Origin of the sequence: Paenibacillus sp. G2S3, assembly GCF_030123105.1 — a bacterium.
Taxonomy (GTDB): Bacteria; Bacillota; Bacilli; order Paenibacillales; family Paenibacillaceae; genus Paenibacillus_AQ.
Genome location: NZ_CP126095.1, coordinates 922,741 through 1,038,083 on the forward strand (window position 1 = coordinate 922,741; position 115,343 = coordinate 1,038,083).

Annotated in this window: 85 protein-coding genes, 15 tRNA genes and 3 rRNA genes (2 of these 103 only partly in view); 68 read left to right on the forward strand and 35 right to left on the reverse strand. The window is 44.6% G+C overall.

Going from position 1 to position 115,343, the window contains the following annotated elements:
- On the reverse strand, nt 1-690 hold the 5' portion of the coding sequence (locus QNH28_RS04035; RefSeq protein WP_283910276.1) for an MFS transporter. The gene continues 585 nt to the left of window position 1, outside the view; 690 of the gene's 1,275 nt are visible here — the first part of the coding sequence; its start codon is at nt 688-690; the stop codon falls past the left edge of the window.
- A gap of 18 nt (nt 691-708) precedes the next feature.
- Nucleotides 709-1,614: an ArsR/SmtB family transcription factor gene (locus tag QNH28_RS04040; protein ID WP_283910277.1), complete on the reverse strand. Its 906-nt coding sequence runs from the start codon at nt 1,612-1,614 to the stop codon at nt 709-711.
- A gap of 220 nt (nt 1,615-1,834) precedes the next feature.
- On the opposite strand from QNH28_RS04040, the gene QNH28_RS04045 reads away from it, so the two are divergent.
- Genes QNH28_RS04045 through QNH28_RS04070 form a run of 6 tightly spaced genes read left to right on the forward strand, consistent with a single transcriptional unit; the run spans nt 1,835 to nt 8,927 of the window.
- Nucleotides 1,835-2,212 (forward strand): MATE family efflux transporter, encoded by a 378-nt coding sequence (locus QNH28_RS04045; RefSeq protein WP_283910278.1) that lies wholly within the window; start codon nt 1,835-1,837, stop codon nt 2,210-2,212.
- A 43-nt stretch (nt 2,213-2,255) separates the two neighbouring features.
- On the forward strand, nt 2,256-3,188 hold the full coding sequence (locus QNH28_RS04050; protein ID WP_283910279.1) for an MATE family efflux transporter: 933 nt from the start codon (nt 2,256-2,258) through the stop codon (nt 3,186-3,188).
- 18 nt (nt 3,189-3,206) lie between these two features.
- The gene (gshAB, locus tag QNH28_RS04055) at nt 3,207-5,546 is read left to right on the forward strand and encodes a bifunctional glutamate--cysteine ligase GshA/glutathione synthetase GshB (protein WP_283910280.1); all 2,340 of its coding nucleotides are present in this window, start codon (nt 3,207-3,209) and stop codon (nt 5,544-5,546) included.
- On the forward strand, nt 5,503-6,876 hold the full coding sequence (locus tag QNH28_RS04060; protein ID WP_481858353.1) for a glycoside hydrolase family 5 protein: 1,374 nt from the start codon (nt 5,503-5,505) through the stop codon (nt 6,874-6,876). The genes gshAB and QNH28_RS04060 overlap by 44 nt, the downstream gene beginning before the upstream one ends.
- 10 nt (nt 6,877-6,886) lie before the next feature.
- Nucleotides 6,887-7,534, forward strand: coding sequence for a response regulator transcription factor (locus QNH28_RS04065; protein WP_283910282.1), 648 nt, complete (start codon nt 6,887-6,889; stop codon nt 7,532-7,534).
- Nucleotides 7,518-8,927: a sensor histidine kinase gene (locus QNH28_RS04070; protein WP_283910283.1), complete on the forward strand. Its 1,410-nt coding sequence runs from the start codon at nt 7,518-7,520 to the stop codon at nt 8,925-8,927. The genes QNH28_RS04065 and QNH28_RS04070 overlap by 17 nt, the downstream gene beginning before the upstream one ends.
- Before the next feature lie 603 nt (nt 8,928-9,530).
- Here the strand turns inward: QNH28_RS04070 and QNH28_RS04075 are convergent.
- From QNH28_RS04075 to QNH28_RS04085, 3 genes are read right to left on the reverse strand one after another with little or no spacing between them, the layout of a single operon-like run.
- The gene (locus QNH28_RS04075; RefSeq protein WP_283910284.1) at nt 9,531-10,670 is read right to left on the reverse strand and encodes a DHHW family protein; all 1,140 of its coding nucleotides are present in this window, start codon (nt 10,668-10,670) and stop codon (nt 9,531-9,533) included.
- Between the two features lie 13 nt (nt 10,671-10,683).
- Nucleotides 10,684-12,069, reverse strand: coding sequence for an MBOAT family O-acyltransferase (locus QNH28_RS04080; RefSeq protein ID WP_283910285.1), 1,386 nt, complete (start codon nt 12,067-12,069; stop codon nt 10,684-10,686).
- Nucleotides 12,070-12,075: 6 nt separating this feature from the next.
- Nucleotides 12,076-12,564 carry a DUF4358 domain-containing protein gene (locus tag QNH28_RS04085; protein ID WP_283910286.1) on the reverse strand — a complete coding sequence of 163 codons (489 nt, stop codon included), beginning with the start codon at nt 12,562-12,564 and terminating at the stop codon, nt 12,076-12,078.
- Nucleotides 12,565-12,791: 227 nt separating this feature from the next.
- Here QNH28_RS04085 and QNH28_RS04090 point away from each other — a divergent pair, with 227 nt between their 5' ends.
- Complete coding sequence (locus QNH28_RS04090) at nt 12,792-13,232, forward strand: HEAT repeat domain-containing protein (protein WP_076120081.1); 441 nt, start codon at nt 12,792-12,794, stop codon at nt 13,230-13,232.
- A complete protein-coding gene (locus tag QNH28_RS04095; RefSeq protein WP_283910287.1) occupies nt 13,196-13,822 on the forward strand; it encodes a hypothetical protein in 627 nt (208 codons plus the stop codon). Before QNH28_RS04090 ends, QNH28_RS04095 begins: the two co-directional genes overlap by 37 nt.
- Nucleotides 13,823-13,900: 78 nt before the next feature.
- Here the strand turns inward: QNH28_RS04095 and mbcS are convergent, their stop codons facing one another.
- Nucleotides 13,901-15,496, reverse strand: coding sequence for an acyl-CoA synthetase MbcS (gene mbcS / locus QNH28_RS04100; protein WP_283912046.1), 1,596 nt, complete (start codon nt 15,494-15,496; stop codon nt 13,901-13,903).
- A gap of 163 nt (nt 15,497-15,659) precedes the next feature.
- Here mbcS and QNH28_RS04105 point away from each other — a divergent pair, with 163 nt between their 5' ends.
- Nucleotides 15,660-16,181, forward strand: coding sequence for a GNAT family N-acetyltransferase (locus QNH28_RS04105; protein WP_060627023.1), 522 nt, complete (start codon nt 15,660-15,662; stop codon nt 16,179-16,181).
- A 190-nt stretch (nt 16,182-16,371) separates the two neighbouring features.
- Complete coding sequence (locus tag QNH28_RS04110; RefSeq protein WP_283910288.1) at nt 16,372-17,076, forward strand: hypothetical protein; 705 nt, start codon at nt 16,372-16,374, stop codon at nt 17,074-17,076.
- 121 nt (nt 17,077-17,197) lie between these two features.
- Here QNH28_RS04110 and QNH28_RS04115 read toward each other — a convergent pair whose 3' ends face one another.
- Nucleotides 17,198-17,323: a DUF4023 domain-containing protein gene (locus QNH28_RS04115; protein WP_052414454.1), complete on the reverse strand. Its 126-nt coding sequence runs from the start codon at nt 17,321-17,323 to the stop codon at nt 17,198-17,200.
- Nucleotides 17,324-17,490: 167 nt separating this feature from the next.
- On the opposite strand from QNH28_RS04115, the gene QNH28_RS04120 reads away from it, so the two are divergent.
- From QNH28_RS04120 to QNH28_RS04215, 20 genes are all read left to right on the forward strand, one after another.
- Complete coding sequence (locus QNH28_RS04120; RefSeq protein WP_283910289.1) at nt 17,491-21,741, forward strand: S-layer homology domain-containing protein; 4,251 nt, start codon at nt 17,491-17,493, stop codon at nt 21,739-21,741.
- A gap of 466 nt (nt 21,742-22,207) precedes the next feature.
- Nucleotides 22,208-23,765 (forward strand): 16S ribosomal RNA (locus QNH28_RS04125).
- Between the two features lie 262 nt (nt 23,766-24,027).
- Nucleotides 24,028-26,956, forward strand: a 23S ribosomal RNA gene (locus tag QNH28_RS04130).
- 75 nt (nt 26,957-27,031) lie between these two features.
- A 5S ribosomal RNA gene (gene rrf, locus QNH28_RS04135) occupies nt 27,032-27,148 on the forward strand.
- Together the 16S, 23S and 5S rRNA genes with 15 tRNA genes alongside form the textbook arrangement of a ribosomal RNA operon.
- Before the next feature lie 58 nt (nt 27,149-27,206).
- Nucleotides 27,207-27,283 (forward strand) — tRNA-Ile (locus QNH28_RS04140).
- 3 nt (nt 27,284-27,286) lie between these two features.
- Nucleotides 27,287-27,362: transfer RNA gene (locus QNH28_RS04145), tRNA-Asn, on the forward strand.
- A gap of 5 nt (nt 27,363-27,367) precedes the next feature.
- A tRNA-Ser gene (locus QNH28_RS04150) sits at nt 27,368-27,460 on the forward strand.
- A gap of 16 nt (nt 27,461-27,476) precedes the next feature.
- Nucleotides 27,477-27,548 (forward strand) — tRNA-Glu (locus tag QNH28_RS04155).
- A 6-nt stretch (nt 27,549-27,554) separates the two neighbouring features.
- Nucleotides 27,555-27,630: transfer RNA gene (locus QNH28_RS04160), tRNA-Val, on the forward strand.
- A 17-nt stretch (nt 27,631-27,647) separates the two neighbouring features.
- A tRNA-Met gene (locus QNH28_RS04165) sits at nt 27,648-27,724 on the forward strand.
- A gap of 72 nt (nt 27,725-27,796) precedes the next feature.
- Nucleotides 27,797-27,873: transfer RNA gene (locus QNH28_RS04170), tRNA-Met, on the forward strand.
- Between the two features lie 25 nt (nt 27,874-27,898).
- A tRNA-Asp gene (locus QNH28_RS04175) sits at nt 27,899-27,976 on the forward strand.
- 16 nt (nt 27,977-27,992) lie between these two features.
- Nucleotides 27,993-28,067: transfer RNA gene (locus QNH28_RS04180), tRNA-Gln, on the forward strand.
- A 7-nt stretch (nt 28,068-28,074) separates the two neighbouring features.
- Nucleotides 28,075-28,150, forward strand: a tRNA-Lys gene (locus QNH28_RS04185).
- A 15-nt stretch (nt 28,151-28,165) separates the two neighbouring features.
- Nucleotides 28,166-28,249 (forward strand) — tRNA-Leu (locus QNH28_RS04190).
- A 6-nt stretch (nt 28,250-28,255) separates the two neighbouring features.
- A tRNA-Gly gene (locus tag QNH28_RS04195) sits at nt 28,256-28,330 on the forward strand.
- 8 nt (nt 28,331-28,338) lie between these two features.
- A tRNA-Arg gene (locus QNH28_RS04200) sits at nt 28,339-28,415 on the forward strand.
- Nucleotides 28,416-28,445: 30 nt separating this feature from the next.
- Nucleotides 28,446-28,519: transfer RNA gene (locus tag QNH28_RS04205), tRNA-Pro, on the forward strand.
- A 12-nt stretch (nt 28,520-28,531) separates the two neighbouring features.
- A tRNA-Gly gene (locus QNH28_RS04210) sits at nt 28,532-28,602 on the forward strand.
- Between the two features lie 102 nt (nt 28,603-28,704).
- On the forward strand, nt 28,705-29,169 hold the full coding sequence (locus tag QNH28_RS04215) for a YdeI/OmpD-associated family protein (RefSeq protein ID WP_283910290.1): 465 nt from the start codon (nt 28,705-28,707) through the stop codon (nt 29,167-29,169).
- A 99-nt stretch (nt 29,170-29,268) separates the two neighbouring features.
- Here QNH28_RS04215 and QNH28_RS04220 read toward each other — a convergent pair whose 3' ends face one another.
- A complete protein-coding gene (locus QNH28_RS04220) occupies nt 29,269-29,724 on the reverse strand; it encodes a GreA/GreB family elongation factor (RefSeq protein ID WP_283910291.1) in 456 nt (151 codons plus the stop codon).
- Between the two features lie 394 nt (nt 29,725-30,118).
- On the opposite strand from QNH28_RS04220, the gene QNH28_RS04225 reads away from it, so the two are divergent.
- Entirely contained in the window at nt 30,119-30,313 is a 195-nt protein-coding gene (locus QNH28_RS04225) for a sporulation protein Cse60 (protein WP_042184993.1), read from the forward strand.
- Nucleotides 30,314-30,479: 166 nt separating this feature from the next.
- On the opposite strand, the gene katA is transcribed toward QNH28_RS04225, so the two are convergent.
- On the reverse strand, nt 30,480-31,934 hold the full coding sequence (gene katA, locus QNH28_RS04230) for a catalase KatA (RefSeq protein WP_283910292.1): 1,455 nt from the start codon (nt 31,932-31,934) through the stop codon (nt 30,480-30,482).
- A 250-nt stretch (nt 31,935-32,184) separates the two neighbouring features.
- On the reverse strand, nt 32,185-33,801 hold the full coding sequence (glgP, locus tag QNH28_RS04235) for an alpha-glucan family phosphorylase (RefSeq protein ID WP_283910293.1): 1,617 nt from the start codon (nt 33,799-33,801) through the stop codon (nt 32,185-32,187).
- A 265-nt stretch (nt 33,802-34,066) separates the two neighbouring features.
- On the opposite strand from glgP, the gene rbsK reads away from it, so the two are divergent.
- Complete coding sequence (gene rbsK / locus QNH28_RS04240; protein ID WP_283910294.1) at nt 34,067-34,993, forward strand: ribokinase; 927 nt, start codon at nt 34,067-34,069, stop codon at nt 34,991-34,993.
- Nucleotides 34,994-35,038: 45 nt separating this feature from the next.
- Nucleotides 35,039-35,803, forward strand: a complete 765-nt coding sequence (gene aroD, locus QNH28_RS04245; protein WP_283910295.1) for a type I 3-dehydroquinate dehydratase — start codon at nt 35,039-35,041, stop codon at nt 35,801-35,803.
- 74 nt (nt 35,804-35,877) lie between these two features.
- On the opposite strand, the gene QNH28_RS04250 is transcribed toward aroD, so the two are convergent.
- The 4 genes from QNH28_RS04250 to bglX form a co-directional block, all read right to left on the reverse strand.
- The gene (locus tag QNH28_RS04250; RefSeq protein ID WP_283910296.1) at nt 35,878-36,654 is read right to left on the reverse strand and encodes a MerR family transcriptional regulator; all 777 of its coding nucleotides are present in this window, start codon (nt 36,652-36,654) and stop codon (nt 35,878-35,880) included.
- Between the two features lie 130 nt (nt 36,655-36,784).
- Nucleotides 36,785-37,558, reverse strand: coding sequence for a 3'-5' exonuclease (locus QNH28_RS04255; RefSeq protein ID WP_283910297.1), 774 nt, complete (start codon nt 37,556-37,558; stop codon nt 36,785-36,787).
- Nucleotides 37,559-37,731: 173 nt separating this feature from the next.
- Nucleotides 37,732-38,700 (reverse strand): metallophosphoesterase family protein, encoded by a 969-nt coding sequence (locus QNH28_RS04260; protein ID WP_283910298.1) that lies wholly within the window; start codon nt 38,698-38,700, stop codon nt 37,732-37,734.
- Nucleotides 38,701-38,730: 30 nt separating this feature from the next.
- Nucleotides 38,731-40,890, reverse strand: a complete 2,160-nt coding sequence (gene bglX / locus QNH28_RS04265) for a beta-glucosidase BglX (protein ID WP_283910299.1) — start codon at nt 40,888-40,890, stop codon at nt 38,731-38,733.
- Nucleotides 40,891-41,425: 535 nt separating this feature from the next.
- On the opposite strand from bglX, the gene QNH28_RS04270 reads away from it, so the two are divergent.
- The 5 genes from QNH28_RS04270 to QNH28_RS04290 all read left to right on the forward strand — a co-directional run bounded on the left by QNH28_RS04270 (nt 41,426) and on the right by QNH28_RS04290 (nt 46,958).
- Nucleotides 41,426-42,361 carry an ABC transporter permease gene (locus tag QNH28_RS04270; protein ID WP_231573385.1) on the forward strand — a complete coding sequence of 312 codons (936 nt, stop codon included), beginning with the start codon at nt 41,426-41,428 and terminating at the stop codon, nt 42,359-42,361.
- A gap of 28 nt (nt 42,362-42,389) precedes the next feature.
- Nucleotides 42,390-43,286 carry a carbohydrate ABC transporter permease gene (locus tag QNH28_RS04275; protein ID WP_218832580.1) on the forward strand — a complete coding sequence of 299 codons (897 nt, stop codon included), beginning with the start codon at nt 42,390-42,392 and terminating at the stop codon, nt 43,284-43,286.
- A 75-nt stretch (nt 43,287-43,361) separates the two neighbouring features.
- Nucleotides 43,362-44,936, forward strand: a complete 1,575-nt coding sequence (locus tag QNH28_RS04280) for a DUF3502 domain-containing protein (protein WP_283910300.1) — start codon at nt 43,362-43,364, stop codon at nt 44,934-44,936.
- A 68-nt stretch (nt 44,937-45,004) separates the two neighbouring features.
- Nucleotides 45,005-46,033 (forward strand): LacI family DNA-binding transcriptional regulator, encoded by a 1,029-nt coding sequence (locus QNH28_RS04285; RefSeq protein ID WP_283910301.1) that lies wholly within the window; start codon nt 45,005-45,007, stop codon nt 46,031-46,033.
- A 37-nt stretch (nt 46,034-46,070) separates the two neighbouring features.
- The gene (locus QNH28_RS04290) at nt 46,071-46,958 is read left to right on the forward strand and encodes a sugar phosphate isomerase/epimerase family protein (RefSeq protein WP_283910302.1); all 888 of its coding nucleotides are present in this window, start codon (nt 46,071-46,073) and stop codon (nt 46,956-46,958) included.
- Nucleotides 46,959-47,041: 83 nt separating this feature from the next.
- On the opposite strand, the gene QNH28_RS04295 is transcribed toward QNH28_RS04290, so the two are convergent.
- From QNH28_RS04295 to QNH28_RS04320, 6 genes are all read right to left on the reverse strand, one after another.
- Nucleotides 47,042-47,821: a spermidine synthase gene (locus tag QNH28_RS04295; protein WP_481858354.1), complete on the reverse strand. Its 780-nt coding sequence runs from the start codon at nt 47,819-47,821 to the stop codon at nt 47,042-47,044.
- The gene (locus QNH28_RS04300) at nt 47,793-49,292 is read right to left on the reverse strand and encodes a response regulator transcription factor (RefSeq protein WP_283910304.1); all 1,500 of its coding nucleotides are present in this window, start codon (nt 49,290-49,292) and stop codon (nt 47,793-47,795) included. The genes QNH28_RS04295 and QNH28_RS04300 overlap by 29 nt, the downstream gene beginning before the upstream one ends.
- Nucleotides 49,293-51,146, reverse strand: coding sequence for a sensor histidine kinase (locus QNH28_RS04305; protein WP_283910305.1), 1,854 nt, complete (start codon nt 51,144-51,146; stop codon nt 49,293-49,295).
- 30 nt (nt 51,147-51,176) lie between these two features.
- Nucleotides 51,177-52,010: a carbohydrate ABC transporter permease gene (locus QNH28_RS04310; RefSeq protein WP_283910306.1), complete on the reverse strand. Its 834-nt coding sequence runs from the start codon at nt 52,008-52,010 to the stop codon at nt 51,177-51,179.
- 2 nt (nt 52,011-52,012) lie between these two features.
- Nucleotides 52,013-52,906, reverse strand: coding sequence for a carbohydrate ABC transporter permease (locus tag QNH28_RS04315; protein WP_076105422.1), 894 nt, complete (start codon nt 52,904-52,906; stop codon nt 52,013-52,015).
- A 107-nt stretch (nt 52,907-53,013) separates the two neighbouring features.
- Complete coding sequence (locus QNH28_RS04320; protein ID WP_283910307.1) at nt 53,014-54,363, reverse strand: ABC transporter substrate-binding protein; 1,350 nt, start codon at nt 54,361-54,363, stop codon at nt 53,014-53,016.
- Between the two features lie 314 nt (nt 54,364-54,677).
- On the opposite strand from QNH28_RS04320, the gene QNH28_RS04325 reads away from it, so the two are divergent.
- From QNH28_RS04325 to QNH28_RS04335, 3 genes are all read left to right on the forward strand, one after another.
- Complete coding sequence (locus tag QNH28_RS04325) at nt 54,678-57,230, forward strand: beta-mannosidase (RefSeq protein ID WP_283910308.1); 2,553 nt, start codon at nt 54,678-54,680, stop codon at nt 57,228-57,230.
- A 25-nt stretch (nt 57,231-57,255) separates the two neighbouring features.
- Nucleotides 57,256-59,439, forward strand: a complete 2,184-nt coding sequence (locus tag QNH28_RS04330; RefSeq protein ID WP_283910309.1) for an alpha-galactosidase — start codon at nt 57,256-57,258, stop codon at nt 59,437-59,439.
- A gap of 221 nt (nt 59,440-59,660) precedes the next feature.
- Entirely contained in the window at nt 59,661-60,584 is a 924-nt protein-coding gene (locus tag QNH28_RS04335) for an alpha/beta hydrolase (protein ID WP_283912047.1), read from the forward strand.
- Between the two features lie 76 nt (nt 60,585-60,660).
- On the opposite strand, the gene QNH28_RS04340 is transcribed toward QNH28_RS04335, so the two are convergent.
- Nucleotides 60,661-61,494: a helix-turn-helix transcriptional regulator gene (locus QNH28_RS04340; RefSeq protein WP_283910310.1), complete on the reverse strand. Its 834-nt coding sequence runs from the start codon at nt 61,492-61,494 to the stop codon at nt 60,661-60,663.
- Nucleotides 61,495-61,664: 170 nt separating this feature from the next.
- Between QNH28_RS04340 and QNH28_RS04345 the strand changes: the two genes are divergently transcribed.
- The 8 genes from QNH28_RS04345 to QNH28_RS04380 all read left to right on the forward strand — a co-directional run bounded on the left by QNH28_RS04345 (nt 61,665) and on the right by QNH28_RS04380 (nt 73,254).
- Entirely contained in the window at nt 61,665-63,716 is a 2,052-nt protein-coding gene (locus tag QNH28_RS04345; RefSeq protein ID WP_283910311.1) for a beta-galactosidase, read from the forward strand.
- A 180-nt stretch (nt 63,717-63,896) separates the two neighbouring features.
- On the forward strand, nt 63,897-64,880 hold the full coding sequence (locus tag QNH28_RS04350) for a phosphotransferase enzyme family protein (protein ID WP_283910312.1): 984 nt from the start codon (nt 63,897-63,899) through the stop codon (nt 64,878-64,880).
- A 617-nt stretch (nt 64,881-65,497) separates the two neighbouring features.
- The gene (locus tag QNH28_RS04355) at nt 65,498-66,079 is read left to right on the forward strand and encodes a hypothetical protein (RefSeq protein ID WP_283910313.1); all 582 of its coding nucleotides are present in this window, start codon (nt 65,498-65,500) and stop codon (nt 66,077-66,079) included.
- 757 nt (nt 66,080-66,836) lie between these two features.
- Entirely contained in the window at nt 66,837-67,340 is a 504-nt protein-coding gene (locus QNH28_RS04360; RefSeq protein ID WP_283910314.1) for a CYTH domain-containing protein, read from the forward strand.
- Between the two features lie 103 nt (nt 67,341-67,443).
- Nucleotides 67,444-68,832 carry a threonine synthase gene (thrC, locus tag QNH28_RS04365; RefSeq protein WP_283910315.1) on the forward strand — a complete coding sequence of 463 codons (1,389 nt, stop codon included), beginning with the start codon at nt 67,444-67,446 and terminating at the stop codon, nt 68,830-68,832.
- A 344-nt stretch (nt 68,833-69,176) separates the two neighbouring features.
- Nucleotides 69,177-70,163, forward strand: a complete 987-nt coding sequence (locus QNH28_RS04370) for a Gfo/Idh/MocA family protein (protein WP_283910316.1) — start codon at nt 69,177-69,179, stop codon at nt 70,161-70,163.
- 18 nt (nt 70,164-70,181) lie between these two features.
- Nucleotides 70,182-71,057, forward strand: coding sequence for a radical SAM/SPASM domain-containing protein (locus QNH28_RS04375; protein ID WP_283910317.1), 876 nt, complete (start codon nt 70,182-70,184; stop codon nt 71,055-71,057).
- A gap of 127 nt (nt 71,058-71,184) precedes the next feature.
- On the forward strand, nt 71,185-73,254 hold the full coding sequence (locus QNH28_RS04380) for a class I SAM-dependent methyltransferase (protein ID WP_283910318.1): 2,070 nt from the start codon (nt 71,185-71,187) through the stop codon (nt 73,252-73,254).
- A 99-nt stretch (nt 73,255-73,353) separates the two neighbouring features.
- Here the strand turns inward: QNH28_RS04380 and QNH28_RS04385 are convergent, their stop codons facing one another.
- Together QNH28_RS04385 and QNH28_RS04390 are read right to left on the reverse strand one after the other, a co-directional pair.
- Entirely contained in the window at nt 73,354-74,112 is a 759-nt protein-coding gene (locus QNH28_RS04385; protein ID WP_283910319.1) for a hypothetical protein, read from the reverse strand.
- A 123-nt stretch (nt 74,113-74,235) separates the two neighbouring features.
- On the reverse strand, nt 74,236-75,126 hold the full coding sequence (locus QNH28_RS04390; protein ID WP_283910320.1) for an AraC family transcriptional regulator: 891 nt from the start codon (nt 75,124-75,126) through the stop codon (nt 74,236-74,238).
- Nucleotides 75,127-75,253: 127 nt separating this feature from the next.
- On the opposite strand from QNH28_RS04390, the gene yicI reads away from it, so the two are divergent.
- Together yicI and QNH28_RS04400 are read left to right on the forward strand one after the other, a co-directional pair.
- Nucleotides 75,254-77,575, forward strand: a complete 2,322-nt coding sequence (gene yicI / locus QNH28_RS04395) for an alpha-xylosidase (protein ID WP_283910321.1) — start codon at nt 75,254-75,256, stop codon at nt 77,573-77,575.
- 125 nt (nt 77,576-77,700) lie between these two features.
- Nucleotides 77,701-78,867: an SGNH/GDSL hydrolase family protein gene (locus QNH28_RS04400; RefSeq protein ID WP_283910322.1), complete on the forward strand. Its 1,167-nt coding sequence runs from the start codon at nt 77,701-77,703 to the stop codon at nt 78,865-78,867.
- A 99-nt stretch (nt 78,868-78,966) separates the two neighbouring features.
- Here QNH28_RS04400 and QNH28_RS04405 read toward each other — a convergent pair whose 3' ends face one another.
- The gene (locus QNH28_RS04405; RefSeq protein WP_283910323.1) at nt 78,967-80,628 is read right to left on the reverse strand and encodes a response regulator; all 1,662 of its coding nucleotides are present in this window, start codon (nt 80,626-80,628) and stop codon (nt 78,967-78,969) included.
- Nucleotides 80,625-82,445 (reverse strand): cache domain-containing sensor histidine kinase, encoded by a 1,821-nt coding sequence (locus tag QNH28_RS04410; RefSeq protein WP_283910324.1) that lies wholly within the window; start codon nt 82,443-82,445, stop codon nt 80,625-80,627. Before QNH28_RS04410 ends, QNH28_RS04405 begins: the two co-directional genes overlap by 4 nt.
- Nucleotides 82,446-82,581: 136 nt before the next feature.
- Between QNH28_RS04410 and QNH28_RS04415 the strand changes: the two genes are divergently transcribed.
- From QNH28_RS04415 to QNH28_RS04430, 4 genes are all read left to right on the forward strand, one after another.
- The gene (locus tag QNH28_RS04415; RefSeq protein ID WP_283910325.1) at nt 82,582-83,463 is read left to right on the forward strand and encodes a carbohydrate ABC transporter permease; all 882 of its coding nucleotides are present in this window, start codon (nt 82,582-82,584) and stop codon (nt 83,461-83,463) included.
- On the forward strand, nt 83,463-84,296 hold the full coding sequence (locus tag QNH28_RS04420) for a carbohydrate ABC transporter permease (RefSeq protein ID WP_283910326.1): 834 nt from the start codon (nt 83,463-83,465) through the stop codon (nt 84,294-84,296). The genes QNH28_RS04415 and QNH28_RS04420 overlap by 1 nt, the downstream gene beginning before the upstream one ends.
- Before the next feature lie 61 nt (nt 84,297-84,357).
- Nucleotides 84,358-85,659 carry an ABC transporter substrate-binding protein gene (locus tag QNH28_RS04425; protein ID WP_283910327.1) on the forward strand — a complete coding sequence of 434 codons (1,302 nt, stop codon included), beginning with the start codon at nt 84,358-84,360 and terminating at the stop codon, nt 85,657-85,659.
- 124 nt (nt 85,660-85,783) lie between these two features.
- Nucleotides 85,784-87,775: a beta-galactosidase gene (locus QNH28_RS04430; protein ID WP_283910328.1), complete on the forward strand. Its 1,992-nt coding sequence runs from the start codon at nt 85,784-85,786 to the stop codon at nt 87,773-87,775.
- A 751-nt stretch (nt 87,776-88,526) separates the two neighbouring features.
- On the opposite strand, the gene QNH28_RS04435 is transcribed toward QNH28_RS04430, so the two are convergent.
- The gene (locus QNH28_RS04435) at nt 88,527-89,360 is read right to left on the reverse strand and encodes an AraC family transcriptional regulator (protein ID WP_283910329.1); all 834 of its coding nucleotides are present in this window, start codon (nt 89,358-89,360) and stop codon (nt 88,527-88,529) included.
- A gap of 119 nt (nt 89,361-89,479) precedes the next feature.
- On the opposite strand from QNH28_RS04435, the gene QNH28_RS04440 reads away from it, so the two are divergent.
- On the forward strand, nt 89,480-91,510 hold the full coding sequence (locus tag QNH28_RS04440; RefSeq protein ID WP_283910330.1) for a beta-galactosidase: 2,031 nt from the start codon (nt 89,480-89,482) through the stop codon (nt 91,508-91,510).
- Nucleotides 91,511-91,583: 73 nt separating this feature from the next.
- Here QNH28_RS04440 and QNH28_RS04445 read toward each other — a convergent pair whose 3' ends face one another.
- Nucleotides 91,584-92,249, reverse strand: a complete 666-nt coding sequence (locus QNH28_RS04445) for a hypothetical protein (RefSeq protein ID WP_283910331.1) — start codon at nt 92,247-92,249, stop codon at nt 91,584-91,586.
- Between the two features lie 165 nt (nt 92,250-92,414).
- Between QNH28_RS04445 and QNH28_RS04450 the strand changes: the two genes are divergently transcribed.
- Nucleotides 92,415-92,972 carry an SLOG family protein gene (locus tag QNH28_RS04450; protein WP_283910332.1) on the forward strand — a complete coding sequence of 186 codons (558 nt, stop codon included), beginning with the start codon at nt 92,415-92,417 and terminating at the stop codon, nt 92,970-92,972.
- 86 nt (nt 92,973-93,058) lie between these two features.
- On the opposite strand, the gene QNH28_RS04455 is transcribed toward QNH28_RS04450, so the two are convergent.
- From QNH28_RS04455 to QNH28_RS04470, 4 genes are all read right to left on the reverse strand, one after another.
- Nucleotides 93,059-94,516 carry an amidase family protein gene (locus QNH28_RS04455; protein WP_283910333.1) on the reverse strand — a complete coding sequence of 486 codons (1,458 nt, stop codon included), beginning with the start codon at nt 94,514-94,516 and terminating at the stop codon, nt 93,059-93,061.
- 253 nt (nt 94,517-94,769) lie between these two features.
- Nucleotides 94,770-95,261: a hypothetical protein gene (locus tag QNH28_RS04460; RefSeq protein ID WP_283910334.1), complete on the reverse strand. Its 492-nt coding sequence runs from the start codon at nt 95,259-95,261 to the stop codon at nt 94,770-94,772.
- A 69-nt stretch (nt 95,262-95,330) separates the two neighbouring features.
- Complete coding sequence (locus QNH28_RS04465) at nt 95,331-96,746, reverse strand: HAMP domain-containing sensor histidine kinase (RefSeq protein WP_283910335.1); 1,416 nt, start codon at nt 96,744-96,746, stop codon at nt 95,331-95,333.
- Nucleotides 96,734-97,414, reverse strand: coding sequence for a response regulator transcription factor (locus QNH28_RS04470; protein ID WP_042193322.1), 681 nt, complete (start codon nt 97,412-97,414; stop codon nt 96,734-96,736). The genes QNH28_RS04465 and QNH28_RS04470 overlap by 13 nt, the downstream gene beginning before the upstream one ends.
- Nucleotides 97,415-97,563: 149 nt before the next feature.
- Between QNH28_RS04470 and QNH28_RS04475 the strand changes: the two genes are divergently transcribed.
- From QNH28_RS04475 to QNH28_RS04495, 5 genes are all read left to right on the forward strand, one after another.
- The gene (locus QNH28_RS04475) at nt 97,564-98,277 is read left to right on the forward strand and encodes a YceI family protein (protein WP_283910336.1); all 714 of its coding nucleotides are present in this window, start codon (nt 97,564-97,566) and stop codon (nt 98,275-98,277) included.
- A 165-nt stretch (nt 98,278-98,442) separates the two neighbouring features.
- A complete protein-coding gene (gene mutT / locus QNH28_RS04480) occupies nt 98,443-98,838 on the forward strand; it encodes an 8-oxo-dGTP diphosphatase MutT (protein WP_283910337.1) in 396 nt (131 codons plus the stop codon).
- A gap of 37 nt (nt 98,839-98,875) precedes the next feature.
- A complete protein-coding gene (locus QNH28_RS04485; RefSeq protein ID WP_283910338.1) occupies nt 98,876-99,202 on the forward strand; it encodes a nucleoside triphosphate pyrophosphohydrolase in 327 nt (108 codons plus the stop codon).
- A 34-nt stretch (nt 99,203-99,236) separates the two neighbouring features.
- Nucleotides 99,237-99,590 carry a DUF1648 domain-containing protein gene (locus QNH28_RS04490; RefSeq protein ID WP_283910339.1) on the forward strand — a complete coding sequence of 118 codons (354 nt, stop codon included), beginning with the start codon at nt 99,237-99,239 and terminating at the stop codon, nt 99,588-99,590.
- A 45-nt stretch (nt 99,591-99,635) separates the two neighbouring features.
- Nucleotides 99,636-100,634 carry a Gfo/Idh/MocA family protein gene (locus QNH28_RS04495; RefSeq protein WP_481858355.1) on the forward strand — a complete coding sequence of 333 codons (999 nt, stop codon included), beginning with the start codon at nt 99,636-99,638 and terminating at the stop codon, nt 100,632-100,634.
- Nucleotides 100,635-100,720: 86 nt separating this feature from the next.
- On the opposite strand, the gene wrbA is transcribed toward QNH28_RS04495, so the two are convergent.
- Complete coding sequence (wrbA, locus tag QNH28_RS04500) at nt 100,721-101,362, reverse strand: NAD(P)H:quinone oxidoreductase type IV (RefSeq protein WP_283910340.1); 642 nt, start codon at nt 101,360-101,362, stop codon at nt 100,721-100,723.
- A gap of 153 nt (nt 101,363-101,515) precedes the next feature.
- Here wrbA and QNH28_RS04505 point away from each other — a divergent pair, with 153 nt between their 5' ends.
- Entirely contained in the window at nt 101,516-101,998 is a 483-nt protein-coding gene (locus QNH28_RS04505) for a GyrI-like domain-containing protein (protein WP_283910341.1), read from the forward strand.
- Between the two features lie 474 nt (nt 101,999-102,472).
- Entirely contained in the window at nt 102,473-103,027 is a 555-nt protein-coding gene (locus QNH28_RS04510; RefSeq protein ID WP_283910342.1) for a pyridoxamine 5'-phosphate oxidase family protein, read from the forward strand.
- 148 nt (nt 103,028-103,175) lie between these two features.
- Here QNH28_RS04510 and QNH28_RS04515 read toward each other — a convergent pair whose 3' ends face one another.
- The 3 genes from QNH28_RS04515 to QNH28_RS04525 form a co-directional block, all read right to left on the reverse strand.
- Nucleotides 103,176-104,954 (reverse strand): hypothetical protein, encoded by a 1,779-nt coding sequence (locus tag QNH28_RS04515; RefSeq protein WP_283910343.1) that lies wholly within the window; start codon nt 104,952-104,954, stop codon nt 103,176-103,178.
- A 155-nt stretch (nt 104,955-105,109) separates the two neighbouring features.
- Nucleotides 105,110-106,036, reverse strand: a complete 927-nt coding sequence (locus QNH28_RS04520) for a hypothetical protein (protein WP_283910344.1) — start codon at nt 106,034-106,036, stop codon at nt 105,110-105,112.
- Nucleotides 106,029-106,181 carry a hypothetical protein gene (locus tag QNH28_RS04525; protein WP_283910345.1) on the reverse strand — a complete coding sequence of 51 codons (153 nt, stop codon included), beginning with the start codon at nt 106,179-106,181 and terminating at the stop codon, nt 106,029-106,031. Before QNH28_RS04525 ends, QNH28_RS04520 begins: the two co-directional genes overlap by 8 nt.
- Before the next feature lie 205 nt (nt 106,182-106,386).
- On the opposite strand from QNH28_RS04525, the gene QNH28_RS04530 reads away from it, so the two are divergent.
- The 4 genes from QNH28_RS04530 to QNH28_RS04545 all read left to right on the forward strand — a co-directional run.
- Entirely contained in the window at nt 106,387-108,204 is a 1,818-nt protein-coding gene (locus QNH28_RS04530) for a vWA domain-containing protein (protein WP_283910346.1), read from the forward strand.
- Nucleotides 108,205-108,283: 79 nt separating this feature from the next.
- Nucleotides 108,284-111,673 carry a tubulin-like doman-containing protein gene (locus QNH28_RS04535; RefSeq protein ID WP_283910347.1) on the forward strand — a complete coding sequence of 1,130 codons (3,390 nt, stop codon included), beginning with the start codon at nt 108,284-108,286 and terminating at the stop codon, nt 111,671-111,673.
- A 4-nt stretch (nt 111,674-111,677) separates the two neighbouring features.
- Nucleotides 111,678-114,080 (forward strand): transcription initiation factor TFIID, encoded by a 2,403-nt coding sequence (locus QNH28_RS04540; RefSeq protein WP_283910348.1) that lies wholly within the window; start codon nt 111,678-111,680, stop codon nt 114,078-114,080.
- A gap of 331 nt (nt 114,081-114,411) precedes the next feature.
- On the forward strand, nt 114,412-115,343 hold the 5' portion of the coding sequence (locus QNH28_RS04545) for a vWA domain-containing protein (RefSeq protein WP_283910349.1). It continues 340 nt past the right edge of the window; only the first 932 of its 1,272 coding nucleotides appear in the window; the start codon lies at nt 114,412-114,414; its stop codon lies beyond the right edge, outside the window.

Below are 115,343 nucleotides of genomic sequence, written 5' to 3' on the forward strand. Positions count from 1 at the left end.
TAAATTACTGATGGAGGCCATGATCATAATCGTAAGCATTGCAGGGAATTGTTTATAGAAGGTAAAGCCCTCGGCTATCTCACGAACGTAAACGGAGATGGAGAAACGGCCTGGGGCTGGAGAAGGTTTCGGCAGCTTTTTCAAGCACAGCAGGGTAGTGATAGCGGCTAAGTAACATAACATGTTGATGCCGAGGGCTGGCAGCGCTCCACTAGCAGCAGTCAATGCGCCTGCTAAGGCAGGTCCCAGCAGGACTGCTGCGCTTTTGCTGCCATCGATGATTGCAAAAGCCCGCACCAGCTTCCGGCTGTCGGCAACGCCGGGAATAACAGCCATCGCCGTTGGCATGAACAGGGCGGCGCAGGCTCCGCTTAGACCGGCGGCGACAAACAGATGCCACAGCTGCAGTTGGCCAGCCAGGCCCATGCCGAGTGGCAATGCTATAGCCAGCAAGCGAATGGCTGCCAAGCAGGCCATAAAACGGACGCGGTGCAGCCGATCGGACAACGGTGAACCGAGCAAGCGCAGCAGCAGCTCAGGTATGCCCGAGCTGAGCGCGAGTGCTCCCATCGCTAGCTTAGAACCGGTCAGCTCATAAACAAGCCATTCCATAGCCAGCAAGCCAAAAGCATCTCCAAAAGCGCTTAAAGTAATGGTCGAAAGAAGACCATAATAGCTGCGTTTTATCATTGCTTGGTAGCTCCTTTCTTAACTCTCCAAATACGCCCCAATCTGCTGAGGCAGCCCGTTTAAGGCCTCTAAACGTAGGCTGTACGAAGTGCTTTTAATATTGCTATGAACAATGACCAGCCCAGCCGCTCGAAGCGCAATGAGATGGTAGTGAATTGTACTTTTGGAAAGCCCGACCTCTCGTACGATTTCTGTGAAATTGAGCTGCTTGCCTGTGAGCAAACGGAGGATATATAGCCGCGTCTCATCGGAGAGTGCTCGGGTAAGGCGAAGTAGTGCAGGAGCAGGCCGTCCAGCTTCCGGAGGGAGAACATCGCAAGAGTAGCTAGTGAACACGAATTCATCATAAATAGAGGTAGTAACCAACGGACGAGCATGATATTGCGGAATGATAATGACCTGCTTCAGATGCTCAGTTGGATATAGGCGCATTCCGGCGGTAGCTGTTTCAAAGACTTCCATGTCATTGTTTCCGTTCAACATTGTTCGTCTTGATTCGGCTTCCTGCTCAAGCCCCTTGATGATATTAGGGTCGATTCCGCTGAAGTATCCTGTATTCCATTCGCGCAGGATATCAGAGGCAGTGTCCCTGAGCTCCGCGAGATTGGAGGGAACCGATTGGCCGAAGCGTCCGGATATTTCATACAGTTCGCCCGACGTTAAACCATCGAACCAATCCAAAAAGCCGTCAACCGAACGTTCTCCCGGACAGCTCCATATATAGGGAGCCAAACTGAAATCATCGAGTTTCTTAACGACCTCTTGCATTTTACGAAGTAGCATGGGTGCGAATCTTGCCTGAACATCGCGAACCCAGAGCTTGCCGGAATCCATGGCAGTATGGTTCTGCTTGCTTAGAAAAGAAGTCATACTACTAACGCATTCATACATAGGTGCAAAATCGACTTCTACTTTATAATCCATGAGCTGCTCCATTCTTTCAGTGAGATACTGAATTGAATACTTGTTCTATAAATATAGAACTAATTATTTGTTTTATTGTAAACGAACTAATCTTTCTTTTCAATAGCCTTTTCGCCGAAAAATTCAAACTCAAAATATTGTTCGAATATAATCAATTGATTATATAAGTGTTTGATTATATAATGAATCTGAAAATTAGATGAAGAAGGTGTTATGAGATTTGAAGGACTTAAAGGACGCAAACGATTTAACTCAGGGTTCTATTATGCCTACCTTAATGAAATTAACGCTTCCCATTATTGCGACGAATTTCATCTCTACTACTTATGGTTTAGTCGATATGATTTGGGTTGGAAGATTAGGAAGTGGTCCGGTTGCCGCGATTGGTACAGCGAGTTTTTTCATTAATCTAGCGATTGCTTTATCGACTATGGTTACGATCGGCACAGGGATTAAGGTGGCGCATTGTATGGGATCTGGCCAGATAGAGAAGGCTAAATCTTATATAAAGAACGGATTTATGATGTCTATTTTATTAGGACTGCTCTATATGAGTTTAGTGCTATTAACCAAGAATCAGTTGATTGGTTTTTTTTGATCTTGGAAGTGATGAAGTAGAGCGGATGGCTAGACAATTTCTAATGATTTCGATATTTGGATCGGTATTTTCTATCGTGAATACGTTATTCGCAACTCTCTTAAACGCTATGGGAAATAGTAAACAACCGTTTCAGATCTTCTCCATTGGTCTTATGGTTAATATTGTCCTTGATCCATTTTTGATTTTTGGCTGGGGCAGTTTTGAGGGATGGGGAGTAGCGGGGGCAGCTATTGCAACATTAACGGCGAACATCTTGGTTACGGCTCTTTTTATCCTAAAGACAAGAAAGTCAGAGATCATTTCAAACACATCCGTGTGGAACAGTCGTCAAATGAAAGAAGTCATCCGTATGGGGCTTCCGATAACGATCCAACGGGTCACCTTTACGATCATATCGATCATCATTGCCAAGATCATCGTGCGTTTTGGAGCGGATGCCATAGCGGTTCAAAAAGTAGGAATCCAAATTGAATCTATTTCCTATATGACCATTGGAGGACTACAGGGAGCTATTGCCGCCTTTTTTGGCCAAAATTATGGAGCACGTCGATTAGATCGTATTAGGCAGGGGTATCGGCAGGCCTTGATTTTAACCTCCATCTTCGGTGTGATCGTGTCGCTTATATTTATTGCGTTCCCGCAGCAGTTATTTTCATTGTTTTTATCAGATCAGACAAGTCTGGAATTGGGCGCAGATTATATGCGGATCATCGGTTACTCACAATTATTCATGTGTATGGAATTGATGACAGTTGGTGCTTTTAACGGCATGGGTCAAACCCACATTCCACCGATATTCAGTATTACATTTACTGCACTCCGAATTCCGCTAGCCATACTCTTATCCGGTCCTTTTGGCTTGAATGGAGTGTGGATGTCGATTGCTCTAAGTAGTGTGTTCAAAGGAGTCATTCTTGTGTTCTGGTTTAGAAGATCTTTATTCAGAATGAACAAACAGCAGGTAACAACTTAGCAAAGGATGATAGTAGACATGGCATTATTAAATCGTAAACTCATAAAGCTTCTGACGGATCACCATCTAAATAAGGAACTTTTCCACGGGCAATTTGGTTTAGAAAAAGAAAATGTCAGAGTGGATCCAGAGGGAAGACTTGCGCTGACACCACATCCAAAAGCCTTTGGCAACAAGCTGGAGAACCCATATATTCAAACGGATTTCTCAGAGAGTCAGATTGAAATGGTGACACCCTCTTTTGATTCTATTGAAGAGACTTACAACTTTCTGGAGGCGCTGCAGGATATTGTGTCGCTAGAGCTTAATGAAGAATATCTGTGGCCGAGTAGTAATCCTCCCATGCTACCGAATGATAAGGCCATTCCCATTGCCAAAATGGGCAATCCGGTAGAGGACAAATATAGACATCAGCTAGCCGACAAGTATGGTCGTAAAAGACAATTGCTGAGCGGGATCCATTATAATTTCTCTTTTGACGAACAATTTCTTAAGCAGCTTCATGACATTGTAAATCCGCAGTTGAGTTTTAAAGATTTCAAAGACGCGACTTATTTAAAAATAGCCCGCAACCTATTGCGATACCGCTGGCTTTTAATCTATTTAACAGGTGCTAGCCCTGTTTTTGATAAGACTTATATGGAGCAATGTGTCGCACGAGGCGAGTCGGATGACCAGAATAGCTATTATGTTCAAAATATGAATTCACTTCGGAATAGCGAATGCGGATATCGAAATGAAAAACCTCTTTATGTGTCTTTTGATTCGCTTACGGACTATGTACATGATTTACAAGCGTTGATTGAATCGGAACACTTATTAAGTGTAAAAGAGTTCTATAGCCCGGTTAGACTGAAGACGACAAGAGGCAAACATCCGTTAGAGGAGCTGCTGCAGGATGGGATTGCCTATTTGGAGCTTCGTTTTATTGATCTCAATCCACTCTACAAAATAGGAATTAGCAAAGAAACGATGATTTTCATTCATCTGTTTATCCTCTATATGCTACTGAAAGAGGACGAACCGTTCGGGGTAGAGGATCAGAAGATGGCGAACCTTAATCATGATCAATTGATCATGGAGGGGATAAAAGGCTGCTTGCATGATTACGGAGATTCTTGTGGGGCGATGGAACAGAAGGCTTTAATTTGTATTCAAGAGATGCAGGATATGATTCAGCTGTTGAACCCAGAAGATAAACAGTTTCCGAACGTTTTGAAAGTAGCCAAGGATAAGATTCTAAATCCGGATCAGAGCTTTGCAGTGATTGTGAAGTCGGAGGTTCAACAATCCTCTTTTGTACACTATCATCTGAATAAAGCTAAACAATATGCTAAGGAAAGTCTTGCGAATGGATACCGATTTGCGGGATATGAGGATCTGGAGCTATCTACACAGCTTCTACTGAAGGCAGCAGTTAAACGTGGGATTAAGTTTCAATTGCTCGATCGGGAAGAGAACTTCGTTCTACTTACGAACGGCGATCATAAAGAATACGTTAAGCAGGCTACGAAGACATCCCTGGATTCTTACAGCACAGTACTAATTATGGAGAATAAAATTGTTACGAAGGAAGTACTCAAACAACAAGGCATTCGTGTTCCCGCAGGTGAGGCTTTTGGAGATTTGGAAGCGGCGATGGAGGCATATGGCACTTATCATAATAAAGCAATCGTGATCAAACCCAAATCAACGAATTTTGGACTTGGCATTACTATTTTTACAGATGAATTCTCCAAAGAGGATTATCAAAAAGCCTTCACAATCGCCTTCGAGCATGATCGAACAGTGCTGCTTGAGGAATTTATGACGGGGAAAGAATATCGTTTTCTAGTGATGGGCGATGAGGTAGTCGGAGTATTGCACCGGGTTCCGGCAAATGTGGTCGGTGATGGTGTACATACGATCGAAGAGCTGGTCCACGAAAAGAACAAAGATCCGTTAAGGGGTCATGGGTATAAAACACCCCTTGAACAAATTCAGATCGGCGAAGCAGAAGAGATGTTCTTGAAGAACCATGCTCAGACTTGGAGCGATATCCCTCCATTGAATGAGATCATCTACCTGCGGGAGAATTCGAATATTAGTACAGGTGGAGACAGCTTAGACTTTACAGATGAGATTCCGGACAGCTATAAAGATCTAGCGATCCAGTCGGCTAAAGCTGCGGGGGCTACTATTTGTGGCGTAGATATGATGATTGATGATATTAAGGAAGATGCCACGGGTACCAATTACAGCATTATTGAGATCAATTTTAATCCAGCGATTCATATCCACTGTTATCCCTATAAAGGAAAGAATCGCAAAGTGGATGAACGGATTCTGGATCTGTTGTTTGATTCCCACCCCTTGTGACACTCTTGTAACAGAGATTCGTTACGATTGGCTACGAGGTGAGAAAATGAAGAAATCTAAAGCTTTTATCGTGTTGATCTTATTGTTGGTTGTCGGATGCAGTTCGGTGCCACCGCAAGCCAATCCAGAACTGAAGAAAGAAGAGAAGAAGGAAGAAACGAAAGAAAGGAATGAGAAGTTAGCCTTCTGGGATAGCCAGAGAAAAGGAACCAACTTCATGAATTCGAAATCTTTACCGGATAACTATGAAGCTGCCAAAGAGCAGAATATTGAATTCATTCGTTTGGCACCAGATAAATGGGCTAAAGACAGTGACTTTTTATTTAATGACAAACCGGATGCGAACCCGGATAAAGATTTTCTAATAGGGAATGCAGATAAGTATGAAGGGATTGTTGAGGAGGATTTTGCCGAGTTAAAAGCGGACCTAGATGCAGCCGAGGCTCGGGGCTCCAAAGTGGTGCTGACCGTCCTCAGTCTCCCCGGAGATCGCTGGAGACAGTTCAATAATTACAAAAATGATGACCGGATATGGAAAGATTTTAGTTATCATGAACAAGCGGCAGTGTTTTGGAGAGATCTAGCAAGCCGGTTGAAAGACCATCCTGCGGTAATCGGTTATAACCTGATTAATGAGCCGCATCCAGAGACCGCCACGGGATTTAATGACTTCTGGACACAGGATTACAGCGAATGGTATAGCTCAGTAGAGAACACCCCTGCGGATTTGAATCTTTTATATGAGACGATAGTGACCGCTATTCGTACCGTAGATACCAAGACACCAATTATCGTAAATTCTGGCCTGTATGCTACACCTTGGGCTTTTAAATATTTAAAACCGATCGATGATGAGAATGTGTTGTATGCTTTTCATATGTACGAGCCTTACGAGCTAACCAGTCAAAATAAGAAAAAAGGGTTAACCTATGAATATCCTGGAACGATAAAAGTAGGAGAAGATAAAACGGAAAAAGCTTTTAACAAGGAAGCCTTAAAGGAATTTCTAGAACCTGTTGCACAGTGGGCAAAGGAAAATAACATCCCCGCAAATCGGATTGTTGCAGAAGAGTTTGGAACGAATCGGCTAGTAAAAGGTGCAGATCAATACATGGCTGATTTAATTTCGATTTTTGATGATTACGGCTGGCACTGGGCGTTTTATGCCTTCCGCGAGGATACTTGGGACGGTATGGATTATGAATTGGGAAGTAAGCCCCCAACCTGGGAATATTGGCAAGCGATAGAGAAAGGCGAACAGCCTCCTCGAAAAGCAGTCGACAGCCCGATATGGGAAGTATTGAAGAAAGGACTTGAAGGAAAGGAGTAAATGATGCTAATTGAACATTCTAATTGCGGATGATGAGAAACATATGACCAACATATTGAAGACTTATTTTGAAAAAGAGGGCTATAACGTTTGGGTAGCTGCGGATGGGGAGGAGGCGCTAGAGCTCTTTTTTTCGAATAAGATCGATCTTGTGGTACTGGATTGGATGATGCCTAAGCGAAGCGGGATTGAGGTTTGTAATGAAATCAAGCAGGTTAGTTTAGCTAAGGTGGTCATGTTGACCGCTCGTTCTTCCCATGATGATGAATTTAGCGCATTAGATATAGGTGCAGATGAATATATAAGAAAACCATTCGATCCACGGATCTTAATGCTGAGAATCAAAAAAATGCTAGGGACCGAAAAAGTTGCAGCTATACGGGACTTAGAAATTGATTTTGAGCGGAAGAAAGTATATAAGAATGGGGAGGAACTGTCCCTTTATAAAAAAGAGTTTGAACTGCTAACCTTCCTATATGAGAATAAAGGCCGGATTTTGTCCAGAGATTCTTTGTTATCTTCTGTTTGGGGGATGGATTACCTTGGCGAAGAACGAACCGTGGATACACATATCAAAAGATTACGCGATAAGATTGGGGCTGACCACGTAATCACACACAGGGGAATGGGGTACAGCTTCCATGATAAAAATCAATAAAATAAGCACGAAGTTATTGATTATGGTAAGTATAATTCTGCTGATTGTGTTTGGGACGTCCTATTCATTGCACAATTTTTTCTCGTCTGATTATTACCTTTATAAAATGAAAACCAAGATCAGCTCCATTTATGATGAAGTGAAGGATTTGAGTCTGGAACAGCTCCAGGAGAAAGAATCAGCGATCGAGAACAAAAACAACATAACGATTGTTAGGGTTGAAAACAGAGGAAGCACAACAGAAATTAACGATAACATACAATTTGCTCTCTTTAAAGATAAGGTGGCCCTTAATAAGTTCTGGATCACGGAAAAAGTATTGGAAAAGGTAAACGAAGGAAATACGGTGAATCTATTATTTAATCAGGGGAAATTGAAGTCCAGCCTGTTAACGAAAATATATGAGCAGGATGGCAGTCTAATCCTCATCGGCACTGTGGTTGTGCATAATACAGATGCTTTAAACATCGTAAATCAATTCAGCTTCTATTCCATTCTTTTGGGGATTATTATCAGTTTGCTGTTAGTGGCTTATTTTTCGAGGAAAATCATTACTCCGTTAGAGCAATTGCAGGATGTGGCGAAGGATATCTCCAATCTTGATTTTAAACAAGTGACGATTAAATCGGGGGATGAAATCGAAGAATTATCAAAGAGCATTAACCAGATGAGTCAGCGTTTGAAAAGCGCACATGCAGAGCTGGAGAAGAAAAATCAAAGCTTAAACACATTGATCTCAAGCATCTCACATGAGGTGAAAACACCGTTATCCTTAATCCAAGCTTATACGATTGGTATTCAAGACGATCTGGATGATGGCACGTATACGGATATCATTTTAGAGCAGGTAAAATATACGTCTGATATGGTGGATTACTTAATTAAACTATCCAAGATCCAAAAGACCGTAGTGCATAAAGAAAAATTCGATCTTAAAGAGCTTCTGCTCAAAGTGATCTCACAATATAATATTACGTTCAAAAATAAAAACCTGATCTTACAGACCGACTTCCATTCGGTTGAACGATCCATCGTTGAGGAGGATAGCAGCCAGATAGAGATTGTATTCAACAACTTAATTAGTAATGCCATTAAATATGGGGAAGAGAATGTCTTTAGCATCTCATTAGCGAGTGACACACACAATGCACTGAAATTCACCATTACTAATAAAACCACGCGCCTGAAAGAGGAGCATTTAGCGTATATTTGGGACCCGTTCTATGTCATCGAGGAGTCTCGTAATAAAGAAATCTCCGGTACTGGACTTGGCCTGTCTATCGTCGCGGAGATTCTAGCTAAGAATGGTCTGAAATACGAAGCCACATTAGAGGATTCGTATATTAGTTTTAGTGTTTGGTTTGATGTTGAGGTTACAGAAAATAATTGCTAGTGGGAGGAAAATGTCCCTTAAGAAATCTTCAGTTATTGTTGCAACTCTTTCACTCTTAATCAACCTCATAATGAATATGTATCAGGCACTATCAATGATTAAATGTTTAGATTAGGGAAAACCTCCCTAATTATGTGAGATTTATCGTGCTCCAAGCGATAATTAGGGAAAATCTCCCCAATTATCAGGGTGTTTCATTCATAAAGAGGGTATTCTCGTATTTATTAGGGAGGATTTCCCTAATCCGCAAAGTGGTGTGATGTGAAGCTTAATGCAACGCTAGTGGAATTGAATTGCAGCTCATAATAAATGAAGCACTCCTTCAAGGAGGATTCATTCGCTTTAAAGCTATCGGCAGAGACACGATTCTACACATAATCGTGAATGGTTTTTAGATTTAAACCATAAATATGGTGAAAAGTAACGGAGGGAATTTTGGAACTGTAGGAGCGGAGCGTTCGCCTTTGTCTCCGGATGTTATCCGCTGATAGCGGTAAAATCAAAAACATCTGGAGACAACAGCGACCGTAAGTCCAAACATTCCCGCAGTTACGTCCCGTCACCAGATTTATCGTATTATCTCCTTAGCCATCACCTAATCCATCAATTCAGCTTCAAGATCGAAGCATTATCAACAAAAGTAGCCGTATTAAACAACATCAATACATCCTTAATATCATTCTGAGCCATATAATCACTGATACTCCCGTTATAATAACGGATGTCGATCACGTGGATCTCAGGCACATGCTGAGTCAGAAAAGGGATGACACTATGCGCATAGGAGTCCTTGATGACGAGCAGCTTCTCCTGTTTGATCACTTTAGGATCAAGCTGGCTTGTGATTTTCATAAGGGCATGAACGCCGCCTAGGAAATAAGAGTATTTATCTTTTTTCTCCAGATAGCTTGGATCGTACATACTTGTTAAAGTCTCACCCGTATCTACAATATGCATCTTGGTGGATACATCATGAACAGGTTTATACACTTGAATGGAATCTCGCGCCACTCCGATAAATTGACTCCGCGTATGGTAGCTTCCAAGGAACGAATTGCTTACCGTCTCAATCTCGAATTCGCTCTGGGACAGAGGTTGCCATCCCATACTTTTAGCATAAGCTACGTAAGCCAAATAAGCGCCGTAGGTTGTCCAGTGATGATCGGTCCGATAATAAATGTCCTCTGCGGCATGAGGAGCAAGAACATTAAATCCATTTATAAAAGTAAGGCTATTCCCTACATCCTCAGCAATCGTTTGATTCACCTCGGCCTGCGAATATACGGGTGCTAACCAGGGCAGACGCTCGTTGTACAAGCCTACCGATGTCGGCGCAAGCAGAAAGGTCGTTTTGGCTTCCGCATTTTTATCGGCAAAACGCTTCACAGCCGCTGTATATTGCTGAACCTTATTGTGATCAGGGACCTCGAATTTTTCGAATAAGTAGCCGTCTTTGCCCTTATAAATTCCGTTATTTTCTTGCTGTAACCTCATTTTCTCCACCGCCGATTTCACCCATACCCATTTGGCTCGGAAAGGGAAATGATCGGTTACAAAGCTTTCCGCCTCTTCCGCATAGGTGTGGGATAATAAATTGTCCCATGTCAGATGGGGAGCGCTTTGTAAATATCGGTTTTCTAGCTCAGAGAAACGTTGAGCAGGCAGTAAGAAAAAGGTTATACCCACCAGAAACAGCGTCGCGACAAATCCCACCACTAGTATTCGATCCGTTCTCTGCTTCATAAACAATCACCCCCTAGAATCGGAAATATAAGAATGGGTTAAAGGTAGCATCCACTAAGTAAGCGACAGATAGGAAGAATAGCACGCCATACCAAACCAGAGAAGGAATCGTTTCAGCATCCACACGCTTGGAGAGTTTCAAAGGTACAGATGCTAATATGAGTACCACAAGTAGAATCGCGTTTGTGTAAGTGAAGTATAAAGTTGTGTTATTCCACAATGGCTGACCATTAAAACCGAGCATCGCTTGCAAGTAACTCAGCACCAACGGAAGTTCTTCAAAGGCAAACAAGACCCATCCGATGAGGATAAGTACAATGGCATAGAGATGCCTAGTCCAGCGCGGTAGACGGCTCAGCAGTTTTAGTCCCCACCATTTTTCAAAGATAAGAATGACCCCAAAGTATAATCCCCAGAACAGAAAGTTCCAGCTCGCCCCGTGCCAGATTCCCGTGAGCAGCCACACAATAAGGATATTGCGCACCTGAATGCCTAAACCCCGGCGGTTGCCTCCAAGCGGGATATATACGTAGTCACGAAACCAACTGCTAAGGGAAATATGCCATCTCCGCCAGAAGTCCGTAATGCTCTGTGAAATATAAGGTTTGTTGAAGTTCTCGTTAAAGCAGAAGCCGAACATAAGCCCGAGGCCAATAGCCATATCCGAATACCCACTGAAATCAAAATAGATCTGAAAGGCAAACGCAATTATGCCAAGCCAAGCGGTTAAAGCGGGCATGGACTCCAAATTGGAGCTGGATATGGTGTGCCAGAGCAGACCAATGTTGTTGGCGAGCAGCACTTTTTTGGCTAGTCCGATAATGAATCTTCGTACACCCTCTGCGAACATGGGGATATCCACCGAACGCTCACGTAATTGCTCTGCAATGGTGTTATATTGAACGATAGGACCGGCTACTAATTGTGGAAACAGGGCTACAAACGTCCCGAAATCAATCCAATTCCGCTGTGCTTTGGTAGTTCCTCTATAGACGTCAATGATGTAGGACATAGATTGAAAAGTATAAAATGAAATCCCTATAGGTAACGGTAAGTCCGTGAATGGAATATGAGTACCGAGGAGCCCATTTATATTTTGAATGAGAAAATCTGCGTATTTAAAATACGACAATAAGCCCAGGTTAATAACCATAGAGCTAACCACAATCCACTTGCGCTGTACCGTGGTTAGCTTCGGTCTACTGAGAAGTAGACCAAAGCCGTAATCCGTAATGGTGGACAGCAACATAATTACAATGTAGACGGGTTCGCCCCAAGCATAAAATACCAGACTGCTTAAGAACAATATGAGGTTTTTGATTCGCCAAGGCGAAACATAATAGAGTGCGAGGACAGCCGGCAGAAACAGGAATAGGAAGAGTAGGCTGCTGAATACCATCGCTAATTATTTTTTAGTAAACAAGGTATCGAATTCAGTCACCAGCTGATCAGCACTCTCCGAAATCACGAATAAGATGTAATTTCCTTTTGTGACCAGCTTATAATTTTGGGCGTTCTCATACTGATCCGGAAGGTATTGTTCGAATTGCTTTTGAATATCAGTAGCACGCTCTTTGACGGCGGTTTCGACAGTAGAGATATCTTTTGCATCTTTAACTTTTAAAATGGCAATTTCGTTACTTTTCACATTCATCATTGGCATTCTAATGCTATAATCTTCAAGTAATGATGGAGCTAGATGGTACAGCTGAGCCACCATATCTGCTTCAACTTCAATTAATGAAGGTTGTTCCACTTTTGCGAGCATTTCGTCGACCATTTCTTTCGGTGTCAGATTGGTTTCGACTGCGGCTTCATTGTTACTACTGGAACAGGCGCTAAGCACCACACTTAATACAATAGTTAACGCTAGAATGAAGGTATGTTTTTTCAATTAGGTCACTCTCCTTGGTGTGTTTGATCTACATTTCTCTAGTTAATTAACGTATAGAGTCTATAGAATGTTGCGCGACACTTTCTTTCGAATACTTTACCCCAATTTTGTGGAAATATGTTTGAATGAAAAGGTCATGCAAAGATCTTCCTCACTTAGCTTGCGCAATGGTTGGTTATACTGTTAATGTTAGATAGATAGTTTTGAATAGAAGGGGATTGAACGGAATGATCGAAGAACTGAACAATAATGGACTACCGGAGAATTACGAGGAATTAAAGAAAGCTGCCAACCGCTCTGCGGATTGGAGAGCCCGTCTAGAAGCAGTTGAAGAACTGGGTCAGACGAACCACAAACAAATTATCGATATCCTGACGCGTTTAATGGAGAGCGATCCTGTATATACAGTTCAAGAAGCTGCTTACCTTAAACTGAAGGCATTCGGCGAAGATGTTAAAGCACCTTCCAAGAATAAACCGGAGCTAGTAAAAGGCGTATCCAAAATACTCCTGAGAATCAAGAAGAGCCTGCCAAGAGATCATTCGTACGAAGATTTCAAAGAGAAGCTGAAGAAGATGAGAATCGACGTGTACGATACCTATGAAGGCGAAAAGGGCGATGACTTCGACGCGTGGCTGATGAAAATGTGGACTTCCGCGAACAAGTAAAGGATGACAACATGCAAACCAACAAATTAACAGAACAATTTCAAGAATATCTTAAGCTTTCTGCTGACTTACGTCCTGACTATATTGCCAGCTTAGGCAAGGGTGATAATGAAGAGAAGCTGACGGTGATTGTTCCAGAAGCCCCTGAACTACTGAAAGCTATTTATAGCATAGTTTCAGGTACAAGCAGTGAGGAAGAAGAACCAAGTCTGATCGAATTTATTCCAGGGTATCGTCTAATTCATATTAATGAATATGAAGCAGAGATGAAGATTTTAACTGGAATATTGGAGGAAAAAGGCCATCAAGTGGATGGCGTTATCTTGCCGATCTTAACGAACTACGGTAGCGACTTCATTTGTTACTACAAATCTGCAGATGGTGTGGAACGTGTATGTGACCTGCTGCATGATTTTGGGGATCTGATTGTGATGTATGAATCACCTGAAAAGTTCCTGGAGACTTTATGTGAGTTCTACAAGCAGGATGTTTATTTCCTGGATGAAGAGGGATATCTCGATTGCGATTTAGTAAAAGAGGGCGAAGTAGGCGCGGCTCTGAACCCAGATGCGAAATATTGGTCCGAGTAACGAGCTAATACCCTATAAAGAAGAGCAGCAGTCCGATTACGGACTAGCTGCTCTTTGTTTTAAATATCTACTGTTATGTTACTCCTGCGCAGCACGTTTCTCCTGCTCACGAAGCTCTACTCTCCGTATTTTTCCGGAGGTCGTCTTTGGAAGATCTTGAATGAACTCGATTTTGCGTGGATATTTATAAGGAGCGGTCCACTCTTTAACATGGGATTGCAGCTCCTTCATAAGCTCAGGAGAAGCGGCGGTCTCATCTTTTAGTACAATAAAAGCTTTAACGATGTGACCGCGGATTTCATCCGGACTAGCAACGACCGCGCATTCCTTAACCGAAGCATGCTTCATAAGGGCTTCTTCTACTTCGAAAGGACCAATGGTGTAACCTGAGCTAATGATAATGTCATCTCCACGGCCCTCGAACCAGAAATAACCTTCTTCATCTTTCCGTGCCCGGTCTCCAGTTATGAAGAACTCACCGTGAGTACTGCTTTCTTTTCTACCAGGATCTTTGTAATAGGTATGAAATAACGCTGGCATACTTAAGTGTACTGCGATATCTCCAACGACTCCAGCAGGTACCGGAATGCCGTCTTCGTCTACTACTTCAACTAGCCCCGGAGCAATAGACTTACCCATAGAACCTATCCGAATAGGAGTATCTTTGAGTGTTCCGATGATAAGCGTACTTTCTGTTTGACCATAACCATCACGAATCGTGATATTGAATTCACGTTGGAAGGTGTTGATGACCTCTTGATTCAGTGGCTCTCCAGCGGAAACTGCGCAGCGAAGGTGGGACAAGTCATAATGACTGAGATCTTCTAACTTGGCCATCAAACGATATTCAGTTGGCGTACAGCATAATACCTCGATGTTGTGATCCTGCAGCAGCTGTAAATATTTTTTGGGATGAAAAGATCCACTATATACAAACCCGGTCGCCCCGTTGCCAAGGACGGATAAGAAGGGGCTCCAGATCCATTTTTGCCAGCCCGGTGCCGCTGTTGCCCAGACGGTGTCTGTTTCTTTAATATCGAGCCATTGAGGCGATGTGATCCGCAAGTGAGCATAACCCCAGCCATGACTATGAACGACTGCTTTGGGGTTGCCGGTTGTTCCAGAGGTATATGCCAAGATTGCCATATCGTCCCGGTGGCTTTCGACTGCTGTGAACATATCTGGCTGATTAATCATTAGACTTTCCAGATCTAGCCATCCATGACCGAGCTCGTCAGGGGCGCCGGATACGGAAAGACGGTAATCCAGAGCAGGCAGATCGTCCGAGATTTTATTAACTTCATCAGTGATCTCGGACCAGGCAATAACGGCTCTGGCTTCGGAATGCCGCAGACGATAGGATAAATCCTTAGCGCGAAGCATTTCTGATGAAGGGATAATGGCAAGTCCTAGCTTCAGACATGCTAAATAGATGACATAAGCGATGATTCGGCGTGGAACCATTACAAGAACACGATCCCCTTGCTGGAGGCCAATTGCTGCGAGCCCTCCAGCAAGTCGGTTAGCTTGCTTGCGAAGATCTCCGTAAGTGATTTTTTCGTAGTCTCCTTGTTCATTCAACCACTTAAGTGCAATCTTTTCCGGAGCATGACGTTCCATTTCCGAAGTGAGATTGTAGTACTCAGGTGCGATCCACTGCTGATTATTCAATATGAACCTCTCCTATATAAAACAAGATGGTATAACTGTTATGCTTAGTATAGCACGTTATCCTAGTACCAGGTACTAGTACCTTGATGCTTAAATTTGATATCATAGGGTTCAGAAGGTTAAAATAACTTGTGTAAATATAAATCCAGAAAGTGAGAACTATGTTATGAATCACACAACTTTTGATGAAATATTCGCTATTATGGAAGCCTCTTTTCCTACCTCCGAGATCAGAACCTATGAGGGACAACAGGAGTTATTGGATGTTCCACATTATCGATTGATTACCGAAGTGAATGCTGAGGGGAAAATCATTGCTTTTATAGCTTGCTGGGAGTTTCCAGGATTTCGATTTGTAGAACATATCGCAGTGGACCCAAGTATAAGAGGGGGAGGCATTGGCAAAAAGCTGATGGAAGAATATATCCGTCAGTCGGGCAAGCCTGTGCTTCTTGAAGTAGAGCCGCCACTGGGTGAAATGGAACAACGTAGAATTGGCTTTTATGAGCGACTAGGGTTCCATTTGAATCCTTATGCTTATGTGCAGCCCCCTCTGCGTGAGGAAAATGCTGATTTACCGCTTCAAATCATGACTTACCCTAACCCTGTCGATGAAGAAGAATTCAATCTATACCGAGAAATTTTATATACAGAAGTGTATAAGGTTACAACACCGTATCAAAGTTAATCTCTAACAGCAATCCGTACGATCCTTTTTAGGACAAGCGGGTTGCTGTTTTTATTTTTGGTTAAATTAATGGTATTTTGATTTTTTTAATTACAAAATGGGTACAAGTAAGAAACAACTTAGAGACATAATCTTATTTTGTTTGAGCTAAAGTAAGAACAAAGATTGAACTTTCAAGGAGGGCTTACTTATGAAAAACAAAAAAATAATTATAGCAACAATGGTGTTTGGGATGGTAGTCACAGGATCAGCCGGTGTGTACGCAGGGACTAAACTTCAGAAAATTACGGCATATCTCAATCACAGCATTGGATTTAAGGTGAATGGCACAGCTTATACGCCAGTTGATAATAAAGGAAATGCACTGGCACCAATTACTTATAACAATACAACCTATCTTCCTGTACGTGCGATTGCTGATGTGATGAAGGTGCCTGTGACCTTTGATGCGGTGAACAATCAGGTTATTCTTGGCACAGGAGGCTCGGTGACTGACACTATTTCTCTGACACCTGTACAATACAGCAGCACTCAGAAAGAAGAGCTTGTTAAAGCCTTCGCCAATTTCCAAGGTTTCGAAACAGCCTATGCACCTACTCAAATGGTGAGTGGAGATGCATTTCAAAAAGTAGTAGGTTCTGATGATGGTGTTAACTTTCTGTTTAAGCAGATGAAGGTGAATATCTCTCCTCGTGATTACTCTTATGAATATAAAGGTGAAACCGTAAAACTCTCTAACGGAACCGAAGCTAAATGGTACAGCCCATCCAGTGATACATTGTTCTTGACCTATAAACTGGATGATCGTTTTGTTACGATTAGTTCCCCAAATAAAACACTGAGTAAGACGCAATTAGAAAAAGTAGCAGTGAATGTAGTGAAATGGACGAAATAAGCCCTCATTAGTACTTAAGTACTTATCTTTGTGCCCTAAAAAGTAAAGCAGCAAGTCTCCCATAATTAGAGAGGCTTGCTGCTTTTTTTGTCGTGTTTGGGAGCCAATGATTTAAACGCTTTTACTTACTGTGTTGTTTATTTGGAAGCTTTTGACTTGGTGTACTTTTACCGTGATGTTCTTTATTCTTTTCAGCTTTCTTTTGGGTGTCGTGTACTTTTTCTACAAAAGCATGAGTATCGTCCATGTTTATCCTCCTTGATTGGCAACCTTGCCGTTACTGTAACCACTTTTGTAAGAATACATACACGATGTACTTTACAAACTTCTATGTTTATAAAGACATTGCGAAAATATTTAATAGTTACTATAAATGGATGCAAGCATTTCATAGAACAGTAAGGGAGACTGATTATGAACAGGTTATTTAAACAAGCTGTATCCATGACCTTAGCTTTCGTTATGGTACTGGGAATTACATTCACAGGAATACCAGCTTATGCTGAAGACAGCAATGGGGATGCTGGATTACTGCAATTACAATCGCTAGAGCCTGTTGCATTATTGGCAGGGAATTCTACGTGGAAGTATCTAGATAACGGAACGAATCAAGGCACAGCATGGCGGTCTGTGTATGAAGATTCAACATGGGCGTCTGGCCAAGCGCCGCTTGGTTATAAAGATAGTGGATCCGGAGTCAGCAGCAAGCAATTTGGTGCTCTGAAAACAAATATAAGCTACGGTTCTGATAAAAAGAAGAAATACATCACTTCCTATTTCCGTACAAATGTAACTGTGAACAAGGAAGATATTACGAAATCCGATAAAATTTTGGGCAACTTCGCATTTGATGATGGAGTTGTGCTGTATCTGAACGGTAAAGAAATCTACCGTGAGGCTATGCCTGCAGGTGAAATCAACTATCAAACACTGAGTACAACTAGTGCCAGTGATCCAAATGAGTATACAAAGGTTGATCTAACGGAACTCGTAAAGGCTAATTTGAAAGATGGAGGAAATGAACTTTCAGCTGAAGTTCATCAGACAGGTGAAAATAGTTCTGACCTGTATTGGGATATGAGCCTGATTGCTTATCCAGCGACACAGGTTGTAGATCCGGTTGATCCAGTAGATCCAGGAGTTGGTAAACCTGAGTCAATCGCACTTACCTTTAACGGAAACCCTCAGACTAGTATGGGGTTCAATTGGTATGCACCTGAGAAGGTGACGGGTACCAAGCTTGAAGTAGTAGAAGCTTCTAAATTAGTGGACGGTCAGTTCCCAGTAGGTGCACAAACTTACGAAGGAACATCTGTTACAACAAGCGTGTATATGACAAAAGCGGATAAGTCAGCTAAGAAACCAGTGGTACTGACTAGCCATAAGGTCATTGCTGACAATTTGCAGCCGGGAACGGAGTATGCTTACCGTGCTGGGGATGGACAAGCTGATAATTGGAGTGACGTCGGAACGTTTACAACAGAAAGCTCCAGTAATCAAGCCTTTAAGTTCTTATATACAACGGATTCTCAAGGAACAACTGAAGGTGATTTTGATATTTGGAATCATACCCTTCAAGAGGGATTGGCTAAATTTCCGACAAGTGAATTCATTCTGAATTCCGGAGATTTGGTAGACAACGGTGATATTGAGGAGCAATGGGGATGGTTTTTCAATAAACCAAAGGATATTCTAGCAAATATTCCATTGGTTCCACTGGTAGGTAATCACGAAAGCAAGAGTTATAGCAATTATACAACTCATTTTAATTTACCTAATGTCTCGAATACGGGAGCAAAACCAGATGGCTCTGTATATTCTTTTGACTACGGTTCAGCGCACTTTATGGTAATCAATACAGAGTATTATGGTGCTAGCTCGAGTCTTGAGAATAACGAAATTTACAATAAGCAAGTACAGTGGCTGCGCAGTGAAGCTGCGAAAAGCGATCAGAAGTGGAAGGTTGTGCTTTTGCATAAATCGCCTTATTCCGTTGCCAGTCATACAAATGATACAGATGTACTCTATTACAGAGCTAATTTGACAAAGGTATTTGATGAGCTTGGTATTGACATGGTTATCGGTGGACATGACCACACCTATACTAGAAGCTATCAAATGTACAACAATCAGCCGTTAACGGATATTAAGCCGGACACAAACGGAGTGGTAACTGATCCTAAGGGTACGTTATACCTGATTACAAATGCAGCGGGCAATAAAAAATATAATGTAGCCGCAGGCACATTCCCTTTTGCAGCTAAATACGAGCAGCCTGGTAAGGAAATGTTCACAGGAATGACAGTAACAAACGATCAATTCTCGTACGAAGCCTACACCACGACAACTGGTGGATCTACTGACTTGTATGATAAATACAGCATTCATAAGTCTGACGTAGCTGTTAAACCTGTGCAAAATGCAAAAGCTACTGTAGAAGATGGCGGTAAAATCACGTTAACTTGGGATGCGCCTGCATCTGGCGCACCGGTGTCAGGATATCGCATTTATGAGAAAAATGATCTGGTATCTGCAAACTGGATGGTCAGTGTTCCTAATACGGAAGGTCAAACTTCTTACAGTTACACTGTAGAAAATACTAATCCTAACCAAACCTATCAATTTGTTATCAAAGCAGTAAGTGACAGAACAAATTCTGAAGCTACTATTGCTTCTACAGATTCGATCAAAAAAGTTACAGTTACCTTTAATGGTGATCCAGTTAGTTCTAAAGGGTTCACTTGGTACACAGCCACGAAGTCTGCAGGAAGTGATCTTCAAGTTGTAGAGAACACCGGCGTTACTCCAGACTTTGCTAAGTCTATTGAATTTAAAGGACGTTCAGCGGTTTCTAGAAATTCTAAAGATGAATTAGTTCATAAAGCGGAAGCTTCTGGCTTGAAGGCTGATACGAAATACTACTTCCGTGTAGGTGATAAATCACTTGGTCTTTGGAGTGAGGTAGGATCTTTCGAAACTGCCGCTAAGACAGGTGCATTTACTTTCATCGATCTGGCGGACACGCAAGCAAAGACGGAAGAAGAGGCTATCCTTTCTGGAGAAACGATGGCAAAAGCTCTTACCACATTCCCCAATGCTGAGTTTGTGGCCATTAACGGAGATATTGTAGATACGGGAACTAATGAAGAACAGTGGAATTGGTTGCTCGGTCATTCGCAGGAAACCTTGCTCAATACGACTATTGTTCCAGTTGCAGGGAACCATGAGGATAAAGCGAATGCCTTCTATGAGCACTACAATATTAAGGAAGCAGCAGGCTCTCCAACAGAAACAGGAGCGTACTATTCCTATGATTATAGCAATGCGCACTTTGTAGTCTTGAACACGAATGAGAATTCGGACGAATATGCTAACTTCAGCAAAGCACAGTTGGATTGGATGAAGGCTGATGTAAAAGCAGCGAAGGCTGCTGGAGCAAAGTGGATCATCGTCGCTATGCATAAAGGACCATACACAACCTCTAACCACGCTACTGACAAAGATATTATGGGCGCTAATGGAGAAAGAGCGAAAGTTGCTCCAATGATGGCTGAATTAGGCATTGACCTGGTGCTTCAAGGTCACGATCATATCTATGCACGAACCAAGCCAATCAAGGCTGACGGAACTGCAGCAGACACAGTGAAAATCAAGGAAAGCTTCAATGGTCAAACGGTAGAGTACACAGTAAACCCAGATGGAACAATCTATCTGATTCCAGCTACAGCAGGAGCGAAGGTTTACTATAAGAACATGAAGAAAGAATTGGGAGATGCGTACTATAATCTCTTTGAAGTAGCCAATGAGAATACAGCTGCTAAATACGGAGCGGACCCAAGTGATGCTACGCGTCCAATGCGCGGTCAAGTTCAGACCTTTGTTGGCATCACTGTAGATGCAGGGAAGCTGACAGCTGTATCTTATGAGATTGATCAGAATGTTAATGAGGCTAAACCATACGTTCTAGAAGAGTTTGGTATTGTTAAAGGTGATGAAAATGGTGGAGTCACACCAACACCAACACCAAAACCAACAACAGCGCCGACAACAGCGCCGACAGTTGCGCCAACAGCTACACCAGCACCAACAACGGCGCCTTCACCAACTGCAACGCCAGTTAGTAAGCCATCTTTAACGGATACTAGCAATCACTGGGCGGCAGCAGTTATCGAGAAAGCAGTAGCAGCAGGCTTCGTTAGTGGTTATCCGGATGATACTTTCCGTCCTAATCAGAAAGTGAATCGGGTTGAATTTATCACTATGCTGGCACGTGCATTGCAATTGCCGGACAATGGTGACACTTCAAGCTTTAAGGATTCTGCGAAGATTCCAGCATGGGCTAAGTCTTTTGTGGCACAGGCTGTATCTCTACAAATTATCAGTGGCTATGATGACGGGACATTCCGTCCTACACAGGAGCTAACACGTACAGAATTAGCAGTTATGGTTGTTCGTGCTCTGGGTATTACAGTAGATCCGAAAGCGACATTAACCTTCAATGATGCTAAGGATGTACCAGCATGGGCTGTGCCGTATATTGCAGCAGCAGCGAAATCAGGCCTTGTAAATGGTGTAGGACAGAATCAATTTGCACCTAACCAGAAGGCAACAAGAGCAGAGGCGGTTACCATAATCCTTGCCTTGTTAGAAAAAGGGCAGAAGTAATCTAGTATCAGGGTGAATTGAACTCAGCTTAGTAAGTATTGAACAAAGGGGTCTCAGCATATCAGCTGGGGCTCTTTTGTATTTGTTACGTTTAATATAAGAAATCTAACACTATCCCAGAGCTGGCCTAATTAAGCGAAGGATTATGATGAAGAAGTAACGGTATAAGAAATAAAATGATTTTTAAAATAATACTTGCAATGAATCTCTATACATGATATATTCTATTTCTGGCCGAGAAACACACATGCCGAGCTCGAAAAATAATTAAAAAAAGCTTGACATTAAACGGCCGAACATGATATAGTATAAGAGTTGCTGCTGAGACATTAAACGGCGCCAACGAGAACTTGATCTTTGAAAACTGAACAACGAGTGAGTAGGAAATCACGAAAGTGAAATCCAAAATAGAGAATTAATTTTCTCGTCAGATGTTTCAAAATGAGCATATCGCTCTTTTCAATACTAATTGGAGAGTTTGATCCTGGCTCAGGACGAACGCTGGCGGCGTGCCTAATACATGCAAGTCGAGCGGAGTACTTTTGAAAGCTTGCTTTCAAAAGTACTTAGCGGCGGACGGGTGAGTAACACGTAGGCAACCTGCCCCTTAGACTGGGATAACTACCGGAAACGGTAGCTAATACCGGATAATTTCTTTTTTCTCCTGAAGGAAGAATGAAAGACGGAGCAATCTGTCACTGAGGGATGGGCCTGCGGCGCATTAGCTAGTTGGTGGGGTAACGGCCCACCAAGGCGACGATGCGTAGCCGACCTGAGAGGGTGAACGGCCACACTGGGACTGAGACACGGCCCAGACTCCTACGGGAGGCAGCAGTAGGGAATCTTCCGCAATGGACGAAAGTCTGACGGAGCAACGCCGCGTGAGTGATGAAGGTTTTCGGATCGTAAAGCTCTGTTGCCAGGGAAGAACGTCCGGTAGAGTAACTGCTATCGGAGTGACGGTACCTGAGAAGAAAGCCCCGGCTAACTACGTGCCAGCAGCCGCGGTAATACGTAGGGGGCAAGCGTTGTCCGGAATTATTGGGCGTAAAGCGCGCGCAGGCGGTCATTTAAGTCTGGTGTTTAAACCTTGGGCTCAACCTAAGGTCGCACTGGAAACTGGGTGACTTGAGTACAGAAGAGGAAAGTGGAATTCCACGTGTAGCGGTGAAATGCGTAGATATGTGGAGGAACACCAGTGGCGAAGGCGACTTTCTGGGCTGTAACTGACGCTGAGGCGCGAAAGCGTGGGGAGCAAACAGGATTAGATACCCTGGTAGTCCACGCCGTAAACGATGAGTGCTAGGTGTTAGGGGTTTCGATACCCTTGGTGCCGAAGTTAACACAGTAAGCACTCCGCCTGGGGAGTACGGTCGCAAGACTGAAACTCAAAGGAATTGACGGGGACCCGCACAAGCAGTGGAGTATGTGGTTTAATTCGAAGCAACGCGAAGAACCTTACCAGGTCTTGACATCCCTCTGAATCTGCTAGAGATAGCAGCGGCCTTCGGGACAGAGGAGACAGGTGGTGCATGGTTGTCGTCAGCTCGTGTCGTGAGATGTTGGGTTAAGTCCCGCAACGAGCGCAACCCTTAACTTTAGTTGCCAGCAAGTCATGTTGGGCACTCTAGAGTGACTGCCGGTGACAAACCGGAGGAAGGTGGGGATGACGTCAAATCATCATGCCCCTTATGACCTGGGCTACACACGTACTACAATGGCCGGTACAACGGGAAGCGAAGCCGCGAGGTGAAGCCAATCCCATCAAAGCCGGTCTCAGTTCGGATTGCAGGCTGCAACTCGCCTGCATGAAGTCGGAATTGCTAGTAATCGCGGATCAGCATGCCGCGGTGAATACGTTCCCGGGTCTTGTACACACCGCCCGTCACACCACGAGAGTTTACAACACCCGAAGTCGGTGGGGTAACCCGCAAGGGAGCCAGCCGCCGAAGGTGGGGTAGATGATTGGGGTGAAGTCGTAACAAGGTAGCCGTATCGGAAGGTGCGGCTGGATCACCTCCTTTCTATGGAGAATCGTTTCCTGCAATGGAGACATTCAAATCGGAAGTTAAACTTCCAAATCTCAGGTTTAGGCCTGTTACTCACTCGTTGCTCAGTTTTGAGAGTTTAAGCTCTCAAGTAAGACTTGATCCTTGAAAACTGGATACCGAAACGAATTTGCGTTTTAGAACATCTTTTAGCAACTTGTGCAAACAAGTAAATGTTATTAGTGAGATGATTCCAAGAGAAATGTCATTGTATGATATTTTCCTGCGGAAAAATCAAGGTTAAGCTAATAAGAGCACACGGAGGATGCCTAGGCGCCAGGAGCCGACGAAGGACGTGGCGAACAACGAAACTGCCTCGGGGAGCTGTAAGCAAGCTTTGATCCGGGGGTGTCCGAATGGGGAAACCCAGCTGTGGTAATTCGCAGTTACTCATTTCTGAATACATAGGAAATGTAGAGGCAGACCAGGGGAACTGAAACATCTAAGTACCCTGAGGAAGAGAAAACAATAGTGATTCCGTCAGTAGCGGCGAGCGAACGCGGAACAGCCTAAACCTAAGAGCTTGCTCTTAGGGGTTGTGGGACGTCTCACATGGAGTTACAAAGGAATATGGTAGGCGAAGAGGTCTGGAAAGGCCCGCGATAGAGGTAAAAGCCCTGTAGCCTAAACTGTGTTCTCTCCGAGACGGATCCCGAGTAGTGCGGGGCACGTGAAACCCCGTATGAATCCAGCAGGACCATCTGCTAAGGCTAAATACTACCTGGCGACCGATAGTGAAACAGTACCGTGAGGGAAAGGTGAAAAGCACCCCGGAAGGGGAGTGAAATAGAACCTGAAACCGTGTGCTTACAAAAAGTCAGAGCCCTATTTATGGGTGATGGCGTGCCTTTTGTAGAATGAACCGGCGAGTTACGTTTAACATGCAAGGTTAAGCCGAGAAGGTGGAGCCGCAGCGAAAGCGAGTCTGAATAGGGCGATTTAGTATGTGGACGTAGACCCGAAACCGTGTGATCTACCCCTGTCCAGGGTGAAGGTGCGGTAACACGCACTGGAGGCCCGAACCCACGTACGTTGAAAAGTGCGGGGATGAGGTGGGGGTAGCGGAGAAATTCCAATCGAACTCGGAGATAGCTGGTTCTCCCCGAAATAGCTTTAGGGCTAGCCTCGGTATAAGAGTAGTGGAGGTAGAGCACTGATTGGGTGCGGGGTCCGCAAGGATTACCAAGCTCAGTCAAACTCCGAATGCCATATACTTATTGCCGGGAGTCAGACAGTGAGTGCTAAGATCCATTGTCAAAAGGGAAACAGCCCAGACCATCAGCTAAGGTCCCCAAGTGTGTGTTAAGTGGGAAAGGATGTGGAGTTGCACAGACAACCAGGATGTTGGCTTAGAAGCAGCCACCATTGAAAGAGTGCGTAATAGCTCACTGGTCGAGTGACTCTGCGCCGAAAATGTAACGGGGCTAAACACACCACCGAAGCTATGGCTAGATACGTATGTATCTGGGGTAGGGGAGCGTTGTATGTGGGTTGAAGGTGTACCGTAAGGAGCGCTGGACAGCATACAAGTGAGAATGCCGGTATGAGTAACGAAAAGATCAGTGAGAATCTGATCCGCCGAAAGCCCAAGGTTTCCTGAGGAAGGCTCGTCCGCTCAGGGTAAGTCGGGACCTAAGGCGAGGCCGAAAGGCGTAGTCGAAGGACAACAGTTTGAAATTACTGTACCACCGTAATCCGCTATGAGCGATGGGGTGACGCAGGAGGGTAGTGACGCGGACTGATGGATATGTCCGTCTAAGCAGTGAGGCTGATGTGTAGGCAAATCCGCACATCATTAAGGCTGGGCTGTGATGGGGAGCGAAAATTGTAGTAGCGAAGGTCATGATCTCACACTGCCAAGAAAAGCCTCTAGCCAGGAGAAGGTGCCCGTACCGCAAACCGACACAGGTAGGCGAGAAGAGAATTCTAAGGCGCGCGGAAGAACTCTCGTTAAGGAACTCGGCAAAATGACCCCGTAACTTCGGGAGAAGGGGTGCCCCGGTAGTGTGAATAGCACGAGGGGGCCGCAGTGAAAAGGCCCAAGCGACTGTTTAGCAAAAACACAGGTCTGTGCGAAGCCGCAAGGCGAAGTATACGGGCTGACGCCTGCCCGGTGCTGGAAGGTTAAGGGGAGTGGTTAGGGGTAACCCGAAGCTATGAACCGAAGCCCCAGTAAACGGCGGCCGTAACTATAACGGTCCTAAGGTAGCGAAATTCCTTGTCAGGTAAATTCTGACCCGCACGAATGGCGTAACGACTTGGGCGCTGTCTCAACGAGAGATCCGGTGAAATTTTAATACCTGTGAAGATGCAGGTTACCCGCGACAAGACGGAAAGACCCCATGGAGCTTTACTGCAGCTTGATATTGAATTTGGGTACGATCTGTACAGGATAGGTGGGAGCCGTAGAAATCGGAGCGCAAGCTTCGGTGGAGGCGCCGTTGGGATACCACCCTGATCGTATCTAGGTTCTAACCTAGTACCCTTATCGGGTACGGGGACCGTGTCAGGCGGGCAGTTTGACTGGGGCGGTCGCCTCCTAAAGAGTAACGGAGGCGTTCCAAGGTTCCCTCAGAATGGTTGGAAATCATTCGAAGAGTGCAAAGGCATAAGGGAGCTTGACTGCGAGACCTACAAGTCGAGCAGGGACGAAAGTCGGACTTAGTGATCCGGTGGTACCGCATGGAAGGGCCATCGCTCAACGGATAAAAGCTACCCTGGGGATAACAGGCTTATCTCCCCCAAGAGTCCACATCGACGGGGAGGTTTGGCACCTCGATGTCGGCTCATCGCATCCTGGGGCTGAAGTAGGTCCCAAGGGTTGGGCTGTTCGCCCATTAAAGCGGTACGCGAGCTGGGTTCAGAACGTCGTGAGACAGTTCGGTCCCTATCTGTCGTGGGCGCAGGAAATTTGAGAGGAGCTGTCCTTAGTACGAGAGGACCGGGATGGACGTACCGCTGGTGCACCAGTTGTTTCGCCAGAAGCATGGCTGGGTAGCTACGTACGGACGGGATAAGCGCTGAAAGCATCTAAGCGTGAAGCCCCCCTCAAGATGAGATTTCCCAATTAGTAAGACCCCTTGAAGACGACGAGGTAGATAGGTTGGAGGTGGAAGTGCAGTAATGCATGGAGCTGACCAATACTAATCGGTCGAGGGCTTATCCTATACTTAGAACGCAAATTCAATTCGGATTCAGTTTTCAGGCGACTCAAGCCTGAGCATTTACGCTGTAAATGCCCGTTTGGTGGCGATAGCGGAGGGGTTCCACACGTACCCATCCCGAACACGACCGTTAAGCCCTCCAGCGCCGATGGTACTTGGACCGAAGGGTCCTGGGAGAGTAGGACGCCGCCAAGCGGAAAACCACATTACCCGTGGTATTTTTTTTGCCCTTAATATTGATGTGTCTTAAAAAGGGCCTTTAGCTCAGCTGGTTAGAGCGCACCCCTGATAAGGGTGAGGTCGGTGGTTCGAGTCCACTAAGGCCCACCATATTCCCTGATAGCTCAGTTGGTAGAGCACTCGACTGTTAATCGAGTTGTCACAGGTTCGAGTCCTGTTCGGGGAGCCATTTATGGAGAGGTGTCCGAGTTTGGCCGAAGGAGCACGATTGGAAATCGTGTAGGCGCCACAAGCGTCTCGAGGGTTCGAATCCCTCTCTCTCCGCCACAAAGTTTATTAGCATGGCCCGTTGGTCAAGGGGTTAAGACACCTCCCTTTCACGGAGGTAACATGGGTTCGAATCCCATACGGGTCATAACATGGAGGCTTAGCTCAGCTGGGAGAGCATCTGCCTTACAAGCAGAGGGTCGGGGGTTCGATCCCCTCAGCCTCCACCATATTCATTTAAGAACGACGCGGGGTGGAGCAGCCCGGTAGCTCGTCGGGCTCATAACCCGAAGGCCGCAGGTTCAAATCCTGCCCCCGCAACCAAATTTTCCTTAAGCATGATGTTTTGGGACTAGCTGGCGTAGTGTAAATGAATAGTATATACTTATTAAATGACGCGGGGTGGAGCAGCCCGGTAGCTCGTCGGGCTCATAACCCGAAGGCCGCAGGTTCAAATCCTGCCCCCGCAACCAATTTACTCTTATGCATTATGTCTATGGAACCGTGGTGTAGTTGGCCTAACATGCCTGCCTGTCACGCAGGAGATCGCGAGTTCGAATCTCGTCGGTTCCGCCATTTAGTTAATTATTGTTGGGGATTAGCCAAGCGGTAAGGCAACGGACTTTGACTCCGTCATGCATAGGTTCAAATCCTATATCCCCAGCCATTAATGAGAGCCATTAGCTCAGTTGGTAGAGCACCTGACTTTTAATCAGGGTGTCGAAGGTTCGAGTCCTTCATGGCTCACCATTATTTTTAAAGTGTGCGCGTGTGGCGGAATGGCAGACGCACCAGACTTAGGATCTGGCGTTTCACGACGTGGGGGTTCAAGTCCCTTCACGCGCACCATATTTTGCGGAAGTGGCTCAGCGGTAGAGCATCGCCTTGCCAAGGCGAGGGTCGCGGGTTCGATTCCCGTCTTCCGCTCCATAATTTTTGCGCCCTTAGCTCAGCTGGATAGAGCGTTTGACTACGAATCAAAAGGCCGGGAGTTCGAATCTCTCAGGGCGCGCCATTTTTATTAATAAGTAATTACATGTTTTGACGGGATGTAGCTCAGCTTGGTAGAGCACCTGGTTTGGGACCAGGGGGTCGCATGTTCAAATCGTGTCATCCCGATTTTATACCTTTGCGGGTGTAGTTCAATGGTAGAACTTCAGCCTTCCAAGCTGATAGCGTGGGTTCGATTCCCATCACCCGCTTATAATTAAGAAACACCTGTCTATTATAGACAGGTGTTTTTTTGTATAGTTACATTCATATGGATACAATAGAACTTAGGGATTTTAGTTGAGGAGGTAGCTATGTTCGAATTTGAAGCTAAATTAGTGAGACCTGATGCAAGTGGGAGCTGGACTTATCTTAACGTCCCTTATGATACTGAAGAAATATTTGATACAAAGTCCAGGATACAGGTAAAAGGAAATGTAAATGGAATCCCCTATAGAGGAACGCTTATGCCCCATGGAAACGGAAAGCATTTTATGGTGGTAAAGAAGGAACTGCGAGATCTAGCCAAAGCTCAACCTGGTGATAATGTGCGCGTGACGATGGAGCAAGATCATCAATTACGTGAGGTAGAAGTCCCAGAAGATTTTCTCGATGCGCTGAATAGTCATCAGCAGGCAGAGGCTTTTTTTAACAGTCTGGCTTATTCTTATCAGAAGGAGTATGTGACTTGGATCGAAGGAGCGAAAAGACCCGAAACCAGAGCATCTCGTATTGAAAAATCAATTAGTAAGCTGGCTGAAGGATTGCGGCTTAAATAAGAGTGTGAAGTGTTAGCAGGCTGAATAGATGAACAGCGTCCTCTTCCAATAGGATTGAAAAGGGACGCTGTTAATGTTGGTGGATATGTGCGAGTTGGCTTAAATAAGAACGGCTACCTCACCACAATTCACAAACTTAATACTTTCGATCTTTACCGATAACTCACCTGAAGGTATAGCTAACTGACATGTACTGCCGATTTGAGCTAACAGCAGCTGCATGCCAATAGGCGAGAGCATTGAAATCTTGTTATCATTAGGTTCTGCCTGGTTTGGAAATACGATGGTGTAGGAATCTGTAGTATTGTCGTCTAAGTAGCGTAGCTGAAGCTGACTTCCAATCAATACGAGGGAGTTCAATTCTTCTCCATTAAAACGGGAAAGTAATTGTTCCAGCTCGGAGCAATAACGGGACAACAGCGTTTCAGCATTACTTCTTTCTTTGCTTCGTTCCGGGAAATACTGATTTAGAAATGCGATTTTTTCCTCATCAAAATAAATAAGCTGCTGGACCAGTTGTGTCCTTGAACCTTCATAAATTAGACTATGGCTCATAGTAGATTTCACCCCCTCTAAGTAGCACATTCTTTGCAAATTTGTTATGACGCGTTGCCATATTAAAATCCCTCCTATACAAATAGAGGTCCCCTAGAGGGAACCTTCTGATCAGTATAACAGCTTCTATATGTAAATCCAATCCATTTTGTGAAGGCAATTAATTCTTACTAAATATTGTATTTAAAACGTTTGACTATTGTATAGTTGGGTGCTATGATAGGCTGATGTTATAGGCATTTCGTAGAAAACTGCGGAATGCCTATACTATATTTCGAAGATAATTTTACATTAAATGTTACCAGGGGAGTGATACGCCATGTACATTTCGTTGAGTTTACCTATAGAATCTAGACATAAAAAGTAACTAAAATTTATTAAAGGAGAGATCAGGATGATTCAAGTAAAAGAGTTTGTAGATGCTGATAATTCGTATGCTGAGAATAAGGCTAATGAGTTCTTGGCAGGGCTGCGTGAGGAACAGGTTGTGAATATCTGTTACGGTTCGGTAGTTAAATCTTCACGTGATGGGGCAGAGCATCAAAGAAGCAGTATACTGGTCGTGTATAAGACAAATGAAGGGCAATAACTGGAATACTTTTTTTTCGTGCTTATCTGTTGTCTCCACGCTATGCATCGTGATCGTTCTTATATATTATATGTTTTAGCAATCAATAGCTTTTCTTATGAAAAAAGAGGACCTTTCCCATTTACGGGTAAAGGTCCTCTTTGATTGTATAAGTGCATTTACAGTCTTATACTCCGTCTGGGACGGATAATCCTAATCCGGATGCAACACGCTGTCCCAGTTCGGGATCAGCTTTATAGAAATGAGCAATTTGTCGAAATTTAATATCGTTACTTTCTACTGGTGTCATAGCGCCTACGATATTTTGAACAAGACGGGTACGTTCTTCTTCACTCATCAGGCGATACAAGTCACCAGGTTGTGTATAATGGTCATCACTATTATAGGAGACACTGTCGGCATTTCCAGATACTTCGAAAGGTGATGTTTTGTACTGTGGTGCTTCTTTAGGTCCACCTAAGCTGTTAGGTTCGTAATAGGCACCGGATCCGCCATTGTTGCCGAGTGCCATGCCACCGTCACGTTGATAGTTCTTCACTTCTACTTTTGGACGGTTGATAGGCAGGCTGTTATGGTTAGGACCTACACGGTGACGGTGAGCATCGCCGTAAGCAAACAGTCGACCCTGTAGCAATTTATCAGGAGAAGCTTCAATACCAGGGACGAAAGAGCCAGGTGAGAACGTAACTTGCTCTACTTCCGCGAAGTAGTTCTCTGGATTGCGATCCAGTACCATGCGGCCAACCTCAATTAATGGATAATCTTTTTGCGACCATACTTTAGTTACATCGAATGGATCGAAGTGGTAAGTGTTCGCATCTTCGATCGGCATAATCTGCACGTAGAGCTTCCACGCTGGGAAATCTCCTTTATCAATAGCATTGAACAAGTCTTCTGTATGATAATCTGGGTTCTCCCCAGCGATTTTGGCGGCAAGATCTGGAGCAAGGTTCTTAATGCCTTGTTCTGTTTTGAAATGATATTTCACCCAGACAGCATTGCCTTCGGCATTTACCCACTTGAAGGTGTGGCTTCCGAACCCGTGCATATGTCTTAGCGTAGCTGGAATTCCGCGATCTGACATCAAAATCGTAACCTGATGTAGAGATTCCGGTGATAAAGACCAGAAGTCCCAAACGGCATTAGGGTTCTTTAAGTGTGTCTGTGGATCGCGCTTCTGTGTATGAATAAAGTCCGGGAACTTGATTGCGTCACGAACGAAGAATACGGGTGTGTTGTTACCTACGAGATCATAGTTTCCTTCTTCGGTATAGAATTTCACAGCAAAACCACGAGGATCCCGTACAGTATCAGCAGAACCTAGCTCACCAGCTACGGTTGAGAAACGGATAAACATAGGGGTACGCTTGCCTACCTCAGATAAGAAATTAGCTTTTGTATATTGAGTTAAATCCTGAGTGACCTCAAAATAACCATGAGCGCCAGCACCCTTAGCATGAACGACACGTTCAGGAACACGTTCTCTGTTAAAGTGGGCTAATTTTTCAAGCAGATGGACATCTTGCAGCAAAGTAGGACCGCGATCACCGGCTGTCATTGAATTTTGATTGTCGCCTACTGGAGCACCCCAGCTGGTCGTAAGATTATTATTGGAGCTCATTAATAGAATCACCTCATAAGATTTGATTTTAGATTTAGTATAAGTTCTATATTAATGTTTTTTGGGGAAAATGCAACACTTTTTGAATAATTGACACATTACAGTATGTGGTAATCGTCGTCCCATTCAGATATATATGATAGATAGAGTGATTAATTACTAAGCAGAGTTAAAAAAGAAACAGCGCACCTCTACCATCACTGGAGGGTGCGCTGTTCTATTTTAATATAGAAATATCTGTTTCCTATACTTAGCCTTTAATGTACATTTTGTTGTAATACTCATCTAACATTCTTTTAGTGGCAAATTCAGTACGAGTGGTTTCAATACTCTTCTTCATCATTTGTACCCACTGTTCACGATTCTCATAATAGGTTGGGAGTACTCGATTCAATAGGGTGTCGTATAGCGCATCACTATCATGCTTATCCAGAACCTCGAAGTCAGTAGTCTCGAAGCCATCTCCAATCTGCCAGCCATTCTCGCCATCCATACAGGCTTCCGGCCACCAGCCATCTAAAATAGAGCAGTTCAATACGCCGTTCATGGCGGCCTTCATCCCGGAGGTTCCGCTAGCTTCCAGTGGTCTACGCGGATTGTTGAGCCAAATATCAGAACCGCGTGTCAGCTGTGCGCCGATAGTCATATCGTAATTCTCCAAGAAGACAACACTCTTCGGATATTTTTTCATCATCGCCACTAAATTGCTGACGATTTTTTTGCCGTTATCATCGAGTGGATGGGCTTTGCCAGAGAAGACGATTTGTATTTTGCCAGACTCCAGATAAGGCTCAATAATTTCCGGCTGCGAGAAAATCAGGTCACTACGTTTATAAGGAGCAGCTCTGCGTGAGAAGCCGATGAGTAGGTTGTCAGCATTTAGACTAATGCCGGACCGTTCTTTGATGAAGTCAATCAGTTCGCTTTTAATTTCTTTATGCACTGCCCATAGATTGCCATTTTCTTCATAGGCTTGAGTCATTCTTTCATCTACCCAGGTAGGGGTATGAATGGCATTTGTGATTCCAATGATGTCCGATCTTCCAGCAACCTCTTTCCACATTTTATTGGCTGTATCCGCATGAAGCTGCGCTACTGCATTAGATATGCGGGAGAGTCGCAGACCGGCTACCGTCATGTTGAACGGCTCACCACCGATGCGCTCCATCTGGTCGCGGGTTAAACCATTGAATGCACTCATATACTCTAGGCGGTCGAGCGGATGGGTTTCGTTGCCTTCTTTTATCGGCGTATGTGTAGTGAACACAACCTCTTCCCGAGTAGCTTTCCAAGCTTCCTCAAAGGTGCTGCCTCCGGACATTTTCTCGCGAATGAGCTCGATAGCTGCAAGGGCCGCATGACCTTCGTTGAAATGATAGACATCAATTGGAATGCCCAGAGCACGCATAGCTTTTACTCCGCCGATACCGAGTACGATCTCTTGCGCGATCCGTTCCTCGCCGAACCAGCCGTACAATTGTCCAGTAATCCAAGCATCGTTATTCTCGGGGATATCTGTATCCAGTAAATACAACGTGCTGTTGCGAAAATAATCAGTCTTCCATACTTTGCACACCACATCGATCTTTCTAACTTTAACGGTTACCTTCACCCCTGTATCTTCAAGGAAATCATAAACATAATTGTGATAGGAGTCGTACGGATTGCCGTTCGCATCAATTTTTTGGTCCGTATAACCTTGTTTCCACTTCAGCCCGATAGGGACGATAGGAGCATTGATGTCTTTGGCTCCCTTAATGTAGTCACCGGCGAGAATTCCAAGTCCTCCGGCATACATTTTGAAATCGGAATGTAACCCGTACTCCATACTGAAATAAGCTACTGATGGTAATTTTTGTTCGTTCACTTGATAAGCCTCCTAATCGCGGATTAGATTGAATTGCAGTAAAGCTGCTGGCATTATCTACGATGCAAACGTTTGCTCAAAAAATAGTAAACAATCGTTGTGGAAGCGATTGCACCATCATTCTAGCACACTTTATCTATAAAAGCATAACGTCAATTTGGTGAAAATATCCAATTAGGGGCAAAATCAACGGAAGTGATTGATAAAGTGAAGGGAAGACCCTAAGATAAAGAGATTGAAGAAATAATTAATGGTGGTGTCTAAGTTGAGTATAGTTGTGATTGGAAGCTTAAATATGGATATGGTAGTACGTACGAACCGGGCACCGAATGCAGGAGAAACGCTTATGGGACAAGCATTTGCTTTATCACCCGGTGGAAAGGGAGCAAATCAAGCCGTTGCTGCAGCACGTCTGGGTGCTGAGGTTAGTATGATCGGCAGCGTCGGAAAAGATACCTTTGGAAGCGAAATGCTGGAGATTATTAAGCAGGAAGGTATTCATATAGAACATATCTCGGTGAGTGAGACTGAGGCAACAGGTGTAGCATCAATCGTTATTGAAGAAGATGGAGAGAATCGGATTATCGTTGTACCCGGAGCGAATATTGATCTCTCTGTAGAGGATATACAAGCGTTAGAGCCTGTAATTAGTCAGGCTGAGCTGATTGTGATGCAGCTTGAAATGGAACTTGCGATGAGTGAGCATGCTATTGCCATTGCACATCGTTATGGAATTCCAGTTATTCTGAATCCAGCACCAGCTAGAGTACTTAAAGATGAGATGTTAGGTCAAGTATCGTATCTGACACCTAATGAGACGGAAGCAGGAATTTTGACTGGAATGACGGTAGATAGTTTAGAGGCTGCTGAGCAGGCGGCCCGTATTTTGCTGCAAAAAGGTGTTAAGAACGTGATCGTAACCTTGGGATCTAAAGGCGCACTGATCGTTAATGCTGAGGGTGCTAAGTCAGTGCCGGGATTCCCGGTCAAAGCGATAGATACGGTTGCTGCCGGAGACTCATTCAATGGGGCATTAGCCCAGCAATTGGTCTTAGGCAAAACGTTGGAGGAAGCAGTGAGCTTCGCTAATGCTGTTGGAGCACTGGCTGTAGGGAAAGAAGGCGCGATCCCATCGCTACCGCTGTTGTCAGAGGTTGAACAGTTTCTAAAGCATGTATCGGTAGTAGAATAAACAGTACAGAATCTATAGTAGACGATTGGATAAGGGGCTGAAATAATGAGCAGGACAGTAATCGTTAAAAATGTGATCATTGGCGAAGGAATCCCTAAAATATGTGTTCCGTTGATTGGAGCTACCTTGTCTGAACTGAAGCAGGAAGCCGAATCATTGAAAGAGCTTAGTCCCGATTTAGTGGAGTGGCGGACGGATTTTTTTGATGAAGTTGAAGATGTAGAGGCGATCAAGTCAGCGCTAAAAGAAATCCATTCTGTAATTCCGGAGTTACCGCTGATTTTTACTTTTCGGAGTGCCAAAGAAGGCGGCGAAAAGCAGGTCAGCACGGAATATTACATAACATTGAATATAGCTGCTGCCGAAAGCGGCCTAGTAGATATAATTGATGTTGAATTATTCAATGAGGAACAGGATGTTAAGCTACTAGTCGAGACTGCTCATTCTCATAACGTGTCTGTCATTATCTCGAATCATGACTTTCATGGAACACCTTCTCAAGAGGAGATCATCTCTAGACTATGCAAGGCACAGGAGCTTGGTGGTGATTTGCCCAAAATTGCGGTGATGCCTCAGAATGCGGGGGATGTACTGACTTTACTGGAAGCGACCCATACCATGAAGGAACAATATGCAGATCGCCCGATTATTACGATGTCTATGGCGGGTGCTGGGGTAATTAGCCGTCTAGCCGGTGAAATATTCGGTTCAGCGCTTACCTTCGGAGCGGCACATAAACCTTCTGCACCTGGGCAGGTAGCTGTGGTTGAGCTGCGAAATGCACTGTCTCTGCTGCATCGCAGTCTTTAAGGTTATTAGCAAGGTTCCGGATAATAGAAATAGAGCGTTGACCGGATTTCCGGTACCGCTCTATTTCTATTTTATTATTTTGTTCCCGTGTATACGTGAACGGCATCTCTTAAGAACGCTGCAAGTCCAGGGCGATGCTTGTCGTAGTAATTGGTAAAACGTTCATCATCCACATACATTTTCGCAACACCAGCATGTGCCTCTTTGGAATAGGAATCCCAGTAGAAGGATAGCCACTGGCGGTGTAGATCAGCACTTTTTTGTGCTAATACACTGGCAGGATCTCCATGCTCCATAGCCTGTACGAGCGTCTCGAACATTTCCTCCTCAAGCTGCTGTATAGCCGCATATTGCTCCTCTGTCATACCTTTAAGCTTCTTGTTGGATTGATCCACGGTGCTGTCTCCGTATTTTTCCCGGATTTCTTGACCATATTTCTTCTCGTTATCCTCTACCAGCTTTTGCTTAAAGCCTTCAAATTTTTCAGCGTCACTCATAGTAATTCTCCCTTCTTGGTGAGCCAGCGTCTGTTCGACGTTAGCGATTAATAGATCTAATTGCTGTCTCTTTTCAAGCAGTTTGTCATGATGCTCTCGTAGCGCTTTGGTCCCGTCGAATGAGGGTTCAGTCATAACAGCTTTGATACGTTCCAGACTTAAGCCAAGCTCCCGATAAAATAAAATTTGCTGTAGTAGATCTACTTCGGCGTGGCCATAGATACGATACCCCGAGGAGTTGATTCTCGCCGGCTTAAGAATGCCAAACTCATCGTAGTAGCGCAGGGTTCGCGTACTGATTCCAGCTAGCTCTGCGAGCTTCTGTACTGTGTATTCCGTAGTATCACCTCCCACAAATTCAATGTACACCTTTACGTAGCGTGAAGGTCAAATGTTTTTTTGGCGTATCCAAAACAGCGGCAGTTACCCGCTGAAGATCATTGGGAGGACTGCCGCTGCTATGATGATTTGCTGATGTTTAAAGTTATTTTTGACCCATCTGCGCCGCAAAATAATTCTGTAATTCCTCTAATTTCCGAGGATCGGTTAGGGTTGTTTTGTCTGAGAAGTAATGTTCGAGAACGAGGTCCCAGGTGGGCACTATTTTTTGTGAGTTCATCGCTTTAATAGCGACTTTGACTGTCTTGCGTTCTTTGGCATTAGAGAAGGTATCTACGTAATGCTGTGAGCGCTCGAAATCCAGATCGTTAAAGACAGCGCGGAAGATTTCCGAAGTCATCTTTGCATCATCCAACGCACGGTGAGCTGATCCAGACGGCTCAAGTTCAAACAAAGCCATCGCGCTTTCCACGCTGACATCATTGCTTAGGCCGCGAGCCCGCAGCACACCCTTCAGTAAATCGAAATACGTTGCGGACATCCAGTAGGAGTCGTCCATCTTGTGCATGCGCACATCCTGAATGATTCGTTTCATGTCCTCGCCACCCCAAGTAAGCAGCAGAACTCCTTCTGTACTTAGATCAAGCCACTCTCTAAACGCAGTGATGACTTTCGGGAAGCGGGGTGCGATATCGATTTCCTCTTGGGGAATGCCGGTTTTTTTCTTAATAAAAGAATTAAGGGTAGAGAAATATATGGGTTTGATCAAGGAAGAAAATTCATCCTTATACTGCAATGAAGAGTCTAACCGGACGGCTCCAATCTCAATGACCTCCATAGGGTGCTCGCTGGCAAACTTACGGCCGTTGAATTCGATGTCCAGAATAATATAATCCACAGGTACTTGCCTCCGTTCCATGACTGACGCTGTAGTGCTTAATACGTCGACTACTCTATTTTAACAAAAAAAGCGATGTAATGGGGAGTATGGGAACAAGCTAATATTGGAACATAAAAAAGAACCTGCACTATGCGGGTTCTTTTTATGTCTATAAATGAGCAAAAAAGATTGCAGGAAATAAAGTGAGACGATTAATGCTCCGGAACGGCAGTGGGTTCAGGCTGATGAATTGGCTGTTCCAGCAGGACAGATCCGTCTTCAAGACGAAGCCAGGTATCGAAGTCTTGGATGCCCTGGGTCATTCTGATGACGCGTGCACCCCGCATAAAGCCTTCTTTTCCATAAGTATTGTAACCCGTAGCTCGGCCATAGGAAAGACGTATGCCATACAGGCTGCCCGTAAAATCATTGATATGGTCATGTCCGCAGAAGGTGCCAAGCACATCACCCATTTCAAGCAAAGCCGAGAATAATCCCGAGTTAACCTCAGGTGAGCATACACGCTCATACTTATGCCCATGACAGACTTGTGTAGACCAGGCCTCACGATATTCCGGAATCGGGATATGGAAGAAAGCCAATGCAGGCAGCCTGTTCTCAGTAGTTTTAGGATTCAACCGAGCGGATTCAGCAGTTAGCCAGTTGATTTGATTCCGGCTAATCCAATTGTAGCCTGGGATATGCGCCATTTCGGAGTAGCTGCCAGAGTCAATAAAATAAAGGACAGCGGCTGCTTGGCCATCCTGATCTTTTATTTCAAGCGTGTAATTGCCTGAACCTTCAAGATCCTCTGGACCGGCTTCGGCCAGACAGTGGGGATGTTCCAAAGCAATCTGCATTAGTTCACTGCGGGAAATCAGGGTTTCTGTATCATGGTTGCCAAATACGAAGGCCCAAGGAGTACCCGTCTTCTCCACAGCAGCGACAGCATCCCGAAAAGCTTGGGCGGGGTCTTCACAAGCCTTTTCACCAGGTGATACAGGGGCGGTGTAAATTAGATCTCCCGTGAAAACGACAAGATCAGGTTGTTCCGCTTCCAGAACGCGTTCCATCAGTTCACGAGTACGCTGATCTTCGGCTCTTCCATCCATCCAGTGAAGATCAGTGAATTGTACAATTTTCAAGGTTCCATCTTGCTGAAATGATAAGCTGTGTCTCATTGGGGTTATCTCCCTTACTGTCTAATATAATTAGCCGATCCAGATCCGCTGGGTGAAATGGTCTCCGGAGCTTCTACCAATCATAATATCAAATTCCCCGGGTTCGAAGAGCAATTGATCGTCTTTTCCGTAGAACATCAGCATATCTCTAGTGATCTCGAAAGAAACCACTTGTTTCTCATGCGCTGCGAGTGTAATTTGTCGGAAGCCTTTTAGCTCTTTGACCGGGCGGACGACACTTGCGCTGACATCGTGGATATAGAGTTGAACGGTTTCCTTGCCGGCGATGTCTGAAGTATTCTCCACCTCAATGGAGGCAACAACCCGATCGGCAGCATCAACCTTGAAGTTGCTGTAATCAAAACTGGAGTAGCTCAAGCCATAACCAAAGCAGAATAGCGGATCATTTGGGCAATCCAGATATCGGGTTACATAACGCACATTGGGATACAGGGGATCATAGGGACGTCCCGTCTGATAAGCGTTGTAATAGACAGGAATTTGCCCAACCGAGTAAGGAAAGCTCATTGATAAACGACCGGACGGATTATAATCTCCGAACAGTACATCAGCTAGTGAGTTTCCGGATTCTGTACCCAGAAACCAGGCTTGCAGCAAAGCGTCGCTAGCCTCAAGAATTGGCTTCAGTTCCAGCGGTCGACCGCTAAATACAAGGGTAACAATCTTTTTACCGGTATCTTTCAGACGCCAGATTAGCTTCTCCTGATTGGTCGACAGACGCAGATTGGTCTTGCTTCCGCCTTCCCCGGTGTCCTGCTGATTCTCACCTACAGCAGCGAGAATTACATCGCAATCTTTCAGGCGCTGGAAGGCTTCTTCGATTTCATCCTCCACATCAAAAACACCCTCTAGCATGCTTCCCAGCTCACCAGTCATGGCCGTAATAATATCTGAGGCAGATGTTTTTTGAGAAACGCCATTGTAGAGTGATACGGCAGGATCTTTTTCCGTTCCAGACCAGCCGCCTAGCACATGAATGGAGGTGGCGAAGGGACCGGCCATACCAATCTTCATGCCGCGTTTAAGGGGCAGAGTGTCATTGTCATTCTTCAGCAGCACCACTGAGCTGGCACCCAGCTCTCTTGCGGCTTGCAAATGCTCCGCGCTTGGCGTAGTCGCTTCATCAACCAGCGGATCTGCATCCTTGAACGGATTGTCAAACAAGCCGAGCGCGTCTTTGAGTTCTAGCACCCGTATGACCGCCTCATCGATCAATGAGATATCAAGCTTGCCTTCCTCGACCAGATCAGCGCCGTGGTTAAGATAATGGGTGGACATCATTTCAATATCCAGTCCGGCAGCCAGACTTTTCTCCGCTGCTTCACGGCCATCCTGCGCAGCGCCATGAGGGATCAGCTCATTGACGGAATTGAAATCGGCAATCGTAACGCCGTTGAAGCCCCATTCCTCACGCAGAATTCCGCGGAGAAGTTTGGAATTGCCGCTTGCTGGTATACGATCAATCGTATTAAATGCGGCCATCACCATGGCTACACCAGCATCTACTGCAGCCTTATAGGCTGGCAGATAGAACTCTCGTAATACACCGAGAGACATATCCACCGTATTGTATTCTCGACCGCCTTCGGGAGCGCCATAGCCAGCGAAGTGCTTCACACAGGCAGCGATACGTCCTTTTTCTTTCAGGTCTTTGCCCTGATAGCCTCGTACCATGCTCTCGGTCACACGGGCATTCAGATAAGGATCTTCCCCAGATGTCTCCATCACCCGTCCCCAGCGTGGATCGCGTACGAGATCCGTCATAGGGGAGAAAGTGAGGTGAATGCCTGCAGCCGCGCTCTCTTTGGCTGCAATTTCAGCAAACCTTTCGCAGGCTTCAAGGTCAAAGCTACAACCTATCGCAAGCGGAATAGGAAGGATGGTTCTGTAACCATGAATGACATCTGCCATGATGAGAAGGGGAATCTTCTGTCGGCTGGATTGCAAATGCCGGGTCTGTAGATCAATCACATTCCTGGCACCAATGCCGTTTAGAACGCTTCCTATGTTCTCCATTACCTGCGGCTTAATGTTCAGTTCCTTGAATGGACCGGTTAAATCCACGGTATCATCCAAACCCCAATAGTGAGGGCCTAGCTGGGTTAATTGGGCCAATTTTTCTTCTAGCGTCATATCATTCACAAGATCTTGGATAAACGGTTTAGTCATGGTTAACACCTTCCTCGTGTACCGCATTGAAAGTTATTGTGACAAATAGATGTGCTATACCAATAAGAAAGCGCTTGCGATTTGAGTTCGCCGCTGTGCACACAGATAACTATTATTGGATGAGACATGAAATAGATTAGAACGGGGAGTTCATCGTCAGACATCATATATAGAGGCTGACATATGTGTGAAAGAACAGATAGAAACGTTTCCATTAACGATACATATCGATATTAGTCCGAAGACCATAAAAAGTCAATTATCTTCGTGAAATCAGCCGATTTATGATATTTAGGATGTGAAATGTGATTTTTATTACTAGAAAAACAAAAATAAAATGAATTGACAGCGCATACATCTAGGGAGTATGATTTTCGTACAGGGAGTTTCAAAGAAATTATGGAAACGTTTCTATATCATCCGATACGCTTTATCATAAAGGATGAGCAATCAGTTTCAAGCTGGTTGCGGGACAAGAAAGGAAGCTAAGTTATGCATGTGATGAAATGCATCTTTCAAATTGGAGGTGGGCTCATTGGCAAGAATTAAGCTTGCGGGTGGAAATATTGTCCGGGAAGTCATTAAGAACAAAGTGCTTTTTCTAATGTTGCTGCCTGTAATCCTATACTTCATTATTTTTCACTATGCCGTAATGCCTGGCGCTTACGTCGCATTCGTAGATTACAAGCTCAATAAGGGTATTTTCGGAAGTAACTTTATCGGTCTGAAAAACTTCGAGTTTTTGGTTCAAAATGGCGATCTGTGGAATATTACCAAGAACACGCTGCTCTACAACATCGTTTTCCTAGCTCTGGGTAACATTATTCAAATTGTGTTTGCCATTATGCTTTCGGAGATCTCGGGCAAGTGGTTCAAGAAAGTGTCTCAATCCGTTATTCTCCTACCTTACTTTATCTCTATGGTTATCGTCGGTGTGTTTGCCTACAATATATTCAATTTCAATTCCGGGTTCATCAATACGATGCTAACCGGAATGGGGCTAGACCGTTACGAGTTTTATTCTGATCCGGGCATATGGAAATATATCATTGTAGCCTTCAAGATCTGGGCCGCTACCGGATATGGAATGATTGTCTATCTGGCAACGATCACAGGGATTAATCATGATCTGTACGAGGCTGCTTATATGGACGGAGCCACTACCTGGCAGCGGATCCGTTATATGACCTTACCGATTCTGAAGCCAACCTTTATTCTGCTTTTACTGTTTGGTATGGGTGGAATTCTCAAGGGCTCCTTTGACCTTTTCTATAATCTGATCGGTACGAACTCGGTGCTGTATCCGCAGACGGATATTATCGATACCTATGTCTTCCGTTCACTGGTGGGACAATTCAACTTCTCTATGGGCGCCGCTGTGGGCTTCTACCAATCCATGTTTGGCCTGATTCTGGTGCTAGTAGTTAACTTTATTGTACGCAAGGTCGAGCCAGACAGCGCATTGTTCTAAAACCAGACACGAAACAGGGGTGATGAATATGGAAACTCAAAAAATCAAACAGGATTCGGGAAGTATTATCATAAAAGTGATTAGCTATATCTGCATTAGTATCTTTGCACTGTTCTGTGTATTTCCCTTCGCACTAATGATCTCATCATCGTTCATGAACGAGCAGGAAATTGTCCGTGAAGGCTACAAGCTGCTGCCTAAGGAATTTTCATTTAAGGCTTACGAATTGTTATTTAACAACTCTACGCAATTGGTAAATGCTTATAAGATTACTATTTTTATAACCGTAGTGGGTACGGTCCTTGGACTGTTCATGATGTCGATGGCTGGCTTCGTGCTTAACCGCAAGGATTTCAAGTATCGCAACTTCTTTTCCTTTCTAATTTATTTTACGACACTCTTCAGCGGTGGCTTGATTCCAACGTACATCCTGATGGTCAAGCACCTGCATATGAAAGACAACTTATTTGCCATGATTCTACCTGCTGTAGTTGGCGCATGGTCGATCTTCCTGATGCGTAATTTCATGAAGGCGATTCCGGATTCCTTATATGAATCTGCTACCATTGACGGTGCTGGCGACTTCCGTATTTATTGGCGGATATTTATTCCGCTGGCGGTTCCTTCCTTAGCTACCATCGGGCTTTTCTCGGCGATAGGCTTTTGGAATGAGTGGTACAACGGGATGTTATATATGGACTCCCCGACGAAATATCCACTCCAATACTTCTTGCAGCGAATGGTCAATCAGACGAATCTCGGTACACTAATCAACTCGGGGGCAGTTATCAATACGGCTGATCTTCCAACGCAATCCATCAAGATGGCTACAGCTGTGCTGGCCACCGGGCCAATTATTCTCCTCTATCCATTTGTACAGCGTTATTTCGTAACAGGCCTCACCGTCGGGGCTGTAAAGGGTTAATGGACGTCTCCTTTTCGAAGGCGCGTTTATTATAAATGCAATTCATAAATAGAAGAGAAAAGGGAGGCTTACCTAATGAAAGGTAAAAAAATTGCGTCTTCTTTAATTGCTGTACTCATGCTTACTGGGGCATTGACAGCCTGTTCATCGAAGAACAACGAGGCAAGTAATGATCCGGCAGCTACGAAGGCACCAGAAGCTTCAACGAATGCAGGAGGAGTAGATACTTCTAAAGAAGCTAAGTTGGTGTACTACCTGTGGGGCAGTGAAGGCGTTCAAAATAAGGCGATTCTTGCTGAGATTAACAAAAAGCTCAAGGCTGATCTCAACGCTACAATTGAAGTGAAGTATATTGACTGGCCGGATATCAATACGAAATATCCGTTGCTATTTGCTTCTGGTGAGCAGTTTGATATGTCTCATGCATCTCCTGGAGCACCAGTATCCTATTTTACATTAGCTAGTGAAGGCGCTTTAGTGGACCTTACCGATATGCTCGATAAAGTTGCTCCTAAGCTGAAAGCGGAAATCCCTGCTAGCGTGTGGGAGAATACTAAGTACAAAGGTAAAATCTATGGTGTTCCGAGTCTTTATAGCGAATACACACCAAATGGTTATGCTTATCGTGTAGACTTGCTGAAAAAATACGGCATGGAAAAAATTACAACTATCGATGATATGGTTAAATACATGGATAATGTTGTTGCCAATGAGTCCTTCCCACCAATTAACGGTAAGTCTGAAGATGCGGCCAATATGTTCAGAATGCTCGTAGATACTACAGGAATGTGGCTTAACGCACCTGGTATATCTTTGAATGAACTGAATCTTGTGACCAAAAGTCCAGAGGACTACAAGACCGTCTTCCATCCAGCATACACTCAAGAATTTGAAGATTGGGCTGTGAAGATGCGTGAATGGGCAGATAAAGGATACTGGGGCAAAGATGTGCTGTCTGCAACTCTTGGTAGCAAAGATAACTTCAGAGCAGCAAACTCCGCAGGTTATTTGACTCATGCTCAGGACTGGATCGGCCAATACGGTGCAGATTTGAAGGCACAACCAGAGGCAGAAACTGCATTCTTTACTTTTGCGGAAGCCAACAAGAAGATCAAACGTAAGATGGGCGTTGACAACTCGACTGTAATCAGCACGAACTCCGAGAATCCAGAGCGCTCTCTGATGGTGATCGAGAAGTTCATGACTGACGAAAGCTACTACAACCTCATCCAAAACGGTATTGAAGGCAAACAATATGTTATGGAAAATGGTGTTAAAAAGCAGCCTGCAGGTTTCAACGAAAAAACGGACGGCGGAGGTTTCGCTGCTTGGTCACTTCGTAATGACAAATTCGTAGTTCCTACGGATACAGAAAATCCAATTCGTAACTCCTTGTTTGCAGAGTGGGATAAAGTCGCTATCGATGATCCATACAATGGCTTTAGCTTTGATCCAGCTAATGTAACTACAGAAATTGCTTCTATCTCCAACGTGAATTCCCAGCTTGGTATTCAATTGATGCTTGGTAAAACAAGCAAAGATCCTAAAGCTGCTGTAGCGGATTACCGTGAGCAACTGAAAAAAGCAGGAATTGACAAGGTTATTGCCGAAGTAGAAAAGCAATTGGCTGAGTTTGTTCCAGTGAACTAAAGAACGTTAAAAGGTGTGAGGGAGCTATAGTAGCATATAGCTCCCTTACTCATAAGTGGGGGAGTACAGTGGACGTAAATATCAAGGATATCGCGCGGATTTCCGGTGTGGGCATCTCGACGGTTTCCAGGGTCATCAACAATAAGGGGCTGGTGAGTAAGGCTACACGGGAAAAGGTTCTGAATGTTGTTAAGGAATACAATTACATTCCCAATTCCAATGCAAGAAATCTAAAAACTACGGAGTCTAAGAACATTGCACTTATGGTTAAGGGGATTACGAATCCGTTCTTCTCCAATATGATCAAAGAAATCGAGCGGCAGGCTAATCTGCGAGGGTACCCTTTCCTCATTCATCAGGTAGAGGATGGGACGGATGAAATTAATGCTGCGATTCAGCTGACCAAAGAAAAGAATCTATGCGGAATCATCTTCATGGGCGGAACCTACAATCATTCTGAAGAGAAATTCAAGCAGCTGACGGTCCCATTTGTTCTGACAACGATCACCTCTACACAAGAGGTGGACCCTGATATTTTTTCCAGTGTCACCATTAATGAATTGAAAGAAGCCTACAAGGCTACCAATTATTTGATCTCACTTGGGCATGAGAATATCGGTTTTCTAGCTAAATCCCCATTACTGGATGAAACTACAGGGAACCGGCGATATTTGGGCTATAAAAAAGCACTGGAAGAACATAATCTGCCTTATGATGCACAACTGGTGGAGGATTGTGAATACAGTCCTAGCTCGGGATTTGATGCAGCGCGAAGACTGCTTAAAAGGAATAAGGGTGTAACCGCAATATTTGCGGCTTCTGACACGATTGCTATCGGTGCTGCCAAAGCGGTGCTTACCGCGGGGTTGTCTATTCCAGATGATATTTCAATCATTGGCTTTGACGGGATCGAAATGGCTGAATATTTTCATCCTTCACTTGATACGATCAGCCAACCGGGTACAGAAATGGCTTTATCTAGTGTGGGCGTTCTGTTTGATCTAATTTCTGGAAGGTCAGGTCATCAGCATATTGTCTACGATGCGGTATTGCTCAAGCGAGGCTCTTGCAAGATGATCAAAACACTTAAGGTATAATACTGACTATAACGCTATCATTGGAGTGGTAACCCAAATGCAAGACACATTAAGAATAGGTACTTTGGTTCGTGGCGGGGAGGCTGTCGCCGTTATTCCGCAAATTGTTCAGCATGGGTTTGAATCCTTTAACCTGAACTTTTGGCAGACCACTGGTGAAACCAATCTTGTTGAAACAGCTGCACGGCTCAGGGAACTAGCCGCTGAGCATGATTTCGTTATCTCTTCTGTTGGAATTTATGGTAATCCACTTTCAGGAACCGGCGACAACGCTGACACACTTGCTAGCTGGGAGCGGCTGATTGATCATGCGCATTTATTCGGCACGGATATTATCGGTGGTTTCACTGGACGTCTGCCGGGTTCGTCAATCGACGAGTCGATTCCGAAATTTGCAGAGGTGTTCGGAGAATTGTCCAAGAGGGCAGCGGATCGAGGTCTAAGAATTGCTTTTGAGAATTGTTCTATGGGTGGAAATTGGCAGGCGGGAGAGTGGAACATCGCTCACAATCCTTCAGCCTGGGAGAAAATGTTCAATGCTGTACCAGCAGACAATCTGGGTCTGGAATGGGAACCGTGCCACCAGCTGATCGGTCTGATCGATCCGATTCCGCAGCTGCGCAAATGGGTGGATAAGGTGTTCCATGTACATGGCAAGGATGCCACGATTGCCTGGGATATCGTCAAGGAATACGGAATTCATGGACCTAAGCCTTATGTGTGGGACAGGACGCCTGGCTTCGGGGATACGAATTGGGTGGATATCATTACGATTCTGCGCCAAGCCGGCTATAAGGGAACTATTGATATTGAAGGCTGGCATGATCCTGTGTACCAGGGTGAACTAGAAATGACTGGACAAGTACATGCGCTAAATTATTTGAAGTATTGCCGAGGTGGCAGTTTTGTCCCTAATCCGGTGTAAAGGATATCAGATAATAACAACCCAAAAATGACCTCAAAACCCACAGTGAAGTGGAGGATGAGGTCATTTTTACATACATAACTTTAATCCCGAATAAGATATCCTTGTCCAAGCTGGATTTCATTAAAGCCTGCCATGTGGCGAGCTTGAAAGCGAATCGGCATAAATCCACCAATAATAATGATGTTTTTGATATCCGCAGCCCCATCTGAAGGCAGTGAAAAGGATTTGATATAGGTGAATTCTTCCGCGAGTGTGGTGTGAATCGCGTTAATGAGTGGGTCATGTTCACCTTTTCCCATTAGATTCATTAGGAGATACCCTTCGGCATTCAGTTTTGAATGCGCGATGCTGAAAAATTCACTGGAGATTAAGTGCCTCGGTGTGCCCGCGGCGGTGAAAGCGTCCAAGATGATGTAATCATATTTCTGTGGCTCCTCACCTTCAAGGATCTGACGTCCGTCACCGATCACTACATTATCTGGGCTGTATCCAAAATAGCGGCGGCTTAATTCGACTACTTCGCTGTCTACCTCGGCAACTTTGAATCTTTTCTGCGGAAAATACCCGGCAATCGTTCCAACCCCGTGTCCAATAAGAAAGACGTCCTCGAAAGCGGTAAGGTTGAATTCCATTAAGTGAATGATGGCTTGCGGATATTCGAAGAGAATTCGTTCCCGATTATTAAGATCTATCGCACCTTGAGTGGCATTATTCGAGAATTGCATGACGCGGAATGCCCCTTTTTCTCCATATAGTTCTGTTGTGTCATAGACGGTGATTTCATGATTATTGCTGCTCGTGTGAAGCTGTGCTTGCAAGTGATCAATCTCCTTATACGATAGAAATTCGTTTATATTCATTGGGTGTGACGCCGACTACACGTTTGAAGAGCTTATTGAAATAGGCAGGATCGCCATATCCAACTTCCGCTCCAATCTCGTGAATCTTTAGGTCAGGGGCATTCTTGAGCAGATGTTTAGCTTTACGAAGCCTAATTTCCGTGATGTAGTCCGTTAATGTAAGTCCAGTCTCTTGTTTGAACAGCTTACTTAGATAGCTTGGTGTCAAAAAAACCATATTTGCCAAGGTATTCAGATCCGCATGTTGATTATAGTTGGCTGATATCCAGCGCTTTATGGTTTCTACGGCTGTACCGGACATCTCTAGACGATGGGCTCTGATCTCAAACAGAATGCTTGAAAAATGGTTGGTGAATACATGCTCGATTTCACTGAAGCTCATGCTGGACGCAATACTTTCATCCAGCCCGAGATAGGGTGAACCTTTGTAGAGGGTCTCGAATTCTTGCAGTTCTTTCTGTGCAGATTCAACAACCCATCGACAGACACGGAGAATTTGATCAGGCGCAGCTTGTTGTGATTTCAGCACTGAGAATAGGTTATGTACCCGCTCTAAAGCACCCTCCATATTCAGAATCTGCAGATTATGGATCAATGGTTCCTTGATCGTATTAAATGGATCAAGAAGATTTAAATCCGGCTGCTGAATGTTCTGGATATTCGCATAGTGCAATCGGTCAGGATTATAAATACCGACGCTGCAGGCTAACTTAGCATCTAGATACGCTTGTCTAAGCTTGGCAGTATTATTATAGGAACTGCTACTACCTACATGCAATATCATACCATTGGTAGAGATCCGAATCCTGTCGCCGATGTCTTTCCAATCGCTATCTGAGAGTGGCTTTGTAGAATAAAGAACACAGACATGCAGTCCATTTTGAATCTCTAAGCTGTCGATGCTAAATGCCTTCTCTTGCCGCAGACTGTCCACACAGAAACAGAAGGGTTCGCTTGATCTTCCTTTGAACACAAGGACTGAGAAATAAGGCTGGGGCAAGGTAAGGCTCGACAATAGCAAGGGGGAAGGGGGCTCATCGACTTGAAGAAGGGTCAGTAAGAGACCAGATCGGTGACGTATCTCCTTGTCACGAGAGAACTGCTGCTCTTCCTCCAATTGATAAAGCAGCTCGAATAATTGCTCCTTATCGATAGGCTTTAATAAGTAATCTACTGCAGAGCTGCGTATGGCTTCTCTGGCATAATTAAATTCCACAAATCCACTCATCAGAATGGAGCGGATTTGTGGGTGGCTCGCTTTTAACTGTTTAATTAATTCCAAGCCGTTGATTTGCGGCATACGAATATCAGTAATCACAACATCGAGTTGAAGTGAAGGTAACTCGTCAAGTAGATGTTTCCCGTCGGAGTAGGTGCCGATGACCAGAAATTCAGTGTTTTCTTTGCTGATCATTCGGGCTAGACCTTCGCGGATCAGGATTTCATCGTCAACAATTGCAATACGTAGCAATCAGAGCATCTCCTCTCCGTAATTCATATCATCTTCACTAGGAGTAGTGAAGGTAATGTCCTCAATGCGCAGCGTAACACGAGTACCCACCCCGAGCTTACTCTCTACAAGGAGCCCGAATGAGCTTCCGTAATGCAGGCGGATTCTCTCATTCACATTTCGTAGACCAATACCGAACATTTCACTTTCAGCCCCATTTTGCAGGCTATTATTTAAGGAACGAAGGGTAGCTTCATCCATACCGATGCCATCATCTTCTACACAGAATACTATATTTCTATGCTCACTCCATGCGGTGATGCTTAAGGTACCGAGTCCTACTTTTTGATCTAAACCGTGAAAGACTGCGTTCTCCACAATCGGTTGAAAGACAAGTTTGATTACAGGAAGATGTAGGAATTTCTCTGGTACATCAATGTGTAGACTGAACTTATCTGGGAACCGGATTTGTAACAGATGATAATAATTTCGGACATGATCTAGCTCTTGTCTGATCGTAACGGCTTCGTCGCTTCGGACAATGCTATAACGCATCTGAAGTCCAAGCAAATAGGTGAGCTTCGCTACACGGGGGTCATCATTGCTCTCTGCCAGCATACGGATAGACTCCAGCGTATTATAAATAAAATGGGGATTGATCTGGTTCTGAAGTGCCCTCATATCAGCCTTTTGCTTACGCTTCTCTGTGAGGGATACTTCCTGCAGCAGATCCTTGACCCTTATGATCATCCGATTAAAATGACTGCCAAGCATGCCAATCTCATCATTATATTTGGAGTGCTGCCAGACATCTAGATTACCGTGCTGTACCCGTTTCATTAAACGGACCAAAGATTTAAGAGGTTTAGTCAGGGCATGTGAGATGATCGTAGCAACACAAAGTGCAAAAGCAATAATGATCAGAGTAGTTAATATAAGAGCATTGCGATTCTTTTGTACAGGCGATAGGATACGGGCCAAAGGAATCGTAACCATAGTCGTCCAACCTGTCTGTTTTGAAACGGTATAAACTGCAAGATAGGACTGGCCATTCATTTCTATTTGAAAATGATCCTGTTGCTGATCAACATGCTGCAGCAAAAGCTGTGTGTTCAGATTTTGCTCTTCGCCAGCTTGCATCGAGTTTGCGAAGTCTTCACCGGTATAGATCAGTTCTCCGCTATTATCTACAATTAGTGTATTGCCTTGGGTAACAGCATTTACGGGATCAATGATCCCCTTAAACAAGTTGATGTCTACATCAAATACGAGAATTCCTATATTATCTAGCGTGCTTACAGAATTAATGGTGCGAAGTACACTAAAAACCTCTCTATGGACATTGGAGTTTATACGTATCGTATGTCTGCCTTGAATCACAGGAGCGGCCCCAGCATCTTCACTTAAGGTTCTCCATTCGGCTAGTCGTTCTTCAGGATACAGCTCGTGGATCCCGGGGACTCTATCATAAAAAACAGAGCCGTACTGATCCACCATGTACACGGCGATGATCTCTTCCTTCGTATGCTTCAAGTAGCTCAGGAACATCGCCATGCCAGTATTTTTATCCCAGTCGGTATTTTGCTGAGTTAGGTAGAATTGCACATCGGTGTTATACAGCGGCAGAGCTGTGTATCTTTTTAGATCAGCGACATAACGGTCAATGGTATCAGAGGCATTCGATGTCATCTGGTTCGCGCCTTCTGTTGCATTCACAAGAACAGAATTGAACATGGAGCGGGAGGACAAATAACTAACATAAGTGATTGGAAGCGAAATTAGAAAGACAAATACAACGATCAGCTTGCGCTCCATCGGAAGATTGGCAAGGAACAACCACATTTTGCGTAAGGCTAGCCGGATGTAAGATACCATTTGCGTTGTCCTTTCTTAAAGTGAACTGCCTTATTTAACAGCGCCGCTGGTTACGCCTTCAAAGATGTAGCGTTGTAGGAAGAAATATAGAATTATTGTTGGGAGCAGGATAAGTAGAATAGCCGCACAAATCAAATTCCATTCCCCCGAATTGACCCCTTGAAAACGCATCAGGATCGTCGTAACTACACCAAGGCTTTGCTTTGGCATATAGAGGTAAGGGATGTACATGTCATTATAGATACTAATGGTTTTTAGAATAATCAAAGTCGCCGTAGCTGGTGTAAGTAAAGGAAAAATAATCGACCGATAGATTCTGAATAAAGAAGCGCCTTCTACCATCGCACTTTCGTCGAGATCTACGGGAATATTACGGATGAATTGCAGATAAAGAATAATCTGAATTACATCTGCTCCAATATAGAGCACAATCGGGGCACCGAGTGTATTGTAGAGCCCCATGCTTTTGATAATACCAAAAGTTGCCACTTGTGTCGTGATACTAGGAATAATGGTGGCTACTAGATATGCACCGAAGACAACGGGTTTCAATTTGAAAGAGAAGCGTCCCAATACAAATGCTACCATAGTGCCGAACAGAATGTTCAGAATTAAAGTAATAGCTATAATAATTAACACGTTACCAAATCCGTTAAGCAGACCACCACGCTGGAAGACGGCAGTGAAATTATCGAAATTTAAAAAGCTTTTTGGCAGTGCCATGGAGCTACTGCTGTTAAATTCATCAGTCGATTTGAAAGCATTGACGATGACTACATAAGGAGGAAATAGTACAACAAATACACCGATAAGCAGCGAGAAGTATTTAATAATATCTGTGAAGCGGAATTTGGAGTATGTCATATCTATTTGTCTCCTCCCCGGCTAAGAACTAGTTGCTGCACTAATAGTACGATGACGACAAAGAAGAGCAGGATAATACTCATGGCAGAAGCGAGACCATAGTTGTTGTAAGCAAATGCAGTATCTACAACTTTCTGTACGTAAGTTTCGCTGGCGCCAGCAGGACCGCCCTTGGTCAATACGAAGGGGAGATCGAATACTTCCAGTGCCCCTGTGACGGTAAGAAATAAGTTAAGCTGGATGACTGGCTTCATATTCGGTAAAGTAATTCTCCAAAGGGTTTGGAAAGGCCCGGCACCATCGATCTTTGAGGCCTCATAGATATCGTTTGGTATGGCCTGCAAGGAGGCGATGTAGATGACCATGTTATAACCCATGAAACGCCAAAATCCTGTGGACGCCAGAGAATAGTTGACCAGTCCTTCTGTTCCAAGCCAGCTGGTCTGTCCTAGTCCGGTTAGACCGATGCTATTCAGGAACATATTCAGAGAGCCGTTAGTGGTGTCAAAGACATAACCAAACATAAAGGCGACGGCGACTCCGTTCATAATGTAAGGGAGGAAAAGTAAGATTCGAAATGCATTTTTCCCTTTCAGCTTACTATTCAGCACAATCGCAAAATAAATAGCGACGATATTCTGGAGAATCCCCATCGCGAAATAAGCAAAGTTATGAGTAAATACCTTGAAGATATCGGGATTGGAGAAGACCTCGCGGTAGTTATCCAGGCCAACCCAAGGCTTCTCAGGGCTATAGCCATCCCAGTTCGTAAAGCTGTAATAGATCAGCTTGAGTGCCGGGTAATACGTGAAGGTTGCAAGCAGCAACAAGGGAATCGTGAGGAAGGATACAATGATAATAGTCTTCTGTTTGTTATAGGAAAGTGTTCCGAACATCGCTAGCCCTTCTTTCATAAAAGCGTGGTATGGAAAGGCAAAATGGATTATCCGTAAAAGCAATAATCCATTTTGCACCGTAGTGTACTACTAATCAAAAGCTCAAATTAATAGCCGAGGTCTTTCTTGGCTTTGGCCCAAGCTTTATTCCACTTGTCTAATACAGTTTGTGGATCTTTGGCGAGCACAAATTCCTGTACAACGGCAGGGAGATCAAGCTGTGCCTTGTTGCCGATCTCTGTAACCTTCGCATCGTCAACAGTGCCTTCTACTAGCTCTACTCCGGTAGCTTGGAATTCTTTTAGCTGAGCCAGATTAGATTCTTTTCCTTTTAGTGGGGAGATAAAGCCCGCGAAATCCTCATAGCCCGAATCCTCAATCATCCATTTTACGAAAGCCTTGGCAGCTTCTAAATTTTTGCTGTTTTTGGCAACAGCATAGAAGAAGTCTGGGCTAAGAGTAGCAGATGGTTTACCTGAATTGTCATAAGGGAACGGGAAGAAGCCAACATTGTCTGAAGGAGCTCCTGCTCCAATAACTTGGTTAATGACCCAGTTGCCGAGATAGTACATGGCGAACTTACCGGAAGCGATGTCTTTTTTCGATTGCTCCCAGTTGGTGGAGTTGATGTCTTTTTCCAGATAACCTTTTTCGTTAAGCTCCTTGAGCAGGCTAAAGGCTTTACCATAGCCGTTGTCCATGGTGAATGGTGTCTCAGAGTTCAGCTTCTCATTAGGGAAGTCAGGGTTGCCTGCAATTAGGCGCGGAGTATCATAAGCCCAAGTACCGAGTGGCCATTTATCTTTGAAGTTAGAGGATAGTGGAATGACACCTTTTGCTTTCAGCTTCTCGCAGGCAGCCAGGAATTCATCCCAAGTCTTAGGGGTTTCTGTGATGCCAGCATCCGTAAATGCTTTTTTGTTATAAACAATTCCGGATGTCGAGTTCCCTGTGGTAATTCCGTACAGCTTGCCATCAAAGGATTTAAAGTCTTTAAAGGTGAGTTGATCGTTCAGGCCGAGATCATCCAGTGAAGCAAAGTATTTCGGCAGGTCGGAGTTAGGAATGGTTGGAATGAACATAACGTCTGGAAGCTCGCCGCTGGCCATTCTGACTTTAGCCTGTTGATTATAGTCGGTCTGGGAAGCCTCGAATTCGACTTTAATGTTTGGGTATTTTTCATTAAAGCGCTTTAAATACTCGTCGTACTCTTTGCCAATCATGTCTGTTCTGTTAGTTAGGAAAGTAATTTTGCCGCTGATATCAGCTCCCGCTGCAGGTTCGGCTGTTGCGTTGCTTGTCGTGTCACCGCCTGTAGTCTCTGTGTTCGTTGCTGCGGGCTTATCGGTTGCGGAAGCTCCGTTATTGCTGCTGCCATTGTTCGAGCCGCAGCCAGCAAGTGCTGATGATAAAACCATAACCATAACAAAAGATAACGAAAATAACTTATTTCTCATAATTTAATCCCCTTTTCATTATTTTGTTAGCGTTTACATTAACATTATAGCTTTAAATAAAGCGTTAATAAATGTATTGTATTATTATTTATTGTCTTTATTTGTTTTGTTTGAGGGATTATAATTAGCGTATACCTAACTAATAGATAACAAAATACAAAGAATATCAAATGGATTCAATGAAATGCTAGAAGAGGTATGTTATTTTGAAAGATGTATAGGCTTACAAAACTTAAGCGAACGCTTCCCGAAGCGAGTTTTGTACGAAGTCGTTCGGAGAAGCGTATGCTCTACAAAACTTTTAGGAGGGTACTATGAAACATCTAGAGATGAAGCTTGCGAATTGGGAATTTAGAGGCTGTGGAGATGAGGAGTGGCTTCCAGCTACTGTTCCAGGCACGGTCCATACGGATTTGCTGAAGAACGGAAAGATTGAGGATCCCTTCTATGGAACAAATGAACATGATCTACAGTGGATAGATAAGAAGGACTGGGAATATCAAACGACTTTGCAGCTTGGTGAAGAGTGGGTGGAGCTTACTTGCACGGAGCTGGTCTTTGAAGGTCTTGATACATATGCAGACGTGTATGTGAATAATGTACATGTGCTCGCTGCTGACAATATGTTTTTGGCGTGGAGAGTGGATGTTAAAGATCAGTTGAAGATTGGTGAAAACCATATACGAGTGAGATTCCGCTCTGTAGTTAAAGAGGATCTACCTAAGCTAGCGAAGCTGGGGTATGCGTTACCTGCACCGAATGATCAATCCGAGCTTGGGGGACTAGAGGAACAGCGGATTAGTATTTTTGCCCGCAAAGCACCTTATCATTACGGCTGGGATTGGGGTCCGCGTTTCTTGACCAGTGGAATATGGCGTAAGGCGGCCCTTAAGGGACGTGATTCAGTTCAAATTATAGATCTCTATATCCGCCAAAATGTGATCACAAAGGAAGAGGCTCAATTAACTGCAATTATTGAAGTAGATGCTCCTGTGGCATGGCAGGGAATGCTACGAATGAGTGCTGATGGTTTAGAGTCTATGCAAGCGGTTTCCTTAAAGAGTGGCAAGCAACAAATAGAGATGGATATCGTGGTAGATCAGCCGCAGCTATGGTGGTGTAGAGGGCTCGGAGAGCCTCATTTATATACCTTCCAAGCGGATTTGGTGCAAGGTACGGAAGTTGAAGTTAGCAAAAGCGTAAGAACCGGACTCCGTAGTATTCAATTGCTTCGGGAGCCTGATGCCAAAGGGGCTTCATTTTCTTTTGTGCTGAATGGTGTCTCGGTCTTCGCTAAAGGTGCCAACCATATTCCGAATGACAGCTTCATCACAGAAGTAACCAAGGAGCGGTATCGGCATGAAATTGCCACGGCGGTAGAGTCAAACATGAATATGCTGCGAGTGTGGGGCGGCGGTTTTTACGAAGAGGAGATATTTTACAAGCTCTGTGATGAATATGGGCTACTGGTCTGGCAGGACTTCATGTTTGCTTGCAGCATGTATCCGGGGGATGAAGCGTTCCTTGCGAATGTGAAGAAAGAAGCTGAGTATAACGTCAAAAGATTGCGCAATCATCCCTGTATCGCCTTATGGTGTGGAAATAACGAAATTGATTCGGCCTGGTCACAATTCGAGGGAAATATGGGCTGGGGCTGGAAAGAAAAACTCAGCGCTGAGCAAAGAGCTACAATGTGGGCTGATTATGAGGCAATATTCCACCGGATTCTGCCGGAGGCTGTAGCTGCGTTCCATCCAGGTGTGGACTATTGGCCGTCTTCGCCGATGCGGAATTTGACTGGAGATATGAATCAACACGCGACGCGGATTGTGGACGAAGGGGATGTTCATTACTGGGGCGTGTGGCACGGGATTGAGCCTTTTGAGAATTATAATACGAAGGTTGGTCGCTTTATGAGTGAATACGGATTCCAGTCGTTCCCGGAACTGAAGACCGTAATGAGCTATGCTGAAGAGCAGGATTTGGAGCTTACCTCAGAGGTGATGCTGGCTCATCAGAAGAATGGACGCGGAAATCTGCTGATCAAGGAATACATGGATATGTATCTGCCGCAGCCGAAGGATTTCAAATCATTTCTCTATATGAGTCAAATTCTACAGGCCGAAGCGATTCGAATCGCGATTGAAAGTCACCGAAGAAATAAACCTTATTGTATGGGCACTTTATACTGGCAGATGAATGATTGCTGGCCGGTCGCTTCATGGGCAGGGATGGATTACAACGGACGCTGGAAAGCTCTGCAGTATACCGTGCGCTCAAGCTTTCAAGATGTTCTGTTATCTATTGATGGTACAGATCGTGAGCGGATTGACGTTCATGTCGTATCTGATTTAAGAACAGCGGTTACCGCTGATTTGGTGTTTAAATTGTATCAGTTTAACGGTTCCCTACTGCAAGAGTGGACATATCCGGTTGAGCTGGGAGCTGATTCTGCGGCTATCGTATTCTCTTCTCCAGTGGCGGAACTGCTAGAAGGTCATAGATCGGACGATGTTTTGTTTGAGATCAGCCTGCTAGCTGATGGCGTGATGATAGACCGTAAGGTGCACTATTTTGTCCCGGAAAAAGAAATTCGGTTGCAGCGTTCAGTAATTAACATAATGGAAACTCCAGATAGCGGAGGTCTAAGCTTCACTGTGACAAGCGATGTATTAGCTAGAGGTGTATATCTGATCTCAGAAGATGAAGGAATATTCTCTGACAATTACTTTGATCTTCTACCAGGGCAGTCCAAGACGATAGCGTTCTCTCAACGCGGGAACGATGGAAGGGATTGGATTCCGGCCGCTCCTAAGGGGCTAAAGGTTCAATCGATGGTTGATTTTGTGAGCGAAGATTTACTGTGAATCTTAAGGAGAGAAGGACTAGCGCATGGGGATTTCTATTCAGGAAGATAAGGGACTATTCCATTTACAAAGTACAGGGATGAGTTATATTCTTCAGCTTATTAATGATTATCCGGCACATGTGTATTGGGGCAAGAAGCTGCGTAGGGACAGCAATTTGGACGGTCTGCTAAATCTTGGAGGAAATACGGGACTCGACCGACTTCCGCAGGAATATCCACAATACGGCGCAGGAGATTTCAGAACGCCTGCTTATCAAGTTCGGCTTGAAGACGGCACTCGTATCACGGAATTGAAATACAGTGGGTATCGCGTAATGGAGGGGAAACCAGCACTTGCCGGGTTGCCTTCAGTATATGTAGAGTCTGACCAAGAAGCACAGACGCTAGAGCTTACGCTTAAGGATGATTACGCCAAGCTAACTGTTATTTTACGATATACCATATATGAGCATTCCAACGTAATTACCCGCTCGGTCGAGTTCATAAATGATGGGGAAACGCAGCTCCAATTACAACGTGCACTGAGTGCTAGTGTCGATTTCTCATCTGGGGAAATGGATATGATCTATTTAGCAGGAGCTTGGTCAAGAGAAGGTAATCTGACTCGCAGACGTCTGGTGCAAGGTGGCACGACCATTGGGAGCCGCAGAGGAATGAGCAGCCACCAGTTAAATCCATTTGCTGCGCTGGTGAAACCTGAAACAGATGAAAATCATGGAGAGGCCTATGGCTTCAGTCTTGTGTATAGTGGAGGCTTTGAAGCTGAGGCAGAGGTCGATTCCTTTGGGATGACAAGGTTTACGATGGGGCCGAACGCTTTTGATTTCTCTTGGCTGCTGGAGCCGGGAGAACACTTCCAGACCCCAGAGGTAGTTATGGTGTATTCATCCGAGGGGATCGGGGAAATGTCGAGAACCTATCACCGCTTGTACCGGACTCGTTTGTGCAGAGGGTTATATAGAGATAAGGAACGGCCGATCTTGGTCAATAACTGGGAAGCCACCTATTTTAATTTCGATGCGGATAAATTGGAGTCGATAGCCGCCGAAGGAGCGAAGCTTGGGATCGAGCTATTCGTGCTGGATGATGGCTGGTTTGGCAAAAGAGACTCCGACAACTCTTCGCTCGGAGACTGGGTGGAGGATCTGCGCAAGCTTCCTGGTGGACTATCTGATGTCGCCCAGCGCGTGAACAATCTTGGCTTGCAGTTCGGCCTCTGGTTCGAACCGGAAATGATCTCACCGGATAGTGAGCTCTACCGGAAGCATCCCGACTGGTGCCTGCATGTGCCGGGACGACGCCGCAGCGAAGCGCGCTGGCAGCTGGTGCTCGACTATACGCGGGAGGATGTAAGGCAGTACATCTATGAGTCGTTAAGCCGAATTTTCTCCACCGTGCCGATTAGCTATGTGAAGTGGGATATGAACCGTAATTTAACGGAGATTGGCTCTGCGGAATTACCCCCTGAACGGCAAGGGGAAACTGCGCATCGTTATGTGCTAGGTTTGTATGAGCTTTTGGAGCGACTGACCTCAGAGTTTCCACATATTCTGTTCGAGAGCTGCTCCAGCGGAGGTGGCCGCTTCGACCCGGGCATGCTGCATTACATGCCGCAGACTTGGACCAGCGACAATACCGATGCTGTGGAGCGGCTGAAGATTCAGTATGGCACAAGTCTGGTGTATCCGATCAGCGCGATGGGTGCGCATGTGTCCGCTGTGCCGAACCATCAGGTAGGACGAATCACTCCCCTGTCCTTTCGTGGAGATGTGGCAATGTCCGGTAATTTCGGATATGAGCTTGATCTTACCAAGTTTACAGACGAAGAGAAGCAGCTTGTAAAGGAACAGGTTGCGAACTATAAACAAATCCGCACCCTTGTGCAGCAAGGTAATCTGTATCGTCTGCAAAGTCCGTTCGAGGGCAATGAAACAGCTTGGATGTTTGTATCCGATGACCAGCGTGAAGCGTTGGTGTATTATTTCCGGGTGATGGCTGTGCCGAACCCACCACGCCGGAGCTTGAAGCTGAACGGCTTGAATCCGGAGCTAAATTATACCCTGGAGGCAAGCGGTGAGGTTTACGGAGGTGACCGACTAATGCAGGTCGGACTGGCACTGCCGGATATTCAACAAGATTATGTTAGCGGATGCTTTAAACTGAAGGTGCAGGAACAGACAGTTATTTCAAAGGGAAACAAGTCATGAGCCCGGCTCTTGGTTTGTTTTTTTGTGCTGGTATAAGTGGATTTTGCCTGTTCATGCTCTGTTCATGTTAACGTCATGGGGAGTACATCTTCATTGGTTAGTCTTGTCTTAGAGTCGGATAGGGCGGTCCAATACACAGAGGATGACAGGAGAAAATACAAGTGAAAATAAAAGAGGGAATAACAACAAAGGTGGGCACGAGAACAAATAAAGTACTAAACATGCTTCTCAAAATAATAGGAGCAATAATCATAGCCATTGTGCTTTTTCTCGCCATTGTATATACAGTTAATCTGATCAGCAACAAATCGGAACAAAGAAAAATAGAGCCCTATGGTCAGTTAGTACCTGTAGATGGAAAAAATATGAATGTTTTGATTCAAGGACAAGGCGAAGAAACAGTTGTGCTATTACCAGGCTATGGTACTGCAGCACCAGCTCTTGATTTTAAAGCATTAATAGATGAGCTATCACCGTTTTATAAAGTTGTCATGATTGAGCCTTTTGGGTATGGATTAAGTGATCTGACCAACAAGGAGCGCAGCACAGAGAATATTGTAAGTGAAATTCATGAAGCTTTACAGGGGCTTAATATTGACCGTTATATTCTAATGGGCCACTCCATTTCGGGCATTTACGGACTAGATTATGTTAACAAATATGAAAATGAAGTGAGTGCATTTGTCGGGCTCGATAGTAGTGTTCCATCGCTAAGTGAGAGGAAGATTGAAGCTTCGGCATTAAGAACTTTAAATCTACTCAAAAAATCAGGTCTCGTCAGATTGCAAATGAAACTAAGTGCTGACCCCATTGCTGAACTACCGTTTGATGATACAACAAAAGATCAAATGAGAATGATTAATAACAAAAACATATATAATCCAACCCAATTAAATGAAGCCGGAAGTATGTATTCTAATTTTAAAACAGCTGAAAGTTTAACCTTCCCCAATAATCTTCCTTTAATATTCTTTGTACAAGCAAATCATCCAGCAACGGATAGATGGATACCAGAGCATGAAAAGCAAATAAAAGACTCTGTACATGGAAAAGTAATGACATTTGAAGAAGGACATTATTTATATCGTACTAAAGCAAAAGAGATCGTAGAAAACTTCAGAGTATTTATGGAAGAAGCTAAGTAAATGACTGTTGAGCCGGACGAACTTCAGGGTTTTCTCTGATTGTGGTTCGGTTTTTTCTCGTTTAACGTTTAAGGAATTATGATCCAAAAGCTTGACGGTACTTTACGGGGGACATCCCCTCAAACGTTCTGAACACTTTAATGAAATAGCTGGACTGGGCAAAACCGGACTGAGTCGCAACCTGAGCAATAGAGAGTCCAGTAGAAACCAGTAGAAGCTTGGCTCTGGCCAGTCGACAATCCGTTAAATAACGGTTTGGTGTTTTGCCCATAACCATTCGGAACAGCCGTAGAAAATGATAGCTGCTATACCCGGTTAGTCTTGCCATCGACTCCAGTGACCAAGGTCGAGCACATTCGACATGAATGATATCTGCGGCACTGCGGATAGACTGCCTGACCTCGTGTGGTACTGAGCCGTGAAGCGGTTCGGAATTCTGTAGCAATTTCACTAGAAGCTCATACAGAAGTGCGGATAGCCTTGGCTCACTACGTGTTACATAGGAAGCGCTCAGCAAGTACATTTCCTCGAACAGCTCGTCCAGCTTGGCCTCCAAGTCAAAGGTGAACAGGTATGCACGAGACTGGTCCACTTCCTCTAATAAGGGGAGTACAATTTCAGTGCTAAAATGAACCCAACGAACATCCCAAGGCTCCCCAGGATCTGAGCCGTACTGCTGATAAGCCCCTTTAGGATAAAGAAAACCTCGTCCTCTGCTCATCGGAATACGTTCGCCCTCATGGAATACATAACCCTTCCCACCAAAAATTAAATGCAGGTTATAGCTTCCCAGAAACCCCTCACTTCTTCTCTCGGTATGCTGTGGAAAGTGACTGTAATGTCCCAGAAATTCAGGATAACAGACATATTTTGAAAAAGCCGGTGTCGGCAAATACCATTGTTTCTTCATGTTATGTGGCACCCATTTCTATCGCGCTACAGAGCGCTAGTTGGATTGAAGTAATTAACGCAAGATTGTGATACGATCGCAATATTTTGTTATATAAGCCTTGTTAACACTGATACTACAATAGAATTATAAAATACTGAAAGCATATTTTTAATACTTTGGAGGTAATCATGAAGAAACCTGTCGCAATAGAAAAATTCGAGCTTGGCGTCTGTTATTATCCGGAGCACTGGCCGGAAAGCATGTGGGAGGACGATTATCGCCGAATGCGAGAACTAGGCTTTACGATCATTCGGATCGGGGAGTTTGCTTGGTCTATTTTTGAACCTGCTGAGGGTGAATTTCAGTTCGGGCTCTTTGATCGTGCGATTGATTTAGCTCATAAACATGGTCTTCAGGTTGTGCTCGGTACGCCGACGGCAACACCTCCAGCATGGCTGACCTATAAGTATCCAGAAGTATTGAACGTGACCTATGAAGGTGTTACCCTTCAGCATGGCATGCGTCGTCATTATAATTACAGTAGCCCTAAATATCGTGAGCTGTGTGCACGAATTACGGAACAGATGGCTGAACATTATGGCAATCATCCAGGTGTAGTCGGCTGGCAAATTGATAATGAGCTCAACTGCGAGATTAGTGAATTTTATTCCGAGAGTGACCATAAGGCTTTCCGGGAATGGCTGAAGCAGAAATATGTAACACTTGAGAAGCTAAACGAGGCTTGGGGGGCAGTTTTTTGGAATCAGAGCTACAGCAATTGGTCTCAGGTATATCTTCCACGGCCGACCCCAGTACCTAAGCAGCCTAATCCTCATCAGGCTTTGGATGAAAAGCGGTTTATATCGGACAATACAATTTCTTTTGCCAAAAACCAAGCGGATATCATCCGTAAACTTGCTCCAAAGCAATGGGTAACAACGAACGGTCTGTTTGGGCATCTCGACAGCCATGAATTGACGGATGAATTGCTGGATTTTTTCAGCTATGACTCTTATCCACAGTTCTCTACTATTTTTAATGATCCAAAGGAGCGGAATCCGCTGAATGACAGAGGCTGGGGACTTTCATTATCTGTTGTCCGTTCTATTTCCCCTAATTTCTGTATTATGGAGCAGCAGTCGGGACCGGGTGGCTGGGTGAACCGGATGGATATGCCTTCTCCCAAGCCAGGACAGATGCGGTTATGGACCTATCAATCGATCGCTCATGGCGCAGATATGGTGCTGTATTTCCGCTGGCGGACAGCTACGATGGGCAATGAAATTTATTGGCATGGCATTAACGACTACCATAACCAGCCGAACCGAAGAGTACAGGAAGCGGGACAGATCGGTCAAGAGTTGGCAGCGGCAGGTCAAGCACTTATCGGCACTCGTAATCAGGCTAACGTTGCTATTGTTCGTGATTATGCTAATGAGTGGGATGGAGAGTACGATGTATGGCATGGTCCATTTATGTGGAAGAGCAATAAGGAGTGGTACAAGGCACTCCAACGGAAGCATATCCCGAATAACGTACTCTATTTACGCAAAAAGACAACGCTGGAAGAACTCGCACGATACGACGTGCTTATCTATCCTCATCCGGCGATTATGACAGATGAGACAGCGTCGCTTCTGGATGAATACATTCAGCAAGGTGGAAAACTGATCTTCGGATGCAGAACTGGCTACAAAGATGAACGTGGTCAATGCTATATGCGGCCTTTCCCAGGTGCTGCTAGGGATTTATGCGGAATCACAGTCGAAGAATTCACCATGGTTAAGGGCAATCGTAAGCCCACAACGATTAGCTGGTCTGGTGAGGTCGAAGTTATTACGGGGGCAGATGATTTTAATGATATTCTCCGAATTGAGGATGATTCGGCCGAAGTCATGGCGGTTTATGCCTCGGATTATTACGCTGGGAAGGCAGCAGTTACGAGAAATCGTCGCGGCAAAGGCGAGGTTTGGTATCACGGAGCAGTCTTTAATGAGCAAGCTGCGTCTATGATCATAGATCAGATCGGTCTGCAGTCGCCAGTAGATTGGCTACTGCTCCCTGAAGATGTAGAGCTGCAAGTTCGAAACGGGGCTTCTTCCAGTTATACTTTTTTACTTAACTATAGTGAAGCTCCTGTCGCGATCCATCTTCATGAGACCAAAATGGATTTACTGAGCGGGACAACGTTATCGGGTGAGGTTACTATGGAAGGCTTTGGTGTATTGGTATTACATTAACGCTATGAATAAATAATGATATTAATGGAGTTGCGTATTAGAGAACTAATATGTAACTCTATTTTTTTATAGGAGATATTCAAAAGGATACTTTTTAAATATAGTTATTTATTCTAATGAAATACAACGAGCAACAGGTACAATATAAAGAATATTCTAGATTTGAAGGAGGGAAGTCTTATGATCACTGAAGCTGAGAAAGTAATGTTGCAGTATTCGTTTATCGATCCAATCATTGAATTCATTAGACATAATGAGAATATTACATTTAAAGTGACCGACAAAACGGATAACAAGGATTATTTGTTACGTATACATAAACCAATATCTGAAGGGTTCTCAGGCTTACAACATACCCGAGATGGATTACAGGCAGAAATGTTTTTTCTGCGAGAAATCGATCAGAAGAACATACTAAAAGTTCAAAGACCTGTTCTAAATCAAAAAGGGGAACTGGTTACTGAATATAGTTCGGAGCAATTTGGTACCAGTTTGGCAACTCTATTAGAATGGATCGAAGGCTCGACGCTTACCCAAGATGAAGACAATATTGAACAGATTGTTTATAGATTAGGTAGAAATCTTGCCAGTTTACATGAATTCTCACGAACGCTAATGCCCTTGGAGTTACATAGACCTGTATACAATGTCACAAAGATTGATGAAACTTTAATAGAACTTGGAAAGGGAACAGACAATGGAGCCCTTATTCAGGAGGACTACGAAGTTATTAGTAGTGTTCTACTCGTAGTAAAAGAACAACTAGCAGAACTAGACGCTAGGGACAACTCATGGGGATTCATTCATGCTGATTTTCAACTGGGGAATGTTATTGTGTCAGAACAAAACCCTATATTAATAGATTATTGTTTATTTGGTTATGGTTACTACCTGTTTGATTTGGGCTCAGCATCTTCCATGCTGAAAAGTAAGCTCCGTAAAACGCTTTTGGACGGTTATGCTTCTAAATCAAGCTTTTCGCTTGATGAGATTCGGTATATTGAAGGACAAATATTTATGGATATTTTTATTAGTTACGTATTTTTTATTCATGACCCTGAGAGGAACGGCTGGATAAAAGAGCACGCCTCCAAAATATGTAGCACGTTATGTCGCGATTTTCTTGAGGGGAAAGAGGTATATTATTCGTTTCTCGATAATTGAAATGGAAGTCATAGGTTCTTGTGAACAGGGTAAAATGGCAACAAAACACGAATAGCATTTAATATAAGTGAAGAACCTGCACGTGGAATAAATGCAGGAACAAAATCAATGGATATCTACTTGTCTGCGAGTAGCGATACTATAGTCAAAGGATTAAAAGTTGGTTCAAGAAAAAAATAGCGTCAATTGCGTCTTGGTTACGCTTTTGACGCTATTTTTGTTTTAGTGAGGTCCTTTGTTCTTAACTTGTGGCATAGCCTATTTAATCTCTGTTTTGGCAGAGGGCGTGTGGTTGAATTTGAAGCGTCTTAGGGTTATTCCATCTTGATCAATTAGAAAAAGACGTAACGTGGTGACGGATAGTGGTTTTGCATAGCCACGGTTCACCTCACCAATACCATGAAAAAACCGACCAAGGAGTCGGTTTTTTTGATTTTTTAGTTATGATAAGGAAATTCTTTTAATAGGCTAACGTGCAGAGTAGTGGAAGAAAGAGGAGGAAGACTGATTACGGAGAACATTATAATTTAAGAATTACGCGACCACGGCCAAACTCAGTAAACTATAATTTATATTCATTAAAAAAGAGTGTGATTGTAGGGGAGGAGTAGCTAATTATGAGGAGATTCTACTTAGTTTTGCTTAGTATGGTTATTTTGTTTTTATCGGCTTGTCAATCATCAGAACAATTAAAGCCGATTAAAGAAGAAACAATTAATTTTGATATAAACACTGCAAATGAAATGGTTGAGAAGAAAGAAAAAATGATCATTGATTTAGCGTTGCGAGAAAAGGTGTCAGAACTGGAGTATAAGGAATTAGAAAAATCTTTTACCGAAGAGTTTGGAGTCCATGCTAAGGATATTCTATCTATATTATTTATCAATAATATGGATTCCGATCCCGAGTCAGATATGTATGTACAACAGAACACATTATATCCAACTGTCTTTCATAAAGGAATAACTATAACAAATGCGGTCATTTATAAAAGTTACTTCGAGAATGAGTTTTTTAATCAAACTAGATTAAGCATTAAGGAAGAATATGTTGGTGATGATGAGAAATTAAAGGATTGGAATAGAGAATATATTTTTACTCCAAACAAAAATGGAGAGTGGGAATTAAATGGATTTTCTGGAGTGATGAATTACTTGGGAGAAGATTATAATATGAATTATATAGAATTAAAAAGATAAATAGTTAATCATTGAGGGTCATTATGTCAATATGGCAAAAGAATCTCATGGAGCACAAGCTACAAATTACCGAGGGGTCTTTTGCATACGATAGGAATTGTCTAATCCATATTGTTCAACTAACGGGAAACTATAGTTCAATTAAACAGCGACAGTCTAGGGCTTTCTTTTCCCCGTCCATGACCGTCGCTGTTTCTATTATTATCCGCGCTGCCCACGGACACAGGAGCATTTATTTGCTAAAAAGTAGCTCATTTGGGCCTTTCGCGGACTCCAGTGCAGCTATTGGCTAAAATCGGTGGTAATATGAGGTGTTTTGGAGTGAATAGTGCCTTCTAGGTCCGATAGCTGCCCCAAAAGGCATTTTTTTCGTAAATAGCGACTAAACAGTCCGTTAGACAGTGAGGACCCCCGCCAATCGTAGATCGTCCCCCCTACAGTCACGCACTCCCCCATCCAATCGTACACTCACCATGCAAGGTACACTTACCTCCCAAGGTACACTCGTCGTCGCTTAAGGCAAGCTCATCCAACCAATCCTAAGCTCACCCAACCTATCACACGCTCAACCCCATCACTTACATTCTCCCGCCAACCGTATGAGGAACGCCCCAGATAGTCACGCGCTGAGCACAGCATTTTCATGTTTTGATAAAAGGATGACCTTTTTCCCCATAATCTACATTGACTTGGGTTTGTCTCACCCCTATGATGATTATTAATATAAAATAAATGGCACGAAGAGGAGCGAAACATCATGGCTTTGGAGATCGAACGCAAGTTTCTGCTGCCGGAATTTCCGGAGCAGCTTATTCAAGAAGGCGAATTGAAGATTGTGACCCGGCATAATATCGATCAGACGTATCTGGCGATAGACGGCGGACAAGAGCTGCGTGTACGTAAAATTACGGATCTGGACTCAGGTGAGGTAACGTATACACACACGTTTAAGGATGGCAAAGGGATCAAACGCGAAGAGATCGAATATTTTATCTCGGAGGGTTTATATAATCAGATGATTGAGGCAGTAAATGCGGTAGCCTTGGTCAAAGAGCGGATTACGGCAGTGTGGAATGACACAACGGTTGAGATCGACGTCTATTCTCAGCTGAAATTGTCCGTTCTGGAGGTTGAATTTGAATCCTTGGAGGAAGCGGAAAGCTTCCAGGCACCGGAATGGTTCGGCAAGGATGTCAGCACGGAACGGCAGTACAGCAACAAAACCGTCTGGAAAGAGCTACAAAATAAGACAAAGAATTAACGGACTTTAGCGCGTAAACGTGGTAGTATATAGGGAAAACAAGCAACTATAAAGTGAAACTTATATTTATATATATTATATAGAGGGGTTCAGGAGGATGAGCATGAAGTATATAAGCACAAGAGGCAATGTGGAACCTAAAGGCTTTATCGATACGGTGTTGATGGGACTTGCCGATGACGGCGGATTGATGGTCCCTTCCGAGATTCCTGTCGTTTCAGCAGCTACTTTGGAAGAGTGGAGAAGTCTTAGCTATCAGGAGCTATTTCTGAAGATCTTCGCTTATTACACTAATGATGAGATTCCTTTAGAAGATTTGCAGGAAATGGTCAACACTAGTTATGGAAATTTCCGCACGCCGGAAGTAACGCCTATTCACCAAGTGAATGATTCCTTATATGTACTGGAATTGTTCCATGGTCCTACTTTTGCCTTCAAAGATGTAGCGTTGCAGTTTATGGGTGAGCTGTACTCTTATATTTCCAAAAAGCAGAACAAGATCATCCACATCCTCGGAGCAACCTCGGGGGATACTGGGGCGGCTGCCATTCAGGGCGTTCGTGGTAAAGAAGGAATCAAGATCTGTATTCTTCATCCCCATGGTAAGGTAAGTAAAGTGCAGGAGCTGCAGATGACTACGGTTGATGACAGTAATGTACTGAACCTGTCTGTTCATGGTAACTTTGATGATTGCCAGAAGGTGATTAAGGATCTGTTCGCGGATCTCGACTTTAAGAGTCGCTATCATCTGCGTGCGATCAACTCCATTAACTTTGTACGTATTCTGGCACAGACTGTCTATTATTTCTATGCGTATTTGCATGTCGATGGCAGCAGCGAGAAGAAGATTAACATCAGCGTGCCTTCCGGTAACTTCGGTAATATTTTCTCCGGATATTTGGCGAAGCAAATGGGATTACCGATTAACAAACTGATTATCGCAACGAATGAAAATAACATCTTGGAGCGTTTCGTGAATACGGGTGAATATAAACCGGGCGGCTTCACAAGCACATACAGTCCTTCTATGGATATCCAAGTGGCGAGCAATTTTGAGCGGTATTTGTATTATTTGGTAGGCGAGGATTCCGAGAAATTATCTGCATACATGTCCAAGCTGCAGACTGAGGGTAAGATTACGCTCGAAGGTGAAGCACTTCAGCAGGTGCAACGGGATTTTGCAGCGCTTGGCGTGAAGAATGATCAATGCTTGAATACAATTGCTAAGTATCAAAAAGAATTTAGCTATCTACTTGATCCGCATACTGCATGTGGAATCGCGGCTTACGAGGCTTTTAATGGCTCGGATGAGATTGGGATTTCCTTTGCGACCGCGCATCCAGCTAAGTTCGATGAGGCGATTACGCTGATCGACATAAAGCAGGAATTCCCGGCACCAATTAAAGCGTTGTTCGAGATGCCACAACACCAAACGGTAGTGGATCATGACAAGGATGAAATTGTGCGTCAATTGCAGGCTTTTTATAAATAAGTTGTAACTCAATATGGCACAGCAGGCTCCTGTTCTTAAGTTAAGAATGGGAGCCTTTTTTAACGTTTCAGAAAATATATTTGGGGTCCCCGCAAAGTACCTGATTATGCATCGAAGCAAAGGCCCACTTTGTGGGGATGTTTAACTGCATTCTTCGACAAATAATGTCGCTGTTTACTATGAATAGTTTGATATCGACAAAAGATAAGGAGTGGTTCTTTTTTTCACAAGGACGATCTATCGGAATTTGTCGGAAATTTGTCCTGAAAAGTAGACATGACTACCCAGAGAGTGAGAAAATAGCATATAGAGATTTAGTAAGAACTAAAAAGGACGGGATTATCATGACAATTCGTTTCGGGGTCATTGGAACAAACTTTATTACTGACCGCTTCGTGCAAGCCGGCTTGGAGAATGAGGAGTTTATCCTGACAGCCGTGTACTCCCGCACAATGGAGAAAGGTCAGGCCTTTGCTGCAAAATATGCTGGAGCTACAATTTATACGAATTTGGAAGATATGGTTTCCAGTAAAGATGTCGATGCTATTTACATTGCAAGCCCGAACTCCATGCATGCTGAGCAGGCGATTATGTGCTTAAATCATGGCAAGCATGTGCTCTGTGAGAAACCAGCTGCCTCAAACAGTGCGGAGCTTAGAGCAATGATTGAAGCCGCGCAGAACAATGATGTGTTGTTGGTAGAAGCAATGAAATCGACCTTCATGCCGAATTTCGGAGTGATCAGAGACAATTTGTATAAAATCGGCCAAGTTCGCCGTTATTTCGCGAGCTACTGTCAATATTCATCGAGATATGATGCCTATCGGCAGGGAACGGTGTTAAATGCTTTTAACCCAGCCTTCTCTAATGGCTCGTTGATGGATCTTGGCGTTTACTGTTTGTATCCTATGGTAGTGTTGTTCGGGAAACCAAATTCTGTGCAGGCCGTGGGTCTTATGCTCTCTTCTGGAGTGGATGGCGAAGGAAGCATCGTTATGCAGTACGATGATATGGACGCAGTTGTGATGCATTCCAAGATCGCTGATTCCTATTTGCCAGCTGAGATTCAAGGGGAAAGTGGTACAATGGTGATCGATAAGATCAACCAACCTTACCAAGTGAAGATTCATTATCGTGACGGGACCGTCGAGGAGCTTACACAGCCTCAGGTGTTCGAATCTATGTATTATGAGGTTGAGGAATTTATCAACTTAATTAAGAACGGAGACCGGGAAAGCAGAATTAACACGCATGCAAATTCCTTGGCGGTAGCAGAGGTTATGGAGGAAGCTAGAGCACAGATCGGCCTCCGCTATGCCGCAGATCTATAAATAGAAGGGGAGCAGCACTTGAAGACTTTTAAAAAGGTATATATTGAAATAACAAGCGTCTGCAACCTTGCCTGCAGCTTTTGTCCACAAACCGCACGAACGAAGAACTTTATGAAGCTCGATACTTTTAATACAATATTAGATGAAATTAAGCCACATAGTAATCATATTTACCTTCACGTAAAAGGTGAGCCATTGCTGCATCCCAAGATAGGTGAGCTGCTGGATGCCGCACATGCCAAAGGGTTCAAGGTCAATATTACAACCAATGGCACATTGATTCATAAAGCTGGGCCTAAGATTCTTGGCAAACCTGCACTACGTCAGATGAACTTCTCTCTGCACAGCTTTGATGGGCATGAGGGTTCTGAGAACCGCGAAGGGTATTTGGCGGAAATTATTTCTTTTGTACGGGAAGCTTCCGCGCAAGGGGTGATTATTTCGTTCCGGCTGTGGAATTTGACGGAGGATAATCTGACCAATCTGGAGAAGAATCGTAACCGTGAGACCCTTGCTGTGCTAGAGGAAGCCTTCAACCTTGATTTCAAGATCGAGGAAAAGGTTGTGCCTGGCAGTGGCGTCAAGATTGCCCCACGCGTGTATCTCAATCAGGACCATGAGTTCCGTTGGCCTGCACTGAACGAGCCGGAGGATGACGGAAAAGGGTTCTGTCATGCGCTGCGCAGCCAAGCGGCAATCCTTGTGGATGGTACCGTTGTGCCGTGCTGTCTGGATGGTGAGGGAGTCATTAACCTCGGAAACATTCATGAGACTCCGTTCTCAGAAATCGTAGAGGGTGAGCGAGCGAACAATCTATTTTATGGATTCTCTCGTAGAGAGGCGGTAGAAGAGCTGTGCCGCAAGTGCGGATATCGGCAACGGTTCGGAACTTAAATGTTGGAATGTAAACAGAACTGGGACATGGCTATTTCATGAGTCCTGGTTCTGTTTTTTAATTAACGGGAGTGTATATATAATAATAAGTCTTTATAATCTCCATTTTGGAGCGAAGGAGGAGTATATGCTGAAATCGCTGGAAGCCATCACCTTATACCATGAAGGAATACAAGATCATTTGGAGGATAACCTCTGGCTGAAGCTTATTGTCCAAGCGGAGGAGCAAATTGTTAATTTGGAACGTGTGGAATCTCTAGAGGAGCTGGATCGCAGGAATCCTGTGCTGGATTATGTGGAACGCAGTTTGCAGATTCTGGATCAACTTCCCTGCTCAATTTGGATAAAAGAGCTTGTGGAAGAAACGTTAATCTGGTCAGAAACGGCTAAGGGTGGCACATTGAAGGAGCGGTTACTTTGGCAGAAAGAAGGCATTAACTGTTTTGTACATAACATTGGCTCCGCACAATTATACGGGAAACATTTGGGCGGAACTGTCTCTGAAAAAAGCGCGTTGATTGAGCGGTTAATTGAAACCCATGGACTCATAGGACAGCAAATTCGTGGGGAGGTGCCTCCGGAAGTAAATAAGCCGCTGCGTGATCTTGTGGAAGAACAGTTACTGACTGCCGAGGAACTTGAACGCTTACTAACCGTACTTAATCATTGCATCATCGGAGCTGTATCCCCCGAGCTATGGCTGAATGTAGAGCATGAAGTGAAGCAGCTTATCGCTCTGATTTCATCCGGTGAACTTGCTAGCCCAATGCCGATGAAAGAAAGACTGCGCAGAATGCGGCTAGGTCCGATCTCCAGAGGAGAGGATTTTACTACGGAATGGGCAAAGCTGACACAGGAAGGCTTCCATGCGGAACGGTTGGAGTCTTTAAGTAAAACTATCTTCTGGTATGTGGAATCTGCAATGCAGACCTTCTCGTTGGAGCAATTTCTGAAGGTGATGGTGCTTGCTGCGCGAAGGGCTCAGAATGAACCCTTACGCCATATCAGCTTCGAGCAGGTTATGAACAGTATTTACTATGACTATAAGGGTGTTAAGAAGATCAATGTTTATAAGAAGCGAATTATAGAAAAATATTTATCGGAGCTTACATGGGAGGCTATCGAAAAAGGGACTTTACCTGCTGAGAACCCTCATCTAATGCTTCGGCCATATGCTAAGGAACATCTGCCCGACACGCTGTTTTTTCAGTTCCAATTCTCGGCAGCGGCAGAGAAGCTGATCGAATTCTGTATGGAAGCCGAAAAGTCACCTTTGTATGAACGTGCTGTATTGCTGTTATTCGATCTGTTCGAGCTACGCAGGGACGCCTTCGACCGTTTTCATAATGAAGATACCTACTTAAGTCAAATGAATGACACAGCAGATTATAAGGCTGTGATCCTGGAGCATGTCACAGGGCAAAAAGTGCTGGATATCGGCCCAGGCGGCGGTGTGCTGCTGGATTTGTTGGAAGAGCGTATGCCAGAGATTACCTCAATCGGCATTGATATATCGAGCAATGTAGTGGAAGCTTTGCGGCAGCGCAAGCAGCGGGAAGGTCGTCAATGGGAGGTCCTGCAGGGAGATGCGCTGAACCTTAAGGATTTCGTAGAGGCTGGAACGGTGGATACGGTAATTTTTTCTTCGATTTTGCATGAGCTATATTCTTATGTGCCGCTTAATGGTAAAAAGTTCAATCATGACACCGTTTCGGCCGCTCTGCGAAGTGCCTTTGATGTATTGTCAGTGCGCGGGGCTATCATTATTCGTGATGGGATTATGACCGAGCCCACAGCTTTGCTGCGGAGAGTTCGCTTTCTGGAGGAGGACGGTATGGCGTGGCTGGAGCGTTATGCGAAGGATTTTGCCGGACGTCAGATTCAGTATCAGAGATTAGGGGAACAAGAAGTGCTCATGCCCGTAAATGATGCCATGGAATTTTTATATACGTATACCTGGGGCGAAGAAGCTTTCATTCATGAGGTTCAGGAACAGTTTGGTTATTTTACTCCGACGGAGTTTGCCTCATTTATTGAACAGATTCTAGGAAAACAGGCGAAGATTGAAGTCTTCCGGCATTACTTGCAAGAAGGTTATACCGAAGCGCTGCGCGACAGAGTAAGGTTCATGGATGAGAGCGGACAGGAAGTGGCGCTGCCGGACAGTACCTGCTTTATTGTGATTCGGAAGGAATAGCCGTAGAACAACATCATCTGCATCTAAAAAAGCAATCGGCACACCCTCTGATGTAGAGGAGGTCCGATTGCTTTTTCAATATAGAGAAGCTTGTCCTTGTTAGATTAGTATTTCTAGCTGCGACTTCTCAGAATCTTCTGCTAAACGCTGAATTTCTTGGTAGGTGGCTAATTTCTCTGTCCGTTCCTGATCTTTAATTTTATCTCCGGTTTCTTTTATGGTATCGCCTAACGTTTCGTTCATTTCCGATATTCTATCTTCGATTTTGGATAACTGCTCACGTTTGGCTGTTGCAGAAAGAGTAGAACGAGCTTCATCCAATTCGATTTCCTTGGTCAGAACTCTTGCCTCGCCATGCATCTTAGTGTGGGTAGAAGAAACTACCTCCATTTGTGAAACATTTTGGCTTATAGCAACAATCGTAATCAATCTTTCGTTCTGTATCTCTTGCTCGGTTTTAGGTTCATCCGATGGATCTGCTTTTTGAGCATTTTCTAAGTTCTTTTGTTGCTCTTCGAAGTTGTATTTTGCAATTTGTTGGTCAATCGTTTGGAGCTGCTTGTCGAATTCCTTAAGTTGATCTTGAATAGAATCAAGGTTATGTGAGTTTTTGGTGGTTCTTTCAATTAGACTGTTCTTACTATCGATGATACTTTGTTTTTGTTTAAGCAGGGAGTCAACCATTCCACCCATCTTGGATTGACTTTGAAAAGCCGCCGTTGCGGATTTACTTATTGATAAGTTGTCTCCACTGCTACTTGTCTTGATGTTTGAATTTATGGTTTTATCGTTGGTTTGGTGACTAACAGCTACATTAAACCTCGTTCCCATAGCTGAGGTCATATTCGTTATATGCATGGCTCATTATCCTCCTACGACGATAAGATCTATCTATAATATATCGGTAGCTCAAGAGGAAGAATTAATAAAGAGAGCCGTAGCTTCAGAATGACCGATGAATAGAAGTTAAACAGCAAGATGTCAACGGGATCCCTTCCTAAACTCCGAAGGCGAGCATTTCATCGCTCTGCGAAACACTTTAATAAAATAGCTCACATTATCAAATCCGACCTCGAATGCGATGTCGGATATTTTTCTGTCGCTTTGTTGCAGTAGATCAGCGGCTTGGCGAATTCGGTAAGAGTTAATGTAATCTACTGGAGTCTTTCGGGTCATCTCTTTGAAAAAACGGCAGAACTGTCCTTCACTCATGGGAATCAGCTCGGAGAGGTCACGGGTTCGAATGGGCTCCTGATAGTTATCCTGAATATAGAGAATAATTTTCTTAAGACGATTGATTTTAGTAGTATCAGCGTCATCCAGCTGGCTGCGGTTCACGAAACGATCCTCAGGGGCAATCTGCGAGAGCATGATGAGTAGTGTGCCTTTAATAAAAGCTTCAAACCCGGGAGATTGCGCAGCATAGGCGTCCATCATACGTTCTAAGTGTCGCAGGAGTTCATTGTGCCATTTCACAGCGGGTGTTAGGTGGCGAGGAAAGCTTTGTCTTTTCTCCTGAAGGGGTAAGATGGTGTTCTGCTGGATCGCATCATATTGGGCACTATCCAGAAGATCAGGGAGAAACACAAGTGCGCAGAATCTGCAGGGAGTGTCCTCGTGCAGTACATAGGCGGCGTGAATATCACCCGATTCGATAAAAACAGCCTCACCGGCTTTAAGCGGGAAATATTCGGTGTCCACCTGAAACAGAATTTCTCCTTCTAGCAGCATAAAAAACTCCGCTTCTTCATGCCAATGGGTATCGAGTACATGTGTTCCAGCCGGCAATTCTATCCAATAAGCTGCAAGCGGAAACATGCTGTCGCCATGCACTCTGTCTTCTTTTAGCAAACTCTGGGTTGTACGGTCCATAAATGCCACTCCTTTCGTGAAAAACATCAAAATAGTGTTATAAATGAGCTATATAGTATTAGTTTTGTTTATTTTTTATCGGTATAATGCAACTATAAACACCAAATTGAAAGGTGGCAAGTACTCAATGAAATTTACTGATGGTCTCTGGCTGGTGCGTGATGGTATCACGATTAACGGTGCAGTTCAAAATTATGTTGTAGAAAAGACTCCAGAAGGATTAACAGCAATTACTCAAACAACTCCAATCACAGGGCGTTCAGCGACGTTGAATTCAACCCTGCTTACTGTAAAATTTCATTCCCCGCTTCCAGGTGTGGTAGGGGTTAAAATTATTCATCATGATGGCGTACAAGAACGCGGTCCGGTCTTCGAACTTACAAAAGGCACTGGCGATCATGTGAAAATTGAAGAAACCGATTCAGAGACTGTGCTGATTAGCGGCGGACTTCGTGTAGTGATTCGCAAAGGCGAGCAATGGGCAGTGGATTTCTATCGTGGCGACGAGAGAATTACAGGTAGCGGTTACAAATCAATGGCTTATATCACGGATCAAGACGACAACACGTATATGCGTGAAGAGCTGGATCTCGGTGTAGGCGAATTCGTATACGGTTTGGGCGAGCGTTTTACCGCTTTTGTTAAGAATGGACAGACCGTAGATCTTTGGAACAAAGACGGTGGTACTAGCTCCGAGCAAGCTTATAAGAACGTTCCTTTCTATGTAAGCAGCAAAGGTTACGGGGTATTTGTTAACCATCCTGAGCTCGTTTCGTATGAAATCGCTTCAGAAAAAGTGAAAAAAGCGCAATTCAGCGTAGCTGGAGAAAGCTTAGAATACTTCGTGATTGATGGTCCTACCATTAAGGAAGTTATTAGCAACTATACATCACTCACTGGCAAGCCTGCGCTTCCGCCAGCATGGACATTCGGCCTGTGGCTGACAACTTCTTTCACTACCGACTACGATGAAGCAACCGTAAATTCCTTCGTAGATGGTATGGCAGAGCGCGATTTACCACTGAGCGTATTCCACTTCGACTGTTTCTGGATGCGTGAATATCAATGGACCGATTTCCAGTGGGATGAGCGCGTATTCCCTGACCCAGTAGGCATGCTGAAACGCCTGAAAGATAAAGGGCTGAAGATCTGCGTATGGATCAACTCTTATATCGGGCAACGTTCCCGCTTGTTTGAAGAAGGCAAGAAAAATGGTTATCTGCTCAAAAAACCTAACGGTGACGTTTATCAATGTGATTTGTGGCAAGCGGGCATGGCACTGGTGGACTTCACCAACCCTGCGGCTTGTGAATGGTATGCCGGCTATCTGCGTGATTTGGTAGATATGGGCGTAGATAGCTTCAAGACAGATTTCGGCGAGCGTATTCCTACAGATGTAGTTTACTTCGACGGATCTGATCCGATGAAAATGCACAACTATTACACTCAACTGTACAACAAGGTTGTATTTGAAGTGCTAGAAGAGAAGCTTGGTAAAAATGAAGCGGCATTGTTCGCACGTTCTGCAACTGCCGGTGGCCAACAGTTCCCAGTTCACTGGGGCGGTGACTGCTACGCAGATTATGAATCCATGGCAGAGAGCCTTCGCGGTGGGTTGTCCCTAGGATTGTCTGGTTTCGGTTTCTGGAGTCATGATATCGGTGGCTTTGAGAACACGGCTCCGGCACATGTATTCAAACGCTGGTTGGCGTTTGGACTATTGTCCAGTCACAGCCGTCTGCATGGTAGCACTTCGTACCGTGTGCCTTGGGCTTATGATGATGAAGCTTGTGATGTTACCCGTTTCTTCACCAAACTCAAATGTAGCTTGATGCCTTATCTGTATGATGTAGCAGGACAGGCTCATGAACATGGCTGGGCTTCTATGCGGGCTATGGTTATGGAATTCCCGGAAGATCCAACATGTGAAGTACTTGATCGTCAATACATGCTGGGTGATTCCTTGCTCGTAGCTCCAATCTTCCAAGAAGACGGAGAAGCGAAATACTACTTGCCAGCTGGGCGCTGGACGCATCTGCTTAGTGGCGAAACTGTACAAGGCGGATCATGGCGCAAAGAGAAATATGATTTCTTCAGCCTGCCACTGTTCGTTCGTCAGAACTCCTTGCTGGCAAGCGGCAGTGTGGATAACAAACCAGATTACGACTATGCAAATGGCGTGAAATTTGGTCTGTATTCACTTGAAGATGGCACTACGACTTCTGCAACCGTTCGTGATCTCAAAGGTGCTCCTGAATTGACTGTGAAGGCTGACCGTAAAGGCAGCGTCGTAACAGTTACTGCAGAAGGCAGCGGTAAAGAATTCTCGCTTTCCCTTAAAGATCTGGGAGCTATCGCTTCAGTAGAAGGTGCAGAACAAGTCGATGAAACTACAGTAAAAGTAAACGCAGGTGCGAAATCTGTATCGTTTACCCTTACATTGAAATAAGACTGTTTCTCCAAGTATATTGATATAGCCATAACCTCTCCTGTACACTGGGTGGACGATCCGTTCCCTTGGTTTATTGGAGAGGTTTTAGTGTTACAATCTTACTGAATAACGGGGAAAGCGTTATGAATACTAATTTAACAAAGGGAAGTGGAGTATTGAACCAGACGGATTATACCTCAGCAACGGTTCTTTCAACTGCAGCGAATTTTATAATGAATAGGCAAGAACCGTTTACGCATACCTTCCGGACTTATATTCGTTTAAGGGAAAACGGTACGTTGAAGTTAAAGTTCTGGCATAGCAACTCGGTGGATTCTACATGGGATCAAGGGCAAGAAGCTGTAGGCAGTGAACCTGGAGGCGACTGGGTTATCGAGACAGCTTATATCGCTGACGGAGGAACAGAACCAGTCGGAACGATAACTGAAAATACACAGCATGCGATTACCTTTGAGGGCAAAGCCTCAAAAACCGTTGCGGCTGGCGAATGTTTCTGGAGTGATGAGACAAGCATTGTGCTACCGGAGGGTCATTACTTGGCGTTTACGTGGACGATTAAGACACTTACTGCAGGTAAATCGATTCCTTTCAATGTAGAAGGGATGCTGGCAACAGCTTATGACGCGCCCGGAAATCTTGCCGCACAGGAATCAGCGGATGGTTTCACTGCGTCTGATAATCTTTTGGTACTGCCAAGCTTCATTGGGTATAAGAAATCTGTGACCAAAAGACTAGTATTCTTAGGCGATTCAATTACTCAAGGCGTGCGGACATTAAAGGATGAGTACGAATATTGGGTCGCGAGAATTGCGGATGGTCTTGGCACAGATATCGGTGTATGGAATATCGGTTCGGGCTGGGCTAGAGCTTATGATGTTGCGGCGGATGGTCCATGGCTAAATAAAGCTAAGCAATGTGATGAACTGATGATCGTACTCGGAGTAAATGATATTGATATCGGCTGCCGTTCCGCAGACGAGCTTCTTGGTGATTTGCAGACCATTATTTCTAAGATCAAGGATGCAAATGCTGAAGCTAGTATTATTCTAAGTACGGTGCCACCGTTCAATTTTCAGGGTGAAAGAGAAGAGACTTGGCGCAAGGTGAATGAAGAGATCTTGTCTAATCCGCCTATAGGTGTGAGCCGGGTGTTTGATATAGCGAGCTTATTGTCGCTGCCTGCACCGGACGATCACCGGATCAGACCGGAGTTTATGAGTGGGACAGACGACCCACACCCGAACGGCATAGCCGGTAAGACGGTCGCGGATGCCTTTTTAAAAATATAAGAAAATTTAAGTTTCACGCTATACATTATCCTTATATTTCTACGAGAAACGGTTGTCTTCCATAAAAGAGACAACCGTTTTCTCGTAGAATGGTATTAATCAAATTTTAAACTGGTATCGGTAGTCCTTGGGTGATGCACCAACCTGTTTTTTGAATACCTTGCTAAAATACTTCACATCATGAAACCCGACCATTTCGGAAATTTGCGATAGCTTTAGACGAGGATTCTGCATAAGCAATTTAGCTTTATCTATCCGGACGTTAACGATGAAATCGGAGAAATTAATGCCGTATTCCTGTTTGAATCGGCGTGAAATATATTCGCGGCTAACAAAGAACTTTCCGGCAATCTCCTGTAAGGATAGATCAGAGGCGTAATTGAGTTCGATATATTTCACGATATCATGCATAGGATTGCTTTCTTTAGCTTGTTTAGCGGCTATCACTTCTGACATTCGCTCCATCAGATCAAATGACCAGTCACGCCAAGCAAATAAGGAGAACGAGTAACCGTTCGTATAAGGAGCTGGGTGAAGCTGGTCGGCCTGTTCTAGCTCGGCTAGTGCGCTATCGGCATCAGGGCCTAACGTTTCTCGTACCAACTGGGAACGGAATAGTAGTGCATCATTCTTCCACGAGTTTAGGATCTCCGGTGTAACAACTCCGCCTCGGCTAAGCTCGTCCACCCAGTGCTGTGCTGCCGAGGACAATACATCTGGACTTCTGCTGATAACTGCCATTTTCCAGTCTTCCTTCACATGTGCAAAGATAATCGGCGATGCATTTCCGTGAATTTCTGTTTTTGCGGTTTCATTGCGTTCTTTAAACTCTTCGGAGGAAGTGGAAAAATGGCAATAATCCTCATGAATTAATAAATTTCTACGCTGTAAGGCCTCGGCTACCTCTGCACGCTGATAAGATAATTGCTTAGGCAGGCTGCCGATGCAGCTAATTCCGAAATGCATTCGGACCTGTAAAGTAGAGTAGATACCCTGATTAATTCTCCCTATAAGCTCGACAACAGACGTTTGGATATCCCATAGAATAATGGCAATCTCGGAAGGACCTCCCCAGTAACGAAAAGCAACTCCCTTACGCTGGCCTTGTAAAAATTCATTGCAAATATTGACGATAGCGTAGTTCATGAGCCCGGTGTCTCCTCCAAAACGTTTTAGCAGGAGATTATTTCCTGTGTCTATTTGCACCAGTACTAGGCGTGATGAGGAGACGTTTTCCGGGATAACGCCATCGCTACACAACCTTCGGAAGGATAACTCCGAGTTGATCGGATCATCGATTAGCGCGGATAGCAGCTTTTCTCCGTAGATAGGCTTGAACTCATTGAGCTGAATGCTCTGCTTCTGTCGTTCGCTCCGGTCAGCTTCCTCTGAACGCCAAGCAGCCACTGCCTTAGCGACTGCTACATTTATTGCCTCCGCTTCAATGGGCTTAAGGATATAATCAATTCCACCATGACGTACGGTCTGGCGCACGAACTCGAAATCATTATGTCCGCTGACCACAATAAATTTGATGTTGCCGGCAAATTCGTTAACCCATGTCATTAATTCTACGCCATTACCGGATTCCATCATCATGTCCATAATGACCAAGGCTGGTTTAGCTTGCCGAATGATCTCAATGGCTTCATTTCCGTTTCCGGCTTCCAGAATTTCATCTATTTGATGTGCGTCCCAGTCGACAAGAAGTCTAACAGCTTTTCTAACTCTCGCCTCGTCATCAACAATTAACGCCTTCATATCGTCTCACGCTCCGCTATAATGTCTATTTCCAGTCTTACAACCACTCCACCTGCTCTGAGGTTGTCCACAGTCAAGATGGCGCTGTCTCCGCATACGAGCTTGAGCCGTGCCAGAACGTTCGGCAGACCAATACCAGATCCTGTAGCTTCCTTGTCTTGCTCTGTATTTCTTAGTAAATCTATATCGGTTCTAGTGGAATGTTGAAGCTTCTGCCGCAAAAGATCTAGTTTCGCTGATGGGATAGCATTTCCGTTGTTTTGAATACAGATTTCCATTCGCTTGTCGCCCAATTTTGCCGCGGTGATCTCAACAAATCCGTCAGAGCGGGAATGGTTAAAACCGTGTTTGAAATAATTTTCTACAATAGGCTGCAGAATCATCTTAGGCATAAATGTATCTAAAAGAGCTTCCTCCATATCGTAACGGAAACTGAATTTATTTTCAAAACGTTCCTTCTGTAGTTCGATGTAAGCTTTGACATGATCCAATTCATCCTTAACTGTGACAATCTTCTCCTCATTGTACATGCTGTAGCGCATCATTTTCGCTAGCGCCGAAAGAAGAGAGTAGATTTGGGGTACTTTAAGCTCCAAGGCAAGCGTACCGATGATCTGCAAGGTGTTGTTAAGGAAATGCGGATTGATTTGCGCTTGCAAAGCCCGTAGCTCATTCGTTTTATTAGTTAATTCTAGCTTGTATTCTCTTAGGATCAGATTGTTGATCGTATCCATCATACTGCGGAACCGTTCTGTAACGACACCGATCTCGTCTTTGCCCATGGGACGGATATCGATATCAAGCTTCCCGGTCTGGACCTGATTCATGTAGCGGGTCAATTGCTTGATCGGGGCAGTGATTCGAAAAGAGATTAGGATCGTTAGCGTTGTAATTGTAATCAGCAGCAGGACCATTAGTGCTATATTGATCGTTGCCGCCTCATTGGCTTCTCGGAAAAGATAAGATACGGGAATCTGCTTCACCAACGTCCAATTTAACCCTGGACCTTCGATATTCTGGTAAATAAACATAGCTTTGTCCTCTTCAAAGTATCCTTGTGAGCTTTGATTGTCCCTGATATTCGTATCGTACCAAACTGCATTCAGTTTCTTGCCGTATTCTTCACTATTGTCCCCATAGACAATGTTTCCGTTGCCATCCAGCAGCCAGATGTTCTCCTGCTTCTGATCATATAACTGACTGATGATGTCGGTTAGAGCCGTTAGCTTGACATCAATCGACAGATAGCCAAGCGCTTTTGTGGTAGGGACTCTTTCGATTCTTCTGTGTAAGGTAAACACTGGCTCCGGTATAAATTGCGGGATCGGTGCCTTTAGGCCATAGCTATGACTTAAATGCGTACTCTGTAAAGATACCGCAGAATCGGTAGTGATCTTGGAGTCAGGATAAGGTGGAACACCCTGCCAACGTTTCGGTGTATTTTGGGTGAGTAGAGTGGCTTTGCTGTCCTTGACACCGTATAAGTAGACCTGAGATATGTCAGGCATAGATGATGAAATGTAATTCAGAGAAGAATAAATTCGTGCATTTGCTAGCATATCCTCGTATCCAGCTTTGAGAGATCTGTAGAATTCTGAATCTGAATAGACGATAAGGGAGAGTCGATTGATTTCCTGAATCAGACTTTCAATGTTTCTAGTCCCTTGAAAGAGAAGATTCGTATTCTCATCTACGGCTCTTGTTCTTAAGGATTGAGTACTAAAGTGGTAGCTTATAAACATCGTGGCCATAATACAGATTAGCGTTGGAAGTAGGATGAAAACGATCATTTTTGTGCGAATCGTGTTCCATTTCATCGAAATTTGTCACATCCGATCAATATTTTACACCTGAAAGATCACTTCCGTAGGTGTGAGGTGCGCTCAAAAAAACAGATAATATGTGTATAAAGCATAAACAAGTAAGTGAGCAAAAGAAAGGGGGGGACAATAAATGCGCGGCACTAAGTTGTCCCAGTTAGGTCAACAGGTATTCTTCGTTGGTCCTGCAGTTTTGTTTTTCACCTTAATAACGATTATCCCATTCATCATGGGGATGTATTACTCCTTCACAGACTGGAACGGTGTATCTGGTAATGTAAGTTGGGTCGGGTTTCAAAACTTCTCCACTATATTTACGAATGACCCCGATTTCTGGTCTTCCTTTTGGTTTACAGTAAGATTTACTGTGTTAGGTGTAATTTTGACTAACGTGGTAGGATTTTTCCTAGCTTATCTGTTAACGAAACCATTAAAGACACGTAACATGCTTCGGACCATCTTCTTTATGCCGAACGTTATTGGGGGATTGTTGCTCGGTTTCATCTGGCAATTTATCTTCATCAAAGGGTTCGCAACTATGGGAGACCTCACAGGCTGGTCATTCTTTAATCTTCCTTGGCTAGGTGATGCAACAACTGGCTTCTGGGCAATTGTAATGGTTTTTGTTTGGCAGTCTTCCGGTTATCTGATGGTCATCTACATTGCTTCTCTCAGTAACGTATCCAAAGAAGTATTGGAAGCGGCTGATATTGATGGTGCCTCCCGTTGGCAGGTACTACGCAGCATCGTAGTTCCGTTGATTATGCCGGCTGTAACCATTGGTTTGTTCTTGGCCATTTCTTGGTCCTTCAAAATGTTCGACCTTAACCTTTCCTTGACGAAAGGTGGACCGTTCAAATCTACAGAATCGGTTGCTATGAATATTTACAATGAAGCCTTCCTGAACAATCGTTACGGTCTGGGTACTGCTAAAGCGCTGCTGTTCTTCGTTATCGTAGCGATTATCACTCTGATTCAGGTCCGTATTACGAAGAGCAAGGAGGTAGAAGCTTAATGAACGCTAAGACAAAAAGCAGATGGAATATCGGCGTGGAAGTGTTGATGATTCTTCTGGCCCTTCTCTTCCTTTCTCCCTTTTATTTCTTGCTAGCGAACTCAGTGAAATCCTTCGGTGAAATTCTGAGTGATGCTGCAAGCTGGCCGCAGACTTTTATGTGGTCGAACTATACAAGTGCTTGGAAATTGGCACGTTTCGGTGAAGCTTTCCGAAATTCGGTCATCATAACGGTTATCAGTGTTATTCTAATCTCTCTGTTTAGTGCGATGGCTTCCTATCGTATGGTACGGGCGAATACGAAATTTAATCAGTTTTTGCTACTGTTGTTCGTAGCCGCAATGGTTGTTCCGTTTCAAACGATCATGATTCCAATCTTGAAAGTCGTAAATGTAATAGGAGTAAACAACTCCTTCCTAGGTCTGATCATTACGAATCTAGGGATCAGTGTTCCAATGGCAATCTTCCTGTTCCATGGTTTTATCAAGTCCGTTCCACTTGAAATTGAAGAGGCGGCAACAGTTGATGGATGTAATCCAATTACCGTGTTCTTCCGCATAGTACTTCCTTTGCTGAAGCCAATGGTAATGACAACGATCGTGCTAAATGCACTTGGGATATGGAATGACTATCTGCTGCCTTCCTTGATTCTTCAGGCACCAGAGCTTCGTACCATTCCGCTGGCGACCTTCTCCTTCTTTGGTCAATATACCAAACAATGGGATATGGCGCTTCCGGCTCTCGTAATCGGGATTGCTCCAATTATCATCTTCTATCTATTTATGCAGCGTTACATTGTTGAGGGAATAGCGGCTGGCTCGGTGAAAGGTTAACACCGAGCCCTCCGTTCCAAATATTTCATCAGTAGTCCACTATCTTAAGGGGGAAAATATAATGAATAAGAAACGCTCAGCAGTTGCACTTTCGGCAGTAATGGCAATGAGTTTAGCATTAACAGCATGTGGTGGAGGCAATAACGCATCTAGTAACTCACAAAATGGAAGCGCTGGCACAGATAAAGGTGAAGTGAAGACCGTTAAGATCTTTCAATTCAAAACTGAAATTGTTGAAGGTCTTAATGAGCTTAAGGTTGAATTTGAAAAAGAACACCCTAACATCAAGCTGGATATTCAAACCGTTGGTGGTGGTGCCGATTATGCTGCAGCACTGAAGACTAAATTTGCTTCCGGCGACGCACCTGACATTTTCTCCAATGGTGGATATGCTGAAATGGAACTTTGGGGAGATAAGATGGAAGATCTGTCCGATCAACCTTGGGTGAAAGATCTAATTCCTATGGCTGCAGAGCCAATGACTAAAGATGGTAAAGTATATGGTATGCCAATGAACCTTGAAGGAATTGGTTTTGTATATAACAAAGACCTGTTCGAAAAAGCAGGCATCACTGAAACGCCAAAAACATTGTCACAACTAGAAGAAGCAGCTAAGAAATTGCAAGCGATTGGCGTAACTCCTTTTGGTAATGCGTATCAAGAATGGTGGCTCCTTGGTAACCAAGGCATCAGCGTAGCTTTTGCACAACAAGACGATGTAAATGGCTTCATTAAGAGCTTGAATGAGGGTACAGGTACAATCGTAGGTAACAAAGTGTTTGAGGATTGGAGCAACTTGCTCAACCTGACTTTGAAATATGGACAAAAAAATCCTTTGACCACAGATGCTAACACTCACTTGGCTATGTTTGCTAAAGGCGAGATTGCCATGATGCAAGAAGGTAACTGGGCACAAACCCTTGTTGATAACATCACACCTGATATGAACATCGGTATGTTCCCAATGCCAATCAATGAAGATGCTGAGAAGAACGACAAAATGACTGTAGGTATTCCTGCTAACCTTGTTGTCAATAAAGATTCCGGATCTAAAGAAGAAGCTAAAACCTTCTTGAACTGGTTGGTAACTTCTGATATGGGTAAAGAGTACATCGTTAAAAAATGGAAATTTATCCCTGCATTGTCCACCATCGAAGCAACTCCTGAAGATATCGGTAAGCTTGGATCTGACGTATGGAACTATGTAAAAGAAGACAAAGTCTATGGTTTGCAATCTTCTAAATTCCCTGATGGTGTAACACAAGAATTTGCTAGTGTTATTCAACAGATGATTGCTGGAAAAGTGGATGTGAATGGTTGGATGACTGGCATGCAAGCAGCTTGGGACAAGCTTAAGAAATAAGGAAAGCTTGTTCATAAAGATTAAAGACTAGTGGTTAACAAAGGCGTTCTCCGTATACCTCATCATTATGAGACGGGGAGCGCCTTTTATTTTAATGATAACAATATAGGGGGAGAGGGCGTAGATGAAACGATATGATTCTATTCAGATGGGTGTGGACTATTACCCGGAGCATTGGGAAGAATCCATGTGGGAACCGGATATCAGATTAATGAAGGAAACAGGTGTTAAGGTAGTTCGAGTCGCCGAGTTTGCATGGAGCCGGTTAGAGCCGACTAAGGGCAATTACCAGTTCGGGTGGCTGGACCGCGCGCTGGAGCTTTTTCACAAGTATGAACTACAGGTCGTGATCGGAACGCCGACAGCTACACCACCTAGATGGTTAACTACGAAATTTCGGGACGTGCTGCCGGTGTTTACGAATGGTGAGATCTTTCACCCGGGGGTGCGGGGACACCGCTGCTATAACAGTACATCTTTGCGCGAATACGGAAGCCGTATTACCCAGCGTCTTGCGGAGCATTATAGTGAACATCCGGCCGTGATTGGCTGGCAGACTGACAATGAATTCGGGATGTTAGATTGTCATTGTGACGCTTGTAATATAGCGTTTCGCACTTGGGTGAAAGCCAAATATGGGAACCTTGATCGGGTAAATGCAGAGTGGGGAACGGTTGTCTGGAGTGGAGAATACAGCGATTGGAATGAGCTTACCGTTCCACTGGGCGGATCGCCTCATCAGAATCCATCATTCCTGCTGGATTACCAGCGGTTTCAGTGGGATTCAGTGGTGGCATTCCAGAAGACGCAGATTGATATTTTGCGGTCTGTTTGTCCGCAGCATTTTATCACTCATAACTTTCATAGCTATCCGCAGCGTCTGGATATGTACGCAGTCGGTGCTGATCTGGATGTCGCTGCATTTGACTATTATCCGAATACTTCGCCAACCAAGCAAGCGACAACACCATATAGCGGAGCACTTTCATTAGACGTTACCCGTGGTATTAAACGTCAAAACTTCTGGATCATGGAGCAGCTAAGTGGTTCACCAGGTTGTTGGATGCCGATGTGGCGAACGCCATATCCTGGGATGATTCGTGCATATGCGTGGCAGACGATAGCCAGAGGCGCAGATACCGTCGTTCATTTCCGTTGGCGTAGTGCAGTCGCGGGAGCAGAGCAATTCTGGCATGGACTGATTGATCACAGCAATGTCCCAGGACGCAGGTTTGCGGAGTTCACTCAATTATGCCATGAGGTTAATACGCTCGGGGAGAAGCTGACAGGAACGACGCTAAAGAATGAAGTAGCTATACTCCATTCTCATGAAGAGAAAGCCGCGCTGGATATTCAGCCTCAGGCTGAAGGATTCAATTATTATGAGAATATTAAACAGATACACCGTGCGGTGACGAAGCTCGGTCTAGGTTGCGATGTCATCGATCTTAGACAATCGCTGGATGGTTATAAAGTAGTGATTGCTCCGAATTTATATTTGCTGGATGAGGAGGTCGTACGTAGTTTGGAGGATTTTGCACTAGCTGGCGGAACTTTGCTTATTACCAATCGAAGTGGCGCGAAAACTACAAATAACATCGCAGTCATGCAGCCACTACCGGGGCTACTGAGCTATTGCACAGGGGTTGAAGTGCTGGAGTATGATCCAATAGGTGCTGAAACCCATAAGGTCGTTGATGCTGAGGGGAACCAATATGAATGCACGCAGTGGTGCGACATCCTAAGACCTGTTGTGGCATGGCCGATTGCGTGGTATGGCGATGATTTCTATAGTGGAACTCCGGCTGTAACCGTCAATGCTTTTGGAAAAGGTCAGGTTTATTACTTTGGGACTCATATGGATGAGAGATTCTGGTCAGTTTTATTGGAGCGCCTTTCTAAACAGCAGGGGCTGTTTAGATTTGAGGGATTGCCGGATGGAGTACAGGCCTCCGTGCGTTCGGGAGATCAAGGAAGCTTCTTATTCTTGCTTAATTTGAATAGGGAGCCGGTGACGGTCCCGTTACCACAGGAGTATAACAGTCTGTTGGATCACTCGATTTGTTCAGGAGAACTGCAGCTTGAGCCGTATGGCGTAGAAATTTTGGAGATGTAGCGATTCTAAGTAACCGTTGATGTGGAGAGAGATTATCCTCCTTGGGGGTGAACCCTTGTGATTGAGATTGAGTTTGTGATATGTGATTGTGATTGCACTCTGTGCAATAGAATTCCTTTTTGGGTGGGGGAATTTGAGATCTGCTGCACTTTGTGCAATCAGATTAGTGGAAAACGTCGATTTTGATGGGTTTCACCAGATTCTAATGCACGAAGTGCAATAGAATGCTCGAAATGAGACAAAAAGGCAAATTCTATTGCATGAAGTGCAATTGAATGTACTTTTTTGAGGGTGGCGGTAGCTGTCGAGGAAAGCCAGTTGGTGTAGTGAAGAATGCTGCGTTTAGAGTGGAAGGCGATTTGGTGCGATGCGGAATTCTACACAGAGCGAATGGCTAGACGTGACACAGATGTTGCGCCGAAGCAGTTGGTAAGTTGGTACTGTGCGGAATAGCTGCACTTTCTACACTTATTTTGTATTTTCGGGCTATAAAATAGATTTAGTTGTACTTAGTGCAGCTATAATGCGAAGTATCGCGGTTCACAGCCAAATACGGAGGATATAACTGCACAGAATACACTTATATGGATATTTTTCTGCTGAACAGGCTGATTTAAGTGTACAAAATGCAGTTACTCTTTCGCACATGCCCATACTAATGAGATCCACCACACAGCGATGGGCTCCGTCATACGTAACCTTATGTGGTATTTCCCTACACAGGATCCAATCTAGCTTTACTCGTAGAGTGTTAGTGAAGTCGTCTAAATTGCTCCGGTGTAGTCCCCGACTGCTTGCGAAAGGTGGCTACATAATGGCTAACATCACGGAAACCGACTCTCTGCGAGATGACTTTTACAGTAAGATCTGGCTGGCTTACGAGCATTTCTTTGCTTTTACGGATACGTAGCCGTACGAAATAGGCATAAGGAGATAGCCCAAAGGTTTGTATGAATAGATTGTTGAGATATCGCCCTGATACGCTGAGCTGATCGGCTAGATCGTTAAGTCCGAGATCAGGATCACCATAATGGCTGTCCATCCATTTCAGTAGCGGCTGCAGCTTATCGACATTACGGGAAATGGTCGTATTGTTATGTAGTTGCCCGTATTTGCTTAAAGTAAGCAGAAAGCGATAAGCATCAGTGGAGGCGGCTAGACCAAACATGTCCTGTGAGGCGTCATAACGATCAAGTATTTCTCTTAGCAGCTTGGAGAGAGGCGCCTCTTTTTCCCAACTGTAAAAAGAATTCATATTCATCCCGAGCGTCTCCAAAATAGACCCTGCGGAGCTGCCTCCGAACGTTAAATAAGAGGTGCTCCAGTTAGCAGCCGAAGCTTCATAGCGATGTGGGGTATAGGGGAGAAGTAATACACCACTGCCTGCGGGAAGGAAGAAGCTTTTATTCTCAAAATGAATCACACCTTCACCCGATGCTGTTTGGAGCCAATGATAGGTTTCGTAGCCATCGGAGCGAGATACTTTTTCCTGCTGATGATTGTGACCAATACTGTCTAAAGTGATAGGTAGATGCTGTCCACCCTCATGGGGGAACACAATTCTACGATGCACGATTCCCTTCAATGACCTCATCTCCTCTTAGTTCCATATTATTATATGATGGGAAGATTATTTTATATTTATAGCGTGAGGTTAACCGATTACAATATATATATAATTATACTATAAAGGATGTGCGAAGTGTGATTAACGATAAATTACCTAAGATTTGGTACGGTGGAGATTACAATCCAGAGCAATGGGATGCGCCAGTATGGGCAGAGGATGAGCGTATGTTTAAGCTGGCAGGAATTGATGTTGCCACAATTAATGTATTTTCCTGGGCGCTGATCCAACCTTCCGAAGACACTTATGATTTCTCATCACTAGATCAATTAATGGATAGAATATATAAAAATGGTACTTACGTATGTCTGGCAACAGGTACAGGAGCGCACCCAGCTTGGATGGCTCATCGTTATCCTGAAGTTACTCGTGTTGATGTGAAGGGCAGAAAACGCAAGTTCGGTGGGCGTCATAACTCGAATCCAAACAGTCCAGTTTACCGCAAGTTTGCAGCGAAGCTGGCAGGAAAGCTGGCAGAACGTTACAAGGATCATCCGGCGCTAGTAGCTTGGCATGTTTCGAATGAGTTCAGTAACTATGATTATTCTGATTTATCTGAAGCGGCGTTCCGTGTCTGGCTGAAGGATCGTTATGGTTCTCTGGATGCATTAAACAAAGCATGGAATACCCGTTTTTGGGGACATACGTTTTATGATTGGGAAGAAATTGTCCTGCCTAGTGAGCTGAGCGAAGAATGGGATGGCAACCGCACCAACTTCCAAGGTATTTCATTAGACTTCCGTAGATTTATGTCACATAGCTTGCTGGAATGCTACAAAATTGAGAGCGATGCGATTAAGGAGCACAGCCCTAACGTACCTGTGACCACTAACTTGATGGGCTTTTATGATGAGCTGGACTATTTTGAGTGGGCTAAACATATGGACGTTATTTCTTGGGACAACTATCCTTCACTGGATACACCGGTCAGCTTCACAGCCATGGCGCATGATCTCATGCGTGGATTGAAGAATGGCCAACCGTTCATGCTGATGGAGCAAACGCCAAGCCAGCAGAACTGGCAACCATACAACTCTTTGAAACGTCCAGGGGTTATGCGCTTGTGGAGTTATCAGGCTGTAGCCCGTGGTGCAGACACTGTTCTGTTCTTCCAACTACGTCGTTCGATTGGTGCATGTGAGAAGTATCATGGAGCTGTTATTGAGCATGTCGGACATGAGCATACACGTGTATTCCGTGAAAGCGCTGAGCTAGGTAAAGAGCTTGGACAGCTTGGAGATCAACTATTGGATGCGCGTAGTGCAGCTAAAATAGGGATTATTTATGACTGGGAAAACCGTTGGGCTATCAACCTTTCAAGCGGACCATCCGTTGCTTTGGATTATGTGAATGAGATTCACAAATATTATGATGCACTCTATCAACAAAATATCGAAGCCGATATGATCGGTGTCGAAGAGAACCTGTTCAAATATGAGATTGTAATCGCACCTGTGATGTATATGGTTAAGCCAGGTTTTGCTGAGAAGGTTGAAGCTTTTGTAAAAGCAGGTGGTACATTCATTACGACTTATTTCAGCGGGATTGTTAATGAGAACGACCTTGTAACCGTAGGTGGCTACCCTGGGGAACTGCGCAACGTACTCGGGATCTGGGCAGAGGAAATTGATGCACTGCTACCAGGCATGAGCAATGAGATTGTGATGGACAAAGCGTGGGGCAATTTGAGTGGTTCTTACAAATGTGATTTGCTCTGCGATCTGATTCATGCCGAAGGCGCTGAGGTTCTGGCAGAGTACGGATCTGATTTCTATAAAGGAATGCCTGCCTTGACTGTCAATAACTTTGGCGAAGGTAAAGCTTATTACGTGGCTACTAGTCCAGAAGCTGAATTCTTGAAAGGATTCTTAGCGAATCTGTGTGCTGACAAGAACATTCAGCCACTAGTAGCTGCACCGGAAGGTATCGAATCTGTGCAACGTGTGAAGGAAGGCGTATCCTACCTATTCTTGCTGAACCACACTACTGGTGATTTGAGTTCGGATATTGGTGCTACTGAGCGTACGGATCTTCTGACTGGCAATAAAGTTAGTGGTTCTGCTGTTGTGCCAGCCCGTGGAGTATTGATTTTGTCGGATAAGAAATAATTTAATGTATCTAAAAAGATCTCCAGGGAACCAGCTTGTCCCCGGAGATCTTTTTTTGTTGCGCAGCAGCTCATTAGCTGCTGCTGTTCGTGCTGCCATCTGGAGCGGCTCCTCCGGGATTGCCGTTACTTAATGTAATGCTCTCCGCCACGGTGGAATCCGATTTAAGCGTATATTGAATGATATCATCAGCTTTCAGCTCTGCTAAGGTGATCGCAGTTTCTTGGCGCGTGCCATTGTCGAAGGTAACCGCTACGATTTTAGTGTCCGCATCAATAGTGATGTCTGTGGTTTCTTCAGAGAAGTTTTGCTGCATTCCACCTCCCTGTGGTCGACCACCTTGTCCACCACCTTCCGGCATTTCTCCCTGAGGCATCCCGCCTTCTGGTGCAGTGCCATTTCCTGCACCTTGATCGCCAGCGGGTTTTTCTGGTGGAGTACCGCCTTGACCGTTTTGCCCACCACCTTCTGCAGCACCTTGTGGTGGTGTAGGCATTTCCGATGTATAAACGGTAAGCGTAGTATCGCTGACACTCTTAATCTTACCAAAATTCATGGACATGTTGCGGCCGCCATTTTGCTGATCGGCGTTTGCTTGTGGTTGTTTGGCTGCTGAACCCGTGTCTGCTTGGTTATTTGCAGCAGTTGTTCCTTCGGCCTCCGAATTCGCGCTGCAGCCAGCCAATAATAGAGACGCGAGTAGGCCTCCAGATAATAGAATAGGGACGAACTTTCTCATTTTTCATTCCTCCTTAGTAGGTTAAAGATAGATTAGGAGAAATATAACAAATGGTTCTGAAAGTTTGCTTAATTTCCGCTGAGAGTTTGCCTAAAGAAATGAAGTATGAAAATGGTATATAATGAACAATTAAGTGGATTACAACGTTCAGGAAAGAGGCAGCACATGAAGACTTTACTAGTAACGGGGTATCGTGCGCACGAGCTCGGTATTTTTGACAATAAGCATCAAGGGATTCCGTATATCAAAAAGGCACTAGCTAACCGATTAAAACCTCTAATAGAAGATGGTGTGGAATGGGTGATTACACCCGGGCAATATGGTGTGGATCTATGGGCATGCGAGGTAGTAAGTGAACTCAAGACTCAATATCCGGAATTAAAATTAGGAATCATTACGGCGCATACTGGACAGGAAGAGAAGTGGAAGGAAGAGAAGCAGAACGAATATCGGCGCATTATTGCGGGTGCGGACTTCTTCGGGGCGGTCAGTAATGCTCCTTATGATGGTAGCTGGCAGTTTCGGGCTAGAGATGACTTGCTGTTCCGCAAAAGTGATGGAATATTGCTCTTTTATGATGAGGATGCGGCGGAAGGAAGTCCGAAGTTTTTTAAAGAACGAGCGCTGAAGCTGCATGCGGAAGGGGAGTATGAATTGTTTCTAATTCACTCCGATGAAATTCAGAATATTGCCGATGAAGAGAATCAGCGTGACTATGAGTAAGTATACGTAGAGTATGGAAAATGAAAAAGCCCGTGATCAGTGAATGAGACCATCACCGATTATGGGCTTTTAGAGATAAGAAGTGATCAGATAAAGCTCTTTAACGATGGTGCTTTTCGCACCTTGTAGTGCTGTTCATAAGCATAGGCGAGCTTGAAGAGTGTAGGCTCCTGATAAGCTTTCGCTGAGAAAGTCACCCCGAAAGGGGCACCTGCCGTGGTATAGCCGGAAGGCACAACGATAGACGGATATCCCGCTCTGGAGGTAATTCTGGCGCCGAAATCGGCGGGGAACAGCAGCGCATCCAGATTGTATTCCTTCATAGTGGCGTCGATTCCATCTTCCTTGCACAGCTTCAGGTCAGTCGCGCGGTGTCGCAAATAATTTGGTTCGGTTTGTGTACCGGAAGAGGTGAATTCCGCATCAATTAATGTAGCTTGACCATATTTCAAAGTCTCCACAGGATGTGCATGGTTAAAGTCGATAATATCTTTTAAGGTGCGCATCGGTGCCCCAGGACCCAAACGAGATAAATATGCGTTCAGTGCTGTTTTGAATTCGTTCAATACCACCGAAGAATAACTAATTTCCCGGGCAGTCTTAATATCCGCAGGATCAATGATGGTCGCTCCAAGCTCTCTCATTCTATCTACAGAAGCATTGAACAGTGCAAGTTGTTCTTCTGTCAGCTCTTCGAAGTAATAATCACGCGGGATACCTATACGGGCACCTTGCAAGCCATTCGCATCTAAAAATACAGTATAATCCTCGTGTATTTTACCTATATTTGTTCCCATAGCTGCATCGTGACTATCGTTGCCCAGCATTGCGTTTAGCAGCAGAACGGCATCACGAACGGTTCTGGCCATAGGGCCTGCAGTATCTTGTGTATTGGATAGCGGAAGGATTCCCGAACGGCTGAGCAGTCCAACGGTTGGCTTAATGCCAATAATGGAGCCCAAGTTACCAGGGTTAAGGATCGATCCCGAGGTCTCTGTGCCAACAGAAACTGTACAAAAGTTACAAGCGACAGCTACCGCGGAACCAGCACTGGAGCCACCTGTTGGTGTAGATATATTATAGGGGTTAAGGACTTGCCCGCCGCGGGAGCTGTATCCGGAGGGCATGCCGGTTGTCATAAAATTGGCGAATTCCGTCATATTAGCTTTACCCATAATGATTGCTCCGGCTTCACGCAGCTTGCTAACGATAAACGCATCTTCCCCGGCAAAAGAATTCGCCAAAGCCAACGAACCCGCGCTAGTATGCATTTTGTCCCCCGTATTGATGTTATCCTTCAATAACACAGGTATGCCGTGCAGGGGTCCCCGGGAGCCATTGATCGCACGTTCAACATCTAGAGATTCTGCGATAAATAATGCATCAGGATTGATCTCCAGCACAGAGTTAATCGTCAGGCCATTTTTGTCATGATCAGCTATGCGTTCATAATACATGAGAACTAGTTGTTTTGACGTAAGTTCTCCGGCTTCTAATGCAGCTTGGATCTCCGGTATAGTGGCTTCTACGATTTCAAAACTCATGTGCGTTCACGCTTCTTTCCCTTTAGGATATAGCTTCCCCTTCATCTAACCATAATTTGGGTTTTAGTGGTAGTATTCTTTTTATACTACAAATAATTGAATGATGGTCTCGGTAGTTAGAGGGGATATTAATGTTTTTTATTAGCGAAGTTTTGGGTAGAGCTTGCAAGCTTATAATTGAAAAGAGGTGCCCGAATCGCCAGATTAAATGGCCTTTAGGACACCTCTTTTTATTTTTAGATAGGAGTCATTATTACCCCAGTGCTGTAAATCCCTCTTCCGCTAAATATTCTTTAGCTTCCTCAAGTGTTTCAAAGGCCATTTCCAGATTGAGGTCGGCATAGACATACCATAAATCATCCTCAAGCTTTAGAGTCAGCGTATGACCCTCATCATTAGTCCAGAGTGAATCGGCTGCTGCCGCAGCCTTTTTCTTTCTTTTGCTGGCTACAGGGACGTCCGGAATGTAAATAGACAGTGAGGTGATGGAGGCATCCAACAGACTCCGTAGCTCGGATTCCGAGTAGTCGCGAATGTTCACAAAGCCCTTATCATCTGTCTCATAGCCCCGCAATAATCCTGCGAACACATAGCCATTCCCGTTAGGATGCAGGTGGTAAGCAACGGTTTTCTTATCATGCTGGCTTTCCTCGTAGTGATAGTTCACGCGCCCAAGGGATACGTTTTTGCGTTCCAGTTGGGGGTAAGAGTCGAGAATCGCTAATTTTTGTTCAAAAGTAAGCATATACAGCCTCCGGTTTTCGGTGTGATTGTGCACATGATTATACCATGACGATGGCCCGCAGACTATTTTTTAGTGATCAAGTGGTAGAGACAGCACGAAGGTGCAGCCTCCCTCGGAGTGCTCCTCAAGCACGAGGCTCCCGTTCATGGCTTCTGCCAGTAGACGGCTAAAGGTTAAGCCGAGTCCTAGACCACGTAGTGTGCTCTGTTTGTCGCTACCTCGGAAAAAAGCCTCGAAAACATGTTCACTATGCTTCGATGAGATGCCCAGCCCATTATCCTGAACACGAATTTCAGCCATGCCATGGCCTTGCTGTTCAAGCAACTCTACTGTAAGCTGCACCATTCGGTCTGGGGCTTTGGCTTGTACACTGTTATTAAGTAAATTGACGATAATTTGTTGGATGCGAAGCGAGTCTCCACGTAAAAATAAGGGATTTCTCGGCATATGGAGCACGGGCTCCGCAACTTCATCCGCTTGTGTCAGCTTCCATTGATATACGATTTCTGACAACAGCGGCATGGCATCCAGTCGGTCATGACGGACAGAAACGATTCCTGCAGTCAGGGCGTTGTAATCCAGAAGATCGGCAACCATCCGCTGCAATCGTCCAGCTTCCTGCAAAGCAATATCTAGAAATTCCACCGCTTCATCGTCTTCGACGACCCCTTCACGAACGGCATGGATCAGACCTTTAATAGAGGTAACTGGTGTCTTTAGCTCATGGGATACTCCGGCTAACATAACTGCACGGGACTGCTCAAATTGCTGTAGTTTGCCCGCCATTTCTTCAAAAGACAACATCAGTTCATGGATTTCTCGTTCTTTGGCGTCCTTATCCAGAACGATATCATAACGGCCATGGCTGATTTGAGCGGCTGCTTTGGCTACTTTCTGGATCGGTTTTGCCAGTTTACGAGACAAGAGGTAAATGGTTAGCCAACTTAATATGATTAGAAATAGCAACAGGATGGAGAAAAAAATGATCTCCTCCTGAGGGATATGCCTCAGCGATTTCTTGGATTGAAGGACAATCACCTGTCCAAGCGTTTTGCCATCCGATTGTATGGACGCTACTGCAGCTTTGAACTCCGGACTGCGAGAGTCGTTAAGACTATCATTAAGTTTATGCCTCATCTCATCTTCAGTTAGTGGTGGCATAGAGAACAGCATCTGATCTTGCTGATCCGTAATGATTACACACATTTCTACGGTTAACTTGAAGAATCGTTTTCGGTCTTCAATGAGCATTCCAAGATTTTGGCTGATCTCTATTGATCCCTCACGATTTACGCTCCGGTCGGCAATCTCCTGTGCTAATAATCCAGTAGTTTGCATCCGGTTACTCATAGCTTCTTGTTGGATCCACCAGAACGTCGTTAGTGCAGTTAGCAGGAGGCCAACACTAATGATGAGCAGGTAACGAATCGTCCAATAGGAGAGAATCGAAGTACGTTTGGGGCTGCTTTTCTTTAGGTTGTCCATAATTGATATCCTGTCCCTCTCAGGGTACGGATTTCCCCCTCATCTACTGGCCAATGCGACAGCGCTTGGCGAAGTCTTTTGATAGACAAGTCCACGGCTCGGTCACTTCCTTCGTAATCCATCTCCCAGACATGTTCTATTAATTGCTCGCGAGTACATATTTGATTAGGTCTTTCAGCCAGAAATAACATGACCGACATATCACGTGGACTAAGACTCAGCTCAACCCCGTTTAAAAAGACAGCTCGTGCAGTGAAGTCGATAAACAAACTGCCATAATGCCGTTTGCGGCTGCCATCGGACCACTGCGAAGGACGGCGTAATACAGCATTCACGCGGGCCACCACTTCCTCAGGAATAAAGGGCTTAGACATATAATCATCCGCACCGCCGTCGAGACCGGCTAGTCGGTCATTGATCCCGTCCCTTGCGGTGAGCATGATCACGGGACAGCTGCTTTTTTCACGGATCAGCTTTAGCAGTTCAAAGCCGTCCATGTTTGGCAGCATGATGTCGAGTAATACTAATGAGGGAGGTGTTATAGCAAAAGACTCCAGCGCAGCACGTCCGTCGGCTACACGGGTGACATGGAAGCCTGCTTTTTTCAGATAGGCACTGAGGACCCTGGAGATAGCTTCCTCATCTTCAACAATTAGAATGGATCTCATCATGTGGTGGTCCCCCAATCTATAAAATTACGACAAGTTTAACACATCATAGCTTGCTCTGCTCTGACTTCTTCCCGACTTATTGCTTTGTTAGAATGAGGGACAAGCTTGAAAATATACAGAATATTTTGAATATTGGAGGGAACAGGATGAAGAGAAAAAGAATAGCCTTGATCGCGGCCGGAGTCATTATCGTAGGAGTAGTCACTGGTTATACATTGCTGGATAAATCGCTGGGCAATAATGTAGAGATCGAGTCAGTGATTCCAGGGCAAGCCTCAACAGCAGGTAATGGAGAAAGCACGACTAACACTGGAGCATCAACAGGTGCGACGGTTACAGCGGAACAATTAAACGGTGACTGGACGGTTGCGGATGCTTCTAAAGTGTATTGGTCGGTAACCACCTCTAAAGAAACAGTAAACTTCGTGGATAACAAAGTTCAAGGTACCTGGAAAGTTAATATAGAGGATTCTACTTCGATGGCTGGGGAAGGAGCTGTGGATATGAGCGCTCTGGACTCTGGCAATAGTCAAAGAGATGAGCATGTAAAAGGGGAAGACTTCCTAGCCGTTACGGAATTCCCCCAATCTACGTTTGTAGTAAAATCATTCTCGGAGCTGCCAGCGGAATGGACCGAAGGAGCAACTGTACCGGTTGAAATGCAAGGAACGCTTACAGTGAAGGGTGTGGAAAAGGATGTTACCTTCCAGTCTCAAGCAGCTTACAGTGGTGGACAGCTGATGCTGTCGGGTACGACAACAGTGGCTTTTTCTGACTTTGGCTTAAGCAATCCACATACCGTTGTGCTAGATACGGAGAACAATCTTGAGGTTCGATTAGAGCTTGTATTGACGAAATAGCAGTCTTTCCGTAAGGAAGATGTTGCTGTGAATTTATAGAGAAATTGTACGGAGGAGACTTTCCCAGGCTTAATAGCTTTTGGGAGAGTCTCTTTGGTTTGGAATGAAATGTATGTTTTAATAGAAGTATCTGTCTAATAAACAGCAATAAAGGAGGTGTTCCTTGTGATCCAGGTGGCGGCAGCGATTATACATAATGAAGAAGGACAGATTCTTATTGCTCGGCGCAGGCAAGGTAAATCTCAGGCAGGTCTGTGGGAATTTCCTGGTGGCAAAATAGAGCAGGGTGAAAGCATCGCAGATTGTCTGCAGAGAGAGCTTCAGGAGGAGATGGGGATAATGATCCTTCCCTATGAAAGCTTTGGCATGAATGAGCACAACTATGGAGAGTTAACCATCCAATTGATTGCTTGGAAAGCCCAGTATCAGGGAGGTGTAATTGATCTTGTCGATCACGATGAATATAGGTGGATGTTTCCAGCTGAACTCGGTCAGTTCAAGTTTGCTCCTGCAGATATTCCTTTTGTAGAACGGCTAATGGTGGGGGCAAATCAAGTATGAAGGCAGTCTGAACATCAAGTAGAAAGGAAGAACTCAAGTGCCCGTATATGAAAAGCTAGTGCGTGATGGAATCCCCGATTTGATAGCTTCTCAAGGTAAAGACTTTAAAACAAGGATATTAGAGTCCAAAGAATACATAACTGAACTAACTAAAAAATTGAAAGAAGAGTCGGAGGAGTATTTTCGGGCAGTGAGTAATGAAGAAGCTCTAGAGGAGCTTGCCGACATGCTGGAAGTAATACAAGCGCTGGTGGAGACTCATGGGAGCAATAGCGCAGAGCTGGAGAAGCTTCGTGCGGAGAAAGCTGAACGTCGTGGTGGATTTAAGGAGCGGATATTTTTGATTGAAGTGGAAGGAGAATAACTAGAGATTATTGTTCTGTACAAGGAGGTTATTAATGTTGTCCAAAAACAAACTGATGATGATCTTAAGTGGTGTAGTGGCCTTGATTCCCGTAGCTATTTATTTATTCCTATATTCCAAAATGCCTGATAGGGTCCCGATCCATTACGATGGGAACATAGCTGATAGATTTGTAAGTAAATCTAGTCTGGAGGTTATTTTGCAAAGCGGGCTTGGTTGTTCGGGATTCATGATCATGAAGCTTCTCCAGTTCCTTCTGCAAAAAGCGTTTATTCAGAGCTCTAACGAGCCTTCAGCGGCTTTGAGTAAGATTTGGAATATTGCCATTTTGGTGGTGACGGTAGTATTCGCTGGCATCAGTTCCTATACATTCATTAGAATGGTCTGATAGAATTAGGGAGACTTAGTAGAAGGATGAGGAGGAACAATGCATATGAAAATGGATAACGCTTACAAGATAAGATGGGGAATTCTCAGTACAGGCTGGATTGCCCATCAGTTTGTTACTGATTTAGCTCACGCCAGTAATGGTGTGGCATATGCTGTGGGTTCACGTTCACAGGAAAGTGCGGATAAATTCGCGAGGGATCATGGAGTGCCGCATGCTTATGCCACCTATGAAGAATTGGTAAATGACCCGAATGTAGACGCGGTATATATTGGAACGCCACATCCTTTTCACAAAGAAAATGCATTATTGGCGCTGCGTGCAGGCAAAGCTGTCCTATGTGAGAAGCCTTTTACCGTGAATAGCGGAGAATTGGAAGAAGTCGTGTCCTATGCTAGAGAACATAAGCTGTTTCTGATGGAGGCCATGTGGAGTCGCTACATCCCGGCGATTGTGAAGGTTAGAGAATGGATTGCCGAGGATAGAATTGGCGAAGTTCGCTTGGTGAAGGCAGACTTAGGATTTCGCACCGACTGGAATCCGGAAAGCAGATTACTGAATCCGAAGCTGGGCGGGGGCGCGCTGCTGGATGTTGGGATTTATCCGGTTTCTTTTGCCTCGATGGTGTTTGGACCTCATCCTGAATCAATCTCCAGCACTGTGCATATTGGTGAGACTGGAGTGGACGAGCATTTCTCCATGCTGCTGGATTATGGGAATGGAAAAACCGCTTCGTTGAACGGTGGTATTCGTCTTAATACGCTGGAGGAAGCGCATGTGTTTGGAACAGAGGGCCGTATAATTGTTGAAGGGACGTTAGTGAACCCGAAATCTGCTTCGCTCTATATTGGGGATGAGAAGGTAGAGAGCTTTGTGGATGATCGAGCTTCTATTGGATATTGTTTTGAAGCAGAGGAAGTAGGACATTGTCTACAAGCAGGGCTAACAGAAAGCCCAGACATGTCACTGGATGAATCGTTAGCGATTCTGAAACTGCTGGATCAAATACGTGCGCAGTGGGGTCTTAAGTATCCTGGAGAATAAATTTTTAAAATAGAAATACCCCTCGGTTTATGTGCTACTTAGGTAGCTCCGAGGGGTGTTTGATATATCGATCGATAGGTGGGCGTCTAGTTCTGACTATTGGCGTTGTTACTTTTGCCTGCTTGGACCCATCCAGCCACTTCAACAGTACGCTTCGCTTGATGAAAAACAGCATCACGGATCCGATCCTGCTCTTCGATCATTTTACCGTCTCCATCTACACTGACACTTGTTCCGTACGGGTTGCCTCCCGCACCGAATGTGACGGGATCTGTGTATCCTGGTGCTGCGATAATCGCTCCCCAGTGATACATCGATGTGTAGAGTGCCAAAATCGTAGCTTCCTGTCCACCATGTGGATTCTGTGCTGAGCTCATGGCGCTAACGACTTTGTTTACGGTTAGTCCTTTGCCCCAAATTCCTCCGGTCGTATCAAGGAACTGCTTCATTTGAGAAGCGATGTTACCGAAACGGGTAGGAGAACTGAAAATAATCGCATCAGCCTCCACGATATCATCAGGTGTTGCAACGGGGATATCTTTTGTCTTCTCAGCCAGGGCCTTCATCGCCGGATTTGCAGCAATTTTGTCTTCGGGAACCAGTTCCTGCACCTTCAGCAGTTTTACCTCAGCTCCTGCTTTCTCGGCGCTTTCCGCGGCCCACTGTGCTAGCTGGTAGTTAGTTCCTGTGGCACTGTAGTAGATGACGGCTAATTTGATTTTTGACATGCTGTAGTCAGTCCCTTCGAGTGTAGTTCCATACTATTAATTACCCCATTGATGCTTTTATAACCTAAATCGATGATTCTACTCTAACTAGACAGACAGATGTCCACTTCCCCTATGTATACTGAACTCAATCACATGAAATGAGGGATAAGGATGAATACTTATTTTGTACAAAAACCGAAAATGACCTTGGCTGGGGTTAGCATACGTACGACAAATGAAGTGGAAATGGGTCCTGACGGGGGCTTGTCGCGGCTGTGGGAAACTTATTTTCAGAGTAATATTGCGGGGCAGATAGATACGGTTCAGCCTGAGTATATCTATTCCTTGTATACAGATTATGAGAGTGATGCGTCGGGTGCATATACCGTTGTGATCGGGCATGAAGTCGCTGGGGAGAGTCATTTGGAGGATAGCGGCCTCGCGAGTGCGGCTGTTCCGGAGAGCAAGTATATGGTTTTTACGACGAAAAAAGGTCCAGTATTCGAAGTTGTCGCACAAGCGTGGGGGGAGATTTGGGCGTATTTTAAGGAGTCCACAGAGGTAAGAACCTATACGGGCGATTTTGAGATTTATGATTCGCGGAATTTTGATCCTGCTAACACACAGGTTGAGATTTATATTGCGATTGAGTAGATCGGGTGATAGATTTCTTAGCTAAAGGGAATATTCTTGAGGATTGGGAGCTGCCGAGAGGTAGGTCCTTTTCTTTGCTGATGAGCTAAATCCCTCGGGTAAAGGTGAAGGGTTACTCAACGATTGAAACGAATATATATCAATAGAAGGAATGAGGAAACACTTAACAAATGAGTCCACTCTAAAGAACGGCAAAAATGCCTCGGATTAGGCTCTAAGGGCTAAAATAGCAAGAAAGAGGGGTAGAAATACCCTACATTTACCGCAAAGAGCTCAAATAGTGAGAAAGAAAGGTAAAAATACCCTACATTTCTCCTATTACCGCCAGACCGTTTGGGAGGGAACCGAGTTAGGGGAGTGTAAATGAAGTAACTGGTTGAGTGCATTTGTTTGATGGAGCAGGACTGTCCCTTCAAACAAAACACACACAAACCCAAACCCAAACCCAAACCAAAACGAAACGGAGAATACCAAATGGGGAAACAATTCACGGCTATACTACCTGCACATCAGGAGTTTATTCTTCGTCAGCATCTTTTTTTCGTAGGATCGGCGCCTCTTTCTGAAGAAGGGCATGTTAACCTTTCACCTAAGGGTCATGATTGCTTGCGGATTTTGTCTCCTAATCAGGTGGCTTATCTCGATATGACCGGTAGTGGTAATGAGACGAGCGCACATCTGCTGGAAAATGGAAGAGTGACGGTTATGTTTTGTGCGTTTGAAGGACCGCCGAATATTCTCAGATTGTATGGAACAGGGGCGGTAATCTTGCCTGGATCATCAGAATGGGAAACGCTGTACCCTATGTTCATGCCTCTGCCTGGAGCTAGACAGATCATTTTAATTGATGTTCATAAAGTACAGACTTCCTGCGGTTTTTCGGTTCCATTCATGAGTTATGATGGTGAGCGAGATACGTTACAACGTTGGTCTATCCAAAAGGGTGAAGCCGGCCTGAAAGAATATAGACAAGAGAAGAATACTACTAGTATAGACGGTCTACCAACACCTCTTGGACAAAAAAACTGAGCGGTACAGTTCCACATGTCTCTAAAGTTCACCTACATTCCCATAGGCTTGTCCTAACAGTCGTTACATTTATGCTACGAGTCGATGGGGATCACATTCGTCACGACGAGCGATCCCACAATTCGACTAAGCAGTTATCTCATAAGTTCTACTGCCTAAAGCTCATACTACCCACGGATTCCACCACAAACACAGGCACATATTGCTCTCCCATGTCCGTTCCAACAAGCTGATAACCGTTCTGATATTGACCACTAACTAACGCGTTACCTGTAACGGAACCCACTTCTCCTTGAAGGTAAATATAAACTCCATTCGAGTAAGCAAGCGTATTACCAAAGTTATCTACGACGATTTCACAGTGAAAAGATACCTTTTCAAAAGGATGAAGTGCTACATCGGAAGCTGAAATTACAGCATACTCCTGAACCATCTCAGCAAATTGATAGCTGCCATCTACTTTGCGGTAACGTGCCGTCTGTCCGTCAACACCGTCTCCAAGATCCGCGTTAGGTACGAGTATCGAATCATCGGACTGCAATTCGTAGCTATCACCTGAAATTGAAAATAACTGTGAAATACCTTCCGATTTCATTTCATATGCTGTAAAAAGTGTGCGTCCACCTTCGACCTCGGATTCAGCCAAAACCACGGGGGTACCAGAACCAGAAGAGGCAGCGAGCTGATCATTAAAATTAAGACTGCGCAGACTCTCGAATTTTGGTAAACTATTTCCAGTTAAAGTAATGACACTTTCGTCGTTATTCATTGCTGCATAATAGAGGACACCATTGCTATCCGTTCCAGCCACAATGACCTTCTTATCGTATAGTCCCTTGCTGGAGATGACATTGCCATATTTTCCTTGCTCTTCACTGCCGGGAAGGAGGCGCACAGGTTCGGCAATATTCCAAGCCAGCCTTGTAGCGGCAATCATTGAAGAGGTTTCCTCTAGCGGAGCAAGATCACCGTATAGCTGAATAGCTTCAGCATATTGACCTTTGCTGGTCATACGCTTGGCATTTTTCAGTAGCTTAGCTTTACTAGTATCCACTAAGGTCAGTACTTTGGATGAGGTGATACCTGCCGATCCTGCAAAATTACGATAGGCTACAGCATGCCCAGCAAAGGCGGTGATGTTATTGCTCTCTAGGTCTTTGTTGAGGATGATCTTTCCGCTGCTTTCTGCCTGCCCAAGTACCCATGGAGCTTCGTAACTATGCTGGTTGTAAGCATTCATCATGGAAAGAGCACTCTCCAGCATACCTGTAAAGTTTCCTGTGCCTGCTAAGGCTTTTAATTTAGCTGTATCATGGCTTTTAAACTTGGAGGCTAGCAACTCCGCCTTGGAAGCGGCGCTTCCATAATAAGCATCGGGAATCTGCAATAGATTCCATTTAAAAGTACCCTCTTCACCCGTATTATCACTCTGGCTCTGAGCAAGTTCGGTAAGAAACTGCTCCTTAAATTCTCGGAAGTAGGTTGTGAACTGGTCAGAAATGCCTGAATCAGTCGATAACTGGCGATAATAGGATTCATAGGGACCATCGGGCTTCATATATGTAGCTTTTAAGCTGAGGAGAGTTTCATAACTTTTCATAAATCCGGTGAAATCCTTAGTCGCAGCTTGTGCTTTAGCGGATGATACCAAGGCATTCAAACCTTGGCGGATGGCCGTGATTGGTGACAGTTCATTAAGCCGCTTCGCAACCTTTTCTTCCATATAAAGAATGGAATGGTTTGCCGCTGCTAAGCGATACTGATTCTCTGCACTAATCAGATCGCCTGCAGCATAGAGACGGTCAGCTTCCTTGGTCATTTGTATTTTGTCGGCGATGAGAAAAGCCTTCTGTCCAAGCATCACTAACATGCTTATACACAAAATGATCATAAAGTTTCGCAGGGTTATTAGTTGTTTGAACGTCATATAGAGTAGCCTCTTTTTTCAAAATATAAGAAAGCATAGTTTCACTTTAGTCTTTATCCTTATATTTCTACGAGAAACGATTGTCATCCATAACAGATGCCAATGCCGTTTCTTCTTGAAATATAAGAAAACATAGTTTCACATCATTCTTTATTCTATTGAACTTCCGGGTCCCAGCGGTATTTGTCTTCACGAATGTCAGCTACTCTTTGGTCCAAGCCGTTCCACGGTTCATGGGGATTCGCAGTAATGAGTTTGGATAACCGCATAAAGCGATCTTTAGGTAGATCTTGCACGTATCGGCCGATCATACTGGAATAGAGCAGGGCATAACGCTTCATTCTTACTGCTGCTCCGGCAACTCCCGTAAGGATGGTCATACCATTATTCATATGACGAATGTCTTCTTCATAGTTCTTCACGTACCGTAGTGTGCGATCCTTAATAAGATCAGGACGGACTTTAGCAATCTCGCCGATATATTCGGCTAGCAGCGGCTCGAAATCCTTCAGCAGAAGCTGCTCCAGTTCTAAATCCATATCCTTGCGAAGCAAAAACCCATGCAGCAAGGCGATACGTTGCCGTGCGATCCGGTCACCACGAAGCAGGATGGAGAGTTCACGTAGCTTCTCGTAGGCAAGCACATCATCCTCACGGAGTACGGAGACAGCCTCCTGACGGTTGATCTCTAGTCCCTCTTTGATGATGCCAATCCCTCGGCCAAGCAGCTCGTTAAGAGAACGAAGATTCTCGTTCTGCCGTACTTTTCGCTGCGTATAGTACAATAGTCCAATGAGGAGGATCCCTCCGGCACCACATAACAACATTTGCTCTATGCTATTTCCAAAATAGACGGAGGCTAGTGTAAGCAGTAAGATGAATAGGAGGCGCGTATGCATTTTTCTTCCTGCAATGGATGCGGATTGCTTCTCTACCGTAATAAGTGAGTCTTTACCGCATTTGGTGCATCGATCTTCACCGAGAGCGGTATATTGCCCGCAGTGGCGACAAATACGCAGCTTGTCATAAGCGTAACGAGGAGCTTTGAAAGGTCGAAAGGTAACAGGTCTTTTCTTATTCATGGCCTTTATCGCCTCCGTTCAAAGCGGCCAGTAGGCGGTCGTTAATATCATCACGAGTTAGTGGTTTACGCTGGCGTGTAGCATAGATGGAAATCTGAATTACGACAATTAGGAACGTAATCCCAAGAATGACGTATGAAATCATGGAACAGTCCTTTCTCATAGACGCCTCGCAGTCTGGATGGCTCATAGAATGATAACTCTATGCATCATTGCTACTTTGGTCCGGCGGTCCTAAAGTTGAAGTTTACAAGGTTTAATTATATCATAATGGCATACTATTTACAGATTTTAGCGATAGTGCTGAACCTGTCATATGTGCCTAATATAACACAAGAGGAGCCCTATTTATGCTTCGTAAATATCAAAGTAACAGAACAACTAAGACACTTATTCAACGTATCTTCCCTGCATTACTGCTGGCTCTATGTCTTGCTGCTTCACCATTTGCAGCTGTTCAGGCCTATGCGGCATCGTCGGCGCAATCTCACATTGATGCTGTGCTTCTTATCGATGTCAGTAACTCCATGAAGACTAGTGACAAGAACAAAATCGCCAACGAAGCGATGAAAATGTTCATAGATATGCTATCCACCCAAGGTGATAAGGTAGGTATTGTTGCCTATACCGACAAAGTACAGCGGGAGAAGGCTCTGCTGGAAATTAATTCAGAGACAGATAAACAAGATTTGAAGGATTTTATTGATGGACTGGACCGTGGAGCTTACACCGACATTGCTATTGGTGTAGAAGAAGCTGTGAAGGTGCTCCAGAATGGTAGCGATCCGAATCATGAGCCAATCATCGTAATGTTAGCTGATGGCAATAACGATTTCAACAAATCAACAGGCCGGACGCAAAGCGAATCGGATAAAGAACTGAACGCCGCTGTGGAGGTCGCCAAGAAGAATGGCTATCCCATTTATACGATTGGGCTTAATGCAGACGGCAAGCTGAATAAACAAAAACTCGCTGATCTATCCAATGAGACAGGTGGTAAAGCATTCTCGACAGACTCTGCAGATGATCTTCCGCAAATACTCAGTGAAATTTTTGCTAGTCATCTGAAACTGAAGGTAGTACCTGTGCAGTCGATCACTGCAAATGGGGATTACCAGGATGTGACTGTCAACGTGCCTAACGGCAGCGTTTTGGAAGCCAATATCTCAATTATGTCATCACAGCCTGTGACCGCGAAGCTAACGGATCCATCAGGAAATACTGTCGCCATCCCTTCCAAGGATGTTGTGCTGTCCAAGTCTTCTACTTATAGCTTGATCAAACTGTTGTCACCGCAGGAAGGAGATTGGAAGCTTCAGGTCAAAGGTGTGCCAAAGGATAAAATAGATATTAATCTAGTCTTTAACTATGATTTGGAGCTTAAGATCGATGCGTTGCCATCAGCAACCTATAAAAAAGGTGATAAAATTGATATTACCTCCCACCTGTTCAGCAATGGTACTCAGGTAACGCTCAGTAATTTGTATCAAGATATGAAGGCGGTACTGCTTGCTACAGATATCGATACAGGTGATGTACAGGAAATCGAACTTGATAACTCCGGGGATCTTTTTAAGGGCACCTTCGAGGTAAAAGAAAGCCATGACTATGAGCTGAAGGTTCGTGCAGAGGAAAGCAGTTTCTATCGTGAAAGTGCTCCTGTAAAAATCAGCGCGAAGACAGGTGGCGCTGCAACTACCAGTCCTTCGACAGGGACTGGCAAAGAAGAACCTCTGAAAGAAGCTTCGTCGAATACCTTGTATTACATTATAGGTGGTATTCTTTTGGTGTTGGCAGCCGCTGCGGCATGGTATGTGCTGAATAAGAAATCGGCACGTGGTTTTGTTGGACAGCTGGTCATTGAGGTTAAAGACGGCAATACGGGTGAGAAGACCTACCCACAATATAAGAAACTTGCTGGATTCAGAGGTAAGTTTACCCTTCATCAGCTGCTACAATTAGCACCTGAGCTGAAGGAAAGCGAGAGCATTATTTTCACACCAGCTAAGAATGACCGATTGCTGTTACGCAGTGGAGAAGGTATTACTGTAGAAAGATCTGGACGTGCTGCGGATGCCTCGCGTGGTCTTGAACTAAAAAGTGGTGACCGCGTTTCAGTATCCCTGAACACGGTAGATAAGACGATTTATCTCGAATATTTAGTATAGTAGGCAGTGTATGCCGCATAACTAGTTTTGCAAGAGATCTGAAGTACAGCTTCCGCAAAACTTTTAGGAGGATAAGCATATGAAACCAGTAGTAAGAGAGCATATACAGCAATTAGATGTATCACTAGGTGGCGGGATTGTCAGCGATAAGATCAGGGTGGATACGATTGATAATCCGATCCTGATCATTGGACTAGGTGGCACGGGCATTGATGCCCTGCTGCGTCTTAAATATCAGATTAACCGTCGCTTTAAGCTGCCGGAAGATCCGATATCCAAGAAGAAGCGGGACAAGCCGGATAATGTAGAGTTTCTAGCTTTTGAGACGAACGAACAGGACCGCGGCAAAAAATACAAAGGGATCGGACTCGATCCGCAAAATGAATTTGTATTGCTGGCGAATGCTGAAATCGGCGGACTGCTGCAGAACCGCAGTATTCTTGATTCGTACATTACGGATTGGCTGTCACCGGAGCTGAGTATCACAGATGGCATGAACGGTGCTGCTGGTGTGCGTCAGGCGGGACGTCTGCTCTTGTTCACCAAGATTAATCAGGTGGTAGGTGCGATTGATAAGAAGATCAAGACGTTATCCGTAGGCACTAACAAAAAGCTGATGGTCTTCCTTTTGACAGGTTTGTCAGGGGGTACAGGTAGTGGAGCGTTCCTTGATATTGCCTATATCGTACGCGGTATTATTGAACGTGATTATGGATCTGCCGGTATTGACCGTGTGAACACATTGGGTTACCTGTTTACACCGGACGTGAATTTGTCCAATAAAAGTTTAAGTGAGCACACGCGTGAATATATTCGCAAGAACGGTTATGCGGCGCTAAAAGAGCTGGATTACTGGATGAATGTAGACAGTCGCGGGGAGCGATTCCAGCAGCAATACGGGAATATTTTGACGGTAAATTCTCCGCTGCCTCCGTTTAATCTATGTCATTTGATCTCGGCAACGAATACCGAAGGTAAGCTGCTTGAGAATGCATACGATTACTGTATGAACGTAACGGCTGAGAATATCACGAACTTTATGGCAAGTGAGGAAAAGCAGTCAGGTGAAGAGTTCGCCATCCATGACTATATCAGTAATATCCGCACCAATATTGCACAGATGAATAAGACTTATCCAGCGAACTATGAGTACAACATTATCGGTGCCTCGTCTGCCGTGCTTCCGATTGAGGAAATGACGACTTATCTGGCCTTCCGCTTGTTTGATAAAATGGAAAAAATGTTCCAGCAGGCGCCTGGTCAAGAGGATGTAGAGAAATTCGCGCGCAAGCTTGGAATAGATCTCGACAGTATGATTAAAACATTTGAATCCCGTGTGCCTGAGCCATTGCCAGGCTACGAGAACAGCGAACGCTTGAGTCATGCCAATGTTGTTAAAAATCAAGTGGTAAGCATGGATACAGAGCTGGAGCAGAACTTCCTGGCTCGTGCCCGTGAAGAATATATCAAATCGAAAAAACAGCTGCCTGGTGAAATTGTTGGACGTTTCAGTGAAGAGCTGGAGCGCATCTTCCTGCACCCAGAGCAAGGTCCGTTCTACGTTTCCCGCCTGCTGTATACCGAGAAGGGCTTCTGTATTTTGAAGCTGATTCAGTCTTATATTGAGGCTTTACGTGAAAGCTTGCTGCGTTTGCCACGCGATATTGAGACAGCGCAGGACAGTGCGGATGAGAAGCTGAGCGATGCCCGCAGTGCTTTTGTATCCAAAGAGAAGAAGAAAAATGCCTATATTGATGCTAAAATCAATGAGTATTGGCTGCATGCCGATGTAGAACGCACGGAGCAAATGATTCAATTTTATGAGGACTTATACGAGCTCTTAAACGAAGAAAACAGCCGGATTTATGGTGTGTTTACAGAGATTCTTAGTGCACTTAGCTCGATTTTTGCCAAGAATGGGGACATCCTTATTAATGGTGAAGAGCAGGCAGATTATAAAGGAAACAAAACTTATTATTGGAACATTGTTAATGTGCCGGATATTTCGGCAACCATCTCCAAAATCATGGATCAGAAGGACGGCGACGACCTGATTCGCGACTTTACCCGTGAAATGCTGAAGCATTCCGGACGGTGGGTTAAGGAGCAAGAGATTGATATCGTTCGCTCGATTTCGGAGTTCCTTAGTGATAAGTTCGGGGATCTGATCACCCGTTCGATGGAAGATTTCCTTGTGATGAAATTCGGCCATGAAGAGCCGCTGGATAAGTTCGTTGAACGGATTATTGCCGGTAAATTAGACGAAGAGGCTGTACCTACCTTCCACTTAAGTAACAGCTCGGGCAGCTTGCATTTCCCATCATGGGGCTTCGTTTCCGTGCCTGTTAAAGCACCTGGCATCCTGAAAGGGATTCGTAATTATCAGAATAATGCGCTTGGCAAATCGCAATTTACGATCAAAGAAAGCCAAGTGAAAAACCGTATTTTCTGGCTTAACACACGTAATGGTGTGCCACTTTTCGTATACACGCCGCTGCGGGTGTTTGAAGAGAACTATGAGCGGACCATTCTCGATAAGGAAGGGATCGGCCGCCACTTAGTGATGACTGATAAGAACAACTGGACGTACCTGCCTTCTCCGATTCCGGAAAAATCATGGGGTGACACTTACGTCAATTCTCGTGTACGTGACTATAACGCCCGTGTGCGTGCAGATTTTGCAAAGGCATTGGCAAGTGGAGTGATCATCGAAAAAGGTGTAGACGAGAACACAAGCAACAGATACTCTGTTGTGTTCACGAAGCCATTTGATATGGATGCACTTTTGAGTGGATTCGATATGCAGTTAAATTCTTCGCGTCCGAATCTCGGAGAAGTGAAGAAGGCGGCTGATGAACTAAAGAATCTGCGTGAAAAGGGCTTGGAGCGCGAAGGCATTAAAGATATTTTTGGCAGCATTAACAAAGAAATGGCACAGGAGAATCTTATTCGTTCACCACAGCTGATTTCTCGTGTTCGTGTTGAGCTAGCCAAATATGCTGAACTGACTGCCAAAGCGACTGAGCTTGAGGGTCTGCTTCATCAATATCTGGATGAAGATAAGTGGATGGACCAATTCATCGAGGCGTTGTACACGGACAGCATTATCAAGAAAGGCGCACTCTACGTTTACGATCGTGACGAAGAAGAGGATGCATGGGAGCCGTTTGCCAACTTGATGAAAGAACGTAGCTACGTGGAATATGCCGTGTATCGCCACTTCCGCGAGCTGGATGAGAAGAGCCGGAGCGTTCTGCTACGTAAGGCAGCTCGTCGTGCAAGTGAAATGACTGCCGCTGAAGACGTAACTCCGCTGCTGTATAAGCTGGAAGGACTGTATGTATCGTTCCTGGAAGCACGCGACAGCTTGGAGTACGAACGGGTAGAGTATGAGAGCGGCGATGAAATGTACAGCTTCTACAAGAGTATGACTAGCAAACTCGGCAGTATCCGCAGAAAGTTGAAATAGGCCTATGATCAAAACACTGGCATTATCTTATGGTGAACAATATGCGGTACAGGAAGAGGCACAGCGCAGTAAAGGGGATGGACGCAGCAGCATCCATTACCCTGCCCTGTTTCTGTTCGTAGGCGACAAGGTTGCTCCGGCCATCGGTCCGGTGCTGGATAGCTGCGAACGGAAATGGGATAACGCCGGCGGTGTTATGGCATTACATGCTGTGTCAGGCGCAAAGAATGAGGAAACAGACAGAAGCAAGGTTGGATCTGATGCAGGAGGTAAAGACCGGGTGCTGGCCATGGCCTTGCCGGATATGACAGGGTCAGATCCACGCACTGTGCGTCATGAACTTTACCGTAAGTTTCATGAGGATACACATTATCTTGCTGAAATGAATAAAGTTATCCGGCGGCTGAGCAACAGTATTGCAGATTATGGACGTCTATATTCATCTTTTGATGTAATCCATCTCTCTATCATTACGCGGGTCGATGACCCGCTTAATGTATTGTTGCCCGAAATCACACTGCTGGCTCGTGCAATACTCAGCCAGTCCTTTAAGTCGGTACAGACGGATCTCTACGCTTTAATCAATGAGCGGGAGCAAGGGGATAATTTTGGATATTCCAGCTCGGTAGGGCTGGCTTTTCTGCGTGAATTGGACAGAATGCAAGCTACGGACTATACGTTTAATGGGCCGCTGCTTGTAACTGAAGATGGTCTGTCGATTCCAGTGGGTCATGGTCCTTCCGCATTATTTGACCTTGTGTATTTGCTCTCCGATAAGAATGAGCGCGGGATGATGTCGGCTCACGGCATGGATGATAACTATGAGATTATCTCCCATATCAGTCTACTTAAGAATCGTGTCCGTCCGACTTCTGATCAGGCTACCGGACACGGTGGCTATAACAATATGACCTTCAAAAGTGGCATCAGAGGCAGCACAGGAAGACAAGGCTACGCCTCCGCGGGCTTTTCTGGCGTAAGAAGACCTAATGTGCAAATTGCTTTGGCCGTACTGTATCACGCCTTCCGGCGTCTTGCAGCGGATATGCGTGAGGGCAGTCCATGGACGATGCGCGAGCGCCAATCCTTATTAGGACTGGATCCTGATAGTCTGCGAGAGCATGCGACGCAGCTAGTCCCGGAGAAAGACGGCCTGAATGAAATGACGGGGCTAATGAGTCACGGACGTCCGTCCTACAATGAGCTGAAGCAGTTGTCGCTACGTGAAGCTGAACAGCAGCTGTTCGGTGATGGTGGCGAAGCTTATTTCCGCAATAATTTTGTGTCAGAGTCTAATCGGAGAGTAGAGGGGATCCATCCTCTTCGTGGTTGGCGCACCACATTAGCGGCTCAGGAAACAGCCACGCCAGCAGTAACATTCTATCAACTAGCAGAGTGGACTGCTGATCGCGATGAGGGTGGCAGTGTGCTGCATGCTTTGCGCCAGCATATGACTGGATTGCGTTCAGCGATGGTCTCCGCGCAGGATGAGCTTGAGAATCTTTATGCAGAAAGCGTGGAGCGCCAGCCGTTCCAGCGTGTGCCGCTGTTTGACAAACGAACAGTACGCAACTTCATTCATTACTTATTCTCAGCGGTATATGGCCAAAAATATGAGCTATTATGTTTGGAAAGTGAGCTCGCGCTGTGCAGTCGTTTAGAATCTGCGCTTGAGCAGCTTCATGCGGAAAGTGTGGCTCGTGTGAAAGCTATGGAGACGCTCGAAGAAGAGTTACGTATTACTGTGATGGACAGCATTGGGCGAACGAACGAAACCACTGGCCAGAACGTGATGGAATATTACCGAGTTGTCACAGAAGAAGTAATGAAGGATATCGAGACCCGGCGTGGGCCAGGGATATTTTTCAGTGAGAAGTACATGGGCAGCATTTCTAAGCTATTAGAGCAAGGCAAAGAAGCGGTAGCGGAGCGTTTGATTGGCATTTGTCAGCGGGAAATCTTAACGGCAGATCCGTTTGCCTTATCTTTCGAGGAAGAGCTGCTGCGGCGTGCAAATGTTGCGGCTGCTTACGAGAACCGTCAGGTTTTATCTAAGGAAGAGTTGTTCAAGCGTCTGTACCGTAATCTGGAGGACGGCGCGACGATCAATGTTCGTCTGTTCGAATACACGCAAGAGCATCGTCATGAGGAAAAATATTTCTTCGGAGACAGCGCATCTGAATTCCTGCGCTACGCATTTGGTGTGGATGAGACGACTCGCGTCTACCGCTTGGGCTTCGTGCATGAACAGCGTAGGAGCGGAGTGGAGAAGCTGAATTTGATGGGAGGTTTCCATTTAGAAGATCTGCTTTATTACCGTAATGGTAAGGTCTATTATGAAACCTATGTTCAGAATGGTTATCAGCTTCATGGTCTGAGTCAAGAACAGCTTCCAGAGATGCGCTGATTACGTAATAGATGGCTATTCTCACTTGGAGTCTCTTTATTGCACTTTGTGCAATAGAATCATCGGATACAACCTTTAATTAGAGTTCTATTGTATTTGATACATTAGATTTAAGCAGATTTCTGGAACAGGGACATTTCTCCTTATTTCCAATGCACATTATGCAATAGAATAGAAATAGATGTTTCTTCTATTCCATTCTATTGCACAAAGTGCAATCTGGGGGATGATAACACATCCGGGCAGCCCGTTAATCGGGCTACATAACCCCCGAACAATGTTAAGGCCATAAGAATACAATTCAGGTTTCTCCCGGAAAGGAAGTATAAAGATGCAGCGAAAAATCAATCTGCTCCTGCTCTTCTTCAGTCTGATCGGTGGCGGGGTCGCCTTTCTTTTTGGCGAGTGGCTGCTAAGCTGGTATAACGATCTCCCTTCCATCTTGCTCGTAGGCATTTATTTTGCCATCGTAGCACTCGGTATCGGCATCGGTTGCCTGCTTGCAGAAATGATCTCACCACGGCTGAACGGAGCCTCATGGAAGCAGCGCTACTTAGGTCTATCCTGGAAGCTACTGCCTCTGATGATTGTCCTTGCACTTGGAGTTGGAGCATTAACAGAATTCGTTTATGAGCTGAATTTTGGCGGTGCTAAACCGGTTAAAAATGTAGTGATGGCTATCGATGACTCTGGCAGTATGGCGCAGAGTGATCCTGATAACAGCCGTTATTCAGCCGCTAAGGCGTTAATTGCGAGAATGGACAATGACAATCAGGTAGCGGTGGTGACATTTAACCACGAAGCTGTAGTCGTCCAGCCGTTAACACCACTCTCAGACTCGCAGAATCGTGAGAAGGTGTTGACAGCGATTGATAATCTGAAGCCAACTGAGGGTGGAACGAACATTAGCGGTGCGATCTCGGAAGCCCTTAAGGAGATAGACAGTGACGGCAGAAAAAATCAAGGCGCTATGGTCATCTTGCTGTCAGATGGAGTGAGTAATTTCGATACCTCACGAGAATTACAGACCTATATAGATCGTGGAATTGCCGTAAATACCATTGGTCTGGGGATGCAGGATCCTGCGGGTACCCAGCTGCTGCAGGATATTGCGAGAATAACGGGTGGTCACTATTATGATGTGACAGATACGGCCCTTCTGGGTGATGTATTCCAACAAATCTATGATCGTTTGGGAGATCGAACATTGCTTACGGTGCGCAGTGATGCTACGGCAGATAGTCCATACTATGCTGCGGTTCG

Excerpts from the sequence above, each read along its gene's own strand:
- QNH28_RS04040 (WP_283910277.1), bottom strand. The coding sequence starts at position 1,614 with ATGGATTATAAAGTAGAAGTCGATTTTGCACCTATGTATGAATGCGTT.
- QNH28_RS04050 (WP_283910279.1), top strand. The coding sequence starts at position 2,256 with ATGATTTCGATATTTGGATCGGTATTTTCTATCGTGAATACGTTATTC.
- gshAB (WP_283910280.1), top strand. The coding sequence starts at position 3,207 with ATGGCATTATTAAATCGTAAACTCATAAAGCTTCTGACGGATCACCAT.
- QNH28_RS04060 (WP_481858353.1), top strand. The coding sequence starts at position 5,503 with ATGAACGGATTCTGGATCTGTTGTTTGATTCCCACCCCTTGTGACACT.
- QNH28_RS04070 (WP_283910283.1), top strand. The coding sequence starts at position 7,518 with ATGATAAAAATCAATAAAATAAGCACGAAGTTATTGATTATGGTAAGT.
- QNH28_RS04075 (WP_283910284.1), bottom strand. The coding sequence starts at position 10,670 with ATGAAGCAGAGAACGGATCGAATACTAGTGGTGGGATTTGTCGCGACG.
- QNH28_RS04080 (WP_283910285.1), bottom strand. The coding sequence starts at position 12,069 with ATGGTATTCAGCAGCCTACTCTTCCTATTCCTGTTTCTGCCGGCTGTC.
- QNH28_RS04090 (WP_076120081.1), top strand. The coding sequence starts at position 12,792 with ATGATCGAAGAACTGAACAATAATGGACTACCGGAGAATTACGAGGAA.
- QNH28_RS04105 (WP_060627023.1), top strand. The coding sequence starts at position 15,660 with ATGAATCACACAACTTTTGATGAAATATTCGCTATTATGGAAGCCTCT.
- QNH28_RS04110 (WP_283910288.1), top strand. The coding sequence starts at position 16,372 with ATGAAAAACAAAAAAATAATTATAGCAACAATGGTGTTTGGGATGGTA.
- QNH28_RS04115 (WP_052414454.1), bottom strand. The coding sequence starts at position 17,323 with ATGGACGATACTCATGCTTTTGTAGAAAAAGTACACGACACCCAAAAG.
- QNH28_RS04120 (WP_283910289.1), top strand. The coding sequence starts at position 17,491 with ATGAACAGGTTATTTAAACAAGCTGTATCCATGACCTTAGCTTTCGTT.
- QNH28_RS04215 (WP_283910290.1), top strand. The coding sequence starts at position 28,705 with ATGTTCGAATTTGAAGCTAAATTAGTGAGACCTGATGCAAGTGGGAGC.
- QNH28_RS04220 (WP_283910291.1), bottom strand. The coding sequence starts at position 29,724 with ATGAGCCATAGTCTAATTTATGAAGGTTCAAGGACACAACTGGTCCAG.
- QNH28_RS04225 (WP_042184993.1), top strand. The coding sequence starts at position 30,119 with ATGATTCAAGTAAAAGAGTTTGTAGATGCTGATAATTCGTATGCTGAG.
- katA (WP_283910292.1), bottom strand. The coding sequence starts at position 31,934 with ATGAGCTCCAATAATAATCTTACGACCAGCTGGGGTGCTCCAGTAGGC.
- aroD (WP_283910295.1), top strand. The coding sequence starts at position 35,039 with ATGAGCAGGACAGTAATCGTTAAAAATGTGATCATTGGCGAAGGAATC.
- QNH28_RS04255 (WP_283910297.1), bottom strand. The coding sequence starts at position 37,558 with ATGGAACGGAGGCAAGTACCTGTGGATTATATTATTCTGGACATCGAA.
- QNH28_RS04260 (WP_283910298.1), bottom strand. The coding sequence starts at position 38,700 with ATGAGACACAGCTTATCATTTCAGCAAGATGGAACCTTGAAAATTGTA.
- bglX (WP_283910299.1), bottom strand. The coding sequence starts at position 40,890 with ATGACTAAACCGTTTATCCAAGATCTTGTGAATGATATGACGCTAGAA.
- QNH28_RS04275 (WP_218832580.1), top strand. The coding sequence starts at position 42,390 with ATGGAAACTCAAAAAATCAAACAGGATTCGGGAAGTATTATCATAAAA.
- QNH28_RS04280 (WP_283910300.1), top strand. The coding sequence starts at position 43,362 with ATGAAAGGTAAAAAAATTGCGTCTTCTTTAATTGCTGTACTCATGCTT.
- QNH28_RS04290 (WP_283910302.1), top strand. The coding sequence starts at position 46,071 with ATGCAAGACACATTAAGAATAGGTACTTTGGTTCGTGGCGGGGAGGCT.
- QNH28_RS04295 (WP_481858354.1), bottom strand. The coding sequence starts at position 47,821 with ATGAATATAAACGAATTTCTATCGTATAAGGAGATTGATCACTTGCAA.
- QNH28_RS04305 (WP_283910305.1), bottom strand. The coding sequence starts at position 51,146 with ATGGTATCTTACATCCGGCTAGCCTTACGCAAAATGTGGTTGTTCCTT.
- QNH28_RS04310 (WP_283910306.1), bottom strand. The coding sequence starts at position 52,010 with ATGACATACTCCAAATTCCGCTTCACAGATATTATTAAATACTTCTCG.
- QNH28_RS04315 (WP_076105422.1), bottom strand. The coding sequence starts at position 52,906 with ATGTTCGGAACACTTTCCTATAACAAACAGAAGACTATTATCATTGTA.
- QNH28_RS04320 (WP_283910307.1), bottom strand. The coding sequence starts at position 54,363 with ATGAGAAATAAGTTATTTTCGTTATCTTTTGTTATGGTTATGGTTTTA.
- QNH28_RS04325 (WP_283910308.1), top strand. The coding sequence starts at position 54,678 with ATGAAACATCTAGAGATGAAGCTTGCGAATTGGGAATTTAGAGGCTGT.
- QNH28_RS04330 (WP_283910309.1), top strand. The coding sequence starts at position 57,256 with ATGGGGATTTCTATTCAGGAAGATAAGGGACTATTCCATTTACAAAGT.
- QNH28_RS04335 (WP_283912047.1), top strand. The coding sequence starts at position 59,661 with ATGCTTCTCAAAATAATAGGAGCAATAATCATAGCCATTGTGCTTTTT.
- QNH28_RS04340 (WP_283910310.1), bottom strand. The coding sequence starts at position 61,494 with ATGAAGAAACAATGGTATTTGCCGACACCGGCTTTTTCAAAATATGTC.
- QNH28_RS04345 (WP_283910311.1), top strand. The coding sequence starts at position 61,665 with ATGAAGAAACCTGTCGCAATAGAAAAATTCGAGCTTGGCGTCTGTTAT.
- QNH28_RS04350 (WP_283910312.1), top strand. The coding sequence starts at position 63,897 with ATGATCACTGAAGCTGAGAAAGTAATGTTGCAGTATTCGTTTATCGAT.
- QNH28_RS04355 (WP_283910313.1), top strand. The coding sequence starts at position 65,498 with ATGAGGAGATTCTACTTAGTTTTGCTTAGTATGGTTATTTTGTTTTTA.
- QNH28_RS04360 (WP_283910314.1), top strand. The coding sequence starts at position 66,837 with ATGGCTTTGGAGATCGAACGCAAGTTTCTGCTGCCGGAATTTCCGGAG.
- thrC (WP_283910315.1), top strand. The coding sequence starts at position 67,444 with ATGAAGTATATAAGCACAAGAGGCAATGTGGAACCTAAAGGCTTTATC.
- QNH28_RS04370 (WP_283910316.1), top strand. The coding sequence starts at position 69,177 with ATGACAATTCGTTTCGGGGTCATTGGAACAAACTTTATTACTGACCGC.
- QNH28_RS04380 (WP_283910318.1), top strand. The coding sequence starts at position 71,185 with ATGCTGAAATCGCTGGAAGCCATCACCTTATACCATGAAGGAATACAA.
- QNH28_RS04385 (WP_283910319.1), bottom strand. The coding sequence starts at position 74,112 with ATGCATATAACGAATATGACCTCAGCTATGGGAACGAGGTTTAATGTA.
- QNH28_RS04390 (WP_283910320.1), bottom strand. The coding sequence starts at position 75,126 with ATGGACCGTACAACCCAGAGTTTGCTAAAAGAAGACAGAGTGCATGGC.
- yicI (WP_283910321.1), top strand. The coding sequence starts at position 75,254 with ATGAAATTTACTGATGGTCTCTGGCTGGTGCGTGATGGTATCACGATT.
- QNH28_RS04400 (WP_283910322.1), top strand. The coding sequence starts at position 77,701 with ATGAATACTAATTTAACAAAGGGAAGTGGAGTATTGAACCAGACGGAT.
- QNH28_RS04405 (WP_283910323.1), bottom strand. The coding sequence starts at position 80,628 with ATGAAGGCGTTAATTGTTGATGACGAGGCGAGAGTTAGAAAAGCTGTT.
- QNH28_RS04410 (WP_283910324.1), bottom strand. The coding sequence starts at position 82,445 with ATGAAATGGAACACGATTCGCACAAAAATGATCGTTTTCATCCTACTT.
- QNH28_RS04415 (WP_283910325.1), top strand. The coding sequence starts at position 82,582 with ATGCGCGGCACTAAGTTGTCCCAGTTAGGTCAACAGGTATTCTTCGTT.
- QNH28_RS04420 (WP_283910326.1), top strand. The coding sequence starts at position 83,463 with ATGAACGCTAAGACAAAAAGCAGATGGAATATCGGCGTGGAAGTGTTG.
- QNH28_RS04425 (WP_283910327.1), top strand. The coding sequence starts at position 84,358 with ATGAATAAGAAACGCTCAGCAGTTGCACTTTCGGCAGTAATGGCAATG.
- QNH28_RS04430 (WP_283910328.1), top strand. The coding sequence starts at position 85,784 with ATGAAACGATATGATTCTATTCAGATGGGTGTGGACTATTACCCGGAG.
- QNH28_RS04445 (WP_283910331.1), bottom strand. The coding sequence starts at position 92,249 with ATGAGAAAGTTCGTCCCTATTCTATTATCTGGAGGCCTACTCGCGTCT.
- QNH28_RS04450 (WP_283910332.1), top strand. The coding sequence starts at position 92,415 with ATGAAGACTTTACTAGTAACGGGGTATCGTGCGCACGAGCTCGGTATT.
- QNH28_RS04455 (WP_283910333.1), bottom strand. The coding sequence starts at position 94,516 with ATGAGTTTTGAAATCGTAGAAGCCACTATACCGGAGATCCAAGCTGCA.
- QNH28_RS04460 (WP_283910334.1), bottom strand. The coding sequence starts at position 95,261 with ATGCTTACTTTTGAACAAAAATTAGCGATTCTCGACTCTTACCCCCAA.
- QNH28_RS04465 (WP_283910335.1), bottom strand. The coding sequence starts at position 96,746 with ATGGACAACCTAAAGAAAAGCAGCCCCAAACGTACTTCGATTCTCTCC.
- QNH28_RS04470 (WP_042193322.1), bottom strand. The coding sequence starts at position 97,414 with ATGAGATCCATTCTAATTGTTGAAGATGAGGAAGCTATCTCCAGGGTC.
- QNH28_RS04475 (WP_283910336.1), top strand. The coding sequence starts at position 97,564 with ATGAAGAGAAAAAGAATAGCCTTGATCGCGGCCGGAGTCATTATCGTA.
- QNH28_RS04490 (WP_283910339.1), top strand. The coding sequence starts at position 99,237 with ATGTTGTCCAAAAACAAACTGATGATGATCTTAAGTGGTGTAGTGGCC.
- QNH28_RS04495 (WP_481858355.1), top strand. The coding sequence starts at position 99,636 with ATGAAAATGGATAACGCTTACAAGATAAGATGGGGAATTCTCAGTACA.
- wrbA (WP_283910340.1), bottom strand. The coding sequence starts at position 101,362 with ATGTCAAAAATCAAATTAGCCGTCATCTACTACAGTGCCACAGGAACT.
- QNH28_RS04505 (WP_283910341.1), top strand. The coding sequence starts at position 101,516 with ATGAATACTTATTTTGTACAAAAACCGAAAATGACCTTGGCTGGGGTT.
- QNH28_RS04510 (WP_283910342.1), top strand. The coding sequence starts at position 102,473 with ATGGGGAAACAATTCACGGCTATACTACCTGCACATCAGGAGTTTATT.
- QNH28_RS04515 (WP_283910343.1), bottom strand. The coding sequence starts at position 104,954 with ATGACGTTCAAACAACTAATAACCCTGCGAAACTTTATGATCATTTTG.
- QNH28_RS04520 (WP_283910344.1), bottom strand. The coding sequence starts at position 106,036 with ATGAATAAGAAAAGACCTGTTACCTTTCGACCTTTCAAAGCTCCTCGT.
- QNH28_RS04525 (WP_283910345.1), bottom strand. The coding sequence starts at position 106,181 with ATGATTTCATACGTCATTCTTGGGATTACGTTCCTAATTGTCGTAATT.
- QNH28_RS04530 (WP_283910346.1), top strand. The coding sequence starts at position 106,387 with ATGCTTCGTAAATATCAAAGTAACAGAACAACTAAGACACTTATTCAA.
- QNH28_RS04535 (WP_283910347.1), top strand. The coding sequence starts at position 108,284 with ATGAAACCAGTAGTAAGAGAGCATATACAGCAATTAGATGTATCACTA.
- QNH28_RS04540 (WP_283910348.1), top strand. The coding sequence starts at position 111,678 with ATGATCAAAACACTGGCATTATCTTATGGTGAACAATATGCGGTACAG.